Here is a 112,078-nt window from a genome sequence, read left to right as displayed (position 1 = left end):
CCTGTACGAGGCGCGCAAGAGCAATCGCGATCTCGACGAGGTCATGGTGGTCGAGGGCTACATGGACGTCATCGCCCTGGCCCAGCAAGGCCTGCGCAACGCGGTGGCAACCCTCGGCACGGCGACCAGCGAGGAGCACCTCAAGCGCCTGTTCCGCCTGGTGCCCAGCGTGCTGTTCTGCTTCGACGGCGACGGCGCCGGGCGCAAGGCCGCCTGGCGCGCCCTGGAAGCCACCCTGCCGAACCTGCAGGACGGCCGCCGCGCGCGCTTCCTGTTCCTGCCCGAGGGCGAGGACCCGGACACCCTGGTGCGCAGCGAAGGCACCGACGCATTCCGCGCGCGCATCAACCAGCACGCCCAGCCGCTGGCCGACTACTTCTTCCAGCAGCTGTCCGAGGAAGCCGATCCGCGCTCGCTGGAAGGCAAGGCGCACCTGGTCACCCTGGCCGCACCGCTGATCGACAAGATACCCGGCAACCACCTGCGCGCACTGATGCGCCAGCGTCTGAGCGAGATCACCGGCCTCTCAGGCGAGATGCTCAGCCAGGTCGCCCAGAGCGCGCCACCCGCCCCTGCGACAGCCGCCAGCAGCCACGAGCCGCCGGCGGACCACGGAAACTACTACGACGCCCAGCCGGAATACGGCGACATCGCCGACTACGCCAACCATATCGAGCCACCGGCCGAGGCCTATGAGCAGAAGAAACCCTGGCAGAAAGGCGAGGGCAAGGCCTGGAAGAAGGACGGCGAGTGGAAAAAGGGTGGCGACTGGAAGAAAGGCTCTCGCGATAACGCCCCGCCACGCAAACCGGTGCATGTGGAGACGCCGACCCTGACCGCCCTGCGCACCCTGCTGCACCATCCGCAGCTGGCCCAGAAGGTCGAGGACGTCAGTCACTTCGCCCACGAAGACGACACCTATGCCCAGTTGCTGGTCGCCCTGGTCGGCACCCTGCAGAAGAACCCCAAGCTGCGCTCGCTGCAGCTGATCGCCCGCTGGCACGGCACCGAACAGGGCCGTCTGCTGCGCGCCCTGGCGGAAAAGGAATGGCTGATTTCGGCGGACAACCTTGAACAACAGTTTTTCGACACTATAACTAGCCTTGTAGGCCGCCAACGTGAGCGCAGCCTGGAACAACTGCTCCGCAAGGCCCGTCAAAGTGAACTAAGCGCAGAGGAAAAAGAGCAGCTGCGCGACCTGCTCAGCCGCAGCGCATCTCCCGTCTCCCCGACCTCAGCTGGCGCGTGAGGTCAATGCTCGGCTATAATGCTCAGCTTATTTTCAGCCCGCCAAGACCTTCAGTGGATAGGGTGCTATGTCCGGAAAAGCGCAACAGCAGTCTCGTTTGAAAGAGTTGATCAGCCGTGGTCGTGAGCAGGGCTACCTGACTTACGCGGAGGTCAACGACCACCTGCCGGAGGATATTTCCGATCCGGAACAGGTGGAAGACATCATCCGCATGATCAACGACATGGGGATCAACGTATTCGAGAGCGCCCCGGATGCGGATGCCCTGTTGCTGGCCGAAGCCGACACCGACGAAGCCGCCGCTGAAGAAGCCGCCGCAGCGCTGGCCGCGGTAGAGACCGACATCGGCCGCACCACCGACCCGGTGCGCATGTACATGCGCGAAATGGGCACCGTGGAGCTGCTGACCCGCGAAGGCGAGATCGAGATCGCCAAGCGCATCGAGGAAGGCATCCGTGAAGTCATGGGCGCCATCTCCCTGTTCCCGGGCACCGTCGACAGCATCCTCGCCGAATACCAGCGCGTCACCACCGAAGGCGGCCGTCTCTCCGACGTGCTCAGCGGCTACATCGACCCGGATGACGGCAACCTGCCGGCCGAGGAAGTCGAGCCCGAGCTGAAGGAAGCCACTGCCGAGGCCAAGGACGACGAGGACGAGGAAGAAGAAGGCGACAGCGATTCCGACGACGAAGGCGATGGCGGTCCGGACCCGGAAGAAGCCGCCCGTCGTTTCGGCGCCGTTGCCGAGCAGCTGGAGAAGACCCGCAAGGCCCTGAAGAAGCATGGCCGCGGCAGCAAGCAGGCGGAGAAGGAGCAGGCGCTCCTGGCCGAGCTGTTCATGCCGATCAAGCTGGTGCCCAAGCAGTTCGACGCCCTGGTCGAGCGCGTACGTGGTTCGCTGGACCAGGTGCGCAGCCAGGAACGCGCCATCATGCAGCTGTGCGTGCGTGACGCCCGCATGCCGCGTGCCGATTTCCTCAAGCTGTTCCCCGGCAACGAAGTCGCCACCGACTGGGCCGCCGGCCTGGCCAAGGGCAAGGCCAAGTACGCCGAAGCCATCGGCAACCTGCAGGCCGACATCCAGCGCTGCCAGGAGAAGATGGTTGCCATCGAGGCCGATGCCGGCCTGGTGATCGCCGAGATCAAGGACATCAACCGCCGCATGTCCATCGGCGAAGCGAAAGCTCGCCGGGCGAAGAAAGAGATGGTCGAGGCCAACCTGCGTCTGGTGATCTCCATCGCCAAGAAGTACACCAACCGCGGCCTGCAGTTCCTCGACCTGATCCAGGAAGGCAACATCGGCCTGATGAAGGCGGTGGACAAGTTCGAATACCGTCGCGGCTACAAGTTCTCGACTTACGCCACCTGGTGGATCCGTCAGGCCATCACCCGCTCGATCGCCGACCAGGCGCGCACCATCCGTATCCCGGTGCATATGATCGAGACGATCAACAAGCTCAACCGCATCTCCCGCCAGATGCTGCAGGAGATGGGCCGCGAGCCGACTCCGGAAGAGCTGGGCGAGCGCATGGAGATGCCCGAGGACAAGATCCGCAAGGTCCTGAAGATCGCCAAAGAGCCGATCTCCATGGAAACGCCGATCGGTGACGACGAAGATTCGCACCTGGGCGACTTCATCGAGGACTCCACCATGCAGTCGCCGATCGAGGTGGCTACCGTGGAAAGCCTCAAGGAAGCCACCCGCGAAGTCCTGGCCGGGCTCACCGCCCGCGAAGCCAAGGTCCTGCGCATGCGCTTCGGCATCGACATGAACACCGACCACACCCTCGAGGAAGTCGGCAAGCAGTTCGATGTCACCCGTGAGCGTATCCGTCAGATCGAGGCCAAGGCGTTGCGCAAGCTGCGCCACCCGACCCGCAGCGAACACCTGCGCTCGTTCCTCGACGAGTGATGACAGAACCCCGGCGAATGCCGGGGTTTTTGTTTATGCCGGCAGACACGCCCAGCTACACTGAAACCATCTACCGCGTTTCCGGAACCGCCCGCATGTCGCGTCCGCTGGCCATTCTCCTGTCGTGTCTGGCGTTCTGGGCGTTGCCGGCGGCCGCCCTGACCCTCAGCCCGGAGGAACAGGCCTGGCTGACCGAGCATCCGCAACTGCGCCTGGGCATCGACGCCTCCTGGCCGCCCTTCGAGTTTCGCGATGAGCAGGGCCGCTACAGCGGCCTCAGTGCCAGCTATGTCGAACTGATCGAAGAGCGTCTGAAAATCCGCGTACTGCCGGTGGAGCCGCGCAGCTGGAGCGAAGTGCTGGCCGGCGCCAAAAGCGGTGAGCTGGACCTGCTGCCCGGCATCATGTCCACCCCCGAACGCCAGCGCGATCTGGTTTTCACCCGCCCCTATCTCGACTTCCCCATCGTCATCCTGGCCCATAGCAGCGGCCCGCAGCCGCGCCGGCTCGATCAGCTGTACGGCCTGAAGATCGCCGTGGTGCAGGACTATGCACCGCACGAACTGCTGCGCAGCCGCCATCCGGACCTCAACCTGCTGCCACTGCCCAGCGTCAACGCCGCCCTGCAGGCGCTGGCCACCGGCCAGGCCGACGCGATGATCGGCGACCTCGCCTCCAGCGTCTGGAGCCTGCGCCAGCTCAAGCTGGAAGGCCTGCTGGTGAGCGGCGAGACGCCCTATCGCTACCAGCTGGCCATGGCCGCGCCGCACGGCCACAGCCCACTGATCGGCATCCTCGACAAGGTCTTCGCCGAACTAACGCCAGAAGAAATCGCCGCCCTGCAGGAGCCCTGGGTCGGCGGCGTGCTGGACGAGCGCGACGCCTGGCAACGCACCCTGCTGCTGTATGGCGTGCCGGCGCTGCTGCTGGCCCTGCTGGTGCTGGCCATGGTGCTGCGCATCAACCGGCGCCTGCGTCAGGAAATGCGCGGGCGCAAGGAGCTGGAAGAGCGCCTGCGCGACAGCGAACAGCATTACCGTGGCCTGGTCGAGAGCCTCAACGCCGTGGCCTGGCAGATGCGCATGGAAGACCTGCGCTTCACCTACGTCTCGCCGCATGCCGAGAAGCTGCTCGGCCACCCCTTAGCGGAGTGGCTGGAGCCTGGCTTCTGGCAACGCGCTCTGCACCCGGACGATGCGGCCCGAGCCAAGCAGTACTGCCTGACAGAGAGCCAGGCGGGCCGCGACCACAGCCTGGATTACCGGATGCTGGCGGCCGACGGCAGTACCGTGTGGATTCGCGACATAATCACCCTGATCCCCAGCAGCGACGGCACGCTACTGCGCGGGCTGATGATCGATATCAGCGAGGCCAAGCGGGTCGAGCAGGCCCAGCGCCTGTCGGAAGAAAAATTCGAGCTGGTGTTCCACAACTGCCCGGACATCCTGGTCATTGCCCGGCGCCTGGATGGCGTGCTGCTGACGGTCAACCGCACGTTCGAGCAGCAGCTGGGCATCAGCGCCCAGGAAGCCATTGGCAAGACCGCCACCGAGCTGGATATCTGGGGCCTGCCCAGTATCGGTCCGGTGCTGCTCGACCGCCTGCAGCAAAGGATCCTGAACAATATCGAGATGCCCTTCCGCCGCCGCAGCGGCGAGCAGTTCACCGGCCTGATCTCCGCCCAGCACATCGAGATGGACGGCCAGCCGGCGCTGGTAATAGCGGTACGCGACATCACCGAGGTGAAACGCACCCAGCAGCAGCTGCAGCTATCCGAAGAGAAATTCGCCAAGGCCTTCCATGCCTCACCGGACGGCCTGCTGATCACCCGCGTGCGTGACGGCATGATCGTCGAGGCCAACGACGGCTTCTTCCGCATCACCGGCCACGACAGCCACCAGGCAGTGGGGCATACCACTTTGGAGATCGGCCTGTGGGCCGACCTGCAGGACCGCGACAGCATGATCGAGCAGATCCGCGCCAATGGCTCGATCAACGATTTCCGCGCCTGGATCAACACCAGCAACGGTCAGCGTCGCCTGGGCGATCTGGCGGTGCAGCCGATCATGATCGAGGGCGAGCCCTGCATGCTGATCATCGCCCGCGACATCACCGAACGCGAACAGATGCAGGAGCGCCTGCACCAGGCCGCCACCGTGTTCGAGAGCACGGCCGAGGGCGTGATGATCACCGACCTCGATCAACGCATCACCGCCGTCAATCGCGCCTTCACCACCATCACCGGCTACAGCGAAGCCGAGGCCCTGGGCCAAAGCCCACGCCTGCTGGCCTCGGGCAGACACGACAGCGCCTTCTACGCCGCCATGTGGCACCAGCTGGCCGCCGAGGGCCACTGGCAGGGCGAAATCTGGAACCGGCGCAAGGATGGCGAGCTGTTCCCGGAGTGGCTGACCATCAGCGCGGTGCGCGACCAGAGCGGGCTGATCACCCACTTCGTCGGCGTGTTCGCCGACATCAGCTCGCTCAAGCATGCCCAAGCCCGACTCGACTACCAGGCCCACCATGACCCGCTCACCGGCCTGCCCAACCGCATGCTGTTCGAGAGCCGCCTGGACAACGCGCTGAACGACGCGCGCACCGACCACAGCCGTGGCGCCGTGCTGTTCCTCGACCTCGACCGCTTCAAGCACATCAACGACAGTCTCGGCCATCCGGTCGGTGACCTGCTGCTCAAGAGCATCGCCCAGCGCCTGCGCGAGCAGCTGCGCGACGTCGACACGGTAGCCCGCCTGGGCGGCGACGAGTTCATCGTGCTGCTGCCCGGCCTGCACCAGCCACGCGATGCCGAACGGGTCGCCACCAAGCTGCTGACCTGCTTCAACGCGCCGTTCCAGGCCGACGGCCACGAGTTCTTCATCAGCTCCAGCATCGGCATCAGCCTGTTCCCAGAGGACGGCAACGACGTCGCCACCCTGGTGAAGAACGCCGACGCGGCCATGTACAGCTCCAAGGCCAAGGGTCGCAACCGCATCGAGTTCTACACCCGTAATCTGACCTTCCAGGCCACCGAGCGCATGACCCTGGAGCTGGAGCTGCGCCGCGCCATCGAGCGCGACGAGCTGAGCCTGCACTACCAGCCCAAGCTATGCCTGCACAGCGGGCAGCTGGTCGGCGCCGAGGCGCTGATCCGCTGGAACCACCCGGTGTTCGGCGAGATTCCGCCGGATCGCTTCATCCCGCTGGCCGAAGACAACGGCATGATCCTCCAGCTCGGCGACTGGGTGCTGCAGGAGGCCTGCCGGCAGATGCGCGAATGGCAGGACAGTCACGCGCCCTTCGGCCCGCTGTCGGTCAACCTGTCCGGCAGCCAGCTGCGCCAGACGCAACTGGTCGAGCGCATCGCCGGCACCCTCAGCGACTTCGGCCTGGCCGCCAGCAGCCTGCAACTGGAGATCACCGAGAGCTTCATCATGACCCAGGCCGAGGAAGCCCTGCTGATCCTGCATGAGCTGAAGAAGCTCGGCCTGCAGCTGGCCATCGATGACTTCGGCACCGGCTACTCCTCGCTCAGCTACCTCAAGCGCCTGCCGCTGGACATCCTGAAGATCGACAAATCCTTCGTCCGCGGTCTGCCCGGCGACCCGGACGATGCCGCCATCACCCGCGCCATCATCGCCCTGGGGCGCAGCCTGCAGATGACGGTGATCGCCGAGGGCGTGGAGACCAAGGCCCAGGAGCTCTTCCTCACCAGCGAAGGCTGCGAGCAGATCCAGGGCTACGTGATCAGCCGCCCGCTCTCCGCCGAGTCCTTCGCCGCCAATTTCCTCGGCCCATTGCCGATTGGCAGCGCGGAAAAGGCGCCGGTATAATCCGCCGCTCCTTCTGAGGGCCTATAGCTCAGTCGGTTAGAGCAGAGGACTCATAATCCTTTGGTCCACGGTTCGAGTCCGTGTGGGCCCACCAAATGAAAAGCCGCGCAATTGCGCGGCTTTTTCGTTTCTGTCCTTCAGCGTTTGGCGATGATGTACACCGCGTGCACGATGCCCGGGATGTAGCCGAGCAGGGTCAGCAGGATGTTCAGCCAGAAGGCTCCGCCGAAGCCAACCTGCAGGAACACGCCCAGTGGCGGCAGCAGGATGGCGATGAGGATACGGACGAGGTCCATGCGCTACTCCTTGAGGTCCATGGCGGCGATGTCGCCGCACTAGCACAGACCCCAGCACGCGCAGCACGGTTCAGGCAGATTCGCTCAGGCGCTCAAGCCACGCACGTGCAGCACGCCGAACAGCAGCACCTGCAGACGATCCTGCCAAGGCTGGGCCTGGCGTTGCAGGCGGCCGTGCAACAGGACGATCTCCAGCACGTGCACCAGCAGCATCAGCGCCGCGGCCCAGGTCATGTAGGGGCCGGCAAAGGGGTGTAGCAGGTTGATCAGCGCCAGCAGCCAGAACACGGCCACTGCGCCTTTGGCGATTTTCAGCATGGATGATTCCTTCAGCTGTAGAGAAAGCTCGGGCCCGGGTGTTCGCGGCCGTCGTCGACACCGACTTCCAGGGCCAGCAGTTCGTTGAGCCGGCCGCTCAGACGCTCGATCAGGGCGCGTTGCGCCTGCGGGTCGGCGGCCAGGTTGTGCAATTCTTCCGGATCGGTCTGGGTGTCGTACAGCTCCAGGTCGTTGCGCGCCAGCAGATCGTCGAAACTGGCCGGGATATGGTGATCCTCGGCGGCGAAGTAGCGGGCGAACTTGTAGCGGCCGTCGTGGATGCCGCGGAACAGCGCGCGGTTCTTCATCGATGGGCCGAGCTGCATTTGCGCCAGCGACTCCTGGATGATCGCCCAGGGCGTGACCTGATCATGGTCGCGCATCACCGCCTCGGTGAATTCCGGATCGAGGTACATGACCACGCCGTAGTCGTATAGGTGGCCGCGCTCATCGCGCACGGAGCGCCGACTGGCCCCGCCGATGCTCTCGACCAGGCTGACCCCGGCCAGCTGCTGATAGCGCTCGGCCTGCCCCGCCGCATCCAGCCCGGCCAGTTCCAGCACGGTCGGCACGATGTCGACGGTGGAGCCCAGCGCCTGGCTGGTGAAGCCCTGCTGGATGTCCGGATGACGCACGATGAAGTTGACCCGGGTGTTCTCCTTGTACATGTGCGGGCCCTTCTGCCGTAGCTGGTGGGCGCCCGCCATCTCGCCGTGGTCGGCGGTGAGGATGACGATGGTGTCTTCGGCCAGGCCGCTGTTCTCCAGCGCCAGCAGCACCTGCTCGATGGACTGGTCGACGTCGCGCACGCAGTTCAGGTAGTAGCTCTGCAGGCCCTGCCAGGCCTGCTCGTCCTTGGGGTCGAGGTGGCCGTAGATGTTGTTGCACAGCTCGACGTCGGCGCGCTGGGCCCAGGGTTTGCGGCTCAGGTCCTCGGCATAGAAGCTCTTCGGTAGTGGCAGGTCCCAGTGTTTCTCGTACAGCCCGGTGCTCGGCCCAGGCGAGATCGGGCCGAGGAAGTTGCGCCGCAGGCGGCTCTGTTCCTGCCTGATCCCCGAGCTGTAGAACATGATGTCGTGCGGGTTGACGAAGTTGACCGCGAGGAACCACGGCTGCTCGTCGCTGCGGTGCTGCTGCAGCCAGGCCACCGAGTCGCTGGCGGTGACCTTGTCGTAGATGAAGCCGGTCATCAGAGAGCCATGCGGGTCGCCATTCAGGTTGTAGTCGGCGAAGCCGTAGGGCAGCAGCGCATCGGTGCTCGGCTGCACCACGCCGTAGGTCAGGTTGCTCGACTGCTCGATGTGCGACAGGTGCCATTTGCCCTTGTAGGCGGTCAGGTAGCCCTGCTCGCGCAGCATATGGCCGAGGGTGGGAATCTGCGGCGACAGCTCGCGAAACGGCGGCAGGCCGACGTTGGCAGTGATCAGGGTCTTCTGCGTGTGCTGGCCGGTGAACAGCACCGAACGCGATGGCGAGCAGGGCGTGGTGTTGACGTGAAAATTGCCCAGGCTCGCCGCGCGCTGCAGCAGGCGCTCGTGGCCGGGCAATGGCACGGCGCTGGGCAGGTCCTGGTGGGCGCGCTGCTGGTCGGTGACGATCAGCAGGATGTTCGGCTTGCGCCCGGCGGGCCGCACCAGCGCCGGGGCGGACTGCTGGCCGAATACCGGAGCCGCCAGGCCGGCGGCGGACAGCGCGGCCGCCTTCTTCAACAGTTCGCGACGCTGCATGACGCTACTCCTCCGGACGCGGGATGGTCAGCCGCTGCCGGCGAACCGGCAGCGGCACATGGCGGATGACCGGGTGCTCAGCGCACGGTCAGGGCGATGGGGGCGTCTTCGAAGTCGAAGCAGCCGAGGAAGGTCTTGATATCGAGCAGGTTGCCGTCGACCTTCACGTCGCCCAGCAGGGCGCCCTTGAGCAGGCCGTTCTCGCCATTGATCACGGTGTCCAGATAGGTCTTGTCGAGGGTCAGCTTGAGCGTGGTGTCGGCCGGGATGCCCTTGTGCAGTTCGACCACGCCGCGGCGTACTTCCAGGGCCCACTCCTCGCCGATATCGGGGAAGACGAAGCCCAGGGTCAGGTTCACATCGGCGCTATTCTGCGGGTCGACGCGGGTCACCCAGTTCTGCAGGAAGATGCGCGCCGGCAGGTTCTTCAGCATGTCCGCCGAGAGGAAGGCGCCACGGATGCGCTTGCCCATTTCCTCGGCGCCGCCGTTGTCGAACTTGCCCTCCAGCTCCATGGCGCTCATCAGGTACCAGTTGCGCCAGTTGATGTTCATGCTGGCGTAGCCGAGCTTGCGGAAGCTGCGTGCCTTGATGTCGCGTGCCAGGGTGTCGCCGTGATCGACGCGGATCGAGTAGCTGGCCAGCTCGGCGGCCCATTGGTAGTCGCCCTTGAGGTAGGCGTCGCCGGCGGCCAGCAGCACCTTGTCGCGGCCACCCATCAGCTCGATCAGGCGCTTGGCTTTTTCCACCGGCGGGATCGGGTCGAGGTCCACCGGGTCACCCTGGAACCAGCCCAGGTAGCCGTTGTAGATCTGTCGCACGCTGTGTTTCACCGTGCCGTAGTACTCGCGCAGGTAGGGCGTGTAGCCGGCCAGGTGCGGCGGCAGCTTGACCTTCTCGACCAGTTCGTCGGGGGTCAGGCCCTTGTTCATCCAGCGCACGGTCTGGTCGTGGATATAGGCGATGGCGTCGCGGGTCATGCGCAGCACTTCCTCGACCTTGTCCTTGCCGCTCACCGGCTGGCCGTGCAGCGGCACCATGTAGTCGGCCTGGAAGGCGCGCAGGGCGTCGAGGCTCTTCACCCACAACACCGGGTCGCGGAACTTGGTGCCGCGCAGGGTGTGCACGTTGGGCAGGGTCGGCCCCTGGGTGACTTCGGCGCTGATCAGCACACGGTTGTTCGGCAGGAACAGGACGATCTCGTCCGGTGCCTCGCTGGGGGCGTGAAGGAACTGCACCGGCAGGCCGGCGATGGTGGTGTCGAGCTTGTCCTTGAAGGTGATGGTCGGCGCGATGAAGGTCGATTGCCCCTCATGGGCCAGCGGGCCGAGGCCGGCGTTCATGTCTTTCTTGTCGGCATCCGACAGCGCGGCGCCGAAGCTGTAGCCGGAGCGCATGCCGAGGATCGGGCCGACCAGCGCACCCTGGGTCACCACGTTTTCCAGCAGGGTTTCCTGGGCGTAGATCTGCACCTCGCCACTCTTCACCTGTTCTTCGCTGACGAAGCCCTTCACCCCGTTGATGTGGTCGGGGTGGAAGTGGGTGTAGACGATGGCCTTGATCGGCTTGCTGCTGATCTTGCGGAACTCGGCGAGCACCTTGCGCGACTGCTCGGCCGACTCGCCGGTGTCGACGATGATCAGCCCCTCGGGCGCCTCGATCATCACGCTGTTGGCCAGGTTCCAACCCACCGCCGACCAGACGTTGTCGGCGATCGGGTAGACCTTCTCGTTGAAGTGTTTGGTGTGCTCGGCCAGCTCGGCGTTGATCGAGGGCTCGATCTTCTCGGCGGGCAGTTCGGCATTCGCAGTGAACGGCAGGGCAGCAGCCAGCAGCAGGCCACTGAAGTGGGACAGGGTGCGCATCGGGCGACCTCGTATTTTTAGGGCTATCGACTCTTGGCAGACTGCCGAGGCGGGCCCAATAATTCCAATGCATTTCAAATCAAGCATTGATGCAGACCGCGCATGAACGATCTTCGCCAGCTCCGCCACTTCGTCGCCCTCGCCGACCACGGCCATTTCGCCCGCGCCGCCGAGGCCGTGCATCTCAGCCAGCCGGCGCTGAGCCGCAGCATTCAAGCGCTGGAAAGCAGCCTGGGCTGCAACCTGGTGGACCGCCACAGCCGCGGCATCAGCCTGACCGCCCATGGCGAGCTGGTGCTGGAGCATGCGCGCCGCCTGCTGGCCGGCAGCCAGGCGCTGAGCAATGCGGTGAGCCAACTGGGTAACCTGGGCAGCGGTGAGGTACGCCTGGGCGCCGGGCCCTACCCGGCGGCGCGCCTGGTGCCGCAGGCCATGGGCGCCTTTGCCGAACGCTTCCCGCGGGTGCGCCTGCAGCTGACCATCGACAGCTGGCAGCAGCTGCGCACGCGCCTGCTGGACAACCAGATCGAGCTGTTCGTCGCCGATATCCGCGAGTTCCAGGACGATCCGCGCCTGCAGATCGAGGCGCTGCGCCCGCACCCGGCCGTGCTGTTCTGCCATCCGCAGCATCCACTGCTGGCGCGCTCGCACCTGACGGTGAAAGACCTGCTGGATTACCCGCTGGCAGGCACCCAGTTGCCACAGGAAGTGGCCAGCGCCCTACAGAGTCTGAGCGGCCGGGAGGCCAGCCCGCTGAGCGTCGAGTGCGACAATTTCATGGTGCTCAAGGAGCTGGTCTCGGCCAGCCATGTGCTGAGCATGTCGCCCTGGGACGTGATCGCCCAAGACGTGGCGGCCGGGCGCCTGGCCGTGCTGCCGCTGCACACCGGCATGCCGGCGCAGCGCTCCGCCTACGGCATCGTCAGCCGCGCCGGCCACAGCCTGTCGCCAGGTGCGGCCGAGTTGCAGAGGGTGATCCTCGCGCAGGACGGCGCCAGCCATATCCCACCGCTGATCTAGCGCCGGCTCGCGTCAGAACTTATGCCGCGCAGCGTACAGGCAGACCATCTCCATCGCCAGGGTGGCACCGGCCAGGGCGGTGATCTCCGAGTTGTCGTAGGGCGGCGCCACCTCGACCACGTCCATGCCGACCAGGTTGATCCCGCGCAGGCCACGCAGGATTTCCAGGGCCTGGTGGCTGGAGAGCCCGCCACACACCGGGGTCCCGGTACCCGGAGCAAAGGCCGGGTCGAGACAGTCGATATCGAAGGTCAGGTACACCGGGTTGTCGCCGACGCGGGCGCGGATCAGCTCGGCGATCTGCTCCGGCGTGCTGCGATTGACCTGCCGCGCATCCAGCACCTGGAAGCCCATCACGTCGTCGTTGGTGGTGCGCAGGCCGACCTGCACCGAACGCGCCGGGTCGACCAGGCCGTCCTTGGCGGCGTGGTAGAACATGGTGCCGTGGTCGATGCGCGCGCCCTCCTCGTCCGGCCAGGTGTCGCTGTGTGCGTCGAAGTGGATCAGCGACAGGGTGCCGTGCTTCTTGGCGTGGGCCTTGAGCAGCGGGTAGCTGATGAAGTGATCGCCGCCCAGGGTGAGCATGGCGCAGCCGGCGTCGAGGATCCTATCGGCGTGGGCCTCGATGGCCGCCGGGGTGTCCTGCGGCGTGCCGTGGTCGAAGTAGCAGTCGCCGTAGTCGATGCAGGCCAGCAGGTCGAACGGATCGAACTCCCAGGGGAAGTGCCGGGCCCAGGCCGACTGGATCGAGGCGGCACGGATGGCGCGTGGGCCGAAGCGGCTACCTGGGCGGTTGGTGGTGGCGGTGTCGAACGGCACGCCGCTGACCACCAGATCCACCCCACGCAGATCGCGGGTGTAGCGGCGGCGCATGAAGCTGGTGATGCCGGCGTAGGTCGGCTCGGCCGCGGTGCCGTAGAGGCTGTCGCGGGTGATGGCCTGATCGTTGTCGAAGGCTTGTTCCATGGTCGGATGCTCGATATCTGCAGAACGGGCCACTCAGTGCCGGAGTGGCCATACGGCAATCAGTACTGGGTGCGGAACGCCGTCCACAGCCGAGTGCGCTGGCGCATTTCGCGCAGCGGCAGGCTCTGCTCGGCGAACAACTTGGCGCGCATGTCCGCGGCCGGGTAAATGTCCGGATCACCGCTCACCGCCTCGTCGAGCAGCGGCGTGGCCGCGCGGTTGGCGTTGGCGAAGTACAGCGAGTTGGTCAGCTCGGCGATGGCCTCGGGCTTTAGCATGTAGTCGATGAAGGCGCGCGCGGCCTCGGGGTGCGGGGCATCCACCGGGATGGCCAGGGTGTCGAACCAGATCAACGTGCCTTCCTTGGGAATCCGGTAGACCACCGAGAACGGCTGCTTGGCTTCGATGGCGCGGGCGGTGGCCATGCCGGCGTCGCCGGTGTAGGTCAGTGCCAGGCAGGTCTCACCCTTGGCCAGGTCGTCGATCTGCCGGCTCTGGCCGACGTAGCGCAGGTTCGGCTGCAGTTGCGCGAGCAGCTCCTTGGCCGCCTCGCGATCAGCCTCGGCGGTGCTGTAGGGGTCCTTGCCCAGGTAGTTGAGGACCACCGCGATCACCTCCTGCGGCGAGTCGAGCACGCTGATGCCGCAGTCCTTAAGCTTGCTGGCGTACTCGGGCTTGAACAGCAGGTCGAGGCTGTCCAGCGCCACACCGGGCAGGCGCTGCTCCACCGCTTCCTTGTTGATGCCCAGGCCGATGGTGCCCCAGGTGTATGGCACGCCGTAGGCGTTGCCGGGGTCGACGCCGGCCAGCTTGGCCAGCAGCTCGGGATCGAGATTGCCCTTGCCAGCCAGCTCGCCCAGCGGCTGCAGCGCCTTGGCGCCGATGGTGCGGGCCAGCACGCTGGACGACGGCACCACCACGTCATAGCCGCTGCCGCCAGTGAGCAGCTTGCTCTCCAGCACCTCGGCGCTGTCGAAGGTGTCGTACTTGACCTTGATCCCGGTCTCGGCCTGGAAGCGCTGCAGCGCCTGCGCCGGTACGTAGTCGGCCCAGTTGTAGAGGTTGAGGACTTTTTCCTCGGCCTGCAGCGGCAGGGCGAAGGCGAACACAAGCAAGCTGGCGACAAGGCGCATGAGCGGATTCCTCGGCAGATTCGGTAGCCCGCGCCCCTCTGCTGGGGGCTCTGGAGTGGAGCCATCCTGCGCCGCGGTTTGCTTCCGATAAATACGAAGTGATCTACTCTGGCATCGATATCTATCAATGTATGGAGCCACGATGCTCAGCCAACTGCGTGACCTCGACCTGCAGCTGCTGCGCCTGTTCGTCAGCGTGGTGGAGAACGGCGGCTTCAGCGCCGCCCAGGGCGAGCTGGGCATCGGCCAGTCGACCATCAGCACGCAGATGGCCAAGCTGGAGACACGCCTGGGCTTTCGCCTGTGCGAGCGCGGCAAGGCGGGCTTCCGCCTGACGCCCAAGGGCGAGCAGGTGCTGGTCGCCACCCGCAAGCTGTTCGGCGCCATCGAGACCTTCAAGGGCGAGGCCCAGGGCATGGCCGACAAGCTGCTCGGCGAGCTGCACGTCGGTCTCTCCGAGGCCCTTGCCGACGAGGTGCTGGAGCGGGTCGGCGCGGCCATCGGGCGGTTTCGCCGGCGCAACCAGGCGGTGCAGATCGAATTGCTCAGCGCCACCCCGGCCGAGCTGGAGCGGCGCCTGCTGCAGGGCCAGCTGCAACTGGCCATCGGCTATTTCTCCGGCAGCCAGACCACCCTCGACTACCGCCCGCTGTTCAGCGAGCCGCAACACCTGTATTGCGGCCAGGGCCACCCACTGTTCGGCCGCACGCGCATCAGCCCGGACGATCTGGACGCCTGTGACCGGGTGCTGCACCCCTACCGTTTCATCGCCGCCGACGAACCCTGGCAATCCGGCAGCAGCAGCGCGCGCTGCGAACAGGTGGAAGGCAGCCTGGCCTTCATCCTCTCCGGAGCGCACATCGGCTACCTGCCGCAACACATTGCCGCGCCCTGGGTCGCCCGTGGCCAGCTGCGCGCCCTGCAACCGCAGCAGCTGAGCTTCAGCGTCGAATTCCGCCTGGCCCAGCACCGCGGGCGCCAGCCCAGCGAGGCGCAGCAGGCCTTCAGTGAAGACCTGCTGGCAAGCTTTGCTGACCAAGGCTCAGTGGCGCGGTGACCGCCCCGCGTGATCCCGCTGGCGCAGGCGCTCGGCGAGGACGTCGAGTGCCTGCAGGGCTTGGTGGATGCCGTGGTGAAGCGAGCGCGACGCATGTGCCGCGGAGGCTGCAGCGGCGAAATCCTCGGCTTCGAGTTGGTAACGCGGGTCGAAAAGGCTGAACCTATCCATAACCAATTCCTCACGAATGGCCGGCGCGGTATGCGCAGGCACAGTAGGGCAGTGACGGGCATCGGGGGATTGTTCTTGTTCGGCAAGCGTGCCGCCGGTTGGTGACACGCATGCAGGCTATGACCCACCGGCGTGCCGGCGGTTTCGCCGCCGCTGATCAATTTCTGCGCAAATGCCTTTGCGAGCAAGCCGGCGAAATGTCGCAGCCGGCTAAGCTGCGTGCCAGAGCGGCGGCGTATTCGGCGCGGCGCACTATAGTTTCCTCTCAAGCCTTCAGTCCGTTCACCCACTCGCCCCCAGGAGTCACCATGAGCAAGGTTTACAAGGTCGCGGTCATCGTCGGCAGCCTGCGCAAGGCCTCGATCAATCGCAAGCTGGCCCTGGCATTGGCGGAGCTGGCGCCGCCATCGCTGCAGCTACAGATCGTCGAGATCGGCGAGTTGCCGTTGTATAACGAGGACATCGACGTCAGCCCTGCACCGCAGGCCTACACCCGCTTCCGCGATGAGGTGAAGAGCGCCGACGCGCTGCTGTTCGTCACCCCGGAATACAACCGCTCGATCCCGGCGCCCATGAAGAACGCCATCGACGTCGGCTCGCGTCCCTATGGCCAGAGCGCATTCGGCGGCAAGCCCGGCGCCGTGCTCAGCGCCTCGCCTGGCGCGGTCGGCGGCTTCGGCGCCAACCACCACCTGCGCCAGTGCCTGGTGTTCCTCGACGTGCCCGTGCTGCAGCAGCCCGAGGCTTACTTGGGCGGCGCCGGCAGCTTCTTCGACGACAGCGGCAAACCGAACGACGGCATCAAGGGCTTCCTGCAGAAGTTCATCGACGCCTACGCGGCCTGGGTGGAGAAGAACCTGAAGGGCTAGAGCGGAATGCGCAGGCTAGGCTTGCCCTATCCCTCTGCGAGTTCTGCCCCATGAACGATGACGCGCCCAGCGACATCAACTGGCTGGCCCCCGATCAGGATCGGCGCCAGGCCGAGGGGCTGGGCGCGGCGCTGGAGGTGCGGGCGCGCAGCGGCGAGTCCATGCGCGGCTTTCGCCTCAAGTACGCCAGTCTCGCCGGAGTCGACCTGGTGCATCATGGCAGCCGCGAGGGCTACGACCTGCGCGAGGCCGACCTGTACCGCGCCGATCTGCAGAACGCCCACCTGTTCGCCCTCAACCTGCGTGGCGCCTCGCTGATGAAGGCCGACCTGCGTGGCGCCAACCTGCACTGCGCCGATCTGCGTGACTGCAATCTGCTGGGCGTGCGCCTGGAGGGCGCGCGACTGGACAACGTGCTGTGGGATCGCCAGCTGATCCAGGAGCGCCGCGGCCGCGAGCGCCAGCGGGAAGGCGATGCGGAAGGCGCGCGGCAGGACTTCGAGGAGGCCGAGGAGACCTACCGCAACCTGCGTCTGCGCCTGGAGAAGGCCGGGCTGTTCGAGCAGGCCGGGCAGTTCTTCCACCGCGAGATGGTCATGCGCCGCCTGCAGATGCCGCGGCTGTCGAGCCGGCGCCTGTTCTCCTGGCTGGTCGACCTGTTCTCCGGCTACGGCGAGAAGCCGCTCAATGTGGTGCTGTTCTCCCTCGGCCTGATCGTCGCCTGCGGCCTGCTGTACTTCCTGGTCGGCGTGCGCCACGGCGACCTGCCCCTGGGCCTGGCCCTGGAGCGCGGCCTGGCAGCCAACCTGCGCGACCTGCTGGACTGCCTCTATTACAGCGTGGTCACCTTCACCACCCTGGGCTACGGCGATATCACGCCCCACGGCCTGGCGCGGCCGATCGCCGCCTTCGAGGCCTTCGCCGGCAGCTTCACCATGGCCCTGTTCGTGGTGGTGTTCGTGAAGAAGATGACTCGCTGATGCAGGGCGAACCGACCGTATTGGCGGTGCTGGTGATCGGCGCCGGCTTCTCCGGCATCGGCATGGGCATTCGCCTGCGCCAGGCCGGCATCGAGGATTTCCTGATCCTCGAACGGGCCGCCGAGATCGGCGGCACCTGGCGCGACAACCATTACCCGGGCGCCGCCTGCGATGTGGAATCGCACCTGTACTCCTTCTCCTTCGAGCCGCGTGCCGACTGGTCGCGCAAGTATTCCGGGCAAGCGGAAATTCTCGACTACCTGCAGCACTGCGTGCGCCGCTACGGCCTGACGCCGCATATTCGCTGCGACGCGAGCATGACGGCGGCCCGCTATGACGAAGCAAGTGGCCTCTGGAGCGTGCAGCTGGCGAGCGGCGAACTGCTACGCACACGGGTGCTGATCAGCGCGGTCGGCGCGCTCAGCGAACCGGCGATTCCCGCGCTGCCAGGCCTAGCCGACTTCCGCGGCGTACGTTTTCACTCCGCGCAGTGGGACCACGCGCAGGACCTGAGCGGCAAGCGGGTGGCGGTAATTGGCACGGGTGCCAGCGCCATCCAGTTCGTACCGCCGCTCGCCGAGCAGGCCGGCCAGTTGCTGCTGTTCCAGCGCACCCCGCCATGGATACTGCCCAAGGCCGACCGCACCTTCAGCCCCGCGGAGAAACGCCTGCTGCGCCTGCGCCCATTGCAGTGGCTATACCGCGCACTGATCTACTGGATCAACGAATCGCGGGTGCCCGGCTTCGCCCGACGCAGCGACTGGCTGCTCAAGCCGGCCGAGCGCATGGCCCTGCACCACCTGCGCCGCCAGGTGCGCGACCCCGAGCTGCGCAAGGCGCTGGCGCCGGACTACCGCATCGGCTGCAAGCGCATCCTGATCGCCAACGACTACTACCCGGCCCTGCAACGCACCAATGTGCAGCTGGTACGCAGCGCCATCGCCCGGATCGGCGCCGACCATATCGATACCCGCGATGGCCAGCGCCACGCGGTGGACGCGCTGATCTTCGCCACCGGCTTCCGCGCCACCGAATACCTGCACAATGTGGAAATCCGCGGGCGCCAGGGCCTGAGCCTGCGCGAGGCCTGGCGCGATGGCGGCGAGGCCTACCTGGGCATCGCCTGCGCCGGCTTCCCCAACCTCTTCATGCTCACCGGCCCCAACACCGGACTCGGCCACAGCTCGATGATCTTCATGATCGAGGCCCAGCTGGGCTTTATCCTGCAGGCCATCCAGCGCCTGCGCGGCGACGACCTGCGCAGCATCGAGGTGAGCGTCGAGGCGCAGCTGGCATTCAACACGCAGCTGCAGCAGCGCATGGCCAACTCGGTGTGGACCAGCGGTTGCCGCAGCTGGTACCTCGACGCCCACGGGCGCAACACCACCCTGTGGCCCGCCAGCACCCTGGCCTACTGGTGGCAGACCCGACGCTGGCCGGCCGAGGCCTTCACCCTGGAGCCGAACGGCTGATAGGCTGCGTCAGCCAACCGAACGAGGAGCCAGCATGAGCACCATGACCCTGTACCACTCCCCCGCCTCGCCCTTCGTGCACAAGGTGCTGGTGTTGCTCCACGAGACCGGACAGACCGAGCGGGTGGCCCTGCATTCGGTGCAGTTGACGCCGGTGACGCCCAGCACCGATGTGCTGCACGACAACCCGGCCGGCAAGATTCCCGCCCTGCGCCTGGCCGACGGCACGGTGCTGCACGACAGCCGGGTGATCCTCGACTACCTCGACAGCCAGCATGTCGGCGAGCCGCTGATTCCCACCGGCGGCGCGCGCTGGCGGCGCCTGACCCTGGCCTCGCTGGCCGACGCCATCCTCGATGCCGCCGTGCTGCTGCGCTACGAGACCTTCCTGCGTCCCGAGGACAAGCGCTGGGACCAGTGGCAGGCGGCCCAGCAGGAGAAGATCGAACGGGCCCTGGCGTACTTCGAAAGCGAGTGTCTGGCCGAGCTCGCCAGCCGCTTCGATATCGCCGCCATCGGCCTGGCCTGCGCCCTGGGTTATCTCGATTTTCGCCAGCCGCAGCTGGGCTGGCAGAAGCGCTTTCCGGGCCTGGCCGCCTGGTATGCCGATGTCGGCCAGCGGCCGTCGATGCAGGCCACTCAACCGAAGTAGCCGAACACGATCAGCCCCTCGGCCGGCAGCACCAGCAGCAGCGCCTCGTGCTTGCGTGCATGGAAAGAACCCGGGCTCTGCATGGCCAGCAGGATGCGGCGCTCCAGGTCTTCATCCGCATCGGCGCAGGCCAGTGGCGGCCAGCCTTCGCTGATTTCCCCCGCCAGAACCGGTGTGCTCTGCCAGGCCTCGAAGTGGTAGTAGTCGTCGGCGTAACCACGCGCCTGGCGGGCCTCGCCCAGCGCGGCCAGCCCCGAGTTGTTCAACGCATCGCGGGTCTCTCCTGACAGGCGAAACACCGCCACGCCACAGCCCTCGCGAAAGCCGCTCTCGCCGCTGATCAGCACCACGCCGCCCGGCTCGATGGCCGCCGGCAGCGCGTCGATGAAGTGCGAGCGCTCGAACAGTTTGAACATCAGGTACAGGCACAGCAACGCCCAGCAGTTCAGCAATACGACACGATGCAGCCAGCGCCCCAGCGTTCTTACCCAAGCTCTCATCGCCACCTCAGGCCAGGAAATAGAACAGCCACAGGCCCAGCACCACCACCGCGCCAACCTGCAAGCCACGCCGCAGGCTGGCGGCACGATCGGGGTCGGCGATTTCCCAGGCCGGCCACTGCAGGGCCAGGCTGGCCAGCGCCAGGGAAGTGAAGAAGCCATTGAATGGCCAGGAGGGCAGCAACAGGCCGATCAGCACGGCCAACAGGTAAGCCAGCGTGCTGCCACTCATCACGCCGACCAGCAGATCCCAGGCATGCCAGCGGGCTAGCGACATTTCCTGGGCTCCTGGCACCGGGTTGGCTGCAACGGCTGCAGGGGCACGAACAAACGTGCAATGCGCCGCGCCAGCAGATGTCCCAGGCGCGCCTCCTCGCGCAGACCGACACGGCCGCTCATGCCCGGTACCACAGGCGGAAAAAGCCGGCGGCCAGCAGCAGGGCGACCTGGGCCAGGGCCACGCACAGCTGCAGGAAGGACTGCACGTGGGCGTTGTCAGCGGCATCGGACACGCCGGTCAGACCATCCCAGAAGCCGCCCGGCAGCAGCGCCAGGGCGACGCTGGCCAGCGGTCGGCCGCTGAGGTTGAGGCCGTGGATCAGGTCGAACTGGCCGAAGAACATCAGGCCGACCAGGAGCATCCCGGCCACCACCAGGCCGAGGGCGAAACAGGCGGAAAACTGCATCAGTAGACGAATCATGGCGATCTCCTCAGGGGGCGCGGCCACCACCGCGCCCGTATCGATCAGGCGAGGGTGGTGGTCGGCTTGGCGATGCCGTACCAGTCGAGCTTGCGGGTCAGCACCATCACCGCGGCGAGCAGGCCGAACACCAGCAGCGAGCCCATCAGCAGGGCGTAATCCTCGGCGCTGAGCAGGGCGTAGAGCATCGCGTAGAGCCCGGCCAGGGCGGCGGTGAAGCCGGCCCCGCGTAGCCAGCTGTGCAGCACGTGGCTGACGTAGAAGCCGATCAGCAGCACGCAGGCGGAGGCCGCCAGGGCATAGGCCTGGGCGAAGGCCATGTGCTCGGCCAGCGACAGCAGCAGCAGGTAGAACATCGCCAGCGACAGGCCGACCAGGCCGTACTGCACGGGGTGCACGGACAGGCGCTTGAGCACCTCGAAGAGGAAGAAGCCGGCAAAGGTCAGGGCGATGAACAGCAGGGCGTACTTCAGCGCGCGGTCACTCTTCAGGTACTGATCCACCGGGTCGACGAAGCTGACGCCGAACTGGCGGCCGAGGAAGGCGTTGCAGTCGCCGGCATTGGCGCAATCGTTGAGGGCCTCCTCCATGTTGGTGGCGAAGAAGCTGGTCTGCCAGCGCGCGCTGAAGCCCTTGGCGGTGATCTCGCGCTCGCTCGGCAGGTACTCGCCGATAAAGCTCGGGTGCGGCCAGTCGGCGCTCAGGTCGACCTGGGTCTCGCGGCCCACCGGGGCGATGCTCAGCTCGCCGGTGCCCTGCAGCAGCAGGTCGAAGGCGAAGTCCAGGCGCTGCGCCTGATGGGTGTCCGCCACCGCCATCGGCAGCGGCGCATGCACGCCGGCGCCCAGCAGCTGGTCGGCACTGCCCGGCTGGAAGGCCAGCTTGCGCTCGCCCTGCTCCAGCACCAGGTTGTTCTTGATGCCGCGGATGTCGCTGATGCCGACGCTGACGAATGGCTCGCCGAAGCGGAAGTCGCCGAGATCCTCGGTCACGCCGAAGTTGGCCGGCACCTCGAAGTGGCCGGAGAGGCGGCTGTTGCTGTGGAACAGGCGCGCCTGGTAGATGCCGCGAGCGCGAAGCTCGGTGCCGATCTCGCCGCCGACGGCCAGGCGTTCCGGCAGGAAGTACACGCGGCCGCTGACTTCGCTCTCTTCCAGATAGCGCTCGCCGGTCTTGTCGTGGGTCTTCCACTCGCGCACGGTCTTGCGGTACGGCACCACCAGCAGCGGGCCGGTGATTTTCTGGCTGTGGCTGGAGCTGCGCGCGATGTCTTCCAGCACGCCGTCGCGCAGCTCCTGACGCTCCTCGATCATGCCGTCGATCATGATGATCGGGATCATCAGCAGAATGATCAGCGCGGCGATGGCGCCGAGCTTGATCAGCAGGTTGCGATTCATGGGGAAACTCTCCTTGGGTTGGACCGTGGGGAGAGTCTCGACGGCGCCGATGGTGGCGCCGTGCGGGGATTGTGGAGAGCGTGTGGAGTTTGTGTGGGTCTGACAGCGGGGTGTGCTAGAGCCAGGCTAGGCGCAACGACCAACGGGAGTAACAGCCGAAGGCTGGTCCGCAGGGCGAGCACCGCGAGTCAGCGGGCCGAAGGAGCAGAGTTTACAGCGAGTAAATGAGCATCCTGAGGCCCGCTTCAACGACGCCTGACCGACGCACGGCCCGCTGTCACTCGCCGCGGATGTACTGCTCCAGCTGCTGGATCAGACTGGCCTGGTCGGCAATGGTCTGCTTGACCAGGTCGCCGATCGACAGCATGCCGATCAGCTCGCCCTCGGCCACCACCGGCAGGTGGCGCAGGCGGTGGTCGGTCATCAGCTGCAGGCAGTGCTGCACGCTGTCACGCGGGCCGACGGTGATCACCTCGGCGGTCATGATCTCGCTGACCTTGGCCTCGAAGGCGCCACGCTCCAGTTCGGCCAGCTTGCGCACGTAGTCGCGCTCGCTGACTATGCCCGCCAGGCGCCCGCCGGCCAGCACCAGCAACGCGCCGATCTTCTTCTCGGCCAGCAGCTTGACCGCATCCAGCACCGAGGCCTCCGGCGCGATGTGGTGGACGTAAGCGCTGGGCTTGGTTCTGAGCAGTTCCGCAACGGTCTTCATGCATCGCCTCCCCGGGCTGTTTGTTGTTCTCCGCCAAGCAGGATCTCTGCCAGCCGCAGTGCTGGCTCGACCTGTGACGAAGCATAGCCCAGCTCAGTCGAGGCTCCTCTGCAAGGCCGCCAGGTCGAGCTGGGCGACCGCCTGGCGCACCTTCAGGCCCAGCTCGTTGTCGTTGAGAAAGCCCTTGTTGACCACGCTGATGGTCAGCAGCTGCACGCTGCTCGGCGGCAGGCCCGGCTGGAAGTAGCCCGGCTCGAAGGCCACGTAGTACACCGCGCCCGGATCGCTGCAGGGGGCGAACAGGCCGCGGCTACTGCTGCTCTGGCAGGTCGGCGAGCGCCGTTCGGCATCGGACATGGCATCGAGCGTGGCCTGCTTCTGCGCCGCCGTGCCCTGCCACTGGCGAATGAACTGCTCCAGCTGATGACGACTCTCGGCATCCGTGGCCTCGGCCAGTTGCTGCTGCAGGCTGGCGATATGCTCGCGCTCACCGGCCAGCAGCCCCTCCAGATAACGCTGGCGGCTGATATGGGCGAAGGGCTTGCGCCCGGCCTTGTGCACCACCACCACGTCCTTGCTGCCGACCTGCAGCACCGGCATGCCCTGCAGCCGGCGCGGCTTGACCAGCAGCTGGAAGTAATCGCCCTGCGCATCCTGGCCCACCGGATAGCCGAACAGCGCGCCCTGGTCGTTGACCCGCATCTCGATCGCCGGGCCCTCGCCGTAGCCGCGCAGACCGCCGCTGGCCGGGTCCTTGGCGCTGCGCGCCGGGTCGACCCGGCGTACCAGCAGGTGCGCCCAGCCACCGGCCGGGGCACCGCTCAGTGCGGCCGGCTGCTCGAACAGGCGCATGCTCTGGTCGATGGCGAAGCCCTGCAGCGGCGCCAGTGCCCCGGTCTGGCGCAACAGCGCCAGCAGACCGTCCAGGCGCGCGCGCAATTGCGGCACCTGGGCCTGGGGCAGCGGGCTGCCCTGAATATCGAACCCCACCGGGGCGACCGAGCCGCGGGCGCTGCTCAGACCATCGGCAAGAGCCAAAGCGCTGCCGCCCAGGCCCAGCAGCAGACACAGCAAGCGCAGGCCGGGCATGGCTACCAGACCTCCGCGTCTTTGGCGGCCGGCTCGGCGCTGGACGTCGGGGCGCCGCCCTGGGCGGCGCTGCTCTGCTCGCGGTTGCCGGCGCTCTGCGCCGCCACCTGCACGGCCTTGACCGCCAAGCCCTGGTCGGTCCCGCTGAGGGAGGTTTCCTGCATGGCGCGGCTGAGCACATCGCCGAGCAGGGCGTTCTGCCCGGAGCCGGTGCAACCGCTCAGCAGGCAGGCGAGAGTGAGTGTGGCGAACAGTGGACGAATCATCGGTGCGGCTCCTGGAATGGCGCAGCGGCCAGGGCCGCTGCAGTCGGGGAACCGCAGCTTGGCGGTGCAGCGTTCGCGAATCGTTCAGGCCAGCGGCAGGCGCAGGCTGGCGCGCACGCCGCCGGGTACGTTGGCCAGGGCCAGTTCGCCACCGTGCAGCGCCGCCACCTCCTGCACGAAGTTGAGCCCCAGGCCGGTGCTCTTGCGCCCGCTGGCGGGGCGCGGCAGTGAATAGAAGCGCTCGGTCAGGCGCGGCAGGGCGTAGTCGGGAATCGCCTCGCCCTGGTTGAACAGCGCCAGCTCCACATGCCCGTCGGCGACCTCGGCGCTGAAGCGCAGCTCGCCACCCGGCGGGGTGAAGTCGAGGGCGTTGTCCAGCAGGTTGGCCAGCGCCTGGCGCAGCAGGAAGCGCTCGCCGGGCACCACCAGGCCGGCGGCGATATGGTTCTCGACCCTCAGGCCGGCGGCCTGGATGCGCGCGGCCTGGGACTGCAGCAGGCCGTCGGCGAGATTATGCATCTCCACCTCCACCCGCTCCTCCAGGCCCTGGCGCTGTTCCACCAGGGCCAGGTTGAGCAGGCGCTCGATCAGCTGCTGCAGGCGCGCGCCCTCGCTGGCGATATTGGCCACGAAACGCTGGCGCTGCTCGGCGGGCATGTCGCTCTCCAGCAGCTCGGCGGCGCCGCGGATCGCCGCTAGCGGGCTCTTCAGCTCATGGGTCAGGGTGTGCACGTACTGCTCGACGTAGTCCTTGCCCTCCAGCTCGGTGCGCATCTTCTGCACCGCCTGGGCCAGCTGGGTCAGCTCGCCGCCGCGCAGGGCCGGCAGCTCGGCGCGCTGGCCCTGGCTGACCGCCTGGGCATAGCGGGTCAGCTTGCGCAGCGAGCCGCTGAGCCACCAGGACAGCACCCCGCCGATCAGCAGGCCGAGCACGATCAGCCCGGCGCCGAGCCAGCCCAGGCGACGCTGGGAGCGCTCGATATAGGGCTGCAGCGACTGATTCGGCTTGGCCACCGAGACCACGCCGATGATCTGCGCGCCATCTTTGATCGGCGCCGCCACGTACATCACCGAGCTGTTCTCGTCGGCCGGGTCCTCGCGGGTCGAGCGCGCGCCGTACTCGCCGCGCAGGGTCAGCAGCACGTCGTTCCAGCGCGAATAGTCCTGGCCGACGGCGACGCCGCTGGAGTCGAGCAGGACGATGCCCCTGGCGTCGGTGACGTAGATGCGGTGGCTCACCGCACTCTTCTCCACGCCCCAGATCTGCGCCTGCGGCTGGCGCAGGCCGTAGGCCTTGAGCAGCTCCGGCAGACGGCCCTGGGCCAGCTGGCCGCTCTTCACCTCGTCGCGCAGGATCTCGGCCAGCAGGTTGGCGGTGTCCACCAGGGTTTCCTCGGTGGACTGGCGCACGCCGGGGCGGATCTCGTCCATCACCGTGCTGAGCACGAACCAGCCGGCCAGGCCGACGAACAGGAAGTACACCAGGAAGATGCGAACGCCTAGCGGCATGGCCGCCCTCCCGGCTGTGGCTTGGGGCTGTGGTGCATGGTGACGTCCCTGTGCGAGGTTGGCCGAACGGTCAGCTAGGCTGGGCGGCCGTGGGCTTAGATGGCAGAATGATGCCGCGGTCATGGCCGACCATTGCCCGCAGGCATCGGCACACTCGAACGACAAGGCCAGCATACCGCACAACCGAACCGGATCTGCCCCACTCGCCACCGAGCCCGCGCCGCCCTGGCCGGGAAAGCTTTGACATGAACGTCGCCAGCCCTACCCAGCCGTTCGCCCTGAACCTGCTCGGCAGCTTTGCCGCCTCCTGGCACGAACAGCCGCTGGAAGGCTTCAACTACGACAAGATGCGCGCCCTGCTCGCCTACCTGAGCCTGGAGCACCATCGCGAACACAGCCGCGAGACGCTCGCCGCCCTGCTCTGGGAATCCAGCCCCAGCGAGACCTGGCGCGGCAACCTGCGGCGCACCCTGTCGGACCTGCGCCGGGTGCTGGAAACCCCCACCGGCCTGGAACTGTTCGACGCCAGCAAGAACAGCCTGCGCTTCCTCCCCGACGGCCACATCGACGTGCTGCGCTTTCGCCGCGAACCCCAGCGCTGCGCCAGCCACCCGGCCTGCCAGCAGTGCCCGAGCTGCATCGCCGAGCTGGAGGAAGCGGCGGCGCTCTATCGCGGCGACTTCCTCGCCGGCCTCGACCTGCCGGACTGCCCGGACTTCGAGGACTGGCTGCTGCTGCAGCGCGAGTCCCTGCGCTGCCACGCCCTGGCCCTGCTGGAGCACCTGAGCAACCTGTTCGAGCAGCGCGGCGAACTGCAGCGCGCCCTGCCCCACGCCCGCCGCCTGGTGGAGCTGGACCCCTGGCAGGAAAGCGGCCAGCTGCGTCTGATGCGCCTGCTGGCACGCAACGGCCAGAGCGCGGCGGCGCTGTCGCAGTACGAGAGCTTCCGCAACCAGCTGTGGAAGGAGCTGGGCGTGCACCCGAGCAAGGACTGCCAGGAGCTGCAGCAACGCATCCGCGACGGCAAGCTGCAACCCGCGGCGCCGGCGCCGGAAACCCGCGCCGTGGCGGTGCCGCCACCGCCGGCCGAGCTGCGCCAGGTCACCGTGCTGTATTGCGAGATATCCGTCGCCGGCTGCGCCGACCCCGAGGAGGCCCTGGCCCTGCTCGGCGCACCGCAGGCCCAATGCATGCAGGTGATCCGCGCCCACGGCGGCCATGTGGTGCAGGCCCATGGCGGCGGCCTGCTGGCCTATTTCGGCTACCCGCATGCCCGCGAAGACGCCGCGCGCATGGCCGTGCTCGCCGCCCTGTCGCTGGCCGCCGCCTGCGAGCCGGCCCAGGTGCGCTGCGGCCTGCATACCGGGCAGATTGTCACCGCGCCGGGCCAGCAGATTCCCGATGCCACCGGCTTCACTTCGGACATCGCCGTGCAGGTGCGCCAGCACGCCGACTACCAGCAGGTGGTCCTCAGCGGCGTCACCCATCGCCTGGTCGAGGGCTATTTCCGCTGCCTGCCGCTGCACCGCGGCCTGGCCGGCCCGGGCGCCAGCACCGGCACCCTGTACCGCGCCGAGGTGGTCAGCGGCGCCCGTCACCGTCTCGCCGTGCAGCCGCAACTCACCCCGCTGGTGGGGCGCGACCAAGAGCTGCAGCGCCTGCTCGACCTGTGGCAGCAGGTACACGACGAAGGACGCGGCCAGGGCCTGCTACTCAGCGGCGACCCCGGCGTCGGCAAGTCGCGCTTGGTACACGAGCTGAGCAAGCGGCTGCCGGCCACCCTGCCCGGCCGCCAGGTGGAACTGCGCTGTCTGGAGCAGCACCGCAGCGACCCGCTGTTTCCCTGTGCCGAGCTGATCCGCAGCCTGGCCAGCTTCGTGCCCGGCACCAGCCCCGCGCAGCGCTACACGCACCTGTGCGAAGTGCTGCGGGTGTTCGGCCTCGAGCCGCAGAGCCACGACCTGGTCGCAGACCTGCTCGGCCTGCCGCTGCCGGAAGGCTCGCCAGTGGCGGCGATGCCCGGCGAGGTGTGGCGCGAGCGCATGCAAGAGATCCTCCTGACCATCGTCCGCGCCAACCCGCGCCAGCCGTTGCTGCTGGTGCTGGAAGACGCCCACTGGGCCGACTCCTCGACCCTGCAGCTGCTCGATCGCCTGCTGCGCGAGCCGGAGCGGCGTCCGCTGCTGATCCTCATGACCGCGCGCCCCGAGTTCCCCGGCCTGCCCTGGCGCGAGGCCGGCGCCCAGCAGCTGACGCTGCCGCACCTGAGCCAGGACCTGGCCCGCAGCATGGCCTCGCGCCTGCAGGTCGACATCGGCCAGGGCGACCTGCAACGCGTGCTCGCCCTGGCCGACGGCGTGCCGCTGTTCATCGAGGAGCTGGTGCAGTGGGGCGCGCGCGACGACCGCCTGCAGAGCATTCCGCTGACCCTCAACGACCTGCTGATGGCGCGCATCGACCGCCTCGGTCCGGCCCGAGCCGTCGCCCAACTGGCGGCCAGCATCGGTCGCGAATTCCATATCGAGCTGCTCGAAGCATTGCACGACGGCGCTGCGGCGCAGCTGCACGAACAGCTCCAGGAGCTGCTGCGCAGCGGCCTGGTCAACCCCGGCAGCCAGCAGACCCTGTACCAGTTCAAGCACGCGCTGATCCACCAGGCCGCCTACCTGTCGCAGCCCAGGGCCCAGCGCCGGCGCACCCACGGGCGCATCGTCGAGGTGCTGCTGCAACGCTTCCCAGCCCGCGCCCAGCATGTCCCGGCGCAGGTTGCCCACCACCTCGGCGAGGCCGGCCAGCACACCGAGGCCATCGCCTATTGGCAGCAGGCGAGCAACAACGCGCGGCGCATCTCGGCCAACCGCGAGGCCGCCGAATGCCTGCAGCGCGCCCTCGAATGTCTGGCCGAGCTGCCGGCCGAGGCCAGCCGCGACCGCCTGGAGCTGGAGCTGCAACTGGCCCTCGGCACCGTGCTCAACTCCGCCGAGGGCTATGGCGCGAGCGCCACCCTGGCGGCCTTCGCCCGCGCCCATGCGCTCGGCGCCCAGGTCGAGGATCCCGAGCTGCGCTTCCGCACCCTGTTCGGCATCTGGGGCGGCGCCGGATCCGAGCAGACCCACGACCGCGTGCTGGAGCTGGGCCTGCAGGTACTGGAAGCGGCGCAGCGTACCGGGCGTCCGGTGCACCTGCTGATCGGCCAGAACTGCTGCCTGGTCGGCTCCTTCTGGGGCCGCCCGCTGCGCGAGACCCGCGCGCTGGCCGAGGCGATGATCGCCAACTGCAAGCCCGAGGTGCGCCTGGAGTGCCTGCACGACTACGGCGAGGACCCGCTGATCAACGCGCGCAACTATCTGCTGCTCGGCCTGTGGATCGCTGGCCAGGCCGAGCGCGCGCAGACGGTCTGCCACGAGCTGCTGGAGGACGCCCACGCCGGCGGCTTCGCCAACGCCATCTGCTATTCGCTGGTGTTCACCTCGATGCTGCACTTCCTGCGCCGTGACCCGCAGCAGGTCGCGGCGATGGCCGCGGAAACCATCGAGCTGTGCCAGCGCAACGGCCTGCAGGTGTGGCACGACATCGCCGATGTGATGGCAGGCTGGGCCCGCGTGGCCCAAGGCGATGCCGGCGGCATGGCGGATATCGAGCGCGGCGTGGCTGGCAATCGGCAGTCCATGTCGAGCATCGAGGTCACGCTCGGCACTCTGCAGCTCGACGCCCTGCTGCGCCTCGGCCGGCATGCCGAGCTGGTGCGCGAGGCCGAACGCCTGGGCGAGATCGCCGCGCGCCGCGCCGATCGCTACCTGATGCCGGAGCTGCTGCGCCTGCGGGTCGAGGCCCTGCTGGCGCTGGGTCGCGAGGATGAGGTGGCGCCGCTGCTGGCGCAGGCCGATGAACTGGCCGCCTACCTGGGCGCCGACGCCTGGCACCTGCGCCTGGCGATGACGCGCCTGCGCTGGCTGCCGACGGTGGCGCACCGCGCGGCGTTGGCTGAACTGCTGGCCGAGCAGATCGCGAGCGCCGACCCGCAGGACCGCCTGGACGCCGAGGCGCTGCTCGCCGGTTAGGCGCTGCGCGGGCTGTAGCTGTAGCCCAGGCCGCGGTGGGTCTGGATCGGCTCGGCGTCGGGAGCCACCTGGCGCAGCTTGGCGCGCAGGCTCTTGATATGGCTGTCGATGTTGCGCTCGTAGCCGGCGTCGGCCGGCACGCCCAGGGCATCGAGCAGTTGCTCGCGGGCGAACACCCGCTCCGGCTGCGCCAGCAGCGCCTGCAGCAGGCGGAACTCGTGCCGGGTCAGCACCAGCAGCTGCTCGCGGTAGTGGATCTGCACCCGCTCGGCATCCACGCGAAACAGCCCGCCATCGGCAACGGCCGGCTCGCTGGCACGCGGCGCCATGCGCTTGAGGATGGCCTTGACCCGCGCCGCCACCTCCCGCGGGCTGAACGGCTTGACCACGTAGTCGTCGGCGCCGATTTCCAGGCCCACCACCCGGTCGATCTCCGCATCGCGGGCGGTGAGGAAGATCACCGGCACCTCGGAGAAACGGCGCAGCCGCTTGCAGGCCTCGAAGCCGCTGATGTCGGGCAGGCCGACGTCGAGAATCAGCAGGTCGGCAGGCGTGCGCTGCTGGAACTCCAGGGCCGCCTCGGCCAGGTTCAGCCAGGTGGTGGTGAAGCCTTCGCCCTGCAGGGCGAACACCAGGGTGTCGGCGATGGCGGCTTCGTCTTCGACGATAAGGATGTGCGGCATGGCTTCCGTGCGGGGCTGGCGGTGACTGCCGGGCACGGTGCCGCATGCCGCGCATGGCGTCAATCGCGCCGGACCGGCCCGGCGACGTACAGGCCGCTGAGGTACACCAGCAGCAGGCCGCCGGCGATCAACCACTCGTACATGGCGAACTCCTGGAATAGGGTGGGCGACATCCCTGTCTGCCCGTGACAACAGTCGAAATGGGTAGGCGCCGTCCCTGGCGCCCGAACTCAGAGCTGGGGCCAGCGCGGGCGCACGCTGGCGATAAAGGCGCGCTCGCCCTCCAGCTGGCCAACCAGCAGCTGGCCATCGGCGCTGATGCCGGTGGCCTGCACCACCGGCATCGCGGCGGCGGCCAGGGAATTTTCGTAGAGCCAGGCCTCGACCGTGCGCATGCCGCCGCTGGCGGTCCAGACGAAGCCGCGCTCGCCATCGTCGGCGCTGCCGTCGCTGGCCACCCCGACGATCACCGCGCCGTCGGCACTGACCGCGTTGGCGCGTGAGACCAGGCCGCCGTTCAGCCCGCCGAGGCTGCGCATGCCGGTCTCCTCGTGCCAGACGAAGGCGCGCAGGGCCTCGCCGGCATGACCGTCGGCGGCCACCCCGACTATGGTGCTGCCGTCGGCGCTGATCGCCGTGGCCATCGAGTAGTGGCCGCCGTTCAGCGTGCCCAGGCTGCGCAGGCCATCCTGCTCGGTCCAGCGCACGGCGCGACGGGCGTTGTCGCGGGCGCCGTCGTCGGCGTAGCCGGCGATCACCCGGCCGTTGGCGCTGACCGCACAGGCGTGGCTGCTGAGACCGCCACTCAGGGTGCCCAGGCTGCGCATGCCCGTGGCGAAGGTCCAGTAGAAGCCGCGGCAGGCATGGCCGATGGCGCCGTCGGCGGCATCGCCGACCACCACCAGACCGTCGGCGCTGCAGGCGTAAGCCTGGGAGTAGCGTCCGTAGTTGAGCGCGCCGAGGTTGTGCATGCCGCCCTGGCGGGTCCAGCGGAAGGCGCGGTCGGCGCCCTCGGCATCGCCATCCTCGGCGGTACCCACCACCACTCGACCGTAGGCGCTGATCGCCTCGGCCGCACAGTAGCGGCCACCGTTGAGACCATTGAGCTTGTGCAGGCCGCCGGCGCGGGTCCAGACGAACGCGCGCAGGCTCAGCGCATCCGCCGGATCGGCCAGCATGCCGACCACGTGCAGGCCGTCGGCGCTCACCGCGGTTACCCGCAGGTAGCCATCGCCGGCCGGCCCGGCAATACGTTCCAGACCTATGAACTCGGGCTCCGCCGCGAGCAGCCGGGCAGTCAGCGCGGAGCTGACGGGCCAGGCCTGATACTGCAAGTCTTTCATCCTTGTCACCGTTTCCATCGACTCAAAAGAGCAGGCGGCGCTCCCCTGATTCCAGCTTCCCGACACGGAAGCACCGCCTGCCACGCCCATTCTCCAGCGCATCGTTCGCGCAGCGTTCGCTAGCGGGCGGAGGGCTCGATTTCCCGCAGCAGGGCCTTCCAGTCGGTGAGGAACAGCACGCCGATCATCCGTCCGATGGTGCCGGCCGGGTCCATCTGCTTCTGCGGTACGCCGCGCCACTGACTGGATACACGGGCAGTGAGGAACTGGATCTCCCCCGCCGGCCGACTGGGATCGAGCAACTGCGGGTTGACCTGGTAGCCATAAGGCGGGTTGGCCAGGAACAGCGGCCGACCGCTGTTGTTCAGCACCAGCATGTAGCCGTCGCCGCGATTGACCAGGGCGATGTCGTTCCAGCGCCCGACCGGCTGGCGGCCGTCCAGGTCGTCCAGTTCGTTGGCCCGCACTTCGAGGAACGACGCCTCGCCGGGCGTGTGGTAGCGGCCATCGGCACCACGCCGGGTGGCCGTGTCATCGAGGTTCAGCGGATAGGCGCCGACACCCACGCCGCCGGTGGCCGGCACCGGCATCGGCCCGCCGCGCACCGGCCCCATGGAGCCGCTGGCGGTCATGCTGAAACCTCGTGGATCGCGCAGCAACGGGTGGCGCAGCAGCTCGCCCTGCAGGCGTGCCAGCTTGGCGCGCAGCTCCACCACCCCGGGTCCCTGGGTCGGGCCGCCACCAGTGTGGGTCTTTTCCACGGTCCGGCCCGGCGCCTGGAGCGACGGATTGGCCGAGACGGCCGTCGACGGCTGGCGCCAGTAGTCGACGATGTACTGGGCATAGAAGGGCGCGCCTTCGAACATCCGGGCGCCGTCGCCGGCCTGGGCCAGCGAGGCCCAGGCCAACAGCGGCAGTGCGCCCAGCAGTACGGACAATCTGCTCGACATGAGGGCTCCTAGGGCTGCCGCGGCGCGTTGATCGAGGTCGGCTGGTGCGGCTTGCCCGGCGCCCGTTCCCCGGCGGTCGAACGCTCCGCATCGGTATTGGCGTGGCTGGGTCCGGCGGCCAGCAAAGTGACGGAGCAGAGCAGGGCCAGCAATGTGGCGAGCGATATCTGATGCATGGTGTGTTCCTCGTTCCTGAAGGATTGCGCCACCGACTTCCGCGCTGGTGGCCAGCCGTGCCCCCTCGGCAAGGCGGCGCCTCGGGGACACGCCGGCACTCTGCGCGGTCAGCGTTCGCCGTTCGTTCGCCTGGGCGTGCAGGCGCGCACAGGCGACGGGCGGTAGCGTTGGCCACCACCACGGGACAGAGGGATAGTTGATGCGCCTGCGTGTGCCGAAGGCGCGGGGTCAGCCGAAGATCGAGCCCTTGCTGGCCGGAATGCCGGACCAGAGTTCCTCGATGTTCTTGAAGCCCCAGTCCTCGGCTGACTCGCGCGCGACTATCTTGTCGCGCCCGGCCAGCTTGGCCAGGTCGAGCACTTCCTGGGGGATCGGCAGCTTGGAGCGGGCGGAGAAGAACACCTTGACCCGCGGCGTGAGCAGCGACTTCTCGTGCTGCTCCAGGACCACGCCGAGGCGGCCGCTCTCCAGGCGCACCAGGGCGCCGACCGGGTAGATGCCCACCGATTTGACGAAGGCCTGGAAGATCTGCGGATCGAAGTGCCCCTTCCACTCGGCCATCTTGCGGATCGCCTCGGCCGGGTCCCAGCCCTTCTTGTACGGACGGTCCGAGGTGATCGCGTCGTACACGTCGCACACCGCGCCCATCCGCGCGAACAGGCTGATCTGCTCGCCAACCAGGCGGTGCGGGTAGCCCGAACCGTCGAACTTCTCGTGGTGGTGCAGGCACACGTCGAGCACCAGGGCGCTGATCTGCCGGCAGTCCAGCAGCATCTTGGCGCCGGCCTCGGGATGCAGGCGCATGGTGCCGAATTCGGCATCGGTGAGCTTGTCCGGCTTGTTGAGAATGGCGTCGGGAATGGCCATCTTGCCGATGTCATGCAACAGGCCCGCCTCGCCCGCCTCGCGCACCTGCTCCTCGGTCATTTCCAGCTGGCGAGCCAGGGCGATCATCAGCGCACAGACCGCCACCGAGTGCATGTAGGTGTATTCGTCGGAGGTCTTCAGGCGCGCCAGGCTGATCAGCGCGTTGGGGTGACGCAGCACCGAGTCGGAGATTTCCTGCACCAGCTCGCCGACATTCTCCAGGGCCACGGCCTGGCCCATGCGCGCGTCGCTGAACATCTGCATCACCGCTGACTTGGCCTGCGAGCACAGCTTGAGCGCGCGCTGCACTTCCTGGTCGAGGCTGGTGCGGGCCGGCGGGGTGCGAGTGTCGGCGGCGAGCAGCTGCGCCTCGGTCTCCGCCTCGACTTCGGCGACGCTCTGGCTGGCCTGACCCGGCGCCACATCGCGGCCCTTGCTGACGTCGATCCACACCTCGTGCACGTCGCTGTCGCGCACGCGCTGCAGGTCACGCTCGTTGTCGAGCAGGAAGCGCCCCTTCCAGAACGGATGGTCCATCCATGAACCGCAGAACTCGTGGATATACATGCCGATGCGCAGCTCGGCGACAGCGATACGTTTGAGCACGATGAAAGACCGGAGGGATGCGTTCTTGTTGAACTGAAGAATACGCCAGGTTGCTGCAAGGCACATTGCCATCAAGGCATTTTTACCGGCGCTGGCATTGCTCGCGGGCGCAACCCGCCAGTTATCATGACTGCACTTCGCGACAAGGAGTCCCCATGCGTCGACTGCTCACCGCCTGCAGCGTGGTCCTGCTACTGCTGCTCAACACCCTGGTCCTGATCGGTCCGCTGCTGCTGATCGCCCTGCTCAAGCTGGTGCTGCCGGGCAAGCGCCTGCGCAACGCCTGTTCGCGCGGGGTGATGTGGGTGGCGGAGACCTGGGCGGAGATCGACAAGCTGATCTTCGCCCTGCTCACCCCCACCGTGTGGGACATCCGCGGCGGCGAGGGCCTGCGCCGCGACCGCTCCTACCTGGTGATCAGCAACCACCAGTCCTGGGTGGACATCCCCGCACTGGTCCAGGCCTTCAACCGCAAGACGCCCTACTTCAAGTTCTTCCTCAAGCAGGAGCTGATCTGGGTGCCCTTCCTGGGCCTGGCCTTCTGGGCACTCGACTACCCCTTCATGAAGCGCTACTCCAAGGCCTTCCTGGCCAAGCGCCCGGAGATGGCCGGCAAGGACCTGGAGATCACCAGGCGCGCCTGCGAGCGTTTCAAGGACCTGCCGGTGACGGTGGTCAACTACCTGGAGGGCACCCGCTGCACCCCGGTCAAGCAGGCCCAGCAGGGCTCGCCCTACCAGCACCTGCTCAAGCCCAAGGCCGGCGGCGTGGCCTTTACTCTGGCGGCCCTGGGCCCGCAGCTCGACGCCCTGCTCGATGTCACCCTGGTCTACCCAGGCCAGCGCCCGCCAGGCTTCTGGAAGCTGATCAGCGGCCAGGTGCCGCGGGTGATCATGGATATCCAGACCCGCGAGCTGGACCCCGCGCTGTGGGCCGGCGACTACGAGAACGATCCGGAATTCCGCCAGTACGTGCAGGCCTGGGTCAGCCAGCTGTGGCAGGACAAGGACGCGCACATCACCGAGCTCAAGCGCAGCGTCTGATCGGCACGGCGGGAGCGCGACGGCGCGGCCTGTTACACTTCGCGCCCGCCCTCCCCGCCAGGTTCGCCCCGTGACCACCGCCTTCGCCTCCCTGTCGCTGTCCGCCGCCATGCGCGACAACCTCACCGCCCTCGGCTACGCCGAGATGACGCCGATCCAGGCCGCCAGCCTGCCGCTGATCCTCAAGGGCCGCGACCTGATCGCCCAGGCCAAGACCGGCAGCGGCAAGACCGCGGCCTTCGGCATCGGCCTGCTGCACCCGCTCAATCCGCGCTTCTTCGGCTGCCAGGCGCTGGTGCTGTGCCCGACCCGCGAGCTGGCCGACCAGGTGGCCAAGGAGCTGCGCCGCCTGGCCCGCGCGGCGGACAACATCAAGATCCTGACCCTCTGCGGCGGCGTGCCCTTCGGCCCGCAGATCGGCTCGCTGGAGCACGGCGCCCACGTGGTCGTCGGCACCCCGGGGCGCATCCAGGAGCACCTGCGCAAGGGCACCCTGAAGCTCGACGGCCTCAACACCCTGGTGCTGGACGAGGCCGACCGCATGCTCGACATGGGCTTCTTCGACAGCATCGCCGAAGTCATCGAGCAGACTCCGGCGCGCCGCCAGACCCTGCTGTTCTCCGCCACCTACCCGGCCGGCATCGAGCAGCTGGCCGCGCGCTTCCTGCGCGATCCGGAGCGGGTGCAGGTGGAGGCCCTGCACGATGACGGGCAGATCGAGCAGCGCTTCTACGAGATCGACGGCAAGCAGCGCATGGAGGCGGTGATCCGCCTGCTGCGCCACTTCCGCAAGCAGCCGGCGGTGGCCTTCTGCGCCACCCGCCAGCAGTGCGACGAGCTGGCGGCGATTCTCGAGGCGGAGAAGATTTCCGCCGCCGCCCTGCACGGCGACCTGGAGCAGCGCGACCGCGACCAGGTGCTGACCCTGTTCGCCAACCGCAGCCTCAGCGTGCTGGTGGCCACCGACGTGGCCGCCCGCGGCCTGGACATCGTCGGCCTGGAGCTGGTGATCAACGTCGAGCTGGCCCGTGATGCCCAGGTGCATATCCACCGCATCGGCCGCAGCGGCCGCGCCGGCGAGAAGGGCCTGGCCGTGAGCCTGGTAGCCCCCAGCGAGGCCAGCCGCGCCCAGGCCATCGAGGAGCTGCAGGGCAGCCCGCTGACCTGGCAGCTGCTCGGCGAGCTGAAGGACAAGGGCGAGCCGCTGCTGCCGCCGATGCACAGCCTGTGTCTGGCCGCCGGACGCAAGGACAAGCTGCGCCCCGGCGACATCCTCGGTGCGCTGACCGGCGATGCGGGCATCCCCGGCGACAAGGTCGGCAAGATCGCCATCTTCGATTACCAGGCCTATGTCGCGGTCGACCGTAATGTCGCCAAGCAGGCCATGCAGCGCCTGCAGAGCGGCAAGATCAAAGGCCGCGCGGTGCGCGTGCGGATGCTCTAGGTCCTGCCCCCCTCTCCCTCCGGGAGGGGGTTGGGGCGGCCCGCGCAGGTGAGGGAGCTAAGTCGACACAGGATGCCAACGCCGAGGGCGGGTGATCCATCTACACTCCATTCCCTCACCCGCCCTCTGGGCACCCTATCCCGAAGGGAGAGGGAATCGCTCGCTAATCGCCGCTGGCCAGACCATGGCGCTGGAAGATGCGCCGGTAGCCGCCGTCCGCACGCATCGCCGCGATGTTGGCGTTGAACTCGCGGACGATCTGCTGGTGCAGCGGATGGCTGCGGCGCACCAGAATGTGCAGGCCGTTCTCGCTCAACGGCACCTCGACGAACTCTATTGAATCGCGCACCTCGCGCAGGTCGCGATTGAGGTGGTACTGCGCCACCAGCTCGTCCTCCAGGGTCAGCTGCACCCGCCCAGCCGCCAACATGCGCGCGCCCATGGCGAACTCCAGCACCGGCACCTTGCTCAGCCCCTGGGCGGCATCGAAGGCCGCGTCGTAGCTGTAGCCACGCACCACGGCGATGCTGTGCGGCTGCAGGCTATCCAGCCCGCTGTATTCGATGGGCATGCCGGCGCGACGCAGGAAGCGGATGCGGTTGACCAGGTAGGGATCGGAGAACAGCCCGAACTGGGTGCGCTCGGCGCTGTACCAGGCGGCCACTATCACGTCGTAGTCGCCCTGTTGCAGACCCCGCAACACCCGCGCCCAGGGCACCTCGACATACTCGGTGGTATGCCCGGCGCGCTGCAGCGCCGTGCTCACCAGGTCGGCAGCCAGGCCATTGTTGGGCAGGCGCTGATCGGTGAAGGGAGGCCAGGAGTCGCCGGTTAGGCGCAAGTGCTCGGCCACCGCCGGCTCTCCCAGGAGCAGGGCGACCAGCAACGCGATACCAGGGAATCGACTCATGCCCGACTTCCGACTACGAGGAACCCTCTAAGACTAGCCATCTCCCCGCCCACCCGCGCGACCGTCGGGCAGCAGGCGTGCCCGCGCTCACAACCCGCTCCCTGCATGCCCCTCTGCTGTGCGCCGCTCACCAATTCCGGGCCTTGCTGAGGGGCTCTGACAGCAGGGAAACCAGCCAAATGCGCGCCGTAATAAAACTGGCACACCTCATGCTTAGTATCAGGTAACTCCAGTTTTGGGGACCTTGGTACAGGCAGGCCGGGGAATCCCCTCTTTTACACCCCAGGCAAAAAGGCCGCCCCAGAGGCGGCCTTTTTGCTTTCCGAGGCTCTGTTTCCGGGCCTGGAGGGCTTCAGGAGGGTGACAGCGCAGCACTGAGTCCACGAGGCCATTGCCGACTCGCTTCCTGACGGTACGTTCAGTTCTGGTGCAGACCGCACCGATGCTGGTCATGGCCGGCTCAGCGGTACACCTCCCGCCGGAAGATCAGCGGAGCCGCACCCTTGTATATGCCGAAGGTGGCCAGGCCACTGGCATGGTCCAGGGAGCCGTTGCCGTCCCAGTCGAAGCGCAGCCAGGTCGGCGTGGGGAAAGCCACCCGCACGCTGCCATCGTTGCCGGCTCCGGGGGCGGATAGCAGGTATCCACCGGCGCCGCTGCTGCCGGCACTGACGACGAAGGGCGCGGTGCCACCGCCAGTGGCATTGCGATAGCTCAACAGTGTCTCGCCATTGGCCAGGTTGCCCAGGTAACTGGCGGAATCCAGGTTCGCCGGCGAGAACGAGGTACAGCTGTCCAACGGGTTAGGCGCGTAGCCGCTGCCATTGAAGAAGGCGGCGGTGAACGGTAACAACAGGCTCTGCAATTCCGAGCCATAGGCGTTGCCGATGCGGGCTTGGCCAAGGCGGAAATCGGGTAGGGGCGTAGCCGTATCAACCACACTGCCGGTCACGCCGTCGCTATCGGTCGCAGTGCTGGTGATCGCCAGCGCGTAGGGCGCGCGCGGCAGGTTGAAGAGGAAGCTGGGGGTCGTAGCGCGGTAATTCACATGGCCGGCTCCGTTCGTGCCGGGCACGGTCAGGGTCGAGCCCGCAGTGCTGACCGTGCCGACGAGGCCCGAATCGGTATATACGAGGTCACTCGCCGTCAGCTTGGCGAAACTGCCGATATAGTTCTGGGTCACACCACCACTGCGGTTGCGTGCCGAGAGCGAGCCCTCGAAAACGAACGCCTGCCCGGCCTTGAGTGGCTGGGCCGGTGGCCCAGCCTGAGCGGCCAGCCCGGCATAGGTAGAGCCATTGCAAGCCGGCGTCAGGATTGGATCAACAAACTGGAAGCTGGCCGGATAGAAACGACCGAGATTGGCGCTGGTACTGATAACTTCGCGCGAGTTGTCAACCGAGCCGTCGCTGTTGCCCACGCCCGGTCCACCGAGATAGCTGGCCGGCGGCGTGGCGGTGATGGTGAACACACCGACCTCGGAAATGCTCTGGTTGGTGATTATCTTCTCGCCGCTATCCGCGGCGGCTATGTCGACCGGGCTCACGCCCAGGCTGCCGCTACTGCCGCCAGCAGGTGCCACCAGCGCGCTGGCGAGGGTGATGCCGCTCTGTTGATAGTTCGGCGTCCGCAGATTGCCGCTGCACAGGTTGTTGTCGATATCTGCTTGCCAAGCGACACCACCCACGCGCAGACGGAAAGGGTCACCTGCCACGACAAACTTCGAGCAACTGGCATCGCCTGCCGCGCAATCGCTGTTGGGCGTATCGCTGTACAGACAGAGCCCGACCGGGCGGGCGATGAAATTGTCGGCGCCGGCCATCACCAGCCCCTCATCGCCATTGGCCACGCTGCCGGTGTAGCTGGCGTTCAGGGTCATCAGCCCCGCGTCGTCGTAGCGGACCGTCAGAGGTGCCGTGCCGTTCGCATCGAACGCGAGATTGAGACCGACCGGAGTGGAGCCAACATTGACGCCATTGACTACCACAGGCTGAGTTCCGCTTGTCGGGTTGCTGTAGGCAGAAGTGAAGCTGACGCTGCGGGTAACATTGGCGAAGGCCGGCACGCATTGCAGGGCGTTGTCCGAGCTGCGCACCGCGCTAATGCTTGCTGGAGTTGGCTTGGCCGCCAACATGTCCGGCACCTGCAGCAGCAGGCCGCTGGCGGCGTAGCTGATCTGGCAGCCCGCGGTGGAGCAGACCGTCTGGCTGTTCGGCTTGGTGGCCGGTACCGAGGCATCGGCCTTGAGGCTCACTGTCCCGGCTGTGGGCACCCTGAGTTGAGCCACTGCCGTACCACCGCTGAAGCTGATGACATTGCCACTGACCGTTGCCGGCGCGGTGGTCGTCCAGTAGTTGGCCGGGCTCAAGGTGACGCTGACAGGGTTGGTGTAGAGGCTGCTGCAGCTACTGTTGAGACAAGCCCTGATGGTCACCGGCTGCGGATTGCAGGTCAGCGCCGAGCCGGTATAGATGAACTCGAAGTGGTCGATCTGCTGGCCAATCGGGTTGATGGTAGTGGCGCAGACCTGCAGGTCGTCCAGCTCGTGGATATTGGTCGAGCCACCGGTGGAGCCGGTCAGCGACAGGTAGAAATTGCCCGGCAGGGCTGCCTGGCTGTTGGCCGCCGCCAGCACATTGACCGCATTCAGGTTGGGCAACACGACGAAGCCGCTGCCGCTGTCGCGTTCCACCGTCACCCGCGCCTCGTTGCTGAAACGTCCATCCATAGTGATGCGGTAGGTATGCCCGGGAGCGGCGGCGGTACTGGCGGCGCTGTCGATACCCGGGTTGAGGTTGGCCGTCGTGCCGGCGATATAGCGATAGCCGCTGGTCCAGCCGGTACCTCCGGAACCACGTATCGCCACCGAATCGGCACGCTGTCCCGGCCCACCAGGACCACCCTCGGTGGAGAAATTGCCGAACTCGTCGATGCCGACCCCGAGCCAGCCACCAGCAAACCCAGGGTTGGCGGCATCCCCCCGCGTGCCGTAGCCCAGCGGACCGCCAAAGGCTCCCGGCTGCGGCGTGACTGTGGCATCAGAGAGCACGACGGCCACGCCGTCGGCACCGCTACCGTTGTAGGCATAGTGCTTGAACTGCACCTGAATGTAGTTGCCGGCGGCGGGAAACAACCGCTGCAGGGTGGATGAAGTCGCCACGTTGCCTTGGTTGCTGGTCAGGCGCATGCGCTGGCTGCTGACAGTCGGAGTGAATGCCGTGGCGCCACGGCTGGCCACCGCCCAGTCGCTATCCAGACTGCCGTCGTTAAAGTCATCGTTGAAGCACTGCAGACGCAGGGCACATTGATGCCGCTCGGCGACCAATGCGCTGATCTGCGCATCGGACAATGCACCGCTGTAGATGCGCAGCTCATCCAGCTGACCGTCGAAGTAACGCCCGGCAGTCCCCTGATCGGCCCCGAGCTGCAGCGGATCACCATTGACCACTGGCGTACCGCCGAAACTGGCCTGCCCGGCGAGGCTGCCGTTGATATAGATGCGCTGATCACCCGGCGCATAGCGGATCAGCACGTGGCTCCACTGCCCCACCGTCAGCGCCGTGGTGCTGTTGAATTCGCGTGTGGCGCTGGGGCCGGTGGTCTGCCACCACCAGTTGATGGTGCCGCTGGGGTTGAGGTGGAACTCGTAGTTCTCGTCCTTGGAGAGGATGCTCATCAGCCCGGATGCGGGAAGAGAACGGGGCTTGACCCAGAGTCCTATGGTGAAGCTGCTTTGCAGATCCAGCAGATTGCTGTCGGCACGCTGCACGTACTGGCTGGAGGCACTGTTGAAACCGCCATAGCCGCAAGTACCCAGGGCATTGACCTGGGGCAGCGCTGGCGCGGTATTGGCGGTGCTGGCGCCATTGAAGACCGTGCCGTGCAGGGCATTGCCGGAAGCGTCCAGTACCTCACCGGCAGTGCCGGTCCAACTGGCCTCGTCGAGCGCCCAGCTCAGCCGCAGCTGCGTCGACTCTTCGCAGAGATTGGCAAAGTCGGCCTGATCGATGGCGCTGCCGTTGTAAGTCAGGCTGCTACCGGTTGGGGAACCGGCCGCACCGGCAGAAGTGATCGCACCGTTGAGCGTGAGGTTGTTGCCGAAGCTGATGCCCCCGGTGGCGTAGACGAAACCGCGGATGGTGACGTTGTTGCCTAGCGCCAGACTGCCATTCACCACCAGGACCAGATCCTGCGGGTTTCCGCCGGCATTCAGCTGGCTACCGTTGGCCAGGCTCAAGCCGCCGTTGACGAATACCCGAGTACTGGCGCCCCCGGTAGTGCTCAGGGTCCAGTTATTGCCCGAGTTGCCACCGCCGAAATAGTAATCACCCGCCCCCAGACTGCGGTTAATCGCGCCCAACGTTGGCGAGTTCTGCCAGGCAATGCCGCTCAGGTTGAGCTGGTTCGGGCTATTTCCGATGATGGTGCCAGGAAATACCGACTGGCAAGTCGCTGCCAGCAACCAGGGGCTAAAGAGGCTCGCGAGAAGCAACAACAGGTACTGCAACAGTCTCATTCAGCGCTCCACAACGGCGGTGAGCTGGCGATAGGCATAGTCGGGGCGGGCCGCGGGCGTTCCGTTCTGTGCCGTGGCAGTAAAGCGGAATATACGTACGGCGGTTCCGTCGTCATCGAGGTAATCGTTGCTGCTGCAAGTCACGACCACCGCAAAGTCAGCCAAACTGCTGCCGGCCATGCTGGGAGTACCAGCGGCACAGCTGCGAGTATGAAAAGCCTGAGTGATTCCCCACTCGAGCCCCGAGCGCGCCGCCTGATAGGCACGCGCCTGCTGGATGGTCAGACTGCTGGTGCCATGCTGGGTCACGGCCAGGCGCGCCATGACGATCACCACCAGCGCGACGACTATGATCAGAAACATCGCCGCCACCAGGCCGAAGCCTGAGGCATGCCGGAGCAGGCTCGGCTCAGGGCGCATTATCGACATGCACCTGTTGTAGCAGCTGCAGGCTCTCGCCAGCCTGGCTGAGCCCCAGCGTGATAGTAAGCAGCCCCGCGCGCTGGGTGTTGCCGGGTTGATAGGCGAAATTGCAGCTGGCGACATTGCCTGCGACCGGCTGTGGATTCGACCCCGCAGGAGGAGCAGCAGGAATGTTCAGCGGCAGCTGGTTGCTGTAGCTGTAGCGCACCAGCTGGCCCGCCTGGCAGCGATATCCCACCACGGCCTGAGCCAGATACAGTCGCCGCTGCGGAGAAGCGAAGGCGAAGGTGAAACCTCCGGCGGGCAGGTTACCCAGGGAGATATGGCTCTCCCCCGCCGGGGCGCCCGCGATCAGACCGAAGCTGGTCCCAGTCGGGGTGATCACTCCTGGGTTGGCCGGCGCCCAGACATTGCTACCGGGAGTCGGAGCACCGCCGGACTCAGCGCCGATGTTGTACAGCACCATCCAGTTGGCCCCCGACGGATTCAGGCTCGCGTCCAATAGCTGCACACTGTCGCAACGCCCTCCGGCGGTAGAGCTGTTACAGGTGCCCGAGCTGGAAAAACGCAGCCCTTCTTCACCAATACGATTGGGCCGATAACGCCCAGCGCTGTGGATAGATAACAGCTCCAGCGCCTGGCCGCCGGCCGCAACGCGCAGGGAGTTCGGCACCGCCAGGCGTACATCCCGGCTCATACGATTCAGGGCTCCGGCGGCCTGATCAACCAGCAGCGCCCGCCGACTCTGCCCCGCGAAACCCTCCAGCGGACGTGACAGCACGGTGGTAATCATAACGCCCACCAGGCCGGCGAGAGCGATGACCATCACCAGTTCGACTAGGGTGAAGCCCCGCGGGCTGGCTCTCATGGGCATAGGCTGTTGCCGTTCTGGTCGGTGCCGTCATAGCAGGTGCGGTAGGCGCCGAGCCGCAGGAGTTGGCCCGCAGGATCAGTTACCGTCACCTCGACGTAGAGCGTACGGTTCACTGGGAGTCCGGACCAGGTCTGCGGGGTCACGGCCACACGCACGCTATAGCTCGACAGCCCGGCTATGGCCTGCCCGAGAGAGTTCCGGGCACCGCTGTCACTCAGGCCGTTGTAATCGCATACGTTGTCATAACTGGCACGACTGGCCGGAGCGGCCGGGCATATCGAGCCCCCCGGGTCGAGAAAAGGTTGGAGGAGGATCTCTTCCAGATAGGCCTCCGCGATTGCCAGACTCTGCTGGTGCAACAGCGGGTCGGCCGAGCGCCCGACGATTGCCGCCTGCGCGCTATAGAGCGCGGCAGCAGCGATGCCGACGATCACGATGGTGATCACCAGCTCGACCAGGGTCATGCCGGCCTGGCGGATCATTGCACCAGGCCGGTGTCCGCAATTACGCGGATGGTAAAGGCGCCTATAGTGGCACTCACCGCGGCCGAGGGCCGACCCAGCGAGTCGAACACCACGGGAAAGGTGCTCGCCGAAACGCTCACGCCACTGGGCACGGTACCGGCAAAAGGAATCTGGCCGTCCGGCCCTTGCACTTCGGTGCCATAGGCACCGCTGGTGCAATTGTCGGCACGGCGCAAGCGGTAGCCGCCACCATTCAGGCTGACCTGAACCAGGCAGCCGCCGGCCAATGCCAGCTTCTGCCCGTAGCGCACGGCAGCCAGAGACTCTTCATAGAACAGTCGCTCGTCGAACACTTGCCTATCGAAGAAACGCGGCCCCACCACAGCGGCGAGAATGCCGATGATGACAATCACCATCACCAACTCGACCAGGGTGAAGCCGCGCACCATTAATTGCAGCCACTACTAGTGACCTGGACCTGCGGAGGCGCGGTAATAGGCGCGGTGTTATCAGTAGCAGCAGTCGCAGCCGTATAAGTCACGAAACAGCTAGCACGAATGGTGTAGGTGATAACCGAGCCACCCGCAGTGCCACCACCAGAAGGCGTGTAAGAGCTATCGACGCTCGCGGCTCGGGTAATACCAGCTGCGTCAGCCGTTGGATAGCCATTGACCATAGTAACGGTTGTACCGTCCAGGTTTACCGATGTGCCTAACGTGTTCCCCTTGGCCAGTTGGCTCGAACGCGCGATAGCTGCTGCTGACTTAAGCGCTCCAGCCAGACCATTGAGTGAGGCAACACGAGCATCGCCCCCCAAATCAGCAAACCTGGGCAACGCAAACGCCGCCAGAATGCCCAGAATCACGATAACCATGATCAGTTCGATCAGGGTGAAGCCACTTTGCTGCTTTTTCATAGCGCTGCTTCCTGGTTGGATCAATTGAAGGTCGGCGTGACCACGCCGGTGGAGACGTTGTAGATGATGGTGTCGTTGGCACCATCACGCTGATAGGTATATGTGCAGCTGTTGGCCGGTGCGGCAGTGGCCACATAGTCCGGGTTGGCACCGGTCACTGTCGGGGCAGAGCCCTGCAGCAGGGCTGCCCACAGGTTCTGGCACTCAGCCACGCTCGGGGTGGCTACCGCCGGCGGGTTGCCGGCCAGGCCAGTGCCGGCGGGCCAGAAGTTAGCGTTCACGTCGACGGTGCCGGCACCAAAGCCTGCCACGTTGATGAAGCAGTTGTTTCCCGCGCATCCCTGTACACCACCGTTGCGGTTTACCTCGTGCTGCGCGCGCACCAGCGTGACAGCCGAGGCCAGACCTCCGGAGGCGCCATTGAGGGCCGCACGGTGAGCATCACGGGATGCGTTCATAAAACGCGGCAGCGCCACTGCGGCGAGGATGCCGAGAATGACGATCACCACGATCAGTTCGATCAGAGTAAAACCTTTGCTGTTCTTCATCTTATTCCTCTGCGACTCAAAACCCTTGCGCGGCCAATTCCACGGCAGGGACCGCTTCAAGCTCCAGGGCAAAGGCGCCTCGACCGGATTGTGACGCAGTCGGCATTCCTTCGGGAACTGCCAACAACCTCCAGGCGCGCACCTCACTCCCCTCCCTTGTCCATCCGTCGGCGAACCTGGGTCGATACAGCACCCAGGCCTGGTTCTGCAGCCAGTACCAGCAGCCGCTCAGCGGCTCGCCGTCTGCGGCCAGTTCGCCGCAGTAGTTGTCCTGCTGCCAGCGCAGCAGCACGAACGGATTCCTTTTCTTCCAGACCTCGTCCAGCACCCGGTTCTTCGCCATCTGTTCCGCCGCCAGGCTGCTCAGGCTGGCGGCCAGGTATTCCCGAGTGGCCTGCATGGCCCGCTCCTCGCTGACCTCGGCGATCTTCCAGCCCAGTGCCAGTACCACGCTCAGCAGCATGACCAGCGCCAGCCCCCAACCGAACAGCCGCGAGCGCCGCACCCAATAGTCGGCCTCGTAGTCCGGGCTCATGCGCCGCCCTTGGCCACCGACGCCAGCTCCCACATGGGCAGGAACACGCCCAGCGCCAGGATCAGCACCATCACACCCATGGCCACGATCAGGATCGGTTCGATGGCCGAGGCTAATTGTTTGAGGTCGTAGTCCACTTCCTGTTCATAGAAATCCGCCACCTCGACGAACAGGTCGTCCAGCGCGCCGGTCTCCTCGCCGACCGCCATCATCTGCAGCACCAGCGGGGTGAACAGGCCGCTGGCCGATGCCGTGCGGGTCAGCGCCTCGCCGCGCTCGACGCCCTCGCGCATGCCGAGGATGGCCTGGCCGATATGCCGGTTGCCGACGCTCGCGCTGTTGATCGACAGGGTCTGCAGCAGCGGTACGCCGGCCTTGTACATCATGGCGAAGGTGCGAGTGAAACGGGCCAGGGCGATGCGCTCGAAGATGCCGCCGACGATGGGCAGACGCAGCTTGATGCGGTCCCAGCGCAGTGCACCGTCATCGGTCTCGATCCACTTGAAGAAGGCGTAGAGCGCGCCGCCGAACAGGATCGCCAGCAGCCACCAGAAGTCCTGGAAGAACTGCGAAGTGCCGATCAGCACCCGGGTCGGCCAGGGCAAGTCGGCCTTGAATTGCTCGAATACCTTGGCGAAGGCCGGGATCACGAACAGGTTGATCACCACCAGGGCCACGCCCATGGCGGCGAGCACGAACAGCGGATAGCGGGTCGCCTGCTTGATGCGCTTGCGCGTCTCGCGCTCCAGCTCCAGATAGCTGGACAGCTGGCGGAAGGCCTGGTCGAGCTGGCCGGTGTTCTCGCCGACGCTGATCATGCTGATGAACAGAGTGTTGAATACCTTGGGATGGGTATGCAGGGCCATGGCCATGCTCATGCCGCCTTCCAGGTCGGCGCGCACCGCCTGCAGCACCTCGCGGAAGTACTGGTTGCGGTGCGACTCGGCCAGGCCACCGATCGCGCGGATGATCGGCACGCCGGCCTTGCTCAGGCTGTACATCTGGCGGCAGAAGATGATCAGTTCCTCGAGGTCGACGCGCTTGCGCCGCAGCTTCTCGCGCAGGGTGGCGAGCACATCCTCGCCCGTCTGCTCGGCCTGTTCCTCGATGGTCAGCGGCGTGATCTTCTGCGCCAGCAGATCGCTGGCCACGCTGTCGCTGCTGGCGCCCTGCAGGGTGCCAACGACCTTGCCACCCTGGGCATCACGCCCGGTGTAGCGGAACTGGCTCACGCCTCAGCCCTCGTCACGCCAGCACCTCGTCGGTGAGGGTGGCACAGACCTTGAGCACCTCCTCCACGCTGGTGACGCCGGCCAGTGCATAGTCCAGCGCACAGGCGGCCAGCGGACGGTAGTTGTCGCTGTTGCGCGCCGCCTCGGCAAAGCCCTGGGGGTCGTTGCGCCGTAGCGCGGCGACCATCGACTCGTCCATCTCCAGCAGCTCGTAGACGCCCAGGCGCCCGGAGTAGCCGGTGTTGTGGCACTGGTGGCAGCCGGCACCGTGCTTGAAGGTACGCCCGGCCAGTGAGCCGTTGTACAGGTGTTCCAGCCAGGCCAGTTGCTGCGGCTGCGGCTGGTGGTCTTCCATGCAGTTCTCGCACACACGGCGCACCAGGCGCTGGGCCAGCACTGCGTTCAGCGAGGTGGCGACGAGGAATGGCTCGGCGCCCATGTCGATCAGGCGCATGGCCGAGGTCAGGGCGTCGTTGGTGTGCAGGGTGGACAGCACCAGGTGGCCGGTGAGCGCGGCGCGCAGGCCGATCTCGGCGGTCTCCTGATCGCGCATCTCGCCGATCAGCACGATGTCCGGGTCCTGGCGCAGGGCGGCGCGCAGCACGCGGGCGAAGGTCAGCTCGATCTTGGTGTTGACCTGCACCTGGTTGATCCGCGGCAGGCGGTATTCCACCGGGTCTTCCACGGTGATGATCTTCTTCTCCGGGCTGTTCAGCTCGGCGAGGCCGGCATACAGCGTGGTGGTCTTGCCGGAACCGGTGGGGCCGGTGACCAGCACCAGGCCGAACGGCCGCTGCAGCAGGCGGCGGAAGCGCGCCAGCATGTCCGGCGGCATGCCGCCGGCGTCCAGGTTGGAGATACCGGCGCTCTGGTCGAGCAGGCGCATCACCACCGACTCGCCGAACTGCACCGGCATGGTCGACACCCGTACGTCGATGTTGCGGTTCTTCACCCGGATATTGAAGCGGCCATCCTGCGGCAGGCGCTTCTCGGAGATGTCCAGGCCGGACATGATCTTCAGGCGCATGACCAGCGCCGAGGCGATGCGCTGCTCCTTCATCACCTGCTCGTTGAGCACCCCGTCGATGCGCTGGCGGATGCGCACCACACCCTCGTCCGGTTCGATATGGATGTCCGACGCCTTCATCTGCACGGCATCTTCGAACAGGGTCTGCAGCAGGCGCACCACCGGCGCGTCGCTGACGTTGTCGGCGCCGAGTTTGGACAGGTCGAAATCGCTGTCCTGCAGCTCGCCCTCCAGCTCGCCGGCGATCGAGGCGATCTCGCTGGTACGTCGGTAGACCAGGTCGAGGGTGGCCAGCAGCTCCGCCTCGCGCACCACGGCCGGGTGCACGCGGGTCTTGAGGATGCGCTCCATCTCGTCGAGGGCGAACAGGTCGAGCGCGTCGGACATGCCGACCAGCACGCCACCGCCCTCGCGCGACAGGACGATGGCGCGGAAGCGCCGGGCCATGGCCTCCGGCAGGGTCTGCACCAATTGCTGGTCGAACTTGAAGTGCTTGAGTTCGATGAAGGGAATCTTCAGCTGCTCGGACAGCGCGGTAAGCAGCTTCACTTCGGCGACGAAGCCCATGTCGACCACGGTGCGGCCGAGCTTGGAGCCGGTGCGTTTCTGCTCCTGCAGGGCCAGTTGTAGCTGGGCATCGCTGATCAGGCCGGCCTGCACCAGCAGGTCGCCCAGGCGCACCTTGCGCTGACGTACGTCTTCAGTCATCCCCGACCTCCCAGCGCCGCGGCGCGTTCACTGGCGAAGCGCCGGGCGCTCTCGTCCAGGCCCAGCCCCTGCAGGGCCAGGCGATAGTGACGGGCAGCCTCGGCCGACTGGTCGAGCTGTTCCAGGGCGATGGCCAGGCCCAACTGCCAGGTGGACTGGCTGGGGCGCAGAGCGACCATTTGCCGATACAGTGCGGCGCTCTCCTGCCATTGCCCGGTCTGCTGGTAACTGGCGGCCAGCAGCGCGTGATAGGTCGGTTCCTGGGCCAACGCCGGTGCGTTTTGCTCCAGGGTCGCCACGGCGCCCTTGGTGTCGCCGCCCTGCAACTGGGCGCGGGCCAGCAACAGGCGCAGCTCGCTGTCGTAGGGCATCTGCGCCAGCTGTGCCGGCAGCCAGCCGAGCAGGCGCTGCTGCTGACCGTCGGCCAGATAGGCGCGCGCCAGCCAGCGCAGCACTTCCGGGTCGCGCCCGCGGCTCTTCTGCAATTCCTCCAGCTCGGCGATGGCCTTGGCGTAGTCGCCAGCCTGGATCGCCTGGCGCGCCTTGGCCAGGCCGTCCGGCCGGTAGGGCTGGATCTTCACCTCGGGCGGGCCGCTGGGCGGCTCGACCCGCGGCGGCGCAGCGATCTGCTCGCGAGCATTGGCGGGCGGTACCGGAGCTGTGGCCCAGTCGGGTAGTGCCGGTTCGATCGGCTCCTCGCTGGCCGGCGCGGCGGCGGGCAGCTGCTCCAGCGCCACCTCGTTCTCCACCGCAGCGGCGGGTTCGCTCAGCGGCACCTCGATCCACAGCAGCCAGCGATCACCGGCCGGTTCCAGGCGATCACTCACCTGCAGCCCTTCGCCGAGGCCGACCAGCAGCACTTGTACATCCTGGCCCTGGGCCTCGACCCGCCAGGACAGGCTGCGCCCATCGCGCTGCACGCGACCAGACTGCGCCGCACCGGCCAGCTGCACGCCCGGCAGGCGCAGGCTCACCGCGCCACTCTCTTCGGTGCGCTGGTAGGGTACCGAGCGTTCCAGCAGCAGTTGCAGGGTCAGGCTGCGGCCGTTGTTCTGCGGCAGCACTTCGAGCAGGCGCGGTGCGGCGACCGCCGCCACCGCGGGCGCTTCCTCGCGCTTGGGCATCACCCCGCCCCAGGGAATCTGACCATTGACCACTCGACCGATCATCACGCCGATCAGCACGGCGATCAGCATCACCGCCAGGAACCAGATGGAACCGCGCCGCAGTCGTTCGCTGCGCTCGCGCCGCGCGGCGCCGGCTTCGTCCACCGCCTGCAGGCCCTCCAGGGCCAGGCGCTCGGTGGGCGCGGCGCGGCGCTCTTCGAGATCACGCAGCATGTCGTTGACCAGGCTCATGGCAGCAGCTCCCGCCATTGGCTGAGCCAGGGCCAGGCACCGACCGCCGCCAGCAGCGACAGGCTCACCGCGGCCAGGCCCCAGCCCAGCCAGGCCGGGCGCCGCCGCAGGAAGGGTTGCGCGCCTTCGGTATCCAGCTGGGCGCGGCGCACGTGCTCGGCGCCGACCTGGCGGCGACCTTCGCCGAAGGCCACCATCAGCGCCTTGTGCGCGAGGATATTGATCAGACGCGGGATGCCGCCGCTGCCGCGCACCAGGTGGCGGATGGCACGGGGGCCGAACAGCGGCTCACCGCGATAGCCGGCCACGGCCAGGCGCTCATTGAGGTAACGGGTGCAATCCCTCACGTCCAGCGGGCGCAGCTGATAGGAGAAGGTGATGCGCTGGCGCAGCTGGCGGAATTCGTCGCGGGCCAGCGTGGCGTCCAGTTCCGGCTGGCCGAACAGCACCACCTGCAGCAGCTTGGCCTGCTCGGTCTCCAGATTGGTCAGCAGGCGCAGGGCCTCCAGGGTAGCGGTCGGCAGCGCCTGGGCCTCGTCGATCAGCACCACGGTGCTGCGCCCTTCGGCGGCCAGCTGGATCAGCCGGCAATGCAGGGCATCCAGCACGGCCTGGGTGTCCAGTTCTTCGACGCCGTCGATCAGCAGCTCGCGGGCCAGGGCTTGGCGCAGGCCTACCGGGCTCATGCCCGGATTGGGCAGGTAGGCCAGCTGGTAGCGCTCGCCTTCCAGCTCGTTGAGCAGAGCACGGCACAGCAGCGTCTTGCCGGTGCCGACTTCGCCGGTCACCTTGATGAAGCCCTCTCCCTCGCCCAGGGCCACGCGCAGCAGGTTGAGGCACGCCTGATAGGGTGCCAACTGCACCAGGAAGCCGGTATTGGGCGTCAGCGCGAAGGGTTTCTCGCGCAGACCGAAGAAGGCCTCGTACATCGCCTTACCTCAGCTCCTTGAAGGTTTCCGCACTGCGCCGCAGCTCATCCAGCCAGACGTCGTCACTGACCACCTGCGGGCGCATGAGAATCACCAGCTCGCTCTTTTCCAGAGCCTTGCGCTGCTGCTTGAACAGGTTGCCGACGATGGGCAGGGTGCTGGCCCACGGCACTTCGGCGTCAGTGTTCTGGTTGTTGTTCTGCAGCAGGCCGCCGATCACCACCACCTGGCCACTGCGGGCACGCACGATGGAGTCGGACTGGCGCGAGGTGGACAGCGCCAGTGGCAGGTTGAACACATTGTCCTCGCCCAGCACGATGGTCTTGTTCTGGTCGACCACGCGGCTCACGGTCGGCCGCACGTGCAGGGTGACCACGTCGTTCTGGTCGATCTGCGGGGTCACGTCCAGCGAGATACCGGAGAAGAACGGGGTCAGGGTCAGGTCCTGGGTCGGCTCGGTGATACCGGCGGCGGTGGTCGTCGAACTGCTGGAGGAGACCTCGGTGACGAAGAACTCGTCGGTTCCCACCTTGATCACCGCCTTCTGGTTGTTCAGCGTGGAGATGCGCGGGCTGGACAGCACACGCACCTCTCCCTGGGTCTGCAGCAGCTGGATCAGTCCGGTGAAGTCGCCGAAGCTGAGTACCGTGCTGAATACGCCGTCGATATCGGTCGGGCCGTCGATGGTGGCGCCATCGATGCCCCCACTGACGTCACCGCCGATCTTTTCCCAGCTGATACCTGCCTGGAAGCCGTCGTTCAGCTGCACCTCGAGGATCTTGGTCTCCAGCACCACCTGGCGCTGCAGGTTGCGTTGCGCCTGCTCGAGGAAGCGCGCGACGTTTTCCTGGTCGGCGCTGTTGGCGCGTACCACCAGCAGGCTGGCCTGCGGGTTGACCACCACGCTGTTGCCCTCCTCGCCGCCGACTATGGCCTGCACCACGCCCTGGACTTCCTTCCAGAAGTCGACATTGCTGGTGGTCACTACCTTGCTGGCGTTAAGGGTGGTCACCGAGCGGTCGCTGCTGGAGCTGCCGCCATCGTCGCTGGAGCTGGAGTCGCTCTCGGTACTCTCCACCTGGCCGGAGCTGACCCGGGTGTCCGACTCGCCCAGGCGCTGCAGGTTGAGGTAGTTGAGGTCATAGCTGCGGGTGACCACCTTGTTCGGCAGGATCTGGTAGCCGTAGCTGGTGCGACGGTAGTCATAGCCATAGCTGTCGCGCACGGCGGCCAGGACTTCTTCCAGGGTGACCCGGCGCAGGCTGAAGGTGATGGTGCCGGTCACTTCCGGATGCACCACCAGGTTCTGCCCGGCGCCTTCCATCAGGCTGAGGAAGAACTCGCGGGCCGGCATGTCATTGGCGGCCACATCGAAACGCGGGCCGCCGCTGAAGCTGGTGCTGCTGGTCAGCGGCGGGATCAGGGCGGCCTGCACGGCAGGTGGCGGCGCCACCTTGCCCTGGGCCTGCTGCAGGCTCTCGTCGAGCAGCTTGCCGCTTTGCTCGTAGAGCTGCTTGTCGCCATCGATGAAGGTCTGGCAGGCGCTGAGCAGGCATGCCAGGCCTAGCAGCAGGCCTCGTTTCGGCAGTATCGGAGTCATGGGCATCATCGGCTCGGCTTCATAACGGGTTCGGCCAGGCGCAGCACTTCACGCTGCCCCTGGCGCTCGATCAATACGGAATGCGGGCGGATGGCCAGCACGCGCAGGCCAGCGCGTTCTTCGCCGACGCGCAGGCTCTGGCCATCGATGACCGCGCGGCTGCCCTGGGCGCCACGCAGAATGGCCTGCAGGACCAGCGCGGCAGGCGCCTCGGCGGCGCTGCTGGCCGGGCGCAGGTCGGCCGGCGGCTGGGTCGGATCGACCGCCGCCTGGGCCGCTACGCAACCCAGCAGCAAACTGAGGAACAAGGCTCTAGACACCGACCCATCCCGCCTTGCGGCTCAAGGTGAAGAGTTTCAGGCTGATCTGCGCGCGGCTCGGGCCGGCCTCGCCGACCTCGTAGTCGAGGCTGTCCCAGTTCAGCTTCCAGCCGCTCTGCTGCACCGCCTGCAGGTACTGCAGCAGATCGAAATAACCGCCCTCCAGCTGCAGCACCAGGCCGTGACGGTAGAGGGTGGCCGGCAACGGCGCCGGAGCCTCGACGGCCTGCCCGGGGATGGCCACCGGCTGGCTGGCGTCAGGCAGCTGCACCGGCTCGCTGAAGCTGCGCATGCCCATCAGGCTCAGGCCCTGCTGGGCCTGCAGCAGGCTCTCCAGCACCGCCTTCATCTTCTCCGGCGTCACCAGCTCGGAGGTGCTGGTGTCGATCTGGCGGATCAGCTCCTCGCGGCTGGCCGAGGCCGCCAGCAGGGCACTGCGATAGGGGATGTTGGGGTCGGCGGCGAGCCTGGCCTGCAGGTCGGCGATGCCGCTCTGCGCCTCGGCGACGCGGCCGTTGGCGAGCTGGACCGCCGCCTTCTGACTGGCCACCCGCGCCGCCAGCGGATCGCCCACCAGCAGCAGGTAGAGCATGCCCAGCACCGCCACAGCGACGCCATAGGTCAGCCATTGCTCGCGGGCGGCCATGCCTTGCCAGCGTTGCAGCCACTTATTCATCGTCCTTCTCCTGATCGGCGGGCCGCGAGGACAGGTCGAAGTCGAGCAACTGGTCCTCGCCGCGCTGCACATCCAGGCGCGCGAACTCGCGCCCCTTGAATACCGGGCTGCGCCCCAGGGCATCCAGGTATTGCGGCAACAGTTGCTGGTTCTGACTGCGTCCCTGCAGGCGCAGTTGCAGGCCACCGTCCCGCAGATGAATGCCGTTCAGCCACAGCCCACCCTGCGGGTGGTGTTCGGCCAGCGCCGTGAGCGGCGCGACAAAGCCTGCGCTCTGCTGCTCAGAGAGCACCTGCAGATAGGCGATCAGGCGCTGCAGCTGACGATTGCCCGTCTCGCTGGCGGCCAGCTCGCCGGGCAGACGATCGTCCATCTTCGGCTCGACGAAGCTGGACTTGGCTGCCGCCAGCAGCGTCTCCTGCTCCTGGGCCGCCGCCTCGGCGGCGGCCAGGCTCTGCCCGGTCCGATGCAGCTGCCAGCCCTGCCAGGCGGCATGCAGCAGGCAGAGCAGCACCAGCACGCCGAGGCCGAGCAGCATCTGCGCCTTCTGCGGGCCGGCACGGCGCTGACGCTCGACCTGATAGAGGTTGAGGTTCTGCATCAGAGAACCTCCAGGCGCAGGGCGGCGCCGACCGCGGCCATACAGTAGGCCTGCTGGGAGTCATCCAGCTCGGCGCTGGCCTGGCCGGGGAAGAGTTCGCGCAGGTCCAGCGCCTGCAGCTTGACCGCCAGGCCGGCGGTCAGCGCCTGCAGCGCGGCGGCGCCGTTGCGCTTGGCCGGCAGCAGCAGCAGGCGGTTGATATAGCCCTTACCCAGCTGGCTCTCGAAGTAGTCGAGCGAGCGCTGGATCTCCAGGGTCACGGCGCCGTAGTCGCCGCTGGCCTTCTCCAGACCCTGCTCGATACGCCGCGCCATGTACAGGTCGGCGCCGTTCTGCACGCAGATCAGGCCTTCGCTGGAACGCAGGCGCAGCAGGGCGATATTCATGCCCTCGGCGCCGGCCAGCAGGCCGAGGTTGCGGAAGGCCATCTCGGTGACATCGATGCTGCGCAGTGCCAGCCCGGCCTGGCCGATCAGATCGCCCCAGGCCTGCATGCGCGCCCGCCCCAGCACAGCGCAGTAGGCCATGCGCGAGCGGCCGCGATAGGCGTCGTCGGGCAGGGTGAAGGCATCCACCACCACCTGCTCCAGGGATTCGGCGATCAGGTCCTTGACCCGCCAGCGCATGGCATCACGCAGCTCTTCGGCGGGCACGTCGGGGGCATCGAGCAGGAGCATCTGGTAGGTGGCGGGGTGCAGCACCAGGTTGACCGCCATGCCGGCGAGCCCACGTTCGGCCACCAGGCTTCTCAGCACGGCAGGCTGCTCGGCCGGAGCGGCCGGGTGGAACAGGCAGTCGAGCAGACGCGGCGCTTCGCCAGGCATGCGCTGGACCCGCGCCAGGGCGATGCCCTCGGGGCCGGTCTCGATACCCAGTAATCCGTCCGCTGTCTTTCTTTTTTTTGCGAACCACACCAACTGCGATGTCCCCCTGCGCCCTGCCGTCGCTTGCCCTGCATGGGGCGAGTCGCGCCAGGTGCATTGTAGAATGGTGGCTACAGACCTATCTGAGCCCGATCAATGTTCCATGTCGTCCTGTTCCAGCCGGAGATCCCACCGAATACCGGCAACATCATCCGCCTGTGCGCCAACACCGGCTGCCACCTGCACCTGATCGAACCCCTGGGTTTCGACCTGGATGACAAGCGCCTGCGCCGCGCCGGCCTGGACTACCACGAATACGCGACATTAAAACGCCATCATTCGTTGGACGACTGTATCACAGCCATCCGCCCCGACAGAATATTGGCATTCACCACTAAAGCTAGTCACAGCTACGCGCAAATGGAATACCAAGCGGGGGATATGCTGCTGTTTGGCCCGGAAAGTCGCGGTCTGCCGGCCGAAATACTGGCGCAGATTCCCGACGAACAGCGCCTGCGCATGCCGATGCGTCCGCAATGCCGCAGCCTGAATCTGTCCAACGCGGTGGCCGTGGTGGTGTACGAAGCCTGGCGCCAACTGGATTTCGCCGGCTCCTGAAACGAAAAAGCCGCCTCGCGGCGGCTCTTTCACATGCACGCAAATCAGGCCTGTTCGGTGGCCTGTTGCTGACGCTGCAGCTCCTGGGCGTACAGGGCATCGAAGTTCACCGGCGACAGCATCAGGGCCGGGAACGAGCCGCGGATCACCAGGCTGTCCAGCGCCTCACGGGCGTAGGGGAACAGGATGTTCGGGCAGAACGCGCCGAGGGTGTGGCTCATGGAGGCGGCGTCCAGGCCCTTGATCAGGAAGATGCCGGCCTGCTGCACTTCGGCGATGAAAGCGATCTCTTCGCCGGTTTTCACGGTCACCGAGAGGGTCAGCACCACCTCGTGGAAGTCGCCGTCCAGCTGCTTCTGCTTGGTGTTGAGGTCCAGAGCGACGCTCGGCGCCCACTCCTGACGGAAGATTTCCGGGCTCTTCGGCGCCTCGAAGGACAGGTCCTTCACATAGATGCGCTGCAGGGAGAACTGTGGGCCTTCGTTGCCGTTGCTTGCTGCTTGTTCGGTCATGGCGATTCTTCTTGTTACGGGTTTCTGAAAGGGTTCAGGCGCCGAGCAGGGCGTCGAGCTTGCCGGCGCGCTCCAGGGCAAAGAGGTCGTCACAGCCACCGACATGGGTCGCGCCGATCCAGATCTGCGGCACCGAGGTGCGCCCGGCCTTGCGCGTCATCTCGGCACGCACCTGGGGCTGGCCGTCCACGCTGATCTCGCGGAACGCCACACCCTTGCCGCTGAGCAACTGCTTGGCGCGGATGCAGTAGGGGCACCAGGCGCTGGAATAGACGACCACCTCGTTCATGTCACTTGACTACCGGCAGGTTGTCGCTGCGCCAGCTGGCGATGCCGCCACCCAGCTTGGCCGCCGTGAAGCCGGCCTTCTTCAGGTCGCGAGCGACGCTGCCGGCATGCTGGCCCATGGCGTCGACCACGATGATGGTCTTGGCCTTGTGCTTCTCCAGTTCGGCAATACGGCTGGCGACCTTGTCGAACGGGATGTTCAGGGCATCGACGATATGACCGCCGGCGAAATCCTTGCTGTTGCGAATGTCCAGCACCACCGCCTCGTCGCGGTTGACCAGCGCGGTCAGCTCACGGCTGGACAGGCTCTGCCCGCCCTTGCGCAGCTCGGTGACCAGCAGCAGCACCGCCAGCACGGCGAAGCAGCCGACCAATGCATAGTGGTTAGTGGCAAATTCAATCAGTTGGGCCAACATCGGGAGGTTCCAAAGCCTTAAAATGGCGGCCAGTATACACAGCGCGCCCATCGGGCCAAGCCCCGCCCGGCGGTGACGCGGCGGGCTTCCGCCGCTAAAATGCGCGACCTTTTTTGATCATCCATAGCGAGCCAGCTTTCATGAGCGCCACGCCCAAACCCCTGGTCCTGATCATCCTCGACGGCTTCGGCCACAGCGACAACCCCGAGTACAACGCCATCCACGCGGCCAACACGCCGGTCTACGACCGTCTGCGCGCCACCTATCCGCACGGCCTGATCTCCGGCAGCGGCATGGACGTGGGCCTGCCGGACGGACAAATGGGCAACTCCGAGGTCGGCCACATGAACCTCGGCGCCGGCCGCGTGGTGTACCAGGACTTCACCCGGGTGACCAAGGCGATCCGCGACGGCGAGTTCTTCGAGAACAGAGAGATCAATGCCGCCGTCGACAAGGCCGTCGGCGCCGGCAAGGCCGTGCATATCCTCGGCCTGCTGTCGGACGGCGGCGTACACAGCCACCAGGACCACCTGGTCGCCATGGCCGAACTGGCCGCCCGCCGCGGCGCCGAGAAGATCTATCTGCACGCCTTCCTCGACGGCCGCGACACCCCGCCGAAAAGCGCCCAGCCGTCCATCGAGCTGCTCGACGCCACCTTCGCCAGGCTCGGCAAGGGCCGCATCGCCAGCCTCACCGGCCGCTACTTCGCCATGGACCGCGACAACCGCTGGGACCGTGTCGAGCAGGCCTACCACCTGATCGTCGAAGGCCAGGGCCAGTTCAACGCCGCCAGCGCCGTCGAGGGCCTGCAGGCCGCCTACGCCCGCGACGAGAGCGACGAGTTCGTCAAGGCCACCACCATCGGCGAGCCGGTGAAGGTCGAAGACGGCGACGCCATCGTCTTCATGAACTTCCGCGCCGACCGCGCCCGCGAGCTGACCCGCGCCTTCGTCGAGGTCGACTTCAAGGAATTCGAGCGCAAGCGCGTGCCGCAACTGGCCGGCTTCGTGATGCTGACCCAGTACGCGGCGAGCATCCCGGCGCCCAGCGCCTACAAGCCGGAGCTGCTGACCAACGTGCTCGGCGAGTACTTGGCCAACAACGGCAAGACCCAGCTGCGCATCGCCGAGACCGAGAAGTACGCCCACGTCACCTTCTTCTTCTCCGGCGGCCGCGAAGAGCCCTTCGCCGGCGAAGAGCGCATCCTGATCCCCTCACCCAACGTCGCCACCTACGACCTCAAGCCGGAGATGAGCGCACCGGAAGTCACCGACAAGATCGTGGATGCCATCGAGCACCAGCGCTTCGACGTGATCATCGTCAACTACGCCAACGGCGACATGGTCGGCCACACCGGCGTATTCTCCGCCGCCGTCGCCGCCGTCGAGACCCTGGACAGCTGCGTCGGCCGCATCGTCGCGGCGCTGGACAAGGTCGGCGGCGAGGCGCTGATCACCGCCGACCACGGCAACGTCGAGCAGATGGAGGACGAGTGCACCGGCCAGGCGCACACCGCCCACACCTGCGAACCGGTGCCGTTCATCTATGTCGGCAAGCGTGCCGCGACTATCCGCGCCGGTGGCGTGCTGGCCGACGTGGCACCGACCCTGCTGACCCTGATGGGCATGCCGGTGCCGACTGAAATGACCGGCAAGACCATCGTCGAACTGCAATAACCCGGAGCAATCCGTGAAGCGCTCGCCGGCTGCCGCCGGCGGGCGTTTTTTTTGCTCGGCACCACGGGCATACTAGGCCCCTTCCCCGCCCCAGGTGCCGCATCGCCCATGTTCCGCGCCCTCACTCTCGTCCTCCTGTCCTGCCTGCTCGCTCCGGCCTTCGCCGACGAGAAGGCGGAAACCCAGAAACAGCTGGAAGCCGCCCGCACCGACGTGGCCGAGCTGAAGAAGCTGCTGGAGAAGCTGCAGCAGGAGAAATCCGGCGTGCAGAAGGAGCTCAAGCGCACCGAGAAGGAAATGGGCGGCCTGGAGAAGCAGGTCAAGGGCCTGGAAGGCGAGCTGAAGAAGAGCGAGGAAGAGCTCAAGCGCCTCGACCAGGAGAAAAAAAAACTCCAGCAATCGCGCCTTGAGCAGCAACGGCTGATCGCCATCCAGGCCCGTGCCGCCTACCAGAGCGGCCAGCAGGAGCCGCTACGCCTGCTGCTCAACCAGCAGCAGCCGGAACAGTTCGCACGCACCCTCACCTACTACGACTACCTCGGCAAGGCCCGCCTGGAGCAGCTGAGCGCCTTCAACGAGACCCTGCGCCAGCTGGCCAACGTGGAAGCCGATATCGCCAACCAGCAGAACCAGTTGCTGGAGCAGAAAGGCGCGCTGGACAGTCGCCGCGAGGCCCTCGCCGCCGTGCGCAAGGAGCGCCAGGCCGCGCTGGCCAAGCTGAACAAGGAATACGGCGCCGGCGACCGCAAGCTCAAGGCACGCGAGCAGGAACAGATCGAGCTCGCTCGTGTTCTCAAGACCATCGAGGAAACCCTGGCCCGTCAGGCCCGCGAAGCCGAAGAAGCGCGGCGCCTGGCCGCCGTGGAAGCACAACAGGCACGCAACCCCAACAGCAAGCCGCTGCCGCTGGGCCCTGCGGTCTCCAGCGATGGCGCCAGCTTCGGCGGGCCCTTCGCCAAGGCCAAAGGCAAGCTGCCGTGGCCGGTCAACGGCCGCCTGGTGGCACGCTTCGGCTCCACCCGTGATGGCGATTCCCGGGCCAAATGGGACGGCGTCATGATCGGCGCCTCTGCCGGCAGCCAGGTACATGCGGTGCATGGCGGGCGCGTGGTGTTCGCCGACTGGTTGCGCGGCGCCGGGCTTCTGGTCATCCTCGACCACGGTAACGGTTATCTGAGCCTGTACGGCCACAATCAGAGTCTGTTGAAGGATGCCGGCGACCTGGTGCAAGCCGGCGAGGCCATCGCCACGGTCGGCACCAGCGGCGGCCAGGACACCCCGGCGCTGTATTTCGCCATTCGCCAGCAGGGTCGCCCGAGCGATCCGGCGCAATGGTGCCGCGCCCAGGGATGACAGCCAGACGCTGTCAGCGCCTCATTACATTGGGAGTTCACATGCAGCAATTCCGTCGCCTCACCCCCATCGCCCTGGCCATCGGCCTGCTGCTCGGCAGCCCCGCCGTGCTGGCCGCCGAAGTTGCCGAGGCGCCCGCCGCAGCGGTCAATGGCAAGGCGCCGCTGCCGCTGGAAGAGCTGCGCACCTTCGCCGAGGTGATGGACCGCATCAAGGCCGCCTACGTCGAGCCGGTGGACGACAAGACCCTGCTGGAGAACGCCATCAAGGGCATGCTCAGCAACCTTGACCCGCACTCCGCCTACCTGGAGCCGGAAGCCTTCGCCGAGCTGCAGGAGAGCACCAGCGGCGAGTTCGGCGGCCTCGGCATCGAGGTCGGCACCGAAGACGGCTTCATCAAGGTGGTCTCGCCGATCGACGACACCCCCGCCTCCAAGGCCGGCATCCAGCCGGGCGATTTGATCGTCAAGATCGATGGCCAGCCGACCAAGGGCTTGTCGCTGATGGAAGCGGTGGACAAGATGCGCGGCAAGGCCGGCAGCAAGATCAACCTGACCCTGGTGCGCGAGGGCGGTCGCCCGTTCGACGTCGAGCTGACCCGCGCGGTGATCAAGGTCAAGAGCGTGAAGAGCCAGCTGCTGGAAGACGGCTACGGCCTGATCCGCATCACCCAGTTCCAGGTCAACACCGGCGAGGAAGTCGGCAAGGCCCTGGCCAAGCTGCGCAAGGACAACGGCAAGAAGCTGCGCGGCCTGGTCCTGGACCTGCGCAACAACCCCGGCGGCGTGCTGCAGGCGGCGGTGGAGGTCTCCGACCACTTCCTCAAGAAGGGCCTGATCGTCTACACCGAGGGCCGCATCGCCAACTCCGAGCTGCGCTTCAACGCCGACCCGGCCGACGCCAGCGAAGGCGTACCGCTGGTGGTACTGATCAACGGCGGCAGCGCCTCGGCCTCGGAGATCGTCGCCGGCGCCCTGCAGGACCACAAGCGCGGCGTGCTGATGGGCACCGACAGCTTCGGCAAGGGCTCGGTGCAGACCGTGCTGCCGCTGAACAACGACCGCGCCCTGAAGCTCACCACTGCCCTGTACTTCACCCCCAACGGCCGCTCCATCCAGGCCCAAGGCATAGTGCCGGACATCGAGGTGGCGCGCGCCAAGCTGACCCGCGAGGAAGGCGGCGAGCTGATCAAGGAAGCGGATCTGGCCGGCCACCTGGGCAACGGCAACGGCGGCGCGGACAAGCCGAGCAACGGCAAGAAGAAACAGGATCCGCGCCCGCAGGACGACGACTACCAGCTGAGCCAGGCGCTCAACCTGCTCAAGGGCCTGAGCGTCACCCGCGGCGACTGATACCGCCGATGGCAATAAAAAACCCGGGCAAGCCCGGGTTTTTCATGTGCGCAGAACTTACTGCACGTAGCTCTGGAAGATCTGGTCGACCTTGCCGCTGGCACGCAGGCCATCGAGAGCCTTCTGCAGACGTTCGATCACTTCGTCCGGGGTTTCCGGGTTCAGCGCCAGGTACAGCTGGGCGCTGTCGAAGCGCAGCACGGTCTTCAGACCGGTGATGCCTTCCTGCTTGGCCAGGTAGCGACCGGCGGGATCGCCAGTGGCCCAAAGGTCGATCTTGCCTTCCTGCAGCTTGTGCGCGTTCTCCTGGTCGCGGAACGAGCTGACCGGCTCCAGGCCCTGCTTGATCAGGTGTTCCTCGATGGCGTCGCCCTTGTAGGCGCCGACCCGGTAGGACTTGGCCTGCTCCAGGCTGATCAGATTGATGGTGCTGTCGGCCTTGGCCAGCATGACCCAGTCGTCCGGGCCGATGGGGCCGACCCACTTGAACAGCTTCTCGCGCTCCGGCAGCTTGGCCATCACGAACGCGCCGTTGTTCGGGGTTTCCAGGGCCATCTTGTAGACCCGCGCCCAGGGGAAGCGCAAGGTCATGGTGTAGGGGATGCCGGCCGCCTTGAAGGTTTCGCGCACCACGTCCACCGCGATGCCGGTGAGGTTCTCCTCACGGGCGAAATTCTTGCCGTTGGTCGCCATGTTGTAGGGCGGGAAGTTCTCGGTTTGCAGCACCACCTTGTAGTCGGCGGGCAGCTCGGCTCGCGCCAGGGTGGACAACAGCAGGCCCAGGCCCAGCAACACCATGGTCAGTCGCTTCAACAACATATCCGTATCCTTGACAGTCGGGAGAGGCGGGAGAGCATGCGCCCTCCGGTGCCCGCAAGGCGGCTGAGGCCACGGGGCGGCAGAAGGTTAGCACGAACCGGGAAGCAGTAGCGGTGTGCCGCCACTGCCCGGCGGGCGGGCGCCAATGGCGCCCGGGAGGCTTACAGATAGTTGTTGGTGATCTCGTCGACGAAGCCTTCGCCGCGCAGCTCGTCCAGGGCCTTCTGCAGGCGCTCGACCACCTCGTCCGGGGTCTCCTTGTTCAGCGCCAGGAACAGCTCGGCACTGTTGAAGCGCAGCACGACCTGCAGGCCGCTGGCGCCTTCCTGCTTGGCCAGGTAACGGCCGACCGGATCGGTGGTGGCCCACAGGTCGATCTTGCCGCTCATCAGCTTGGCCACGTTCTCCTGGTCGCGCAGGGAGTTGATCGGGGTCAGGCCCTTGCTCTCCAGGTGCTGGCTGACGGCATCGTTCTTGTAGGCGCCGACGTTGTACTTGCGCGCTTCTTCGAGGTTGTTGACCTTGATCGTGCTACCCGGCGCGGCGAGCAGCACCCACTCGCTCTTGGCCAGCGGGCCGACCCACTTGAACAGCGGCTTGCGCTCTTCGGTGAAGGTGGTGGAGAACAGCCCGTAGTTGGCCTTGTCCAAGGTCAGGCGATAGATGCGATCCCAGGGGAAGCGCAGGCTCAGGTTGTAGCCGATGCCGGCACGCTTGAACATCTCGCGCACGATGTCGGCACTGATGCCGTCGATGCTGTCGTCACGGGCGAAGTTCTTGTCGTCGATGGCCATGTTGAACGGCGGGAAGTTCTCCGTCAGCAGGACCACCTTGTAGTCTTCGGAGATTTCGGCTCGGGCGCCACCGGCCAGTACCAGCAGGCCGAGAAACAGCCCCTTGTGCAGATATTTCAACATTGCAGTACAGCTCCAGAGTTATGGTTGTTTGGGCGACTTCTCTGCAAGTGGCCGACCACGGGGCGTTGCACCCTGGGCGGCTCCGACCGGCACACTGACCGGCGCAGTTGGAAGCGCGCATAGTGCCACGCCATCGACCAACTACGTTGAACTGCGTCACGCCGGCCGTCGCCGAGGAATCGCTCGCGGCGCAAGGCACGCAAGAAGCGAACCAACCCGAGGACGGCGGGTGCTTGTATCAGATGGCTGCGCAATCAGTACTTCTGGGCGATGGTCTGCAACTGGCCTTCGCTGCGCAGCTGCTCGAGGGCGGTGCGCAGCTTGTCCACGGTGGCGTCCGGCGTCTGCTTGTTGAGCGCCAGGTAGAGGTCGCCACGACCGAAGGTCAGGACCACGCGGAAGTCCTTGTAGCCCTGCTGACGGGCCAGGTACTGGCCGGCGATCGACGAGGTGACCCACAGGTCGATCTGCCCCTCGGCCAGGCGTACCGGGTTCTCCTTGTCGTACAGCGACTGCTGCACGTCCAGGCCGGCCTCGACCACCTTCTCGCTGGGCGCATCGCCCTTATAGCCACCCAGCCGATACTGCTTGGCCTGATCCAGGCTGCTCAGCTGGATCGGCGAATCACCACGGGCGAGCAGCACCCAGTCTTCGCTGGCGATGGGACCGACCCACTTGAATAGGTCTTCGCGCTCTGCCGTACGGGCCACCGAGAACAGACCGTAGCCGGCATCCTTGAGGGCCTGGTTGTAGACCCGCTCCCAGGGGAAGCGGAGAATCTGCTGGCACTCGATGGCCGCGCGCTGGCAGACCAGACGCATGGTCTCGGAGCTGATGCCGCTGACGCCCTCGTCGCGGGCGAAGTTGCCGCCGCTGACGGCCATGTTGAAGGGCGGAAGATTTTCCGTGAGCAGCACCAGCGACTCGGCACGCGCCTGGGTGGTGCCGACCAACAGCAGGAACAGGGCCAGCATCCTTGGGAACAACATAAGAACTCCTTGCAGATAGGGGCGTTCGCGAGCGCGAACTGACACCGGCATTTTAGCCAGCCCTACTGCAGGGGGTTAGCGACTCCCGCACAGCCGCTGTTTCAGCGCACCACGATGCCGCGGCTGGCCAGGTAGGCCTTGGCCTCCGGCACGCTGTATTCGCCGAAGTGGAAGATGCTGGCGGCCAGCACCGCATCGGCCTTGCCTTCGAGAATGCCGGCGGCCAGGTGCTCCAGGTTGCCGACGCCGCCGGAGGCGATCACCGGGATGCCCACCGTCTCGCTGATGGCGCGGGTCACGCCCAGGTCGTAGCCGCTCTTCACTCCGTCCTGATCCATGCTGGTCAGCAGGATCTCGCCGGCGCCGAGGTCTTCCATCTTCTTTGCCCACAGCACGGCATCCAGGCCGGTCGGCTTGCGCCCGCCGTGGGTGAAGATCTCCCAGCGACCCGGCTCGCCCGGCGCGGAGACGCGCTTGGCGTCGATGGCGACGACGATGCACTGGGAGCCGAAGCGATCAGCGGCCTCGCCGACGAACTCCGGGTTGAACACCGCGGCGGTGTTGATCGAGACCTTGTCCGCGCCGGCATTCAGCAGGTTGCGGATGTCCTGCACGGTGCGCACGCCGCCACCGACGGTGAGCGGGATGAACACCTGGCTGGCCATGCGCTCCACCGTGTGCAGGGTGGTGTCGCGGCCGTCGACGCTGGCGGTGATGTCGAGGAAGGTGATCTCGTCGGCGCCCTGCTCGTTGTAGCGGCGCGCGATTTCCACCGGGTCGCCGGCGTCGCGGATGTTCTCGAACTGGACACCCTTGACCACGCGGCCGTTGTCCACGTCGAGGCAGGGGATGATGCGCTTTGCCAGTGCCATGCTATAGCTCCGTCGACTTACTCGACCTTGTTCTTAAGGTCGCAGATGGCCTGGGCCTCGGCCACGTCCAGGGTGCCTTCGTAGATCGCACGACCGGTGATGGCGCCGATGATGCCGCGATTGCTGGTGTCCAGCAGGGCCTGGATGTCGCCGATGTTGTGGATGCCGCCGGAGGCGATCACCGGGATGCGGCTGGCGTTGGCCAGGGCCACGGTCGCCGGGATGTTGCAGCCCTGCATCATACCGTCTTTGGCGATGTCGGTATAAACGATGGCGGACACGCCGTCGGCCTCGAAGCGCTTGGCCAGGTCGGTGGCCTGCACGGTCGATACCTCGGCCCAGCCATCGGTGGCGACGAAGCCGTCCTTGGCATCCAGGCCGACGATGACCTTGCCCGGGAAGGCCTTGCAGGCATCGGTGACGAACTGCGGATCTTTCACCGCCTTGGTGCCGATGATCACGTAGCTGACGCCGGCGCGCACATAGTGCTCGATGGTTTCCAGGGTACGGATGCCGCCGCCGATCTGGATCGGCAGGTTCGGGTAACGCTTGGCGATGGCGGTGACCACCTCGCCGTTGACCGGCTGACCCTCGAAGGCGCCGTTCAGGTCGACCAGGTGCAGACGGCGGCAGCCGCCCTCGACCCACTTGGCAGCCATGCTCACCGGATCGTCGGAGAACACCGTGGAGTCTTCCATGCGGCCCTGGCGCAGACGCACGCAGGCGCCGTCCTTGAGATCGATAGCGGGGATAATCAGCATCGGTTGAACCTGCTCAAGTCGTGAATTCGGTGAAGGGTCAGCTCTTCTCGAGCGCCCACAGGTCGCTCTCCATGCTGGCGAAGCGGTCGGACAGCACCGCCTGCACATCGGAGATCGCCTTGTTGTAGTAGTGCGGGGCAATCTCGCGGCTGATCAGGTCGAGCACTTCCTGCACTTCGAACGAGCCCAACTCGAGTTCGAAGCGGTCTTCCAGAAAGCGCCCCAGCACCTGCAACGCCGCCTGCTGCTGAGCGCCCTCAAGCTCCAGCTGCGCAGTCTTCTTGCCCCGGCTCATTTACCGGCGGCCATCCCAGGCGACGAAGTTCTGCAGCAGCTGCAGGCCATGGGTATGGCTCTTCTCCGGGTGGAACTGCACGGCGAAGCGCGAGCCATCGGCCAGCGCGGCGGCGAAGTCCTTGCCGTAATGGCCACGGCCGACCACCTGCGCCGGGTTACCGGCCTCTATGTAGTAGCTGTGCACGAAGTAGAAGCGGCCGTGGTCCGGAATCTCGTGCCACAGCGGGTGATCGACCACCTGCGCCACTTCGTTCCAGCCCATGTGCGGCACCTTCAGGTGCTCGCCGTCTTCATGCAGGTCCTTGCCGAAGAAGCGCACCTGGCCGGGGAACAGGCCGATGCAGTCGACACCGCCGTTCTCTTCGCTGCGCTCCAGCAGCGCCTGCATGCCGACGCAGATGCCGAGGAACGGACGGTCCTGGCTGACTTCGCGCACCAGGCTGTCGAAGCCCAGGCGCCTGATCTCGGCCATGCAGTCGCGGATCGCGCCGACGCCGGGAAACACCACGCGATCGGCCTCGCGGATCACACTGGCATCACTGGTGACGATCACTCGCCCGGCGCCGACGTGCTCGAGAGCCTTGGCCACCGAGTGCAGGTTGCCCATGCCGTAGTCGATGACGGCAACCGTCTGCATCAGAGCACGCCCTTGGTCGACGGCATCTGCCCAGCCATGCGCGGGTCCAGCTCGACGGCCATGCGCAGGGCGCGGCCGAAGGCCTTGAACACGGTCTCGATCTGGTGGTGGGTGTTGGTGCCACGCAGGTTGTCGATATGCAGGCTGACCAGGGCGTGGTTGACGAAGCCCTGGAAGAATTCCTGGAACAGGTCCACGTCGAAGCCGCCGACCACCGCGCGGGTGAACGGCACGTGCATCTGCAGGCCCGGACGACCGGAGAAGTCGATCACCACGCGCGACAGGGCTTCGTCCAGCGGCACATAGGAGTGGCCGTAGCGGGTCATGCCCTTCTTGTCGCCGACCGCCTTGGTGAAGGCCTGGCCTAGGGTGATGCCGACGTCTTCCACGGTGTGGTGGTCGTCGATGTGCAGGTCGCCCTTGCACTCGATATCGAGGTCGATCAGGCCATGACGGGCGATCTGGTCGAGCATGTGCTCGAGGAACGGCACGCCAATATCGAACTTGGCCTTGCCGGTACCATCCAGGTTGATCGAGACCTTGATCTGGGTCTCCAGGGTGTTGCGCTCGACGGATGCCGTACGTTCGGCCATCTCCAGCTCCACAGGCTGCTCACGGGAAAAGGCCGCCATTATAGGCGGGCCGTGGCTTTGGCGGCTACCGGCGGCGGTCGGGGCAATGGCTATCGGCGCGATTGAGCTGGCTTTACACTGCGCAGCCTGCTCTTGCGAGGAAGTCGCCATGCCCGTTCTGGTCGAAATCGTCAGTCGCCCGTCCGCCCAGGACCACACCGACCTGGGCAAGGTCTACGCCGACGCCCCGGACTGGCTGCTCGAGCCCTACGCCAGCATCGACGCCCTGCTGGCCGATGGCATCGGCAAGGGCAAGCTGATCGCCGGGCGCTTCAACGATCGCCTGCTCGGCGCCGCCCTGCTGGAGCGCGGTGAGCAGCACTGGCGCCTGTCGCACCTGTGCGTGCGCAAGGTCACCCGCAAGCGCGGCGTGGCCCGACGCATCCTCGACGAGGCGCGGCGCCTGGCCGCCGAGGCCGGCAAGCCGCTGCACCTGGCCGCCCCCAAGGATCACCTGGAGAGCCAGGCCCTGGCCGCGCGCAGCGGTCTGCCGCTGGACAGCCTGTAAGCCCTAGGACGCCTGCGCCATCTGCGGCCTGGCCGCCAGCCAGACCAGCCACAGCAGGCTGGCCAGGCACAGCCCGACCAGCACCAGGCCGAGCGCCAGCTGCTGCGGTGCCAGCCACAGCACCCAGGCCAGCGCCGCGCCGGCCATCAGTACCTGACGCCCCGCCTCTACCTTCCACAGCGCGCGCTTGCCTTCGAACAGCAGGCCGAGGCCGATGCAGCCGGCGAGGATCAGCAGCGCCAGCAACAGCGGCTGCCACAGCTCGGCGCGCTTCACCGAGGCCAGATAGAACAGGGCCATGGCGTTGATCGCCACGAACTGCAGGAAGGCATACCACTTCAGACTCGCCGGATAGGCGCAGTCGAACTTGTCCGCGCCCATCTTCGGCCAGGGCCGCTCGGCCACATCCGCCGGGCGCCAGCCGGTGGGCATCCACCACAGGCGCAGCTTGTCCCACCAGGAGCGGGTCGCCACGGCGTCGGCCCACAGCAGGCGCCACCAGGAAAACTGCAGGCGGATCAGATCGAAGGTACGCACCGGGGTGGTCACGCCATAGCGCACCGGCTCGTCCTCGTCGGCGTAGGTGCCAAACAGACGGTCCCAGACCAGGAATACACCGCCGTGGTTCTTGTCGATGTAGCGATCGTTCTGGCCGTGATGCACGCGGTGATTGGTCGGCGTGACCATAAACCACTCCAGCACGCCCAAGCGGCCGATATGCTGCGAGTGAATCCAGAACTGGTAGACCAGCTGCGCGCCGAGCAGCACCAGGAACAGCGGCAGCGGCAGGCCGAGCAAGGCCAGCGGCAGGTAGAAGGGCCAGTCGAAGGCGGTCTGGAAGGCACCCTTGCGCAGGGCGGTGGACAGGTTGAAGTCCTCGCTGGAGTGGTGCGGCTGGTGCGCACCCCACAGCAGGTTGTAGCGGTGCAGGCTGCGGTGCGCCCAGTAGAAGCAGAAGTCCACGGCGACGAAGCCGAGCAGCCAGGTCCAGGGCGAGGTCGGATCCAGCGTCCACAGCCGCGCATGCTCGTACAGCCAGGCGTAGGGGATGACCAGCAGCAGACGCAGCGGACCCTCCAGCAACACGCGCAACACGGCGGTGTTGATGCTGGTGGTGGCGTCGGCCAGGCGATAGGTGTGACGGCCGCTCCAGCGCTCATAGGCGAGCTCCAGCAGCATCAGCAGGATGTACAACGGCACGGCCATCACCACGATATTCATCACCACCTCACAGGCGAATCCTTGTTGTTATGCTGGCAGCCTAACCCCGGAACGCCGGCGGCGGATGGGCCGTCGCTGCCAAAACGGCTTTCCCCGCGCGCCATCGCAGGCACAGGTCGCAGGGGAACCGCTCGTCGACCTGGTCATCCAACCCCTGCCACGCATGGCGCTCGCCGCGCCACACGGCGGCGGTATACTCCCGCCCCTATATAGAAGAACTCCACACAAGGACTGGTCCATGAAAGCCATTGGCAAAATCCTGGGTCTGGTATTTCTCGGGCTGCTGCTGATCATCGTCGGCCTCGGCTTCGCCCTGACCCACCTGTTCGACCCCAACGACTACAAGGACGAGATCCAGCAACTGGCCCGCGACAAGGCCAACCTCGAACTGCAGCTCAAGGGCGACATCGGCTGGAGCCTGTTCCCCTGGCTCGGCCTGGAGCTGACCGACGCCACCCTGGCCAGCACCGACACCCCGGACAAACCCTTCGCCGACCTGCGCCTGCTCGGCCTGTCTGTGCGCGTGCTGCCGCTGCTGTACCAGGAAGTGCAGATGAGCGACATCCGTGTCGACGGCCTCAACCTGACCCTGCAGCGCGACGAGAAAGGCCGCGGCAACTGGGAAGGCGTCGGCCAGCCGGCCAAGCCCGCGCCGAGTGAATCGACCCCGCCAGCATCGGGCGAGCAGAGTGAGCCAACCGCCCAGACCACCGACGAGAGTGGCAAGCCGGTCAAGCTGGACATCGACAGCCTGACCATCAGCACCTCGCGCATCGACTACCACGATGCCCAGAGCGGCAAGCAGTTCAGCGCTGAGGGCATCGAGCTGTCCACCGGCGCCATCCGCGAGGGCGCCGATATCCCGATCAAGCTGCTGGCCTTCCTCGGCACCAACCAGCCGGTAGTGCGCGCCAAGACCGAACTGCAGGGCCTGCTGCGCTTCGACCGCGGCCTCAAGCGCTACCAGCTGCAGGACCTCAAGCTGGCCGGCGAAGCCTCCGGCGAGCCGCTGGGTGGCGAGACCCTGACCTTCTCCAGCCAGGGCCAGCTGCTGCTCGACCAGTCCGCCCAGGTGGCCGAATGGACCGGCATCAAGCTCTCCGCCAACCAGCTGCGCGCCCTCGGCGAGCTCAAGCTGCGCGACCTGGACAAGACCGCCCAGCTGGAAGGCAACCTGTCGCTGGCCCAGTTCAACCTGCGCGAATTCCTCGACGGCATCGGCATCGCCCTGCCCGCCATGCGCGACAGCGGCACCCTGAGCCGCTTCGAGATGTCCGCCCGCCTGGCCGGCACGCCGAGCAGCGTCAACCTCAACGACCTCAGCCTGAAGCTGGACGACAGCACCTTCAGCGGCAGCCTGGCGGTTAGCGACTTCGCCAAGCAGGCCCTGCGCCTGCAGCTCAAGGGTGACAAGCTCGATCTCGATCGCTACCTGCCGCCGGAAAACAAGGACGCCGATGCCGGCGCGGCGCGCAAGGGTGAAGTCAAGGAAGCGGTGGCCGCCGCCGGCAAGAGCGGCAGCACGCCGCTGCCGAACGCGCCGACCCAGCAGGCCTGGAGCAGCGAGCCTGCCCTGCCGCTGGAGAGCCTGCGCAAGCTCGACGTGCAGGCGACCATCGGCCTCGGCCAACTGACCCTGAGCAAACTGCCGATCGAAAGCGCCAGCTTCAAAGCCAGCGCCAAGGGCGGCCTGCTCGACCTGCAGGAACTGCGTGGCGATCTGCATGGCGGCGAGTTCGTCGTCCGCTCGCAGCTCGACGCCCGCCCGGCCGTGCCGCTGCTGACCCTGAACCAGCAGCTCAAGCGCATCCCGGTGGAGAAGCTGATCGAGGCCCGTGGCGAGAAGCCGCCGGTACGCGGCCAGCTCGACCTGAGCGCCGACCTGCGTACCCAGGGCAACAGCCAGAAGGCCTGGATCGACGCGCTCAACGGCACTTCCAGCTTCAGCCTGAGCGACGGCGTGCTGGTCGAGGCCAATCTGGAACAGCAGCTGTGCCAGGGCATCGCCACCCTCAACCGCAAGTCGCTGTCAGGTGAGCCGCGCGGCAAGGACACGCCGTTCGAGGAGCTGCACGGCAACCTGAAGTTCACCAATGGCGTGGCCAGCAACCCGGACCTCAAGGCGCGCATCCCCGGCCTGACAGTGAACGGCGACGGCGACCTCGACCTGCGCGTGCTGGGCATGGATTACCGCGTCGGCATCGTCATCGAGGGCGACAAGGGCGCCATGCCGGACCCGGCCTGCCAGGTCAACGAGCGCTATGTCGGCCTGGAATGGCCACTGCGCTGCCGCGGCCCGCTGGAATTGGGCGCCAAGGCCTGCCGCCTGGACAAGGACGGCCTCGGCAAGATCGCCGCCAAGCTGGCCGGCGACAAGCTCGGCGAGAAGCTCGGCGACAAGGTCAGCCCGGAACTCAAGGACGCGCTGAAAGGCCTGTTCAACCGATGAGTCCCGAGCAGTTCAATGGCGCCGTGCTGGCCTGGTACGACCTGCACGGCCGCAAGGAGCTGCCCTGGCAGCAGGGCATCACCCCGTACCGGGTGTGGGTCTCCGAGATCATGCTGCAGCAGACCCAGGTCAGCACCGTGCTCGGCTACTTCGACCGATTTATGGACGCCCTGCCGACCGTGCAGGCGCTGGCGGCGGCGCCGGAAGACGAGGTGCTGCACCTGTGGACCGGCCTCGGCTACTACACCCGCGCACGCAACCTGCACAAGGCGGCGAAGATGGTGGTGGAACAGCATGGCGGCGAGTTCCCGCGCTCGGTCGAGCAGCTCGCCGAGCTACCCGGCATCGGCCGCTCCACCGCCGGCGCCATCGCCAGCCTGAGCATGGGCCTGCGCGCGCCGATCCTCGACGGCAACGTCAAGCGCGTATTGGCCCGCTACAAGGCCCAGCACGGCTACCCGGGCGAACCCAAGGTGGCCGAGCAGCTGTGGCAACTGGCGGAGCAGCTGACTCCGCATGAGCGAGTGAACAATTACACCCAGGCGATGATGGACCTGGGCGCCACCCTGTGCACCCGCAGCAAGCCGAGCTGCCTGCTGTGCCCGGTACGCGATGGCTGCCGCGCCCATCTGCTCGGCCGCGAGAGCGACTTCCCCGAATCCAAGCCGCGCAAGGCACTGCCGCAGAAGCGCACCCTGATGCCGCTGCTGGCCAACCGCGAAGGCGCCATCCTGCTCTACCGTCGCCCCTCCAGCGGCCTGTGGGGCGGTCTGTGGAGCCTGCCGGAGCTGGACGATCTGACCGGCCTCGCGCCGCTGGCCAACCAGCATGCCCTGCGCCTCGGAGAGCCGCGCGAACTGGCCGGGCTGACCCATACTTTCAGCCACTTCCAGCTGGCCATCGAGCCCTGGTTGGTGCCCGCCGAGCAGGCCAGCCCCGCCGTGGCCGAGGGCGACTGGCTCTGGTATAACCTCGCCAGCCCGCCGCGCCTGGGCCTGGCCGCCCCGGTGAAGAAGCTCCTCAAGCGAGCCGCGGATGCACTGAATGCAGGAGAAATCTCATGAGCCGCACCATCCATTGCCGCAAGTTCAACGAGGACCTGCCCGGCCTCGACCGCCCGCCCTACCCCGGCGCCAAGGGCCAGGACATCTTCGACAACGTGTCGAAGAAGGCCTGGGACGAATGGCAGGCGCACCAGACCATGCTGATCAACGAGCGTCGGCTGAACATGATGAACGCCGAGGACCGCAAGTTCCTCCAGGCCGAGATGGACAAGTTCCTCTCCGGCGAGGACTACGCCAAGGCCGACGGCTACGTGCCACCGAGTGCCTGATGCGGACGCGGGTCGGAAACGTCCCGCAGCCCCCCGGAAATTCGTAACCGCCCGTCTGCACTGAAATTTTTTCATTCCCTAGCTTGACACTGCTCCTTCAAATCCGTTTAATTGCGCCCCGTTGCCCAGATAGCTCAGTTGGTAGAGCAGGGGATTGAAAATCCCCGTGTCGGCGGTTCGACTCCGTCTCTGGGCACCAAAATATAGAAACCCCTGATTCCGCAAGGTCTCAGGGGTTTTTGCTATCTACGGCGCAGGAACCGCGCCCATGCTTCGGCGAGTGGAGCCCAGATGGAATTCATCCAGCTTGTCATCGACTTCATCCTGCACATCGACCGCCACCTGGCGGAGCTGACCGCCGCCTACGGGCCGTGGATCTACGGCATCCTCTTCCTGATCATCTTCTGCGAGACCGGCCTGGTGGTGACGCCCTTCCTGCCCGGCGACTCGCTGCTGTTCGTCGCCGGTGCCATCGCCACCCAAGACGCGATGAACGTGCACATCATGGTACCGCTGCTGATCGTCGCCGCCGTCCTCGGCGACGCGGTCAACTACAGCATCGGCCGCTTCTTCGGCGCCAAGCTGTTCGCCAACCCGGACTCGAAGATCTTCCGCCACCGCTACCTGGAAGTGACCGAAGCCTTCTACGACAAGCACGGCGGCAAGACCATCATCCTCGCCCGCTTCGTGCCCATCGTGCGCACCTTCGCTCCCTTCGTCGCCGGCATGGGCCACATGCCCTACCGCCGCTTCGCCCTCTACAACGTGATCGGCGCGGTCGTCTGGGTGACCCTGTTCAGCTATGCCGGCTACTTCTTCGGCAACCTGCCGGTGGTGCAGAGCAATCTGCATTACCTGATCGTGGCGATCATCTTCGTCTCGATCCTGCCGGGAGTGATCGAGATCATTCGCCATCGCCGGGCGGCCGCCCGCGCCGAGTGAACCGGGGCGCGGGCCAACCGTCGCCTATCTGGTAGCCCCTCGCCACCGGTGCAATACTCAGACGAGCGTTACTCCCGTCCGAGTCGGCGCGCCGCCGAGGGTAATCAGTGATGACAGCCAGTTTTACGGTGGGGCATAGCCCACTCTTTGCCGATTCCAGCCTGCATACCCGCCTCGGCCGCGCGGGCGTGACATTGCGCAGCGTGGCGCGCGCCGACGAGGTGCAGGCGGGCCTGGAAGTGCTGCTGCTGGATGCCAGCCTGCTGCGCGCCGATGACCTGAGCGCCTGGCAGGCCTGCGGCGCCAGCCTGGTGGCCTTCGATGCGCCGACCGGGGTACTGCCGCTGCCGTCCGCCGCCAGCGAGGACGAGCTGATCGCCCTGCTCGGTTTCGCCGCCGAACAGTTCCGCCTCAAGCAGAAGACCGACCAACTGGCCGCCGCCCTGCAAAACAAGGATGGCGACCTGCAGAAGCTGGTCGACGTCGGCCTCGCCCTGTCCGCCGAGAAGGACCTGGAGCGCCTGCTGAGCAAGATCCTCACCGAGGGCCGGCGCCTGTCCAACAGCGACGCCGCCTCGCTGTTCCTGGTGGACAAGAAGGGCGAGCAGCCGCAGCTGCTGTTCAAGCTGACCCAGAACAGCTCGATGCCGACCCGCTTCCAGGAACAGCGCATGCCGCTGACCAAGGCCTCGATCGCCGGCTACGTGGCGCTGACCAGCACCGAGCTGAACATCGCCGATGCCTACGCCATTCCCAGCGACGCGCCCTACCGCTTCAACCGCTCGTTCGACATGCAGGTGGGCTACCGCACCATGTCGCTGCTGGCCATTCCCATGCTCAACCATCGCCACGAGGTGGTCGGGGTGCTGGAGTTCATCAACTGCCAGAACGCCCAGGGCACGGTGATCGCCTTCGATGAGGTGATGGCCGCCTCGCTGCGCGCCCTGGCCAGCCAGGCCGCGGTGGCCATCGAGAACCGCCAGTTGCTGGACGACATCAGCCAGTTGTTCGACGGCTTCGTCCAGGCCTCGGTGTTCGCCATCGAACAGCGCGATCCGACCTCAGCCGGTCACTCGTTCCGCGTCGCCGACCTGTGCATCGCCCTCGCCCGCCAGTTGCCCATGGCGCCGCAGGCGCACCTGCGCAACCAGGCACTGGGCGACGAGAGCCTGCGCGAGCTGCGCTACGCGGCGCTGCTGCATGACTTCGGCAAGGTCGGTGTGCGCGAGCACGTGCTGACCAAGGCCAAGAAGCTGCCGGAGCCGGTGATCGACAACCTGCGCTACCGGGTGGCACTGGCCAAGGAGAGCCTGCAGAACCAGACCCTGCGCCGCATGCTGCAGGCCTACCGGCAGTACGGCGCGCTGGACGAGCAGCTGCGCCTGCAGTGGGAGACCGAGCTGGCCATGGAGTGCGAGCGCCTGGACCAGTACCTGCGCGACATCCTCAAGGCCAACGAGCCGAGCGTGCTGACCGAGGGCGACTTCCACCACCTGCAGGAGATCCAGGGCCATGTGGTGAAGAGCCACGACGACAGCCTGATCGGCCTGCTCTCGGAGAGCGAGTTCTGCGCCCTGGCCATCCGCCGCGGCAGCCTGACCCAGGAGGAGCGCGCGGAGATCGAGCGCCACGTGGTGCACACCCGCGACTTCCTCAAGCTGATCCCCTGGACCCCTGCCCTGCAGGGCATCCCGGAAATTGCCGCGGCGCACCACGAGAAGCTCGATGGCAGCGGTTATCCCAAGGGCCTGGCCGGCGAGCAGATTCCCTGCGGCTCGCGGATCATGACCATCTGCGATATCTACGACGCCCTGACCGCCTCGGACCGCCCGTACAAGCCGGCGGTGCCGGTGGAGCATGCCCTCGACATCCTCCAGGCCGAAGTGAAGAGCGGCCTGCTGGACGGCGATCTGGTCAAGGTGTTCATCGACTCGCGCTGCTACCTCAACCCGACGCAGACGCCCGCCCTGGCGGCACCCGTGGCGCCCCAGGCCGGTGCGCCGGCGTATGCCCATCACGTCTGCGACTACGAACCCTGCGACAAGCACCAGCACTGAAAAAGGGGCGGCTCATGGCCGCCCTTGTTCATGCTCACTTGGCCGACAGCGCCTTCTGGTAGCGCGGTTCCAGGGTCTGTTGGCTGCCGCCGGCGGCGGCCTTGTCCAGATACAGGTAGGTGGGTTCCAGCTGCTTCAGGCGGTCGCCGATGTTCGGGTGCACCTTGAGGAAGGTCACCAGGGTGGCATCGTCCTGCTTCATGGTGCCCAGGCCCTGCAGCACGTTGGCCAGGCCGTAGGGGTCGTAGCCGGCGCGGGCGGCGATCACCGCGCCCATCTCGTCCGCCTCGTATTCGTCACCGCGATCCAGGCCACGGGTATAGAGGTTGGTCACCAGCTGGTCGAACTTCTGGGTGGAGACCGCATCGCTGCTGGCCGGGGCACTGGAGCTAGCCTGGCTGGCCTGCAGGGCGAAGCGCGAGACGTTGGCCAGCAGGCCGGCACCGGCCTTCTGCTTGATCGCGTCCAGGTGGTGCTTCTGCACCACGTGCGCCACCTCGTGGGCCAGCACGCCCGCCAGCTCGGCCTCGCTGTTCATCTGCACCAGCATGCCGCTGGTGATGAACACGTAGCCGCCGGGCGCCGCATAGGCGCCGACCACGCTGCTGTCGAGCACGCCGAAGCGCCAGGGCAGATCGGGACGTTCGCTGTTCAGGGCGACCCAGCGACCGACCTGATTGACGTAGGCCTGTACGCCGGCGTTATCCAGCAGCGGCGCCTGCTTGAGCAGCAGCTCGGCGGTGCTGGCACCGATCACCAGCTCTTCGTCCTGGGTCTTCTCGCCCATGTCGCTGAGGTTGCGCCCGGCGCTGGCCAGGGGCGACAGGTCGACACCCTGGATCTGCACGCCCTCCAGGGCCTGCAGGCTCTCGCAGGCGGGCAGCGCGGCGCAGATGGCGGCGAGCAGGGCGGTACGGCAAAGAATCTTGTGCATGGCTCGACTCCGGCTCACTGGGGATAGGCGATGGACTGGCTGCGCAGGCCGCCCTGCTGGGCGAAGGCGCGGGCGCTGCCCGGGGTCACCGCATAGCGGTCGAGCTGCTGCAGGGACAGGCTGCCGGAGCCGCCGCCAGCGCCGCCGACCTGGTCGTCACTGATGCCACGCACGCCGGTGGCCACGCCACTGGCCGGCTCCACCGCGGTACTGCCTTCCAGCAGCGAGCCGATATTGCCGCCCTTGGCGCCGGCGGACTTGTCGAAACGCACCGCCAGCAGCGCCACCCAGCCTTGCTGGCCGGCGCCGGTCTGCACCTGGTACCAGCCGCCCTGGCGCTTGAGGATGCTCACCCGGGTCTGCGCCGGCAGCTGTTGCAGCACGGCGGCACTGGCCGCGCCGCCATCGCGCAACGCGGTGGCCTCGACGGTGATGCCGCTGCGCACTTCGGCCAGCGCCACGGCGCTGCCCAGCCAGCCCGCCAGAATCAGCAGGGCAGCGGTAAGGGTACTTCTCATAGCGTCTTTCTCCTGGGTTCGAAGAGGGTCACCGGCTCGACACGGCCTTTCACCTGGAAATCGCCGTGGGGCACGAAGTCGAAGGCATCGCCGCAGGCCTGCCTGGTGGCGGCCGATACCAGCAAGCGCGCGCGGCCCTTGGTCAGTCCCTCGATGCGGCTGGCCAGATTCACCGTGTCGCCAATGGCAGTGTAGTCATAGCGCTTGCTGGTCCCGACCATGCCGACCACCGCCGGTCCGGTGTGCAGGCCGATGCCGATGTCGAAGTCCGGGTGATCGAAGTCGCGCCGGTAGCGCTCGACGTTGTCGATCATCTCCAGCGCCGCGTTGACGGCGTCCACCGCCTGGTTGGGGTTATCCTGCGGCGCGCCCCAGAAGGCCATGATGGCGTCGCCGATGAACTTGTCGAGGGTCGCGCGGTGCTTGAACAACACATCCACCTGGCCGCCGAAGTAGTTCTCCAGGATCTGCATGATCTCCTGGGCGCTATGGCGCTCGGACATGGTGGTGAAGTTGCGGATATCCGAGAACAGCACGGTGAGCTGGCACTCGCGGCTGCTCAGCAGCGCCTGCGGGTCCTCGCGCGCCACCAGCTGGGCCACCACCTGGGGGTCGAGGAAGCGGCTGAACATGCTGATGGTGTTGGACAGCTGCTGGCGCCGCCGCCGGTAGAACACCGCCAGGGCCAGGGCCAGCAGCAGCCACAGCGCCAGCAGGCTGGGCAGCACGTTGAGCAGCACGCCCTGCAGCACCAATAGATAGGAGCCGAGCAGCAGCGCCAGGCTGGAGCCCAGGGTCAGCAGGCTGGCCGGCAGCAGGCGCTCGCGCAGCAGCAGGAGCTGCAGGCCGAGCAGCAGGGCGATGCCCAGCAGCGCCATGGACCAGGCCGGCGCCGCCTGCAGCCGCTGGCCGTTGAGCAGGTTGTCGATGCCGGTGGCGAGAATGAACACCGCCGGGTAGAGATCGTCCAGCGGAGTACGGCGCAGGTCGTAGAGGCCGGCGGCGGTGGTGCCGATCACCACGATCTTGCCGGCGAAGTAGTCGGCGGGCAGCTGGCCGACCTCGCCACGCGCCTGGGCCAGAGCCGCGGCGAAGGGGATGCGCGGATAGGGCACCCGCGCGTCGCTGCGCCAGTCGAGCAGGAAGCTGTCGGCGGCCGGCAGCACTACGCCGCGGTCCTGCGCCACCCGCGCCGGCAGCGAGGGCATGCGCCAGTCGCCGAAGCGCCTATAGATGTCGTAACGGCGGCCGACGCCATCGGCGTCCTGGGTGAAGTTGATGGTGCCGGTCTTCCAGTGCGCGGGGTCGATGGCACGAGGCAGCAACAGCACGCCGCGCTGCTGCGGGTCGCCGCCCGGCAGCAGGCCGGTGGTCGGTGGGTAGGAAGCCAGAAACGGCGCCTTGGCCGGGTCGCTGGCCTGCTGCTGCAGGGCGGCCAGGTAGACCCTGTCGCTGCCGGCCAGCACCTCGCCGAAGTAGGCATCGGCATCGGGGTGGAAGCGGTCGGCCTCGCTGAACAGCACGTCGAACACCACCGCCTCGGCCTTCCGCGCCAGCAGGTGCTCCAGCAGCTCGGCATGCACCGAGCGCGGCCAGGGCCACTTGCCGGCCTCGCCGACCAGGGCCTGCAGGCTGGTGTCATCGATGTCGACCACGACGATACGCGGGTCGGGCGTCTGCAGTGCGGCGCGCTGGCGGATCAGCCAGTCGCCATGGACGTTGCTCCAGCGCTGCACCGGGGTCCACAGGTGCAGCAGCGGCACCAGCAGCAGGACCAGGGCGCAGACCAGCCAGAGGCTGGCCCGAAAGGCCCTGGATGACTGCGGCGCCTGCGACATGAAGCAACTCCCTGGAGATTGGTCGAGCTCGACCCGATCCCCTGGGGAGCTGCGCAGACTCTAGCAAGAAGCGCCCCACCCTGGCCATTCGCCAGCGCCGCGCCCTTCACCCGGCCGGGGTGCTCCAGTACACTGCGCGCCCGCGCCGGCCGGCCCCCGGAACGAACGCAACCCGGTCAGTGCATCAGGCTTTGGTCTCCGCTATCCCGCCACGTCGCGAGCGACAACCAAGACGGCTCCCCGGCGTTTTTGTTTGGGCGCGACACACAACTGTCATGATGCGACACCGCGCCACGACCACGGTTGGTGGGGCCGGCACCCGGCTTGGCGCTCCGTCGACGCTATGCTAGGTTCAGCCGCACGCTAGGAAGGCGGCCAGCAGCCGGAGCGCATCCGCATAACAAGAGGACACCCCATGGCCGAGGCAACGCCCGCGCTGGAAATCCGCAACCTGCACAAACGCTACGGCGAACTCGAAGTGCTCAAGGGCATCTCGCTGACCGCCCGCGACGGCGACGTGATCTCCATCCTCGGCTCCTCCGGGTCCGGCAAATCGACCTTCCTGCGCTGCATCAACCTGCTGGAGAACCCGCACCAGGGCCAGATCCTGGTGGCCGGTGAAGAGCTCAAGCTGAAGGCCGCGAAGAACGGCGACCTGATCGCCGCCGACAACAAGCAGATCAATCGCCTGCGCAGCGAGATCGGCTTCGTGTTCCAGAATTTCAACCTGTGGCCGCACATGACCATCCTCGACAACATCATCGAGGCTCCCCGTCGCGTGCTCGGCCAGAGCCGTGCCGAGGCCACCGAGGTGGCCGAGGCGCTGCTGGCCAAGGTCGGCATCGCCGACAAGCGCCACGCCTACCCGAACCAGCTCTCCGGCGGTCAGCAGCAACGCGCCGCCATCGCCCGCACCCTGGCCATGCAGCCCAAGGTGATCCTGTTCGACGAGCCGACTTCGGCCCTCGACCCGGAAATGGTACAGGAAGTGCTTAACGTGATCCGCGCGCTCGCCGATGAAGGCCGCACCATGCTGCTGGTCACCCACGAGATGAATTTCGCCCGCCAGGTGTCCAGCGAAGTGGTATTCCTTCACCAGGGCCTGGTAGAGGAGCAGGGGTCGCCCGAGCAGGTCTTCACCAACCCGCAATCGGCACGCTGTAAACAATTCATGTCCAGCAATCACTAACGGAGCAACACGCATGCAGAACTATAAGAAGATCCTGCTGGCCGCCGTCGCCACCCTGGCCTTCGGCGCCCAGGCAGTCGCCGCGGACAAACTGAAGATCGGCACCGAAGGCGCCTACCCACCCTTCAACCTGATCGACGCCAGCGGCAAGGTCGGCGGCTTCGACGTGGAAATCGCCCAGGCCCTGTGCGCCAAGATGGGCGCCGAGTGCGAAGTGGTCACCTCCGACTGGGACGGCATCATCCCGGCCCTGAACGCCAAGAAGTTCGACTTCCTCGCCGCCTCCATGTCGATCACCGAGGAGCGCAAGCAGGCCGTCGATTTCACCGACGCCTACTACACCAACAAGCTGCAGTTCATCGCCCCGAAAAGCAGCGACCTGAAGGCCGACAAGGCCAGCCTGAAAGGCAAGGTCATCGGTGCCCAGCGCGCCACCATCGCCGGTACCTGGCTGGAAGACAACCTGGCCGACACCGTCGAGATCAAGCTGTACGACACCCAGGAAAACGCCTACCTCGACCTGTCCTCGGGCCGCCTCGATGGCGTGCTGGCCGACAAGTTCGTCAACTGGGAATGGCTGAAGAGCGACGCCGGCAAGGACTTCGAGTTCAAGGGCGAGCCGGTGTTCGACAACGACAAGATCGCCATCGCCGTGCGCAAGGGCGACCCGCTGCGCGAGAAGCTGAACACCGCGCTGAAGGCCATCGTCGAAGACGGCACCTACAAGCAGATCAACGACAAGTACTTCCCGTTCAGCATCTACTGATGCGTCCGACCGCCGCCGCCCTCGGGCGGCGGCCGTCATTCTGCAGTAGCCTCCCATGACCCTCGATCTGCACGGCTTCGGCCCCGCCCTCGCCGCCGGCACGCTGGTGACCATCCAGCTGGCCCTGTCCGCCCTGGCCCTCGGCCTGGTGCTCGGACTGCTCGGCGCTCTGGCCAAGACTTCCTCGCACAAGCCCCTGCAATGGCTTGGCGGTACCTATTCGACCATCGTCCGCGGCATTCCCGAGCTGCTCTGGGTCCTGCTGATCTATTTCGGCACCGTCCAGGGCCTCGCCGCGCTCGGCGAGCTCCTCGGCGTCGGCAGCCTGGAGCTGAATCCCTTCGCCGCCGGCACCATCGCCCTCGGCCTGTGCTTCGGCGCCTACGCCACAGAAGTGTTCCGCGGCGCCATCCTGGCGATTCCCAAGGGCCACCGCGAGGCCGGCATGGCCCTCGGCCTGTCCAAGGCACGCATTCTCTGGAAGCTGATCCTGCCGCAGATGTGGCGCATCGCCCTGCCCGGCCTGGGCAACCTGTTCATGATCCTGATGAAGGACACCGCGCTGGTCTCGGTCATCGGCCTGGAAGAAATCATGCGCCGCTCGCAGATCGCCGTGACCTCCAGCAAACAGGCCTTCACCTTCTATATGGTCGCCGCCTTCATCTACCTCGGCCTGACCGTCATCGCCATGATCGGCATGCACTTCCTCGAGAAGCGCGCCAGCCGCGGCTTCATCCGGAGCACCTGATGAACTGGGAAGTGATCTACAAGTACCTGCCCAAGCTCCTCGAAGGCGCCGCCCTGACCGTCGAACTGGTGGCCTTCGCCGTGCTCGCCGGGCTGATCCTCGCCCTGCCCATGGGCATCGCCCGCGCCTCGCGCCACTGGTATGTGCGTGCCCTGCCCTACGGCTACATCTTCTTCTTCCGCGGCACCCCGCTGCTGGTGCAGCTGTTCCTGGTCTACTACGGCCTGGCCCAGTTCGACGCCGTGCGCCAGGGCCCGCTGTGGCCGTACCTGCGCGACCCGTACTGGTGCACCGTCATCACCATGACCATGCACACCGCCGCCTATATCGCCGAAATACTGCGCGGCGCCATCCAGGCCGTGCCGCCCGGCGAGATCGAGGCGGCCCGCGCCCTCGGCATGTCGCGCGCCCAGGCGATGACCTACATCATCCTGCCGCGCGCCGCGCGCATCGGCCTGCCGGCCTACAGCAACGAGGTGATCCTGATGCTCAAGGCCAGCGCCCTGGCCAGCACCGTGACCCTGCTGGAACTGACCGGCATGTCGCGCACGATCATCGCCCGCACCTACCTGCCGGTGGAGATCTTCTTCGCCGCCGGCATCTTCTACCTGGTCATCGCCTACGTGATGGTGCGCGCCTTCAAGCTGCTGGAGCGCAGACTGCGCGTCGACGCCTGCCAGGGGCGCTGAACCTTTGCGTCCCTCTCCCGGCCACGGGAGAGGGATAGAATGCTCGACATCTCCGCATGGCATCCGCACCCATGATCCTCACCGGCCCCGCCCTGCGCGAACGCTTCCAGGCCCTGGACGACTTCCTCGTCGCCAACCAGCACCTGTGGCGACCCAAGCCCTTCTCCTGTCTGACCCTGCCCTGGGAGGCCAAGCATCCCGAGCTGGGCGCCTGGTTGCGCGGCCGTAGCCTGGAGCAGGCCGAGGCCGAGCACAATTGCCCCGAGCGGCTAGAGGCGCCGGCGCCCTTTCCCTTGCTGGCCACCCGCGCCGCCGCGCTGAGCGAGATCGGCGAACTGCCCGGCCATGAGCTGGGAGCACAACAGGCGCGACTGGACGTCGACGTACCTGGGCGCAAGTGGCAGCAGATCGAAGCCTTCGCCAGTCGCCTTCAGTTCCAGCGCGCGCCAACGCACTGGCTGGATTGGTGTTCCGGCAAGGGCCATCTCGGCCGCCTGCTGGCCCAGGGCGGCCAGCAGCTGACCTGCCTGGAATACGACGAACAGCTGGTTGCCGCTGGCCAGCACCTCAGCCAGCGCCTGCACATGAACGTCCAGCACCTGCTGCAGGACGTGCTGGCCGACGATGCCGGTGAGCGCCTGAGCGCCGAACACAGCCCGGTGGCCCTGCATGCCTGTGGCGACCTGCACGTGCGCCTGCTGCAATTGGCCAGCGGCGCCGGCTGCGCCCAACTGGCCGTGGCGCCCTGCTGCTACAACCGCATCGCCACTGCGCACTACCAGGCGCTCTCCGAGCCGGCCCGGCAATCGCGATTGCAGCTGTCGCTGGACGATCTGCGCCTGCCCCTGGCGGAAACCGTCACCGCCGGCCAGCGCATGCGCCGCCAACGCGACCAGTCCATGGCCCGGCGCCTGGCCTTCGATCTGCTGCAGCGCCAGCAACGTGGGCTGGACGACTATCTGCCAACGCCCTCGCTGCCGGTCAGCTGGCTGAGCAAGGATCTACCCAGCTACTGCAACGACCTGGCGGAGCTGAAGGGCATCGAGCTAACTGGCCATATCGACTGGCTCGCCCTGGAAGCCGCCGGTTGGCAGCGCCTGGCCGAGGTACGCAACCTCGAACTGGTCCGTGGCCTGTTCCGCCGTCCATTGGAGATCTGGCTGCTGCTCGACCGTGCCCTGTATCTGCAGGAGCAGGGCTACCAGGTGCGCCTGGGCACCTTCTGCCCCCACCGCCTGACCCCACGCAACCTGCTGCTGCTCGCCGAGCGGAACTGAGCACCATCCACAGAAGCTGTGGATAACTCTGTGCGCAGTTTCTGCAGAACTCGCTGCGAAGCCGGCCGCATGGGGCTTGGCGAAGTCTGTAGATTTTTTGATCACGAACAAAAAGTCCATAAAAAACATACCGTTATGGAAAAAACGGGGGTACTGCACAAAATTCGTGCGGCACGTCAGTGGCCCAGCTCTTCTTTGTGCATAAACATATTGCCGTTGATAGCCAGGCATGCTCGTGGCGAAGCGCCATGCTCCGCAGCCCGCGTATACAGCTGCTATACCTGAACAGGGTCGAACCTCAAGGCGGGCGTCGCCCTTCAGGAGCAAGAATGAAAAACTGGACTCTTCGCCAACGTCTGCTCGCCAGTTTCGCCGCGCTCATCGTCATCATGCTGCTGATGGCCGGCATGGCTTACGCCCATCTGCTCAGCATCGAACGCAGCGAACATAAGCTGCAGACCGACGCCCTGCCCGGCCTGTACTACACCGACCGCATCCGCGGTAGCGTGGCGCACAACCTGCTGCTGGCTCACCAACTGCTGAACGTCGCGCCGAGCAGCGAGCAGGGCAAGGCGCTGCTGCAACAAGTGCGCGAGCAGGACGGCGCGCTGCAGGACCTGCTGGCCCAATACCAGGCCAGCACCAGTAGCGAGGAAGATCAGAGCATCTTCGCTAAGTTGCAGGCTCATCTGCACGAATACGAGGCGCAGAAGAAGGAGCTACTCGCCTTATATGAGGGCAACCAGCTCGACCAGGCGCGCCAGCTGATGCAGCACGAACTGCTGGCGAACGGGCAGCACGGACAGGATCTGCTGGACCAGCTGGTAGAACTGAACCACAACAGTGCCGACGCGTTGACGGCCGGCATAGTGGCCTCGGTGTCCCGCGCCGAAACCAGCATGTTGCTCAGCCTGCTGCTGGCGGTGCTGGCGGCCCTGGCCTGCGGTTACCTGCTGATGCGCGCCATTCTCGATCCCCTGCAGCACGTACTGGCTGCCCTGGCGCGGCTACGCGATGGCAATCTCGGCACACGCCTGACCCTGGCTCGGCGCGACGAGTTCGGCGCCCTGGAAACGGGCCTCAATGACATGGCAGAAGCCTTGTCCGCCCTGGTGGCGCAGTCGCAACGCTCGGCGATTTCGGTGACCACCTCGGTCACCGAAATCGCCGCCACCTCCAAGGAGCAGCAGGCCACCGCCACCGAGACGGCGGCCACTACCACGGAGATTGGCGCCACCTCGCGGGAAATCGCCGCCACCTCGCGCGACCTGCTGCGCACCATGGGCGAGGTCTCCAGCGCCGCCGAGCAGGCCGCCAGCCTGGCTGACTCGGGGCAGAACGGCCTGACCCGCATGGAGGACACCATGCACCAGGTCATCGCCGCCGCCGAGTTGATCAACACCAAGCTCACCAGCCTCAACGAGAAGGCCGGCAACATCACCCAAGTGGTCACCACCATCGTCAAGGTGGCAGACCAGACCAACCTGCTCTCGCTGAACGCCGCCATCGAGGCGGAGAAGGCAGGCGAGTACGGCCGTGGCTTCGCCGTGGTGGCCTACGAGGTGCGCCGCCTGGCCGACCAGACCGCAGTGGCCACCTACGATATCGAACAGATGGTGCGCGAGATCCAGTCGGCGGTGTCGGCGGGAGTGATGGGCATGGACAAGTTCTCCGAGGAGGTGCGCCGCGGCATGGCCGAAGTGCAGCTGGTGGGCGACCAGCTTGCGCAGATCATCCAGCAGACCCAGGCCCTGGCGCCGCGGGTGTCGATGGTCAACGAGGGCATGCAGGCCCAGGCCAGCGGTGCCGAACAGATCAGCCAGGCTCTGGTACAGCTGGCCGAGGTCACCGGACAGACCGTCGACTCGCTGCGCCAGACCAGCAGCGCCATCGACGAGCTGAGCCAGGTGGCCAGCGGCCTGCGCGCCGGGGTCTCGCGCTTCCAGGTGTGAGGCTGCCGTGTCCACACTCCATCGCCACAGCGCGCCGGCCCGCCAACAGCGGCTGTTCCTGTTGTTCGCCGTCGGCGCCGAACGCTACGCCCTGGACGTGCGCGAGGTGGCCGAGGTCCTGCCGCTGCGGCGCCTCAGGCCGGTGCCTGCAACACCGGCCTGGGTCGCCGGGCTGCTCGCCCACCGCGGCACGCTGCTGCCGGTGCTCGACATCAGCCAGCTGCTCGGCGGGCAGCCCGCCACCCAGCGCACCAGCACACGCCTGGTGCTGGTGCATTACCAGCCGCGCGACACGGCCGAGCGGCACCTGCTCGGCCTGATCCTGGAGCGGGCCGCCGAGACGCTGCGCTGCGCCCCGGAGGAATTCCGCGCCTACGGCCTGGACAATCCCGATGCGCCCTATCTGGGGCCGATCTACCAGGACGCCCGCGGCCTGGTGCAGTGGCTGCGGGTGGCCGACCTGCTGAACGCCGAGGCCCGCGCCCTGCTGTTCCCCGCGGAGACGCCGGCATGAACGGCGAGCAACGCTTCTGCGACTTCCTCAAGGCACATATCGGCCTGGACGTCGGCTCGGTCGGCGCCCCCGTGGTGGCCCGCGCCGTGGCTCAACGGGTGGCCAGCGGTGTGGCGGCCGACAACGACGGCTACTGGGAGCTGCTGCAGCAGTCGAAGCAGGAACAGGTGGCGTTGATAGACGCCGTGATAGTCCCGGAGACCTGGTTCTTCCGCTATCCCGAATCCTTCGCCGCCCTGGTACGTCTGGCCCGGCCGCGTCTGGAGCGAATCGCCGGCGCCCGCCCGCTGCGCATTCTCAGCCTGCCCTGCGCCACCGGTGAGGAGCCCTACTCCATCGCCATGGCCCTGCTCGATGCTGGCATCGCCGCGCCGCTGTTCCGCATCGACGCCCTGGATGTCAGCCAACGGGTGATCGAACGGGCCCAGCTTGGTCTGTACGGCAAGAACTCCTTTCGTGGCGAGGACCTGGCCTACCGGGCCCGTCACTTCGCCAACAGAGACGATGGCTACCTGCTGCATCAGGCCGTCCGCGACCAGGTGCGCTTCCGCTGCGGCAACCTGCTGCAACACGGCCTGCTCGCCGAGGAAGCACCCTACGACCTGCTGTTCTGTCGCAACCTGCTGATCTATTTCGATCAGGCCACCCAGGAGCAGGTGCTGGAAGTGCTCAAGCGCCTGACCCGCCTGGACGGCGTGCTGTTCATCGGCCCGGCCGAGGCCAGCCTGTTCTCGCGCCTGGGCATGCAGAGTCTGGGCATACCCCAGGCCTTCGCCTTCCAGCATCCCAGCGAGCCGACCAACCCCACGCCCACCGCCACCCTGCGCCCGCCCCCAGCCGCAGCGCCGACAGCGCAACGAATGCCGCGCCCCGTACCGGCACCCCGCCGCGCGCCACGCCCGGCACCACCAACGCCGCCCAACGCGCCTACCGCAGCGCCGCCCGATGACGAGCTGCGCACCGTCGCCGGCCTGGCCGACCAGGGCCGTCTGAGCGAGGCGCGCCAGCGCTGCGAACAGTTGCTGCGCGCCCAGGGCCCATCGGCCGACCTGTTCTACTGGCTGGGCCTGCTCAGCGACGCCGGCGGCCAGGCGCGCGAGGCCCAGGACTACTACCGCAAGGCGCTCTACCTGCAGCCGCAGCACCGCGAGGCGCTCAGCCACCTGGCCACTCTGCTCGCCGCACGCGGCGACCTGGCCGGCGCCCGGCGCCTGCAGGAGCGCGCCAACCGCGGAGTGAATGGCGATGGCTGAAGCGCTGAACGACTGCTGGAACCGCATCGGCGTGCGCGGCGACAAGTCCTGCCCGCTGCTGGTCGAGCATATCCACTGCCGCAACTGCCCCGTCTACGCCGCCGCGGCCATCCACCTGCTGGATCGCTATGCCCTGCAACGCGACGACGGGGAACAGGCCGAAGCCGCCAGCGAAACGGCGGTGGCCACCCGCTCGCTGCTAGTGTTCCGCCTCGGCGAGGAATGGCTGGCCCTGGCCACTCGCGTGCTGGTGGAGGTGGCGCCACAAACCCCGGTGCATGCCCTGCCACACCAGCGCTCGCGGGCGCTGCTCGGCGTGGCCAACGTGCGCGGCGCCCTGGTGGCCTGCCTGTCGCTGGTCGAGCTGCTCGGCCTGGAGCCCGGCGCAGCCGCGCCGGTAGCACCCGGCAGCAGGAGCGGCGCCCGCCTGCTGGTACTGGATGCGCCCGGTGGCCACCTGCTGGTCCCGGTGGACGAGGTGCAGGGCATTCATGCCTTCCCCCTTGATCAGTTGGCCGTGGCAGCGCAGGACAACCGCCTGGACCCGGCCAAGTGCAGCCGCGGCGTGCTGCAGTGGCAGACGCGCAGCCTTCGCCTGCTGGACGAGGAGCAATTGCTGCAGGGCCTGCTCAGGAGCCTGGCATGACGCCCGACGAGATGAGGGACGCCTCGCTGCTGGAGCTGTTCCGCCTGGAGGCCGAGGCGCAGACCCAGGTGCTCGGCGAGGGTCTGCTGGTGCTAGAACAGGAGCCGACCCGGGCCGACCAGCTGGAGGCCTGCATGCGCGCCGCCCACTCGCTCAAGGGCGCGGCGCGCATAGTCGGCATCGACCAGGGCGTGAGCGTGGCGCACCAGATGGAGGACCTGCTGGTGGCCGCCCAGGAGGGCCGCCTGCGCCTGGGCGCCCAGCAGATCGACGCGCTGTTGCAAGGCAGCGATCTGCTGCTGCGGATCGCCAGCGCGCCGGGAAGCGTGACCGAAGCCGCCGTGGAACGCACGCTCGCCTGCCTGGAAGGCCGCGCCGCCGCGCAGCCGCCAACGCCAGACGCAGAGCCAGCCCCGACGCCCGTCGAGCCGGCAGCATCCGCCCCGCCCGAGCCGCCTGCTCCCGCAGCCAGCGAAGCCGTGCGAACCAGCGCAGCCGCCGCGCTGGACAGCGACGAGCGTGTGCTGCGCGTGACCGCCCAGCGCCTCGATCATCTGCTCGATCTGTCCAGCAAGGCCCTGGTCGAGGCCCAGCGCCTGCAACCCCTGCTCGCCGCCCTGCAGCGCGGCCGGCGCCTGCAGGGCCATCTCGGCCGGGCCCTGGAAAGCTTCGAGGAGAACCTGCGCAGCGGCGCGCCACCGAACCTGGCGGCCTTCGCCGAGATCCGCAGCATGCTCGGCGAATGCCAACAACTGTTGGAGCACCAGGGCAACGAGCTGGACGAGTTCGCCTGGCAAGCCGGCCAGCGCGCCCAGCGCCTGTACGACAACGCCCTGGCCTGCCGCATGCGCCCCCTGGCCGACATCCTCGGCGGCCAGGCGCGCATGCTTCGCGACCTGGCGCGCACCTTGGGCAAGCAGGTGCGCCTGCAGGTGGAAGGCGACAAGACCCAGGTCGACCGCGACGTACTGGAACGCCTGGAGGCGCCCCTGGTGCATCTGCTGCGCAACGCCCTCGATCACGGCATCGAGTCGCCCGAGGCACGGCTTGCGGCGGGCAAGCCGGCAGAAGGTCTGATCAGTATCCGCGCCCGCCAGCAAGCCGGCCTGCTGCTCCTGGAGATCGCCGACGACGGCGCCGGGGTCGACCTGGAACGCGTGCGGGCGGCGGTGACCCAGCGCGGCCTGTCCAGCGCCGAGACCGCCGCCCAGCTCAGCGAGGAAGAGCTGCTGAGTTTCCTGTTCCTGCCCGGCTTCAGCCTGCGCGAGCAGGTCACCGAGGTGTCCGGCCGCGGCGTCGGCCTGGATGCCGTCCAGCATGGCTTGCGCCAGCTGCGCGGCGGTGTCGAGCTGCAGCAGGTGCGCGGACGTGGCTCGCGCTTCCTGATCGAAGTGCCTCTGACCCTCTCGGTGGTACGCAGCCTGGTGGTGCAGATCGGCGGCGAGGCCTATGCCTTCCCGCTGGCGCATATCGAGCGCATGGTCGAGATCGAGCCGCACGCCATCGTGCAGCTGGAGGGCCGCCAGCACTTCAACCACGAGGAGCGCCCGATCGGCCTGGTGGCCGCCAGCCAGCTGTTGCAGCGCCCGCCGGGCACGGCGCAGAAAGAGCGCATCCCGCTGGTGCTGATCGCCGCGCGCGAGACCCTGTACGGCATCGCCGTGGAGCGCATTCTCGGCGAGCGCACCCTGGTGGTCCTGCCGCTCGACCCGCGCCTGGGCAAGGTGCAGAGCGTCAGCGCAGGCGCCCTGCTCGACGACGGCACGGCGGTGCTGATTCTCGACGTCGAGGACCTGCAGCGCTCCCTGGACAAACTGCTCAACAGCGGCCGCCTGGAGCGTATCGCCCGCGGCGCTGGCGATGCCGGCGCGGCGCGCAAGCGGGTCCTGGTAGTGGACGACTCGCTGACCGTGCGCGAGCTGCAGCGTAAGCTGCTGGCCAACCGCGGCTACGAGGTGGCGGTGGCGGTGGACGGCATGGACGGCTGGAACGCCCTGCGCGCCGAACACTTCGACCTGCTGATCACCGACATCGACATGCCGCGCATGGACGGCATCGAACTGGTCACCCTGCTGCGTCGTGACCATCGGTTGCAGTCATTGCCGGTGATGGTGGTGTCCTACAAGGATCGCGAAGAGGACCGCCGGCGCGGCCTGGAAGCCGGCGCCGACTATTACCTGGCCAAGGCCAGTTTCCATGACGACACCCTGCTGAACGTGGTGGCCGAACTGATCGGAGAGCCACTATGAGGATCGCCATAGTCAACGACATGCCGCTGGCCGTGGAGGCCCTGCGCCGGACCCTGGCCCAGGCCCCGGAGCACCAGCTGATCTGGGTCGCCGGCGATGGAGCAGAGGCGGTGCGGCGCTGCGCCGAACAGTTGCCTGACCTGCTGCTGATGGACCTGCTGATGCCGGTCATGGACGGCGTCGAGGCGACCCGACTGATCATGGCGCAGACTCCCTGCGCCATTCTCCTGGTGACCACCGACAGCGAACGCAACATGCCCCTGGTATTCACCGCCATGGGCCACGGCGCTCTGGACGTGGTCGATATCCCGGCCCTGGGCGGCGCCGATCCGGTGCAGACGGCGGCCCCCCTGCTGCGCAAGATTCACAACCTGAGCCTGCTGATGAACAGGCACGAGACGCAACCGCCGCCGTCCCCGGCTAAGCCAATACCGGTCGAGGCCTGTCGACGCCTGGTCGCCGTGGGCGCCTCGGCCGGCGGCCCGGCGGCCCTGGCCGTGATGCTCAAGGGGCTTGCCCCCGGTTTCCCGGCGGCCATGCTGCTGGTGCAGCACGTCGACGCGGTGTTCGCTCCCGGCATGGCCGACTGGTTGAGTCAGGAGTCCGGCGTGCCGGTGCGCGTGGCCCGCGACGGCGAGGCACCACAGCCGGGCGTAGTGCTGCTGGCCGGTAGCGACCAGCATATCCGCCTGCTGCCGAACGGCCTGCTCGGCTACGGCATCGAGCCAGACGACTACTCTGTACATCGTCCGTCGATCGACGTGTTCTTCGACAGCGTGGCCCGTAATTGGCGCGGCGAAGCGGTCGGCGTGCTACTGACCGGCATGGGCAGCGATGGCGCCAAGGGGCTCAAACAGCTACGTGAGCGCGGCTTCCCGACCATCGCCCAGGACCAGCAGAGCTGTGCGGTCTACGGCATGCCCAAGGCAGCCGCGGCACTCGGCGCGGCCAGCGAGATCCGCCCGCTGGACGGCATTGCGTCACGATTGCGGGATATTTTTGCCTGAGTGCAGGCGAGGGCCCTATGAGCGAACTGGACGAACAGACCCTGCTGGCGACAGTGGACGAGAATGCCGCCATGGTGCTGCTGGTCGATGACCAGGCGATGGTCGGCGAAGCGGTGCGGCGCGACCTGGCCGACCAGGAAAACATCGACTTCCATTACTGCTCCGACCCGCGGCAGGCCATCGATCAGGCCATCCAGATCAAACCGACGGTAATCCTCCAGGACCTGGTGATGCCCGGCATCGACGGACTGAGCCTGGTGCGCGACTACCGTGCCCACTCGGCGACCCGCGACATCCCGATCATCGTTCTGTCGACCAAGGAAGACCCCAAGGTGAAGAGCGCCGCCTTCGCCGCCGGGGCCAACGACTACCTGGTGAAACTGCCGGATGCCATCGAGCTGATCGCCCGGGTGCGTTACCACTCGCGTTCCTACCAGACCCTGCTGCAGCGCGACGGAGCCTATCGCGCCCTGCGCGAAAGCCAGCAGCGCCTGCTCGATACCAATCTGGTGCTGCAGCGGATGATGAATTCCGACGGCCTGACCGGGCTGTCCAATCGCCGCCACTTCGACGAATACCTGGGCATGGAATGGCTGCGCGCCCAACGCGAACGCTCGCTGATCTCCCTGTTGTTGATCGATATCGACTATTTCAAGGGCTACAACGACGATCTCGGCCACCTGGAGGGCGACGAACTGCTGCGCCTGCTGGCCTGCATCCTGCGCGACAACATCACCCGCCCCGCCGACCTGGCCGCCCGCTACGGCGGCGACGAGTTCGTCGTAGTCCTGCCGGGCACCGACGCGGGGGGCGCCAAGGTGGTGGCGGAGAGAATCCGCGAAGCCATCGAGGCCCGCCATATTTCCCACAACTACCCGGCACGCGGCTCCTTCGTCACTCTCAGCGTCGGCGGCGCCACCCTGGTACCCAAGCACAACGAACCTAGCCACCTGCTGATCCAGCTCGCCGACCAGGGTCTCTACTGCTCGAAGAACCAGGGCCGCAACCGAGTCAGCATGCTGGTGCGACCCACTTCCCCGGACGATTGATCGCCACGGCACAGATTCATGCGGTCCGGTTTACAGGGTCGAAGCAATGGCTATAATGGCGACCCCTTCGCCGGTATAGCTCAGCTGGTAGAGCAACTGACTTGTAATCAGTAGGTCCCGGGTTCGATTCCTGGTGCCGGCACCACGACACTTGAAGGCCCGCAGCGATGCGGGCCTTCGTCGTTTCTGGGGCAGGTGGCTGGCATACTGGACGCCGACTCCCCAGGCGCAGATCGCATGACCGCAGCCCCCACTCCCCACCGCCCACGCTGGCGCAGCCTGGCCCTGTTGGCTCTGCTGCTGGCGCCACTGCTGTGGCCGCTGCAGTTCTTCGCCGAGCGCTACTACCGCGGCGAGCTGCTCGAGCAGAACCGCCAGACCCTCGACCTGTATGTCGCCAACCTGTTCGGCACGCTGCGCCGCTACGAGGTGCTGCCGAATATCCTCGCCGACCTGCCACCACTGCGCTCGTTGCTCGCCACTCCGGCGGACAAGGCGCTGCAGGAGCGGGCCAACCGCCTGCTGACCCAGGTGCGCGAGGAAACCGGCGCCGACGTGATCTACCTGATGAGCCCCCAAGGCATCACCCTAACCTCCTCCAATTGGGATCAGCCGGACAGCTTCGTCGGCCGCGACTTCACCTATCGCCCGTACTTTCGCGAAGCCCTGGCCGGCAAGCAGGGACGCTTCTTCGGCCTCGGCACCACCTCGCGCAAGCGCGGCTACTTCTTCTCCAGCCCGGTGCGCGACGGCGAGCGGGTAATCGGTATCCTGGTGGTCAAGGTCGACCTCGACGACGCCGAGACCCTGTGGGGCAATACCCCCGAGCAGTTGATGGTGACCGACAGCAATGGCGTGGTGATCATCTCCTCGCGCAGCGACTGGCGCTTCCGTGCCACCCGCGAGCTGGACAACGCCGAGCGCGCCGCCATCGCCGCCAACCAGCCCTACCCGACCCAGGCGCCCACGCCGCTGCAGCTGGACGACAGCGCCTGGCTGATCCAGAGCCGCGAGCTGCAGGAGACCGGGCTGACAGCCAGCATCCTCGCCCCGCGCCAGCTGGTCGATCGCCAGGTACGCACCACCCTGGCCGTGGGTGGCGCCGCGTTGCTGGCGGGCCTGCTGATGCTCGGTCTGCTGCTGCAGCGCCGGCGTCACTACATCGAGCGCATCGCCCTGGATGCCCGCGCCAAACGCGAGCTGGAGATGCGCGTACTGGAGCGCACCCGCGACCTTGAGACGCTGAACAATCGCCTCAAGGACGAAGTGCTGGAACGCGAGCACGCCCAGCAGGAGCTGCTGCGCACCCAGGACGAACTGGTCCAGGCCGGCAAGCTGACGGCGCTGGGCACCATGAGCGCCAGCATCAGCCATGAACTCAACCAGCCACTGGCGGCGATCCGCAGCTACGCCGACAACGCCGGCGTGCTGCTCGACCACCAGCGCACCGACGACGCCCGCGGCAACTTGCGACAGATCAGCGAACTGACCGGGCGCATGGCCTCGATCATCGCCCACCTGCGCGCCTTCGCCCGGCGCGACCAGCATGCGCCGGAGAGCGTGGCCCTGCAGCCGGCGCTGGACGATGCCCTGGCCCTGCTGGCCAAGCGTCGCCGGGCACTGGAAGTGGAGCTGATTCGCGACCTGCCCGCCGCCACCCTCTGGGTGCAGGCCGGCGAGACACGCCTGCGCCAGGTGCTCGGCAACCTGCTGGCCAATGCCCTCGACGCCCTCGGCGAAAAGGCGCCACCTCGGCGTATCTGGCTGAGTGCCGAAGTCACCGGCGAAGGCGTCAACCTGCTGCTGCGCGACAATGGCCCGGGCTTCAGCGAACAGGCCCTGGCCCACGCCCGCGAGCCCTTCTTCACCACCAAGACCAGCACCCAGGGCCTGGGTCTCGGCCTGGCCATCTGCGAGACGCTGATGCACGCCCTGGGCGGCCAGCTGCTGCTGGGCAATCACCCGGACGGTGGCGCGCTGGTTACCCTGCAGCTGCGCAACGCCGCACCCGGCGCCAACTTGCAACCGCCCGAGGAGTTTTCATGAGCGCCATCGACGCCCGCACCCAGGTTCTGCTGATCGACGACGACGAGCACCTGCGCCAGGCCCTGGCACAAACCCTCGACCTGGCCGGCCTGCGCGTGGAAACCCTGGCCGACGCCCGCGGCGTGGCCGAGCGCATCGCCGCGGACTGGCCGGGCGTGGTGGTCAGCGACATCCGCATGCCTGGCATCGACGGCCTGCAACTGCTGGAGCAACTGCACCAGCAGGACGCCGAGCTACCGGTGCTGCTGATCACCGGCCACGGCGACGTGCCGCTGGCGGTGCAGGCCATGCGCGCCGGCGCCTACGATTTCCTGGAAAAACCCTTCGCCAGCGAGGCCCTGCTCGATGGCGTGCGCCGCGCCCTAGAGCTGCGCCGCCTGGTCCTGGAGAACCGCAGCCTGCGCCTGGCCCTGGCCGACCGCAACGAGCTGGGCGCCCGCCTGATCGGGCAGTCCGCGCCCATGCTGCGCCTGCGCGAGCAGGTCGGCGCGCTGGCGGCGATCAACACCGATGTGCTGATCCTCGGCGAGACCGGCGCCGGCAAGGAAGTGGTGGCGCGTGCGCTGCACGACCTGTCCGCGCGCAAGAAGGGCCCGTTCGTGGCGATCAACGCCGGCGCACTGGCCGAGTCGGTGGTGGAGAGCGAGCTGTTCGGCCATGAGCCGGGCGCCTTTACCGGCGCCGCCAAACGGCGCATCGGCAAGTTCGAGTTCGCCAACGGCGGCACCCTGTTCCTCGACGAAATCGAGAGCATGAGCCCCGATGTGCAGGTCAAGCTGCTGCGCCTGCTGCAGGAGCGGGTGGTCGAGCGCCTCGGTGGCAACCAGCTGATCCCCCTGGATATCCGGGTGATCGCCGCGACCAAGGAAGACCTGCGGGTGGCCGCCGACCAGGGCCGTTTCCGCGCCGACCTGTATTACCGCCTGAACGTGGCACCACTGCGTATTCCGCCGCTGCGCGAACGTGGCGCCGATATCCTGCTGCTGTTCCAGCACCACGCCGAGACCGCGGCCCAGCGCCACGGCCTGCCGATGCGTGAGCTGCAGGCCGGGCAGCGTGCCCAGCTGCTCAGCCACGCCTGGCCGGGCAATGTTCGCGAGCTGCAGAACGCCGCCGAGCGCTTCGCCATGGGGCTGGATATCGGCCTGGATCTTCCGGGTGGAGGGGAGCTGGCCGAAGCCAGCGAGCAGAGCCTCGGTGAGCGGGTCGAAGCTTACGAGCGCGCGCTGATCGCCGCCGAGATGGCCAAGGGGCACAACTCCCTGCGCAGCCTCGCCGAGGCCCTCGGCCTGCCGCGCAAGACCCTGCACGACAAGCTGCGCAAGCACGGCCTTGATTCGGGCGGCGACGAGGACTAGTGCAGCATCGCTTCACCGCGATCGAGCAGGAATCGCTCCAGGTCTACCGGCTCGCCAGGGTCGGCACTTAGCTGGCGGCGCAGGTCGGCGAATACCCGGTCGTAATCCTCGTGGAAGGCGAACAGCGCCGGGTGCGCCGGCTTGATGCCGCGCCGGCGCAGGCAGCGCCCGGCACTCTGCAGGAAGTTGTAGGCCACGTCGCGACGCAAGCTGAAGCCATCGTGCACTGGTTGCCCGGCCACATCGCCGTCCAGCTCGAAATCGACGTGGCAGCCATCGTCATCGCGACACACCCGGTATTCCAGGCTCAACTGAAAGCCGGGCTCACCGGGTGCAGGTTCGCGGCGTACTTCGACATGTCCTGGGCGGAACATCGCAACCCCCTTGGCATCGCTGTCGACTTATAAGAATTCGAAGTAACTAGCCTCGAATTAATCTCGAACAGACAGAAAGCAACTTGCCATTACGCATAAGCGACATCTTGCTGAAACTTGAAAGCGATAAAAGTTCGACTAGTTTCCTCTATGCCCGACCAGAACGGGTAGAGGCCGTCTAAGACGAGGTTTCTTCGCTATACCCAAGATATGTCCTGAGTAGTTCTGGCAAGACAGGGACAGTATTGCCGAGCAATGGATAGCGAGCTATTGATTGAGATCAATACCCCACTCTCCCGTAGCGAGCCCAATGCTCCTAACTTCACTCCGCTATTGGAGATATCAAAATGTCCGACTCTGCAAACAAACTTCGCCTGGGTGCGTTGATTGCCCTGGTGGTCGGTTCCATGGTCGGCGGCGGGATCTTCTCGCTGCCACAGAACATCGCCGCCAGCGCCAGCGCCGGAGCCACCCTGATCGGCTGGCTGATCACCGGGGTCGGCATGCTGACTCTGGCCTTCGTCTTCCAGACCCTGGCCAACCGCAAGCCCAACCTGGATGGCGGGGTCTATGCCTACGCCAAGGCCGGTTTCGGCGACTACATGGGCTTCTCCTCGGCCTGGGGCTACTGGATCAGCGCCTGGATCGGCAACGTCAGCTACATGGTGCTGCTGTTCTCCACCCTCGGTTACTTCTTCCCGGTCTTCGGCGAGGGCAACACCCTGCCGGCCGTGATCTGCGCCTCCGTGCTGCTCTGGTTGCTGCACTTCCTGGTACTGCGCGGCATCAAGGAAGCGGCCTTCATCAACACCCTCACCACCATCGCCAAGATGGTGCCGCTGGCCCTGTTCATCATCATCGCCGCCATCGCCTTCAAGATGGACGTGTTCACCACCGACTTCTGGGGTGAGAGCAACGCCGAGCTGGGCAGCGTGATGGACCAGGTGCGCAAGATGATGCTGGTCACCGTCTGGGTGTTCATCGGCATCGAGGGCGCCAGCATCTTCTCCGCCCGCGCCGAGAAACGTAGCGACGTGGGCAAGGCCACGGTGATCGGCTTCGTCGGCGTGTTGCTGCTGCTGGTACTGGTCAACGTGCTGTCTCAGGGCATCCTGGCTCAGGCCCAGCTGGCCGGGCTGAAGAACCCGTCGATGGCCGGCGTGCTGGAGCATGTGGTCGGCCCCTGGGGTGCCCAGCTGATCAGCATCGGCCTGCTGGTGTCTCTGGCCGGGGCCCTGCTGTCCTGGACCCTGCTGTGCGCGGAAATCCTCTTCGCCAGCGCCCGTGACCACACCATGCCGGAGTTCCTGCGCAAGGAGAACGCCAACCAGGTGCCGGTCAACGCTCTGTGGCTGACCAACGCACTGATCCAGCTGTTCCTCATCATCACCCTGTTCAACAGCTCGACCTACCTCAGCCTGCTGTACCTGGCCACCTCGATGATCTTGGTGCCGTACTTCTGGTCGAGCGCCTACGCGGTGCTGCTGGCCGTGCGCGGCGAGACGTACGAGAACGCCGGCGGCGAACGCAACAAGGACCTGGTCATCGCCCTGGTCTCCACCCTCTACGCCATCTGGCTGGTGTATGCCGCCGGCATCCAGTACCTGCTGCTGTCCGCCCTGCTCTATGCACCGGGCGCCATCCTGTTCGCCAAGGCCAAGCGCGAACTGGGCCAACCCATCTTCACCGGCGTCGAGAAGATCATTTTCCTCGTCGTGCTGATTGGCGCCGCCATTGCCGCCTACGGCCTGTATGACGGCTTCCTGAGTCTGTAAGAGAAGGAGTTCAACATGTCCACCAAAGCTCTCGGCGTTCATTCCGAAGCCGGCAAACTGCACAAGGTGATGGTCTGCTCGCCCGGCCTCGCCCACCTGCGCCTGACCCCCAATAACTGCGACGAACTGCTGTTCGACGATGTGATCTGGGTCAGCCAGGCCAAGCGCGATCACTTCGACTTCATGACCAAGATGCGCGAGCGCGGCATCGATGTGGTGGAGATGCACAACCTGCTGGAGCAGACCGTCAGCAACAAGGAGGCGCTGGCCTGGATCCTCGATCGCAAGCTCACTCCCAACAGCGTCGGCCTCGGCCTGCAGCACGAGGTGCGCTCGTTCATCGAGGGCCTGGAGCCGCGGCGTATCGCCGAATTCCTGATCGGCGGCGTGTCGGGTGCCGACCTGGCCAAGCACAAGAACTCGGAAGTCTCGAAGATGTTCAACGCCTACCTGGGCGAGTCCAGCTTCATCTTCCCGCCGCTGCCCAACACCCAGTTCACCCGTGACACCACCTGCTGGATCTACGGCGGCGTCACCCTCAACCCGATGTACTGGCCGGCGCGCCGCCAGGAAACCCTGCTGGCCAGCGCCATCTACAAGTTCCACCCGGACTTCGCGAATGCCGACTTCCAGATCTGGTACGGCGACCCGGACAAGGACCACGGCGCCGCCACCCTCGAAGGCGGTGACGTGATGCCGATCGGCAACGGCACCGTGCTGATCGGCATGGGCGAGCGCTCTTCACACCAGGCCATCGGCCAGGTCGCCCAGGCCCTGTTCAAGGCCGGCGCCGCCGAACGCGTGGTGGTCGCCGGTCTCGGCAAGTCGCGCGCCGCCATGCACCTGGACACCGTGTTCAGCTTCTGCGACCGCGACCTGGTCACGGTCTTCCCGGAGGTCGCCTACCAGATCGTGCCGTTCGTGATTCGCCCGGACGAGAGCAAGCCGGGCGGCCTCGACGTGCGCCGCGAGGACAAGTCCTTCCTCGACGTGGTCGCCGAATCCCTCAACCTGAAGAAACTGCGCGTGGTGGAAACCGGCGGCGACAGCTTCGAGGCCGAGCGCGAGCAGTGGGACGACGGCAACAACGTGGTCTGCCTGGAGCCCGGCGTGGTGGTCGGCTATGACCGCAACACCTACACCAACACCCTGCTGCGCAAGGCCGGGGTCGAGGTCATCACCATCAGCGCCAGCGAGCTGGGCCGCGGTCGCGGCGGCGGCCACTGCATGACCTGCCCGATCATCCGCGACCCGATCGACTACTGATCAAGCCACCCCGGCGGCCACCCGCCGCCGGGCGCGGTTTCCCATACCCACAAGGAGAAAGAACCATGGCTTTCAACATGCACAACCGCAACCTGCTCAGCCTGATGCACCACAGCACTCGCGAGCTGCGCTACCTGCTGGACCTGTCCCGCGACCTCAAGCGCGCCAAGTACACCGGCACCGAGCAGCCGCACCTGCTGCGCAAGAACATCGCGCTGATCTTCGAGAAGACCTCCACCCGCACCCGCTGCGCCTTCGAAGTGGCCGCCTATGACCAGGGCGCCAACGTCACCTACATCGACCCGGGCTCCTCGCAGATCGGCCACAAGGAGTCGATGAAGGACACCGCCCGCGTGCTCGGCCGCATGTACGACGCCATCGAGTACCGCGGCTTCAAGCAGGAGATCGTCGAGGACCTGGCCAAGTACGCCGGCGTGCCGGTGTTCAACGGCCTGACCGACGAATACCACCCGACCCAGATGCTCGCCGACGTGCTGACCATGCGCGAACACAGCGACAAGCCGTTGCACGACATCAGCTACGCCTACCTGGGCGACGCCCGCAACAACATGGGCAACTCGCTGCTGCTGATCGGCGCCAAGCTCGGCATGGACGTGCGCATCGCCGCGCCCAAGTCGCTGTGGCCGACCGACGAACACGTGGCCGCGTGCAAGAAATTCGCCGAGGAAAGCGGCGCACGCATCACCCTCACCGAAGATGCCAAGGAAGCGGTCAAGGGCGTCGACTTCGTCCACACCGACGTCTGGGTGTCCATGGGCGAGCCGGTGGAGGCCTGGGGCGAACGCATCCAGCAACTGATGCCCTACCAGGTCAACGCCGAGCTGATGAAGGCTGCCGGCAACCCGCGGGTGAAGTTCATGCACTGCCTGCCGGCCTTCCACAACAGCGAAACCAAGGTCGGCAAGCAGATCGCCGAGCAGTATCCGCACCTGAAGAACGGCATCGAGGTGACCGAAGACGTGTTCGAGTCGCCCTGGTGCATCGCCTTCGAGCAGGCGGAAAACCGCATGCATACCATCAAGGCGATCCTGGTCTCGACCCTGGCCGACGTTTGACGCGCGTGCCGTAGGGCGGGTGCAACCCGCGGGTTTCACCCGCCCTACGACCAACCCTTTCGAGGAGAATCAATATGCGACTAGTCATCGCCCTGGGCGGCAACGCCCTGCTGCGGCGTGGCGAGGCCATGACCGCGGAGAACCAGCGCGAGAATGTGCGCATCGCCTGCGAACAGATCGCCAAGGTGGCACCGGGCAACGAACTGGTGATCGCCCACGGCAACGGCCCACAGGTCGGCCTGCTGGCCCTGCAGGGCAACGCCTACGACCCCACCAACCCCTACCCGCTGGACGTGCTCGGCGCCGAGACCGAAGGCATGATCGGCTACATGATCGAACAGGAGCTGGGCAACCTGCTGCCGTTCGAAGTGCCCTTCGCCACCATCCTCACCCAGGTCGAGGTGGACAGCGGCGACCCCGCGTTCAGGACACCGACCAAGCCGATCGGCCCGGTCTACAGCAAGGCAGACGCCGAACGCCTGGCCGCCGAGAAGGGCTGGAGCATCGCCCCGGATGGCGACAAGTTCCGCCGCGTGGTGGCCAGCCCGAGGCCGCAGCGGATTTTCGAGATCCGCCCGGTGAAGTGGCTGCTGGAGAAAGGCAGCGTGGTGATCTGCGCCGGCGGCGGCGGCATCCCGACCATGTACGACAACGGCAAGCTCAAGGGCGTGGAGGCGGTGATCGACAAGGACCTGTGCTCGGCGCTGCTGGCCGAACAGCTGTCCAGCGATCTGCTGGTGATCGCCACCGACGTCGATGCCACCTACATCGACTGGGGCAAGCCGACGCAGAAGGCCATCGCCGAAGCCCACCCGGACGAGCTGGAACGCCTGGGCTTCGCCGCCGGCTCCATGGGGCCGAAGGTGCAGGCCGCCTGCGAGTTCGCGCGCAACACCGGCAAGGTCGCGGTGATCGGCTCGCTGGCCAATATCGAGGCCATCGTCCAGGGCAAGTCCGGCACCCGCATCAGCACCAGCGCCAGCAGTACGCAATACCGCTGATCCGCGTTACCCCAGCGGCAGGCTCCCCTGCCGCTCCTCAACCTCATCCCTGCAACTCGCCGCGCCGTTACCCGCCCCGCCTGTACGGATGACCAGCAAGCAGCAACGTGACTTGCCGGTCAGACCCCGCGTCAACCCGATACCCCCGATTCATTTGAGTCGCCATCCGGCATTTGCCGCCTGGCAGGGAGCGCTGTTGTCGCCGAGCATCCGCCCGCCACTTCGCGCTCGCCCCGCCTGGCATGAAGGTCGATTGTAGGAGTTCTGTGTGATGTCTCGTCTTCCCGTCATCGTCGGCTTCGGCGGCTACAACGCCGCGGGCAGAAGCTCGTTCCACCATGGCTTCCGCCGCATCGTCCAGGAATCGCTGGATGCCGCCAGTCGCCAGGAAACCCTGGCCGGCCTGGCCGTGATGATGAAGCTGGTGCAGGTGGTCGATGGCCAGTTCCGCAGCGTCGATGGCCAGCCCCTGAGCCCGGCCGAGATCGAGGCCCGGCATAGCGCCGAGATCCTCGCCGGCACCCTGGTACGGCGCATCGAGAAACGCCACCTGGACGTGGACGCCGCCCACTGGCAGAAGAACATCGCCGTCAGTGCCGCCCAGTTCACCACCCTGCGCAAGCACCTGCCCGAGCCGCTGCCTGCCAGCTGGCAGGTGGAAGAGCTGGACGAGCAGCAGGTGCGCGTCACCCTGCAGGAGAGCAGCGAGTTCAAGGTCGACAGCTATCGCGCCCTGCCGGTGAAGTCCGCCGGCCAGCTGCCCACCGGCTTCGAGCCGGGCGAGCTGTACCACTCGCACTTCCACCCGCGCGGCCTGCAGATGACCGTGGTTGGCGCCACCGACGCGCTGCGCTCCACCGGCCTGCCCTGGACCGACATCCTGGCCAGGGTCCAGCCGGACCAGGTCGCCGTGTTCGCCGGCAGCGGCATGAGCCAGATGGACGACAACGGCTTCGGCGGCATGCTGCAGTCGCGCCTGCGGGGTAACCGGGTCACCGCCAAGCAGTGCCCGCTGGGCCTCAACAGCATGCCGGCGGACTTCATCAACGCCTATGTACTGGGCAGCGTCGGCACCACCGGCAGCGTCACCGGCGCCTGCGCCACCTTCCTCTACAACCTGCAGAAGGGCGTCGAGCATATCGCCAACGGCCAGGCCCGCGTGGTGCTGGTGGGCAACAGCGAGGCGCCGGTCACCCAGGAGTTCATCGACGGTTACGGCGCCATGGGCGCTCTGGCCACCGAGGAAGGCCTGCGCAAGATCGAGGGCCGCGACGAGGTGGACTTCCGCCGCGCCAGCCGGCCGTTCGGTGACAACTGCGGCTTCACCCTGTCCGAGTCGGCGCAGTTCATCGTGCTGATGGATGATGAGCTGGCCCTGGAGCTGGGCGCCGATATCCATGGCGCCGTGCCGGATGTGTTCATCAACGCCGACGGCTTCAAGAAATCCATCTCCGCCCCCGGCCCCGGCAACTACCTGACCGTGGCCAAGGCCGTGGCCGCCGCCGCGCAGCTGGTCGGCATCGACGCCGTGCGCCACCACAGCTTCGTGCATGCCCATGGCTCCAGCACCCCGGCCAACCGGGTCAGCGAATCCGAACTGCTGGATCGGGTCGCCGCCGCCTTCGGTATCGAGCAATGGCCGGTGACCGCGGTGAAGGCCTTCGTCGGCCATTCCCTGGCACCGGCCAGCGGCGACCAGCTGATCGCCGCCCTGGGCACCTTCCGTCACGGCCTGCTGCCGGGGCTGAAGACCATCGACCGGGTGGCCGACGACGTGCACCGCCAGCACATCAGCCTGGATGTCCGCGACCGCCAAGTGGCAGGCATGGAAGTGTGCTTCCTCAACTCCAAGGGCTTCGGCGGCAACAACGCCACCGGCGTGCTGCTCGCCCCGCAGGTGGCCGAGCGCATGCTGCGCAAGCGCCACGGCGAGGCCGCCTTCAGCGCCTGGCAGGCCAAGCGCGAAGCGACTCGCGCTGCGGCGGCCGCCTACGACCAGCGCGCGCTACGCGGCCAGTTCGACATCCTCTACAACTTCGGTCACGACCTGATCGACGATCAGCAACTGCAGTTCAGCGCCGACGGCATCCAGGTGCCGGGCTTCGCCCAGCCGCTGCTGTACCGGAAGGACGAGCGCTACAGCGATATGCTGTGACGTGTGGCTCCTTCTCCCTCCGGAAGAGGGTTGGGGCGGCCCGCGTAGGGTGAGGGTGGCAGAACGGCCCCTCCCCCTCAGAGGAGAGGATGACTCAGCGGTGCAGCACGTACTGTCCGCTGAAGCGCACCGCTTCGACCTCGTCGACGAGGATGCGGCTATGCAGCCGGATCCGCGCCAGGCCGCGGCGCTGGTACAGGGCGAGGAACTTGTCCCACTCGGCCGCCGCCGGCGCCGCGCATACCGCCAGCGCATCGCTCAGCACCGGCTGCGGGTAGTCGATCTGGCTCTGCTGGATGACGATATGCCCGTCCGTCACGCCTGCCTCGCGCAGGCTCAGGTGCAACCAGCCCCAGCCGGCCAGCACCGCGCCGCAGTAGAGACTGCCGCCGAACATGCTGCTCTTGTGATTGAGGTTGGCCGCCAGCGGCAGGCTCAGGCGCAGCTCGCCGCCCTGCCAACCCTGTACGCCCAGGCCGAGGGCCTGGGTCAGCGGGATGTCCTGGTGCAGCAGCTGCTCCAGGTAGGCACGATCATCGCTCATGCTGCGAGTGACTCAGTCCAAAGCACGGGCCAGCTGGATCAGCTCGGCGCGCCACTCGGCGGCCTGCGGCAGGCCGAGGAAGGACGGGTTGAGATAGCTCTCGCGGGCCTCGTAGGTCAACGCCTCGCCCTTGAGGTCGAGCACCTCGCCGCCGGCGCCTTCCAGCACGCCCTGTGCCGCGGCGGTATCCCACTGCGAGGTGGGCGCCAGGCGCGGGTAGCAATCGGCATTGCCTTCGGCCAGCAGACAGAACTTCAGGGAGCTGCCGATATTGGCCAGCTGCAGATCGCCGAAGCGCTCGGACAGACCGGTCAGCAGGCGCTCCTGGGCCGGGCTGGAGTGGCGCTTGCTGGCCACCAGGGTGAAGGCCTCGGCCGGGGCCAGGCGCACGGTGATGGCCTCGGGCTGGCCACCCGGCTCCTGACGCCAGGCGCCCAGGCCGGCACCGCCGAAGTAGCAGCGACCATTGGCCGGCACGCCGACCACGCCGAACACCACACGGCCGCGCTCGATCAGCGCGACGTTGACGGTGAACTCCTCGCTGCCGGAGATGAACTCCTTGGTCCCGTCCAGCGGGTCCACCAGCCACCAGCGCTGCCACTCGGCGCGCTCGGCGAAGGCGATGCCGGCATCCTCTTCGGACAGCACCGGAATCTCCGGCGCCAGTTCGCGCAGGCCGGCGGCGAGAACCTCGTGAGCGGCCAGGTCGGCGGCGGTGACCGGCGAGGCGTCGGCCTTCTCGGTGACGGCCACGTCATTGCGCCAGTGCGGCAGGATGGCCTGGCCGGCGCGCTGCGCCAGGGCGATCACCGCCGGCAGATAGGGATGACTCACGGCTTGAACTCTCCACGTTGGGTCAGCAGGTCGCGGACCAGATAGAGGGCGGCCAGGGCCCGGCCTTCGGTGAATTGCGGATGCTGGGCCAGGGCGCTGAGCTCGCGCAGGCTGACCTTGTCCACCCGCAGCGGCTCGGGTTCGTCGCCCGGCAGGCTTTCCTCGTAGAGATCGCGGGCCAGGACCACCTGGATCTTCTGGCTCATGTAGCCGGGCGACAGGCTCAGCTCGGCGATCAGCTCCAGGCGCTCGGCGCCAAAGCCGGCCTCCTCCTTGAGCTCGCGGTTGGCGGCCACCAACACGTCCTCGCCGGGCTCGATCAGGCCCTTGGCCAGCGACAGCTGGTAGTCGTCGGTGCCGGCGCAGTATTCCTCGACCAGCACCGCGTGCTCGGCATCGAGCATGGCCACCACCATCACCGCGCCATAACCGGCGCCTTTGCTCACCAGGCGTTCGTAGGTGCGCTCGACGCCATTGGCGAAGCGCAGCTGCAGCTCTTCGACGCGGAACAGGCGGCTGCTGGCGACTATCTCGCGGGCCAGCACCTGGGGTTTATCACGCATCATTCGCTCCTTGATTCGAACGGGTATCATACCCCGCTCCCTCGAAATATCCGCGCCGGATATTCGCTCCCCGTCTGTTTCCGGACTTTGCCATGCATCAGCTGCCCTGGGCCGATATCGATACCGTCCTGCTCGACATGGACGGCACCCTGCTCGACCTGCATTTCGACAATCACTTCTGGCTGGAACACCTGCCGCTGCGCTATGCCGAGCTGCACGGCATCAGCCGCGAGGCGGCCAGCGCCGAGCTGCTGCCGCTGTTCCGTGCCCACGCCGGCACCCTGCCCTGGTACTGCACCGACTTCTGGAGCCGCGAGCTGAAACTCTCGGTACGCGACCTCAAGCGCGAAGTGGCCGACCTGATCGCCCTGCGCCCGGACGCCGATACCTTCCTCGCCGCCCTGCGCGCCGCCGGCAAGCGCGTGGTGCTGATCACCAACGCCCATCGCGACTCGCTGTCGCTGAAGCTGGAGAAGGTCGAGCTGGCGCCCTACTTCGACCGCCTGATCAGCTCCCACGACTACGGCTTCCCCAAGGAGGATCAGCAGTTCTGGTTCGCCCTGCAGCAGGACTTCCCCTTCGAGCCTACGCGCAGCCTGTTCATCGACGACAGCCTGCCGATCCTGCGCAGCGCCGGGCGCTATGGCGTCGCCCACCTGCTGGCGGTGCGCCAGCCGGACAGCCGCGGCGCGGCCAAGGACACCGAGGAGTTCGCCGCCGTCGAGGACTATCGCCAGCTCAGCGCCCAGCTCGCCCCGCCAGCCTGAAGCGCCGTCGACCGCCCGGCAGCCAGGCGGTTCGTCGGCTGCGCCATTTTTTGCACAGGTCGTGACACTGCTCGCAGTGCCGCCAAATGCCACTTGCCCAGCGAAGCGGCGCTGGCAGCATGTGCGCCATTCCCCAACGGAGGTCCGTAATTAATGAAGTATTCCTCTCTGCTCCTGCTCTCTCTCGGCCTGGCCAGCGCCACCGCTCTGGCCGGCAACACCTCGGCCGGCGTCGGCGGCGCCCTGGGCGGCGCCCTGGGCACCGTGGTCGGCGAGCAGATCGGTGGCAGCACTGGCGCCACCATCGGTGCCGGTGTCGGCGGCGCGGCCGGTAGCGCGGTAGGTGCCGACAAGGGCGCCCGCACCGAGGCAGCCATCGGCGGTGGCATCGGCGCGGCCGGCGGCCAGGTGATTGGCAGCAAGGTCGGCGGCAGCACCGGCGGTGTGATCGGCGCGGCAGTCGGCGGCGGTGCCGGCGGCGCACTGGGCAATGCCTACGGTGGGGATGACGATGACGACCATGACCACGATGATCGCCGCTACCGCGATGGTCACTACCATGATCACGACGGGCACCCCGGTCGCGCCCTCGGCCACAAGAAGCACAAGTGGCACAAGAAGCACCACTGAGAAACGACAAGGCCCGCATGATGCGGGCCTTGTGTTTTACGGAGCCTGAAACCGGGCGGTATCAGATACCTTCGCTGCGCAGGGCGGCGGCGGTGAAGTCGCTCTTCTTCAGCTGCACGTTGAAGTCGTACATCGGCTCGTTGTTGTCCAGACCGTCGACGAAGTAGCGGCTGCCGGCGAAGTCGTAGATGGTCTCCAGGGTGCTGAGGAACATCGGTACGTCGTAGTAGCTGATCGGGTGGGCTTCCTGCAGGCCGACCAGTTCGCCGCTCTTGTTGTACAGGTCGACGGCGAGGATCTGCCAGCTGTCCTCGTCGAGGTAGAAGCGGCGCTCGGCGTAGGGGTGGCTGTGGCCCTTGCGCAGTTTGGCGTCGACGACCCACACGCGGTGCAGCTCGTGGCGCAGCAGCTCGGGGTTGACGTGCTTGTCCTGGAGGATCTTCTCGTAGGGAATGCCCTTCTGGTGCACGGCATAGCTGTTATACGGCACCAGCATTTCCTGCTTGCCGACCAGGGTCCAGTCGTAGCGGTCCGGCGCGCCGTTGTAGGCGTCGACCACGTCGGCGGTGGCCATGCCGTTGGTGTCCGGCTGCATGGCGTCATAGGCCAGCATCGGCAGGCGACGCACGCGGCGCTCGCCACGGTTGAAGCGCCAGGCCTTGCGGATCGCCAGGACCTGGTCGAGGGTCTCCTGCACCACCAGGGCGGAGCCGGCCAGCTTGCTCGGCGAGGTCACCACGTACTTGTAGAAGAACAGGGTGTTGTCCAGATCCGCCGGGGTCACGCCTTCGCGACCGTAGACGAACAGGATGTCGCGCTCGCGCTTGACCAGCACGTAGTCGCCACCCTTGAGCACTGCCGCGTGGTTGGTGATCATCCGGGTCTGCTCGCCGCGGTAGCGGGCGATGTGGTTCCAGATCGCTTCCTGACCGTTCTGCGGGATCGGGAAGGGAATGCCGGCGGCGGTGCCTTCGATGCCGTTACCGCCGGCGATCAGCGAAGCGTTGGCCGCGTTGTAGCGGGTGGCGTCGTAGATGCGCTGCGGCGAGGCGGCGCTGCGGCGGGTCGGGAACACGCGCAGGAAGTAGTCCGGGTTGGTTTCCAGCAGCTTCTGGTAGCCCGGGGTCAGCAGCGCCTTGTACTGAGCGATGTTGCTCTTGTCGACGCGGTACAGCTCCTTGTCCGCGGCGAAGGGGTCCGGGTGGTGCATGCCGGGCTGGTAGTTGGCCGGCGGCGTGGCGACGCCACCCTCCCAGGACGGAATGGTGCCCGCGGCATTGCCGGCGCGCTCCCCGCCCAGCGGCATCAGGTCTTGCCCGAGACGGGCGGCCTGGGCCGCATCGACGCGGGCTTGCGCCGGCAGGCTGACAGCGGCTGCCAGTGACAGGACTGCAATTGTTCTCAGCACAGCTTTCTCCTCGCGACGCACTCGAGCGCCGCTGTTCTTATCCGTGCGACCGATCTAGGTCGCGCTCGCAGATTGCCGTTGGGTGAGGCAGTGGCCATCCTGGCGCCGGGTGGTCCCGGTCATGGTCGCTCCGCATCCAGCGGGGCTTTGGGTACTTATGCGTCGCGCTGGAACTTGAGATCCCACACGCCGTGGCCAAGGCGCTCGCCACGTTTTTCGAACTTGGTCACCGGCCTTTCGCTGGGCCGCTCCACATAACCGGCGGCACCCGCCACATTATGGTAGCCCGGTGCCAGCGACATTACCTCCAACATATGTTCCGCATATGGCTGCCAATCGGTGGCCATGTGCAGGATGCCGCCGACCTTGAGCTTGCTGCGCACCAGTTCGGCGAAGCTCGCCTGGACGATGCGGCGCTTGTGGTGACGGGCCTTGTGCCAAGGATCGGGGAAGAACAGCAGGACGCGGTCGAGGCTGGCGTCGGCCACGCAGTCGCGCAGCACTTCCAGGGCATCGCAGCTGTAGACGCGGATGTTGCTCAGGTTCTGCGTGAGCATGCCGTTGAGCAATGCGCCGACGCCCGGCTTGTGCACTTCCACGCCGATGAAGTCCTGCTCGGGCGCGGCGGCGGCCATCTCCAGGGTGGCGTGGCCCATGCCGAAGCCGATCTCGAAGGTGCGCGGCGCGCTGCGCCCGAACACCTGGTCGAAGTCGCGCAGGCCATCTTCCAGCTGCAGGCCGAACTTGGGCCAGCCCTGGTCCAGGCCACGCTGCTGGCCCTCGGTCATACGCCCGGAGCGCATGACGAAACTCTTGATGCCGCGCAGCGGCCGCTCGGCAGCGCCGTCGCCTGCCGGCTCGATGATGTCGCTCATGAAGTTCTCTCAGCCTGTTTAGGGGGGCTTACTTGATCAGGCCGTCCAGCGGCGAGGAGGCGCTGGCATACAGCTTCTTCGGCATGCGCCCGGCCAGATAGGCCATGCGCCCGGCGATGATCGCGTGCTTCATTGCCGCGCCCATCAGGATCGGGTCCTGGGCGTGGGCGATGGCGCTGTTCATCAGCACCGCCTCGCAACCCAGCTCCATGGCGATGGTGGCGTCGGACGCGGTACCCACGCCGGCGTCGACCAGCACCGGCACAGTCGCCTCTTCGAGGATGATGCGCAGGTTGTAGGGGTTGCAGATGCCCAGGCCGGTGCCGATCAGGCCGGCCAGCGGCATCACCGCGATGCAGCCCATCTCGGCCAGCTGACGGGCGATGATGGGGTCGTCACTGGTGTACACCATCACGTCGAAGCCTTCCTTGACCAGCACTTCGGCGGCCTTGATGGTCTCGATCACGTTGGGGAACAGGGTCTTCTGGTCGGCCAGCACTTCCAGCTTGACCAGCGTGTGGCCATCGAGCAGCTCGCGGGCCAGGCGGCAGGTGCGCACCGCTTCCTCGGCGTTGAAGCAGCCGGCGGTGTTGGGCAGGATGGTGTACTTGTCCGGCGAAATCACATCCAGCAGGTTGGGCTCGCCCGGGTTCTGCCCGATATTGGTCCGGCGCACGGCCACGGTGACGATCTCGGCACCCGAGGCCTCGATGGCCAGGCGGGTCTCCTCGAGGTCCTTGTACTTGCCGGTGCCCACCAGCAGGCGCGACTCGTAGGTGCGGCCGGCCAGGGTGAAAGGCTTGTCGATGATGGCGCTCATGGCAGTTCCTCGGGCGACTAGCCGCCGCCGATGGCGTGGACGACTTCCAGCTGGTCGCCGTCGTGCAGGACGGTGGCGCCATGCTGGCTGCGCGGCACTATGTCCAGATTGAGTTCGACCGCCACCCGCTTGCCGGTCGCATCCAGGCGCGCGAGCAGGTCGGCGACGGTGGCGCCGTCGGGCAGCTCGAAGGGTTGGCCGTTCAACTGGATGTGCATGGCTGGGCGGTCAGATCATGAAAGGGTCGGCATTCTAGCCCGATCGACCGGATCGACCAAGGTACGCGCGTGCCATCTGTCAGCCCCGCCCGGCACGCCAGGCCGCCAACCCCAGGCACAGCCAGCCGGCGAGGAAGCACAGGCCACCCAGCGGGGTGATCATGCCGAGCTTGCCCAGGCCGCTCAGGGTCAGGGCGTACAGGCTGCCGGAGAACAGCAGGATGCCAACGGCGAACAGGCTGCCGGCAGCCGTCAGCAGGCGCCCCGGCAGGCGCTCGGCGAGCAACGCCACACCGGACAGGGCCAGGGCATGCACCAGCTGGTAATGCACGCCGGTCTGGAATACCGCCAGGTATTCCGTGCTCAGCTGGCCCTTGAGGCCGTGGGCGGCAAAGGCGCCCAGTGCCACGCCGGTGAAGCCGGCCAGGGCCGCCAACAGCAGAAAGACTCGTAACATGATTGACTCCCGGACAGGCTCGATGCGGCCGCTATAATGGCCGCTCCCTAAGACCGGGCCAAGCCATGCTGCGCAACCTGTTCCGCCGCCTGACCAAACTGCTGCTGTGGTTCGCCGCCGTCTCGGCCCTGGTGGTGCTGGCCCTGCGCTGGATCGACCCGCCCGGCACGGCGCTGATGGCCGAGCGCAAGATCCAGTCCTGGGTCGACGGCGAACCGATCGACCTGCAGCGTACATGGCGGCCCTGGCGCGAGCTGCCCGACGACCTGAAGATCGCGGTGATCGCCGCCGAGGACCAGAAGTTCGCCGAGCACTGGGGCTTCGATGTCGCCGCCATCCGCCAGGCCCTGCAGCACAACGCCGATGGCGGCAACCTGCGCGGCGCCAGCACCATCAGCCAGCAGGTGGCCAAGAACCTGTTCCTCTGGTCTGGCCGCAGCTGGCCGCGCAAGGCGCTGGAGGCCTGGTTCACCGGCCTGATCGAGCTGCTCTGGCCGAAGCAGCGCATCCTCGAGGTGTACCTCAATAGCGTGGAATGGGGCGATGGCGTGTTCGGCGCCGAGGCTGCCGCACGCCATCACTTCAAAGTCGGCGCGCCCTACCTGTCGCGCCAGCAGGCCTACCTGCTGGCCGCCGTGCTGCCCAATCCGCGCGCCTGGAGCGCCAGCCGCCCGGGCTCCCATGTGCAGCGCCGGGCCAGCTGGATCCGCCGGCAGAGCTACCAGCTCGGCGGCAGCCACTATCTCAACCAGCTGTCGGCGCCTCTGTCGCTGTCGCTGGCGCAGTGGTGGCCGCAGTGGCTGCCGAAGCTCTGAGTCGCAGCAAGCCCCAGGCGATCAGGGCCTGGCCGCTGAAATAGCAGGTCACGATCACCAGCACCGCATGGGGGAACGGCTGAACGAACTTGTTCACCCCGATCAGCGAATCCGCCACCACGAACAGCATCGCCCCCAGCCACAGCGGCCCCGGCCTGGCCTCCACGCGTCCGGCCAGGATCGCCATGGCCAGCAGGCAGCTCAGATAGATCGCCACCGGAATCTGCAGGGCACCGGCCGCCGGCAGCATCCAGGCCGACATCGCTGCCGCATAGAGCACGACCGGCACCGAGCGCCGCCAGTGCCATGGCTGACCACGCCCGAGCAGGCCGAACGCGACGATGAAGGCCAGCTGGTTGACCAGGAAGGCCAGCAGCGCCTGAATGAACAGGCCGTCGCGATCACCGAAATCGAGGAAGAGATCCCCTGCCGCCGCCGCGCCATAACCCAGCG

General features: G+C 66.9%; 107 protein-coding genes and 3 tRNA genes (2 of these 110 only partly in view). 47 read left to right on the top strand and 63 right to left on the bottom strand.

The window, feature by feature from the left end:
* From dnaG to FFS62_RS21020, 4 genes are all read left to right on the top strand, one after another.
* Positions 1-1,249, top strand: partial view of a DNA primase gene (dnaG, locus tag FFS62_RS21035; RefSeq protein WP_137974805.1) — the 3' portion only. 746 nt of this gene lie to the left of the window's left edge; only the last 1,249 of its 1,995 coding nucleotides appear in the window; its start codon lies off the left edge, out of view; the stop codon is at positions 1,247-1,249.
* Between the two features lie 67 nt (positions 1,250-1,316).
* Positions 1,317-3,161, top strand: a complete 1,845-nt coding sequence (gene rpoD / locus FFS62_RS21030) for an RNA polymerase sigma factor RpoD (protein WP_137974804.1) — start codon at positions 1,317-1,319, stop codon at positions 3,159-3,161.
* 95 nt (positions 3,162-3,256) lie between these two features.
* Complete coding sequence (locus FFS62_RS21025) at positions 3,257-6,991, top strand: bifunctional diguanylate cyclase/phosphodiesterase (protein WP_137974803.1); 3,735 nt, start codon at positions 3,257-3,259, stop codon at positions 6,989-6,991.
* 17 nt (positions 6,992-7,008) lie between these two features.
* Positions 7,009-7,085, top strand: a tRNA-Ile gene (locus FFS62_RS21020).
* 43 nt (positions 7,086-7,128) lie between these two features.
* Here FFS62_RS21020 and FFS62_RS21015 read toward each other — a convergent pair.
* The 4 genes from FFS62_RS21015 to FFS62_RS21000 form a co-directional block, all read right to left on the bottom strand.
* Positions 7,129-7,287, bottom strand: coding sequence for a YqaE/Pmp3 family membrane protein (locus FFS62_RS21015; RefSeq protein WP_074679695.1), 159 nt, complete (start codon positions 7,285-7,287; stop codon positions 7,129-7,131).
* 84 nt (positions 7,288-7,371) lie between these two features.
* Entirely contained in the window at positions 7,372-7,605 is a 234-nt protein-coding gene (locus FFS62_RS21010; RefSeq protein WP_137974802.1) for a DUF1145 domain-containing protein, read from the bottom strand.
* Between the two features lie 11 nt (positions 7,606-7,616).
* The gene (locus FFS62_RS21005; protein WP_137974801.1) at positions 7,617-9,332 is read right to left on the bottom strand and encodes a sulfatase-like hydrolase/transferase; all 1,716 of its coding nucleotides are present in this window, start codon (positions 9,330-9,332) and stop codon (positions 7,617-7,619) included.
* Between the two features lie 77 nt (positions 9,333-9,409).
* Entirely contained in the window at positions 9,410-11,197 is a 1,788-nt protein-coding gene (locus tag FFS62_RS21000; protein ID WP_137974800.1) for an alkyl/aryl-sulfatase, read from the bottom strand.
* A gap of 102 nt (positions 11,198-11,299) precedes the next feature.
* Between FFS62_RS21000 and FFS62_RS20995 the strand changes: the two genes are divergently transcribed.
* Positions 11,300-12,217 (top strand): LysR family transcriptional regulator, encoded by a 918-nt coding sequence (locus FFS62_RS20995; RefSeq protein ID WP_137974799.1) that lies wholly within the window; start codon positions 11,300-11,302, stop codon positions 12,215-12,217.
* Between the two features lie 12 nt (positions 12,218-12,229).
* On the opposite strand, the gene speB is transcribed toward FFS62_RS20995, so the two are convergent.
* A complete protein-coding gene (speB, locus tag FFS62_RS20990; protein ID WP_137974798.1) occupies positions 12,230-13,183 on the bottom strand; it encodes an agmatinase in 954 nt (317 codons plus the stop codon).
* Positions 13,184-13,242: 59 nt separating this feature from the next.
* Complete coding sequence (locus FFS62_RS20985; RefSeq protein WP_137974797.1) at positions 13,243-14,316, bottom strand: polyamine ABC transporter substrate-binding protein; 1,074 nt, start codon at positions 14,314-14,316, stop codon at positions 13,243-13,245.
* Positions 14,317-14,458: 142 nt separating this feature from the next.
* Here FFS62_RS20985 and FFS62_RS20980 point away from each other — a divergent pair, with 142 nt between their 5' ends.
* Positions 14,459-15,373 carry a LysR family transcriptional regulator gene (locus FFS62_RS20980; protein WP_137974796.1) on the top strand — a complete coding sequence of 305 codons (915 nt, stop codon included), beginning with the start codon at positions 14,459-14,461 and terminating at the stop codon, positions 15,371-15,373.
* Here FFS62_RS20980 and FFS62_RS20975 read toward each other — a convergent pair.
* Positions 15,359-15,544, bottom strand: coding sequence for a hypothetical protein (locus FFS62_RS20975; protein WP_137974795.1), 186 nt, complete (start codon positions 15,542-15,544; stop codon positions 15,359-15,361). The two genes, FFS62_RS20980 and FFS62_RS20975, sit on opposite strands and share 15 nt — an antisense overlap.
* 308 nt (positions 15,545-15,852) lie before the next feature.
* Between FFS62_RS20975 and FFS62_RS20970 the strand changes: the two genes are divergently transcribed.
* Genes FFS62_RS20970 through FFS62_RS20955 form a run of 4 tightly spaced genes read left to right on the top strand, consistent with a single transcriptional unit; the run spans position 15,853 to position 19,517 of the window.
* A complete protein-coding gene (locus tag FFS62_RS20970; RefSeq protein WP_137974794.1) occupies positions 15,853-16,413 on the top strand; it encodes an NADPH-dependent FMN reductase in 561 nt (186 codons plus the stop codon).
* Between the two features lie 50 nt (positions 16,414-16,463).
* The gene (locus FFS62_RS20965; RefSeq protein WP_137974793.1) at positions 16,464-17,393 is read left to right on the top strand and encodes an ion channel; all 930 of its coding nucleotides are present in this window, start codon (positions 16,464-16,466) and stop codon (positions 17,391-17,393) included.
* Entirely contained in the window at positions 17,393-18,865 is a 1,473-nt protein-coding gene (locus tag FFS62_RS20960) for an NAD(P)/FAD-dependent oxidoreductase (RefSeq protein WP_137974792.1), read from the top strand. Before FFS62_RS20965 ends, FFS62_RS20960 begins: the two co-directional genes overlap by 1 nt.
* A 34-nt stretch (positions 18,866-18,899) precedes the next feature.
* Positions 18,900-19,517, top strand: a complete 618-nt coding sequence (locus FFS62_RS20955; RefSeq protein WP_171016382.1) for a glutathione S-transferase family protein — start codon at positions 18,900-18,902, stop codon at positions 19,515-19,517.
* Here FFS62_RS20955 and FFS62_RS20950 read toward each other — a convergent pair.
* From FFS62_RS20950 to creC, 8 genes are all read right to left on the bottom strand, one after another.
* A complete protein-coding gene (locus FFS62_RS20950) occupies positions 19,505-20,017 on the bottom strand; it encodes a hypothetical protein (RefSeq protein WP_137974791.1) in 513 nt (170 codons plus the stop codon). The two genes, FFS62_RS20955 and FFS62_RS20950, sit on opposite strands and share 13 nt — an antisense overlap.
* Before the next feature lie 7 nt (positions 20,018-20,024).
* Entirely contained in the window at positions 20,025-20,294 is a 270-nt protein-coding gene (locus tag FFS62_RS20945) for a hypothetical protein (RefSeq protein ID WP_137974790.1), read from the bottom strand.
* A gap of 118 nt (positions 20,295-20,412) precedes the next feature.
* A complete protein-coding gene (locus FFS62_RS20940; RefSeq protein ID WP_137974862.1) occupies positions 20,413-20,715 on the bottom strand; it encodes a hypothetical protein in 303 nt (100 codons plus the stop codon).
* A 47-nt stretch (positions 20,716-20,762) separates the two neighbouring features.
* Positions 20,763-22,115 (bottom strand): cell envelope integrity protein CreD, encoded by a 1,353-nt coding sequence (creD, locus tag FFS62_RS20935; RefSeq protein WP_137974789.1) that lies wholly within the window; start codon positions 22,113-22,115, stop codon positions 20,763-20,765.
* Between the two features lie 277 nt (positions 22,116-22,392).
* On the bottom strand, positions 22,393-22,827 hold the full coding sequence (locus tag FFS62_RS20930; RefSeq protein ID WP_137974788.1) for a CBS domain-containing protein: 435 nt from the start codon (positions 22,825-22,827) through the stop codon (positions 22,393-22,395).
* Between the two features lie 93 nt (positions 22,828-22,920).
* Entirely contained in the window at positions 22,921-23,916 is a 996-nt protein-coding gene (locus FFS62_RS20925) for a hypothetical protein (protein ID WP_137974787.1), read from the bottom strand.
* 2 nt (positions 23,917-23,918) lie between these two features.
* Positions 23,919-24,182 (bottom strand): hypothetical protein, encoded by a 264-nt coding sequence (locus FFS62_RS20920; RefSeq protein ID WP_137974786.1) that lies wholly within the window; start codon positions 24,180-24,182, stop codon positions 23,919-23,921.
* 84 nt (positions 24,183-24,266) lie between these two features.
* Positions 24,267-25,691 (bottom strand): two-component system sensor histidine kinase CreC, encoded by a 1,425-nt coding sequence (creC, locus tag FFS62_RS20915; protein ID WP_137974785.1) that lies wholly within the window; start codon positions 25,689-25,691, stop codon positions 24,267-24,269.
* 245 nt (positions 25,692-25,936) lie between these two features.
* Here creC and FFS62_RS20910 point away from each other — a divergent pair, with 245 nt between their 5' ends.
* The gene (locus FFS62_RS20910) at positions 25,937-29,752 is read left to right on the top strand and encodes an AAA family ATPase (RefSeq protein ID WP_171016381.1); all 3,816 of its coding nucleotides are present in this window, start codon (positions 25,937-25,939) and stop codon (positions 29,750-29,752) included.
* Here the strand turns inward: FFS62_RS20910 and creB are convergent.
* The 5 genes from creB to FFS62_RS20890 form a co-directional block, all read right to left on the bottom strand.
* Positions 29,749-30,435, bottom strand: a complete 687-nt coding sequence (creB, locus tag FFS62_RS20905; protein WP_137974783.1) for a two-component system response regulator CreB — start codon at positions 30,433-30,435, stop codon at positions 29,749-29,751. The two genes, FFS62_RS20910 and creB, sit on opposite strands and share 4 nt — an antisense overlap.
* A 230-nt stretch (positions 30,436-30,665) precedes the next feature.
* Positions 30,666-31,778, bottom strand: coding sequence for a PEP-CTERM sorting domain-containing protein (locus FFS62_RS20900; protein ID WP_171016380.1), 1,113 nt, complete (start codon positions 31,776-31,778; stop codon positions 30,666-30,668).
* Between the two features lie 119 nt (positions 31,779-31,897).
* On the bottom strand, positions 31,898-32,728 hold the full coding sequence (locus FFS62_RS20895; RefSeq protein ID WP_137974781.1) for a hypothetical protein: 831 nt from the start codon (positions 32,726-32,728) through the stop codon (positions 31,898-31,900).
* Between the two features lie 8 nt (positions 32,729-32,736).
* Positions 32,737-32,904, bottom strand: coding sequence for a hypothetical protein (locus FFS62_RS23215; RefSeq protein WP_171016379.1), 168 nt, complete (start codon positions 32,902-32,904; stop codon positions 32,737-32,739).
* A 229-nt stretch (positions 32,905-33,133) separates the two neighbouring features.
* Positions 33,134-34,378 carry an HD-GYP domain-containing protein gene (locus tag FFS62_RS20890; RefSeq protein WP_137974780.1) on the bottom strand — a complete coding sequence of 415 codons (1,245 nt, stop codon included), beginning with the start codon at positions 34,376-34,378 and terminating at the stop codon, positions 33,134-33,136.
* Positions 34,379-34,533: 155 nt separating this feature from the next.
* Between FFS62_RS20890 and FFS62_RS20885 the strand changes: the two genes are divergently transcribed.
* Positions 34,534-35,421: an acyltransferase gene (locus FFS62_RS20885; protein ID WP_137974779.1), complete on the top strand. Its 888-nt coding sequence runs from the start codon at positions 34,534-34,536 to the stop codon at positions 35,419-35,421.
* 109 nt (positions 35,422-35,530) lie between these two features.
* On the top strand, positions 35,531-36,865 hold the full coding sequence (gene dbpA, locus FFS62_RS20880) for an ATP-dependent RNA helicase DbpA (protein ID WP_137974861.1): 1,335 nt from the start codon (positions 35,531-35,533) through the stop codon (positions 36,863-36,865).
* A gap of 163 nt (positions 36,866-37,028) precedes the next feature.
* Here the strand turns inward: dbpA and FFS62_RS20875 are convergent, their stop codons facing one another.
* From FFS62_RS20875 to FFS62_RS20790, 18 genes are all read right to left on the bottom strand, one after another.
* Positions 37,029-37,775, bottom strand: coding sequence for an ABC transporter substrate-binding protein (locus FFS62_RS20875; protein ID WP_137974778.1), 747 nt, complete (start codon positions 37,773-37,775; stop codon positions 37,029-37,031).
* A gap of 460 nt (positions 37,776-38,235) precedes the next feature.
* On the bottom strand, positions 38,236-42,291 hold the full coding sequence (locus FFS62_RS20870) for a DUF6701 domain-containing protein (protein WP_137974777.1): 4,056 nt from the start codon (positions 42,289-42,291) through the stop codon (positions 38,236-38,238).
* Positions 42,292-42,654: a hypothetical protein gene (locus tag FFS62_RS20865; protein ID WP_256662338.1), complete on the bottom strand. Its 363-nt coding sequence runs from the start codon at positions 42,652-42,654 to the stop codon at positions 42,292-42,294.
* A gap of 46 nt (positions 42,655-42,700) precedes the next feature.
* Entirely contained in the window at positions 42,701-43,582 is an 882-nt protein-coding gene (locus FFS62_RS20860) for a type II secretion system protein J (protein ID WP_137974775.1), read from the bottom strand.
* Positions 43,579-44,070, bottom strand: coding sequence for a type II secretion system protein (locus FFS62_RS20855; protein ID WP_137974774.1), 492 nt, complete (start codon positions 44,068-44,070; stop codon positions 43,579-43,581). Before FFS62_RS20855 ends, FFS62_RS20860 begins: the two co-directional genes overlap by 4 nt.
* Entirely contained in the window at positions 44,067-44,501 is a 435-nt protein-coding gene (locus tag FFS62_RS20850; RefSeq protein WP_256662336.1) for a prepilin-type N-terminal cleavage/methylation domain-containing protein, read from the bottom strand. Before FFS62_RS20850 ends, FFS62_RS20855 begins: the two co-directional genes overlap by 4 nt.
* Complete coding sequence (locus FFS62_RS23565) at positions 44,501-44,968, bottom strand: prepilin-type N-terminal cleavage/methylation domain-containing protein (protein WP_137974772.1); 468 nt, start codon at positions 44,966-44,968, stop codon at positions 44,501-44,503. Before FFS62_RS23565 ends, FFS62_RS20850 begins: the two co-directional genes overlap by 1 nt.
* A 20-nt stretch (positions 44,969-44,988) precedes the next feature.
* On the bottom strand, positions 44,989-45,516 hold the full coding sequence (locus FFS62_RS23560; RefSeq protein WP_137974771.1) for a type II secretion system protein: 528 nt from the start codon (positions 45,514-45,516) through the stop codon (positions 44,989-44,991).
* A 16-nt stretch (positions 45,517-45,532) separates the two neighbouring features.
* The gene (locus FFS62_RS20835) at positions 45,533-46,051 is read right to left on the bottom strand and encodes a hypothetical protein (RefSeq protein ID WP_137974770.1); all 519 of its coding nucleotides are present in this window, start codon (positions 46,049-46,051) and stop codon (positions 45,533-45,535) included.
* Positions 46,048-47,283 carry a type II secretion system F family protein gene (locus FFS62_RS20830; protein ID WP_137974769.1) on the bottom strand — a complete coding sequence of 412 codons (1,236 nt, stop codon included), beginning with the start codon at positions 47,281-47,283 and terminating at the stop codon, positions 46,048-46,050. Before FFS62_RS20830 ends, FFS62_RS20835 begins: the two co-directional genes overlap by 4 nt.
* A gap of 13 nt (positions 47,284-47,296) precedes the next feature.
* Positions 47,297-49,018, bottom strand: coding sequence for a GspE/PulE family protein (locus tag FFS62_RS20825; protein WP_137974768.1), 1,722 nt, complete (start codon positions 49,016-49,018; stop codon positions 47,297-47,299).
* Positions 49,015-50,376 (bottom strand): lipopolysaccharide assembly protein LapB, encoded by a 1,362-nt coding sequence (locus FFS62_RS20820; RefSeq protein WP_137974767.1) that lies wholly within the window; start codon positions 50,374-50,376, stop codon positions 49,015-49,017. Before FFS62_RS20820 ends, FFS62_RS20825 begins: the two co-directional genes overlap by 4 nt.
* Positions 50,373-51,305: an ExeA family protein gene (locus FFS62_RS20815; protein WP_137974766.1), complete on the bottom strand. Its 933-nt coding sequence runs from the start codon at positions 51,303-51,305 to the stop codon at positions 50,373-50,375. The genes FFS62_RS20820 and FFS62_RS20815 overlap by 4 nt, the downstream gene beginning before the upstream one ends.
* A gap of 4 nt (positions 51,306-51,309) precedes the next feature.
* Entirely contained in the window at positions 51,310-52,905 is a 1,596-nt protein-coding gene (locus FFS62_RS20810; protein ID WP_256662335.1) for a pilus (MSHA type) biogenesis protein MshL, read from the bottom strand.
* A gap of 5 nt (positions 52,906-52,910) precedes the next feature.
* Positions 52,911-53,225: a Type II secretory pathway component gene (locus FFS62_RS20805; RefSeq protein ID WP_256662334.1), complete on the bottom strand. Its 315-nt coding sequence runs from the start codon at positions 53,223-53,225 to the stop codon at positions 52,911-52,913.
* Complete coding sequence (locus FFS62_RS20800; protein WP_137974764.1) at positions 53,218-53,901, bottom strand: type II secretion system protein GspM; 684 nt, start codon at positions 53,899-53,901, stop codon at positions 53,218-53,220. The genes FFS62_RS20805 and FFS62_RS20800 overlap by 8 nt, the downstream gene beginning before the upstream one ends.
* A complete protein-coding gene (locus tag FFS62_RS20795) occupies positions 53,894-54,502 on the bottom strand; it encodes a PilN domain-containing protein (RefSeq protein ID WP_137974763.1) in 609 nt (202 codons plus the stop codon). The genes FFS62_RS20800 and FFS62_RS20795 overlap by 8 nt, the downstream gene beginning before the upstream one ends.
* Entirely contained in the window at positions 54,502-55,326 is an 825-nt protein-coding gene (locus tag FFS62_RS20790; RefSeq protein ID WP_256662333.1) for an MSHA biogenesis protein MshI, read from the bottom strand. Before FFS62_RS20790 ends, FFS62_RS20795 begins: the two co-directional genes overlap by 1 nt.
* Before the next feature lie 195 nt (positions 55,327-55,521).
* On the opposite strand from FFS62_RS20790, the gene trmL reads away from it, so the two are divergent.
* Positions 55,522-55,983 carry a tRNA (uridine(34)/cytosine(34)/5-carboxymethylaminomethyluridine(34)-2'-O)-methyltransferase TrmL gene (trmL, locus tag FFS62_RS20785; RefSeq protein ID WP_137974761.1) on the top strand — a complete coding sequence of 154 codons (462 nt, stop codon included), beginning with the start codon at positions 55,522-55,524 and terminating at the stop codon, positions 55,981-55,983.
* Positions 55,984-56,027: 44 nt separating this feature from the next.
* Here the strand turns inward: trmL and secB are convergent, their stop codons facing one another.
* Genes secB through FFS62_RS20770 form a run of 3 tightly spaced genes read right to left on the bottom strand, consistent with a single transcriptional unit; the run spans position 56,028 to position 57,199 of the window.
* Positions 56,028-56,495, bottom strand: coding sequence for a protein-export chaperone SecB (gene secB / locus FFS62_RS20780; RefSeq protein WP_137974760.1), 468 nt, complete (start codon positions 56,493-56,495; stop codon positions 56,028-56,030).
* A gap of 34 nt (positions 56,496-56,529) precedes the next feature.
* Entirely contained in the window at positions 56,530-56,784 is a 255-nt protein-coding gene (grxC, locus tag FFS62_RS20775) for a glutaredoxin 3 (RefSeq protein ID WP_137974759.1), read from the bottom strand.
* A 1-nt stretch (position 56,785) separates the two neighbouring features.
* Positions 56,786-57,199 (bottom strand): rhodanese-like domain-containing protein, encoded by a 414-nt coding sequence (locus FFS62_RS20770; protein WP_137974758.1) that lies wholly within the window; start codon positions 57,197-57,199, stop codon positions 56,786-56,788.
* Positions 57,200-57,339: 140 nt separating this feature from the next.
* Here FFS62_RS20770 and gpmI point away from each other — a divergent pair, with 140 nt between their 5' ends.
* From gpmI to FFS62_RS20755, 3 genes are all read left to right on the top strand, one after another.
* Positions 57,340-58,875 (top strand): 2,3-bisphosphoglycerate-independent phosphoglycerate mutase, encoded by a 1,536-nt coding sequence (gpmI, locus tag FFS62_RS20765; RefSeq protein ID WP_137974757.1) that lies wholly within the window; start codon positions 57,340-57,342, stop codon positions 58,873-58,875.
* Between the two features lie 108 nt (positions 58,876-58,983).
* Positions 58,984-60,228, top strand: a complete 1,245-nt coding sequence (locus FFS62_RS20760) for a murein hydrolase activator EnvC (protein ID WP_137974756.1) — start codon at positions 58,984-58,986, stop codon at positions 60,226-60,228.
* 41 nt (positions 60,229-60,269) lie between these two features.
* Positions 60,270-61,580: a S41 family peptidase gene (locus FFS62_RS20755; protein WP_137974755.1), complete on the top strand. Its 1,311-nt coding sequence runs from the start codon at positions 60,270-60,272 to the stop codon at positions 61,578-61,580.
* A 57-nt stretch (positions 61,581-61,637) separates the two neighbouring features.
* Here FFS62_RS20755 and FFS62_RS20750 read toward each other — a convergent pair whose 3' ends face one another.
* The 8 genes from FFS62_RS20750 to hisB form a co-directional block, all read right to left on the bottom strand.
* The gene (locus tag FFS62_RS20750) at positions 61,638-62,396 is read right to left on the bottom strand and encodes an ABC transporter substrate-binding protein (RefSeq protein ID WP_137974859.1); all 759 of its coding nucleotides are present in this window, start codon (positions 62,394-62,396) and stop codon (positions 61,638-61,640) included.
* A 164-nt stretch (positions 62,397-62,560) separates the two neighbouring features.
* Entirely contained in the window at positions 62,561-63,316 is a 756-nt protein-coding gene (locus tag FFS62_RS20745) for an ABC transporter substrate-binding protein (RefSeq protein ID WP_137974754.1), read from the bottom strand.
* A gap of 254 nt (positions 63,317-63,570) precedes the next feature.
* Positions 63,571-64,305: an ABC transporter substrate-binding protein gene (locus tag FFS62_RS20740; protein ID WP_137974753.1), complete on the bottom strand. Its 735-nt coding sequence runs from the start codon at positions 64,303-64,305 to the stop codon at positions 63,571-63,573.
* Positions 64,306-64,406: 101 nt separating this feature from the next.
* Positions 64,407-65,177, bottom strand: coding sequence for an imidazole glycerol phosphate synthase subunit HisF (hisF, locus tag FFS62_RS20735; RefSeq protein ID WP_137974752.1), 771 nt, complete (start codon positions 65,175-65,177; stop codon positions 64,407-64,409).
* A 17-nt stretch (positions 65,178-65,194) separates the two neighbouring features.
* On the bottom strand, positions 65,195-65,938 hold the full coding sequence (hisA, locus tag FFS62_RS20730) for a 1-(5-phosphoribosyl)-5-[(5-phosphoribosylamino)methylideneamino]imidazole-4-carboxamide isomerase (protein ID WP_137974751.1): 744 nt from the start codon (positions 65,936-65,938) through the stop codon (positions 65,195-65,197).
* Between the two features lie 37 nt (positions 65,939-65,975).
* Positions 65,976-66,233 carry a DUF2164 domain-containing protein gene (locus FFS62_RS20725; RefSeq protein ID WP_137974750.1) on the bottom strand — a complete coding sequence of 86 codons (258 nt, stop codon included), beginning with the start codon at positions 66,231-66,233 and terminating at the stop codon, positions 65,976-65,978.
* Positions 66,234-66,872, bottom strand: coding sequence for an imidazole glycerol phosphate synthase subunit HisH (hisH, locus tag FFS62_RS20720; RefSeq protein ID WP_137974749.1), 639 nt, complete (start codon positions 66,870-66,872; stop codon positions 66,234-66,236).
* Positions 66,872-67,465 (bottom strand): imidazoleglycerol-phosphate dehydratase HisB, encoded by a 594-nt coding sequence (hisB, locus tag FFS62_RS20715; protein WP_137974748.1) that lies wholly within the window; start codon positions 67,463-67,465, stop codon positions 66,872-66,874. The genes hisH and hisB overlap by 1 nt, the downstream gene beginning before the upstream one ends.
* 148 nt (positions 67,466-67,613) lie before the next feature.
* Here hisB and FFS62_RS20710 point away from each other — a divergent pair, with 148 nt between their 5' ends.
* Positions 67,614-68,012, top strand: a complete 399-nt coding sequence (locus FFS62_RS20710) for an acetyl-CoA sensor PanZ family protein (protein ID WP_137974747.1) — start codon at positions 67,614-67,616, stop codon at positions 68,010-68,012.
* Positions 68,013-68,015: 3 nt separating this feature from the next.
* Here FFS62_RS20710 and FFS62_RS20705 read toward each other — a convergent pair whose 3' ends face one another.
* Positions 68,016-69,233: a sterol desaturase family protein gene (locus FFS62_RS20705; RefSeq protein WP_137974746.1), complete on the bottom strand. Its 1,218-nt coding sequence runs from the start codon at positions 69,231-69,233 to the stop codon at positions 68,016-68,018.
* 238 nt (positions 69,234-69,471) lie between these two features.
* Between FFS62_RS20705 and FFS62_RS20700 the strand changes: the two genes are divergently transcribed.
* From FFS62_RS20700 to FFS62_RS20675, 6 genes are all read left to right on the top strand, one after another.
* A complete protein-coding gene (locus tag FFS62_RS20700) occupies positions 69,472-71,682 on the top strand; it encodes an AsmA family protein (RefSeq protein WP_137974745.1) in 2,211 nt (736 codons plus the stop codon).
* Positions 71,679-72,746, top strand: a complete 1,068-nt coding sequence (gene mutY / locus FFS62_RS20695; RefSeq protein ID WP_137974744.1) for an A/G-specific adenine glycosylase — start codon at positions 71,679-71,681, stop codon at positions 72,744-72,746. The genes FFS62_RS20700 and mutY overlap by 4 nt, the downstream gene beginning before the upstream one ends.
* A complete protein-coding gene (locus FFS62_RS20690; protein WP_137974743.1) occupies positions 72,743-73,015 on the top strand; it encodes an oxidative damage protection protein in 273 nt (90 codons plus the stop codon). Before mutY ends, FFS62_RS20690 begins: the two co-directional genes overlap by 4 nt.
* Positions 73,016-73,138: 123 nt before the next feature.
* Positions 73,139-73,214, top strand: a tRNA-Phe gene (locus tag FFS62_RS20685).
* A 92-nt stretch (positions 73,215-73,306) separates the two neighbouring features.
* Entirely contained in the window at positions 73,307-73,957 is a 651-nt protein-coding gene (locus tag FFS62_RS20680; RefSeq protein WP_137974742.1) for a DedA family protein, read from the top strand.
* Between the two features lie 110 nt (positions 73,958-74,067).
* Positions 74,068-76,014 carry an HD family phosphohydrolase gene (locus tag FFS62_RS20675; RefSeq protein ID WP_137974741.1) on the top strand — a complete coding sequence of 649 codons (1,947 nt, stop codon included), beginning with the start codon at positions 74,068-74,070 and terminating at the stop codon, positions 76,012-76,014.
* A gap of 34 nt (positions 76,015-76,048) precedes the next feature.
* Here the strand turns inward: FFS62_RS20675 and FFS62_RS20670 are convergent, their stop codons facing one another.
* Genes FFS62_RS20670 through FFS62_RS23555 form a run of 3 tightly spaced genes read right to left on the bottom strand, consistent with a single transcriptional unit; the run spans position 76,049 to position 79,304 of the window.
* Positions 76,049-76,948 (bottom strand): M48 family metalloprotease, encoded by a 900-nt coding sequence (locus FFS62_RS20670; RefSeq protein ID WP_137974740.1) that lies wholly within the window; start codon positions 76,946-76,948, stop codon positions 76,049-76,051.
* Between the two features lie 14 nt (positions 76,949-76,962).
* Positions 76,963-77,466, bottom strand: a complete 504-nt coding sequence (locus tag FFS62_RS20665) for an SH3 domain-containing protein (RefSeq protein ID WP_137974739.1) — start codon at positions 77,464-77,466, stop codon at positions 76,963-76,965.
* A complete protein-coding gene (locus tag FFS62_RS23555; protein ID WP_137974738.1) occupies positions 77,463-79,304 on the bottom strand; it encodes an adenylate/guanylate cyclase domain-containing protein in 1,842 nt (613 codons plus the stop codon). The genes FFS62_RS20665 and FFS62_RS23555 overlap by 4 nt, the downstream gene beginning before the upstream one ends.
* A 415-nt stretch (positions 79,305-79,719) precedes the next feature.
* On the opposite strand from FFS62_RS23555, the gene FFS62_RS20655 reads away from it, so the two are divergent.
* From FFS62_RS20655 to FFS62_RS20585, 15 genes are all read left to right on the top strand, one after another.
* Complete coding sequence (locus FFS62_RS20655) at positions 79,720-80,493, top strand: ABC transporter ATP-binding protein (protein ID WP_137974737.1); 774 nt, start codon at positions 79,720-79,722, stop codon at positions 80,491-80,493.
* A 13-nt stretch (positions 80,494-80,506) separates the two neighbouring features.
* Complete coding sequence (locus tag FFS62_RS20650) at positions 80,507-81,259, top strand: ABC transporter substrate-binding protein (RefSeq protein WP_137974736.1); 753 nt, start codon at positions 80,507-80,509, stop codon at positions 81,257-81,259.
* Positions 81,260-81,314: 55 nt separating this feature from the next.
* Complete coding sequence (locus FFS62_RS20645; RefSeq protein ID WP_137974735.1) at positions 81,315-82,007, top strand: ABC transporter permease; 693 nt, start codon at positions 81,315-81,317, stop codon at positions 82,005-82,007.
* Positions 82,007-82,696, top strand: a complete 690-nt coding sequence (locus FFS62_RS20640; RefSeq protein ID WP_137974734.1) for an ABC transporter permease — start codon at positions 82,007-82,009, stop codon at positions 82,694-82,696. Before FFS62_RS20645 ends, FFS62_RS20640 begins: the two co-directional genes overlap by 1 nt.
* Before the next feature lie 56 nt (positions 82,697-82,752).
* The gene (locus FFS62_RS20635) at positions 82,753-83,973 is read left to right on the top strand and encodes a methyltransferase (protein WP_137974733.1); all 1,221 of its coding nucleotides are present in this window, start codon (positions 82,753-82,755) and stop codon (positions 83,971-83,973) included.
* A gap of 329 nt (positions 83,974-84,302) precedes the next feature.
* Positions 84,303-85,925: a methyl-accepting chemotaxis protein gene (locus FFS62_RS20630; protein WP_137974732.1), complete on the top strand. Its 1,623-nt coding sequence runs from the start codon at positions 84,303-84,305 to the stop codon at positions 85,923-85,925.
* Positions 85,926-85,932: 7 nt separating this feature from the next.
* The gene (locus tag FFS62_RS20625) at positions 85,933-86,439 is read left to right on the top strand and encodes a chemotaxis protein CheW (protein ID WP_137974731.1); all 507 of its coding nucleotides are present in this window, start codon (positions 85,933-85,935) and stop codon (positions 86,437-86,439) included.
* A complete protein-coding gene (locus FFS62_RS20620) occupies positions 86,436-87,692 on the top strand; it encodes a protein-glutamate O-methyltransferase CheR (protein WP_137974730.1) in 1,257 nt (418 codons plus the stop codon). Before FFS62_RS20625 ends, FFS62_RS20620 begins: the two co-directional genes overlap by 4 nt.
* Positions 87,679-88,338 (top strand): chemotaxis protein CheW, encoded by a 660-nt coding sequence (locus FFS62_RS20615; protein WP_137974729.1) that lies wholly within the window; start codon positions 87,679-87,681, stop codon positions 88,336-88,338. Before FFS62_RS20620 ends, FFS62_RS20615 begins: the two co-directional genes overlap by 14 nt.
* Positions 88,335-90,587: a hybrid sensor histidine kinase/response regulator gene (locus tag FFS62_RS20610; protein ID WP_137974728.1), complete on the top strand. Its 2,253-nt coding sequence runs from the start codon at positions 88,335-88,337 to the stop codon at positions 90,585-90,587. The genes FFS62_RS20615 and FFS62_RS20610 overlap by 4 nt, the downstream gene beginning before the upstream one ends.
* A complete protein-coding gene (locus FFS62_RS20605; RefSeq protein ID WP_137974727.1) occupies positions 90,584-91,594 on the top strand; it encodes a chemotaxis response regulator protein-glutamate methylesterase in 1,011 nt (336 codons plus the stop codon). The genes FFS62_RS20610 and FFS62_RS20605 overlap by 4 nt, the downstream gene beginning before the upstream one ends.
* Before the next feature lie 17 nt (positions 91,595-91,611).
* A complete protein-coding gene (locus FFS62_RS20600; RefSeq protein ID WP_137974726.1) occupies positions 91,612-92,643 on the top strand; it encodes a diguanylate cyclase in 1,032 nt (343 codons plus the stop codon).
* 69 nt (positions 92,644-92,712) lie between these two features.
* Positions 92,713-92,788, top strand: a tRNA-Thr gene (locus FFS62_RS20595).
* Positions 92,789-92,880: 92 nt separating this feature from the next.
* Positions 92,881-94,689 carry an ATP-binding protein gene (locus FFS62_RS20590; protein WP_137974725.1) on the top strand — a complete coding sequence of 603 codons (1,809 nt, stop codon included), beginning with the start codon at positions 92,881-92,883 and terminating at the stop codon, positions 94,687-94,689.
* On the top strand, positions 94,686-96,047 hold the full coding sequence (locus FFS62_RS20585; RefSeq protein ID WP_137974724.1) for a sigma-54 dependent transcriptional regulator: 1,362 nt from the start codon (positions 94,686-94,688) through the stop codon (positions 96,045-96,047). Before FFS62_RS20590 ends, FFS62_RS20585 begins: the two co-directional genes overlap by 4 nt.
* Here FFS62_RS20585 and FFS62_RS20580 read toward each other — a convergent pair.
* On the bottom strand, positions 96,044-96,421 hold the full coding sequence (locus FFS62_RS20580; RefSeq protein ID WP_137974723.1) for a DUF5064 family protein: 378 nt from the start codon (positions 96,419-96,421) through the stop codon (positions 96,044-96,046). The two genes, FFS62_RS20585 and FFS62_RS20580, sit on opposite strands and share 4 nt — an antisense overlap.
* A gap of 347 nt (positions 96,422-96,768) precedes the next feature.
* On the opposite strand from FFS62_RS20580, the gene arcD reads away from it, so the two are divergent.
* The 5 genes from arcD to FFS62_RS20555 all read left to right on the top strand — a co-directional run bounded on the left by arcD (position 96,769) and on the right by FFS62_RS20555 (position 103,694).
* On the top strand, positions 96,769-98,196 hold the full coding sequence (arcD, locus tag FFS62_RS20575; protein ID WP_137974722.1) for an arginine-ornithine antiporter: 1,428 nt from the start codon (positions 96,769-96,771) through the stop codon (positions 98,194-98,196).
* A 15-nt stretch (positions 98,197-98,211) separates the two neighbouring features.
* The gene (gene arcA, locus FFS62_RS20570) at positions 98,212-99,462 is read left to right on the top strand and encodes an arginine deiminase (RefSeq protein WP_137974721.1); all 1,251 of its coding nucleotides are present in this window, start codon (positions 98,212-98,214) and stop codon (positions 99,460-99,462) included.
* Between the two features lie 65 nt (positions 99,463-99,527).
* Positions 99,528-100,538: an ornithine carbamoyltransferase gene (locus FFS62_RS20565; protein WP_137974720.1), complete on the top strand. Its 1,011-nt coding sequence runs from the start codon at positions 99,528-99,530 to the stop codon at positions 100,536-100,538.
* A gap of 74 nt (positions 100,539-100,612) precedes the next feature.
* Positions 100,613-101,539, top strand: a complete 927-nt coding sequence (gene arcC / locus FFS62_RS20560) for a carbamate kinase (RefSeq protein ID WP_137974719.1) — start codon at positions 100,613-100,615, stop codon at positions 101,537-101,539.
* Positions 101,540-101,810: 271 nt separating this feature from the next.
* Positions 101,811-103,694 (top strand): beta-ketoacyl synthase, encoded by a 1,884-nt coding sequence (locus tag FFS62_RS20555; protein ID WP_137974718.1) that lies wholly within the window; start codon positions 101,811-101,813, stop codon positions 103,692-103,694.
* Positions 103,695-103,788: 94 nt separating this feature from the next.
* On the opposite strand, the gene FFS62_RS20550 is transcribed toward FFS62_RS20555, so the two are convergent.
* The 3 genes from FFS62_RS20550 to nudE are packed head-to-tail and all read right to left on the bottom strand — an operon-like array spanning position 103,789 to position 105,635.
* The gene (locus FFS62_RS20550; protein WP_137974717.1) at positions 103,789-104,238 is read right to left on the bottom strand and encodes a YiiD C-terminal domain-containing protein; all 450 of its coding nucleotides are present in this window, start codon (positions 104,236-104,238) and stop codon (positions 103,789-103,791) included.
* A 12-nt stretch (positions 104,239-104,250) separates the two neighbouring features.
* Complete coding sequence (gene cysQ, locus FFS62_RS20545) at positions 104,251-105,072, bottom strand: 3'(2'),5'-bisphosphate nucleotidase CysQ (protein ID WP_137974716.1); 822 nt, start codon at positions 105,070-105,072, stop codon at positions 104,251-104,253.
* Entirely contained in the window at positions 105,069-105,635 is a 567-nt protein-coding gene (gene nudE / locus FFS62_RS20540; protein WP_137974715.1) for an ADP compounds hydrolase NudE, read from the bottom strand. Before nudE ends, cysQ begins: the two co-directional genes overlap by 4 nt.
* Positions 105,636-105,727: 92 nt before the next feature.
* Here nudE and yrfG point away from each other — a divergent pair, with 92 nt between their 5' ends.
* On the top strand, positions 105,728-106,402 hold the full coding sequence (yrfG, locus tag FFS62_RS20535; RefSeq protein ID WP_137974714.1) for a GMP/IMP nucleotidase: 675 nt from the start codon (positions 105,728-105,730) through the stop codon (positions 106,400-106,402).
* Positions 106,403-106,555: 153 nt separating this feature from the next.
* Positions 106,556-107,032 (top strand): hypothetical protein, encoded by a 477-nt coding sequence (locus FFS62_RS20530; RefSeq protein WP_137974713.1) that lies wholly within the window; start codon positions 106,556-106,558, stop codon positions 107,030-107,032.
* Between the two features lie 61 nt (positions 107,033-107,093).
* Here the strand turns inward: FFS62_RS20530 and FFS62_RS20525 are convergent, their stop codons facing one another.
* From FFS62_RS20525 to FFS62_RS20505, 5 genes are all read right to left on the bottom strand, one after another.
* Positions 107,094-108,437, bottom strand: a complete 1,344-nt coding sequence (locus tag FFS62_RS20525) for a DUF1329 domain-containing protein (RefSeq protein WP_371920168.1) — start codon at positions 108,435-108,437, stop codon at positions 107,094-107,096.
* Positions 108,438-108,595: 158 nt separating this feature from the next.
* The gene (trmB, locus tag FFS62_RS20520; protein ID WP_171016385.1) at positions 108,596-109,267 is read right to left on the bottom strand and encodes a tRNA (guanosine(46)-N7)-methyltransferase TrmB; all 672 of its coding nucleotides are present in this window, start codon (positions 109,265-109,267) and stop codon (positions 108,596-108,598) included.
* A gap of 76 nt (positions 109,268-109,343) precedes the next feature.
* A complete protein-coding gene (locus tag FFS62_RS20515; protein WP_137974710.1) occupies positions 109,344-110,135 on the bottom strand; it encodes a thiazole synthase in 792 nt (263 codons plus the stop codon).
* 17 nt (positions 110,136-110,152) lie between these two features.
* The gene (gene thiS, locus FFS62_RS20510; RefSeq protein ID WP_137974709.1) at positions 110,153-110,353 is read right to left on the bottom strand and encodes a sulfur carrier protein ThiS; all 201 of its coding nucleotides are present in this window, start codon (positions 110,351-110,353) and stop codon (positions 110,153-110,155) included.
* A 79-nt stretch (positions 110,354-110,432) separates the two neighbouring features.
* Positions 110,433-110,810 (bottom strand): DUF423 domain-containing protein, encoded by a 378-nt coding sequence (locus FFS62_RS20505; protein WP_137974708.1) that lies wholly within the window; start codon positions 110,808-110,810, stop codon positions 110,433-110,435.
* Between the two features lie 65 nt (positions 110,811-110,875).
* Between FFS62_RS20505 and mtgA the strand changes: the two genes are divergently transcribed.
* On the top strand, positions 110,876-111,625 hold the full coding sequence (mtgA, locus tag FFS62_RS20500) for a monofunctional biosynthetic peptidoglycan transglycosylase (RefSeq protein ID WP_137974707.1): 750 nt from the start codon (positions 110,876-110,878) through the stop codon (positions 111,623-111,625).
* On the opposite strand, the gene FFS62_RS20495 is transcribed toward mtgA, so the two are convergent.
* Positions 111,555-112,078 carry the 3' portion of a lysoplasmalogenase gene (locus FFS62_RS20495; RefSeq protein WP_137974706.1) on the bottom strand. The gene runs 175 nt beyond the window's last position, so 524 of the gene's 699 nt are visible here — the last part of the coding sequence; its start codon lies off the right edge, out of view — the gene reads right to left on this strand; its stop codon occupies positions 111,555-111,557. The genes mtgA and FFS62_RS20495 overlap by 71 nt on opposite strands.

Origin of the sequence: Pseudomonas sp. F(2018) (genome assembly GCF_005508865.1) — a bacterium.
Taxonomy (GTDB): domain Bacteria; phylum Pseudomonadota; class Gammaproteobacteria; order Pseudomonadales; family Pseudomonadaceae; genus Aquipseudomonas.
Note: the sequence above shows the minus strand (reverse complement) of the source record. Positions and strands in the feature narration are given on the sequence as shown.

Coding starts and splice junctions, on each gene's coding strand:
- FFS62_RS21005 (WP_137974801.1), bottom strand. CDS start 9,332: ATGCAGCGTCGCGAACTGTTGAAGAAGGCGGCCGCGCTGTCCGCCGCC.
- FFS62_RS20690 (WP_137974743.1), top strand. CDS start 72,743: ATGAGCCGCACCATCCATTGCCGCAAGTTCAACGAGGACCTGCCCGGC.
- FFS62_RS21015 (WP_074679695.1), bottom strand. CDS start 7,287: ATGGACCTCGTCCGTATCCTCATCGCCATCCTGCTGCCGCCACTGGGC.
- grxC (WP_137974759.1), bottom strand. CDS start 56,784: ATGAACGAGGTGGTCGTCTATTCCAGCGCCTGGTGCCCCTACTGCATC.
- FFS62_RS21025 (WP_137974803.1), top strand. CDS start 3,257: ATGTCGCGTCCGCTGGCCATTCTCCTGTCGTGTCTGGCGTTCTGGGCG.
- FFS62_RS20565 (WP_137974720.1), top strand. CDS start 99,528: ATGGCTTTCAACATGCACAACCGCAACCTGCTCAGCCTGATGCACCAC.
- FFS62_RS20835 (WP_137974770.1), bottom strand. CDS start 46,051: ATGAGCCCGGACTACGAGGCCGACTATTGGGTGCGGCGCTCGCGGCTG.
- mtgA (WP_137974707.1), top strand. CDS start 110,876: ATGCTGCGCAACCTGTTCCGCCGCCTGACCAAACTGCTGCTGTGGTTC.
- FFS62_RS20630 (WP_137974732.1), top strand. CDS start 84,303: ATGAAAAACTGGACTCTTCGCCAACGTCTGCTCGCCAGTTTCGCCGCG.
- FFS62_RS20860 (WP_137974775.1), bottom strand. CDS start 43,582: ATGAGAGCCAGCCCGCGGGGCTTCACCCTAGTCGAACTGGTGATGGTC.
- FFS62_RS20675 (WP_137974741.1), top strand. CDS start 74,068: ATGACAGCCAGTTTTACGGTGGGGCATAGCCCACTCTTTGCCGATTCC.
- FFS62_RS20585 (WP_137974724.1), top strand. CDS start 94,686: ATGAGCGCCATCGACGCCCGCACCCAGGTTCTGCTGATCGACGACGAC.
- arcC (WP_137974719.1), top strand. CDS start 100,613: ATGCGACTAGTCATCGCCCTGGGCGGCAACGCCCTGCTGCGGCGTGGC.
- FFS62_RS20850 (WP_256662336.1), bottom strand. CDS start 44,501: ATGGTGCGCGGCTTCACCCTGGTCGAGTTGGTGATGGTGATTGTCATC.
- FFS62_RS20895 (WP_137974781.1), bottom strand. CDS start 32,728: ATGTCGAGCAGATTGTCCGTACTGCTGGGCGCACTGCCGCTGTTGGCC.
- FFS62_RS21000 (WP_137974800.1), bottom strand. CDS start 11,197: ATGCGCACCCTGTCCCACTTCAGTGGCCTGCTGCTGGCTGCTGCCCTG.
- FFS62_RS21010 (WP_137974802.1), bottom strand. CDS start 7,605: ATGCTGAAAATCGCCAAAGGCGCAGTGGCCGTGTTCTGGCTGCTGGCG.
- FFS62_RS20505 (WP_137974708.1), bottom strand. CDS start 110,810: ATGTTACGAGTCTTTCTGCTGTTGGCGGCCCTGGCCGGCTTCACCGGC.
- FFS62_RS23560 (WP_137974771.1), bottom strand. CDS start 45,516: ATGAAGAACAGCAAAGGTTTTACTCTGATCGAACTGATCGTGGTGATC.
- FFS62_RS20955 (WP_171016382.1), top strand. CDS start 18,900: ATGAGCACCATGACCCTGTACCACTCCCCCGCCTCGCCCTTCGTGCAC.
- FFS62_RS20970 (WP_137974794.1), top strand. CDS start 15,853: ATGAGCAAGGTTTACAAGGTCGCGGTCATCGTCGGCAGCCTGCGCAAG.
- FFS62_RS20995 (WP_137974799.1), top strand. CDS start 11,300: ATGAACGATCTTCGCCAGCTCCGCCACTTCGTCGCCCTCGCCGACCAC.
- FFS62_RS20740 (WP_137974753.1), bottom strand. CDS start 64,305: ATGTTGTTCCCAAGGATGCTGGCCCTGTTCCTGCTGTTGGTCGGCACC.
- FFS62_RS20645 (WP_137974735.1), top strand. CDS start 81,315: ATGACCCTCGATCTGCACGGCTTCGGCCCCGCCCTCGCCGCCGGCACG.
- FFS62_RS20930 (WP_137974788.1), bottom strand. CDS start 22,827: ATGAAGACCGTTGCGGAACTGCTCAGAACCAAGCCCAGCGCTTACGTC.
- FFS62_RS20950 (WP_137974791.1), bottom strand. CDS start 20,017: ATGAGAGCTTGGGTAAGAACGCTGGGGCGCTGGCTGCATCGTGTCGTA.
- hisH (WP_137974749.1), bottom strand. CDS start 66,872: ATGCAGACGGTTGCCGTCATCGACTACGGCATGGGCAACCTGCACTCG.
- FFS62_RS20590 (WP_137974725.1), top strand. CDS start 92,881: ATGACCGCAGCCCCCACTCCCCACCGCCCACGCTGGCGCAGCCTGGCC.
- FFS62_RS20670 (WP_137974740.1), bottom strand. CDS start 76,948: ATGCACAAGATTCTTTGCCGTACCGCCCTGCTCGCCGCCATCTGCGCC.
- FFS62_RS20795 (WP_137974763.1), bottom strand. CDS start 54,502: ATGCAGAACCTCAACCTCTATCAGGTCGAGCGTCAGCGCCGTGCCGGC.
- FFS62_RS20635 (WP_137974733.1), top strand. CDS start 82,753: ATGGCATCCGCACCCATGATCCTCACCGGCCCCGCCCTGCGCGAACGC.
- FFS62_RS20760 (WP_137974756.1), top strand. CDS start 58,984: ATGTTCCGCGCCCTCACTCTCGTCCTCCTGTCCTGCCTGCTCGCTCCG.
- FFS62_RS20920 (WP_137974786.1), bottom strand. CDS start 24,182: ATGATTCGTCCACTGTTCGCCACACTCACTCTCGCCTGCCTGCTGAGC.
- FFS62_RS20985 (WP_137974797.1), bottom strand. CDS start 14,316: ATGCGCCTTGTCGCCAGCTTGCTTGTGTTCGCCTTCGCCCTGCCGCTG.
- FFS62_RS20600 (WP_137974726.1), top strand. CDS start 91,612: ATGAGCGAACTGGACGAACAGACCCTGCTGGCGACAGTGGACGAGAAT.
- creC (WP_137974785.1), bottom strand. CDS start 25,691: ATGCCGCTAGGCGTTCGCATCTTCCTGGTGTACTTCCTGTTCGTCGGC.
- FFS62_RS23555 (WP_137974738.1), bottom strand. CDS start 79,304: ATGTCGCAGGCGCCGCAGTCATCCAGGGCCTTTCGGGCCAGCCTCTGG.
- FFS62_RS20745 (WP_137974754.1), bottom strand. CDS start 63,316: ATGTTGAAATATCTGCACAAGGGGCTGTTTCTCGGCCTGCTGGTACTG.
- FFS62_RS20900 (WP_171016380.1), bottom strand. CDS start 31,778: ATGAAAGACTTGCAGTATCAGGCCTGGCCCGTCAGCTCCGCGCTGACT.
- FFS62_RS20820 (WP_137974767.1), bottom strand. CDS start 50,376: ATGAGCCTGGTCAACGACATGCTGCGTGATCTCGAAGAGCGCCGCGCC.
- secB (WP_137974760.1), bottom strand. CDS start 56,495: ATGACCGAACAAGCAGCAAGCAACGGCAACGAAGGCCCACAGTTCTCC.
- thiS (WP_137974709.1), bottom strand. CDS start 110,353: ATGCACATCCAGTTGAACGGCCAACCCTTCGAGCTGCCCGACGGCGCC.
- FFS62_RS20640 (WP_137974734.1), top strand. CDS start 82,007: ATGAACTGGGAAGTGATCTACAAGTACCTGCCCAAGCTCCTCGAAGGC.
- hisB (WP_137974748.1), bottom strand. CDS start 67,465: ATGGCCGAACGTACGGCATCCGTCGAGCGCAACACCCTGGAGACCCAG.
- FFS62_RS20800 (WP_137974764.1), bottom strand. CDS start 53,901: ATGAATAAGTGGCTGCAACGCTGGCAAGGCATGGCCGCCCGCGAGCAA.
- FFS62_RS20665 (WP_137974739.1), bottom strand. CDS start 77,466: ATGAGAAGTACCCTTACCGCTGCCCTGCTGATTCTGGCGGGCTGGCTG.
- FFS62_RS23215 (WP_171016379.1), bottom strand. CDS start 32,904: ATGCATCAGATATCGCTCGCCACATTGCTGGCCCTGCTCTGCTCCGTC.
- FFS62_RS23565 (WP_137974772.1), bottom strand. CDS start 44,968: ATGAAAAAGCAGCAAAGTGGCTTCACCCTGATCGAACTGATCATGGTT.
- FFS62_RS20650 (WP_137974736.1), top strand. CDS start 80,507: ATGCAGAACTATAAGAAGATCCTGCTGGCCGCCGTCGCCACCCTGGCC.
- trmL (WP_137974761.1), top strand. CDS start 55,522: ATGTTCCATGTCGTCCTGTTCCAGCCGGAGATCCCACCGAATACCGGC.
- FFS62_RS20755 (WP_137974755.1), top strand. CDS start 60,270: ATGCAGCAATTCCGTCGCCTCACCCCCATCGCCCTGGCCATCGGCCTG.
- FFS62_RS20910 (WP_171016381.1), top strand. CDS start 25,937: ATGAACGTCGCCAGCCCTACCCAGCCGTTCGCCCTGAACCTGCTCGGC.
- FFS62_RS20825 (WP_137974768.1), bottom strand. CDS start 49,018: ATGACTGAAGACGTACGTCAGCGCAAGGTGCGCCTGGGCGACCTGCTG.
- arcA (WP_137974721.1), top strand. CDS start 98,212: ATGTCCACCAAAGCTCTCGGCGTTCATTCCGAAGCCGGCAAACTGCAC.
- FFS62_RS20865 (WP_256662338.1), bottom strand. CDS start 42,654: ATGTTTCTGATCATAGTCGTCGCGCTGGTGGTGATCGTCATGGCGCGC.
- FFS62_RS20615 (WP_137974729.1), top strand. CDS start 87,679: ATGGCGATGGCTGAAGCGCTGAACGACTGCTGGAACCGCATCGGCGTG.
- FFS62_RS20530 (WP_137974713.1), top strand. CDS start 106,556: ATGAAGTATTCCTCTCTGCTCCTGCTCTCTCTCGGCCTGGCCAGCGCC.
- FFS62_RS20655 (WP_137974737.1), top strand. CDS start 79,720: ATGGCCGAGGCAACGCCCGCGCTGGAAATCCGCAACCTGCACAAACGC.
- FFS62_RS20705 (WP_137974746.1), bottom strand. CDS start 69,233: ATGAATATCGTGGTGATGGCCGTGCCGTTGTACATCCTGCTGATGCTG.
- dbpA (WP_137974861.1), top strand. CDS start 35,531: ATGCGCGACAACCTCACCGCCCTCGGCTACGCCGAGATGACGCCGATC.
- FFS62_RS20975 (WP_137974795.1), bottom strand. CDS start 15,544: ATGGATAGGTTCAGCCTTTTCGACCCGCGTTACCAACTCGAAGCCGAG.
- FFS62_RS20555 (WP_137974718.1), top strand. CDS start 101,811: ATGTCTCGTCTTCCCGTCATCGTCGGCTTCGGCGGCTACAACGCCGCG.
- FFS62_RS20885 (WP_137974779.1), top strand. CDS start 34,534: ATGCGTCGACTGCTCACCGCCTGCAGCGTGGTCCTGCTACTGCTGCTC.
- arcD (WP_137974722.1), top strand. CDS start 96,769: ATGTCCGACTCTGCAAACAAACTTCGCCTGGGTGCGTTGATTGCCCTG.
- FFS62_RS20960 (WP_137974792.1), top strand. CDS start 17,393: ATGCAGGGCGAACCGACCGTATTGGCGGTGCTGGTGATCGGCGCCGGC.
- gpmI (WP_137974757.1), top strand. CDS start 57,340: ATGAGCGCCACGCCCAAACCCCTGGTCCTGATCATCCTCGACGGCTTC.
- FFS62_RS20700 (WP_137974745.1), top strand. CDS start 69,472: ATGAAAGCCATTGGCAAAATCCTGGGTCTGGTATTTCTCGGGCTGCTG.
- creD (WP_137974789.1), bottom strand. CDS start 22,115: ATGAATCGCAACCTGCTGATCAAGCTCGGCGCCATCGCCGCGCTGATC.
- FFS62_RS20725 (WP_137974750.1), bottom strand. CDS start 66,233: ATGAGCCGGGGCAAGAAGACTGCGCAGCTGGAGCTTGAGGGCGCTCAG.
- FFS62_RS20550 (WP_137974717.1), bottom strand. CDS start 104,238: ATGAGCGATGATCGTGCCTACCTGGAGCAGCTGCTGCACCAGGACATC.
- FFS62_RS20770 (WP_137974758.1), bottom strand. CDS start 57,199: ATGTTGGCCCAACTGATTGAATTTGCCACTAACCACTATGCATTGGTC.
- FFS62_RS20620 (WP_137974730.1), top strand. CDS start 86,436: ATGAACGGCGAGCAACGCTTCTGCGACTTCCTCAAGGCACATATCGGC.
- rpoD (WP_137974804.1), top strand. CDS start 1,317: ATGTCCGGAAAAGCGCAACAGCAGTCTCGTTTGAAAGAGTTGATCAGC.
- FFS62_RS20815 (WP_137974766.1), bottom strand. CDS start 51,305: ATGTACGAGGCCTTCTTCGGTCTGCGCGAGAAACCCTTCGCGCTGACG.
- creB (WP_137974783.1), bottom strand. CDS start 30,435: ATGCCGCACATCCTTATCGTCGAAGACGAAGCCGCCATCGCCGACACC.
- hisF (WP_137974752.1), bottom strand. CDS start 65,177: ATGGCACTGGCAAAGCGCATCATCCCCTGCCTCGACGTGGACAACGGC.
- hisA (WP_137974751.1), bottom strand. CDS start 65,938: ATGCTGATTATCCCCGCTATCGATCTCAAGGACGGCGCCTGCGTGCGT.
- FFS62_RS20580 (WP_137974723.1), bottom strand. CDS start 96,421: ATGTTCCGCCCAGGACATGTCGAAGTACGCCGCGAACCTGCACCCGGT.
- FFS62_RS20610 (WP_137974728.1), top strand. CDS start 88,335: ATGACGCCCGACGAGATGAGGGACGCCTCGCTGCTGGAGCTGTTCCGC.
- FFS62_RS20875 (WP_137974778.1), bottom strand. CDS start 37,775: ATGAGTCGATTCCCTGGTATCGCGTTGCTGGTCGCCCTGCTCCTGGGA.
- FFS62_RS20855 (WP_137974774.1), bottom strand. CDS start 44,070: ATGATCCGCCAGGCCGGCATGACCCTGGTCGAGCTGGTGATCACCATC.
- FFS62_RS20980 (WP_137974796.1), top strand. CDS start 14,459: ATGCTCAGCCAACTGCGTGACCTCGACCTGCAGCTGCTGCGCCTGTTC.
- FFS62_RS20605 (WP_137974727.1), top strand. CDS start 90,584: ATGAGGATCGCCATAGTCAACGACATGCCGCTGGCCGTGGAGGCCCTG.
- FFS62_RS20870 (WP_137974777.1), bottom strand. CDS start 42,291: ATGAGACTGTTGCAGTACCTGTTGTTGCTTCTCGCGAGCCTCTTTAGC.
- mutY (WP_137974744.1), top strand. CDS start 71,679: ATGAGTCCCGAGCAGTTCAATGGCGCCGTGCTGGCCTGGTACGACCTG.
- FFS62_RS20945 (WP_137974790.1), bottom strand. CDS start 20,294: ATGTCGCTAGCCCGCTGGCATGCCTGGGATCTGCTGGTCGGCGTGATG.
- FFS62_RS20515 (WP_137974710.1), bottom strand. CDS start 110,135: ATGAGCGCCATCATCGACAAGCCTTTCACCCTGGCCGGCCGCACCTAC.
- yrfG (WP_137974714.1), top strand. CDS start 105,728: ATGCATCAGCTGCCCTGGGCCGATATCGATACCGTCCTGCTCGACATG.
- FFS62_RS20680 (WP_137974742.1), top strand. CDS start 73,307: ATGGAATTCATCCAGCTTGTCATCGACTTCATCCTGCACATCGACCGC.
- FFS62_RS20925 (WP_137974787.1), bottom strand. CDS start 23,916: ATGCCCGGCCTGCGCTTGCTGTGTCTGCTGCTGGGCCTGGGCGGCAGC.
- FFS62_RS20810 (WP_256662335.1), bottom strand. CDS start 52,905: ATGACTCCGATACTGCCGAAACGAGGCCTGCTGCTAGGCCTGGCATGC.
- nudE (WP_137974715.1), bottom strand. CDS start 105,635: ATGCGTGATAAACCCCAGGTGCTGGCCCGCGAGATAGTCGCCAGCAGC.
- speB (WP_137974798.1), bottom strand. CDS start 13,183: ATGGAACAAGCCTTCGACAACGATCAGGCCATCACCCGCGACAGCCTC.
- FFS62_RS20710 (WP_137974747.1), top strand. CDS start 67,614: ATGCCCGTTCTGGTCGAAATCGTCAGTCGCCCGTCCGCCCAGGACCAC.
- FFS62_RS20790 (WP_256662333.1), bottom strand. CDS start 55,326: ATGCCTGGCGAAGCGCCGCGTCTGCTCGACTGCCTGTTCCACCCGGCC.
- FFS62_RS20965 (WP_137974793.1), top strand. CDS start 16,464: ATGAACGATGACGCGCCCAGCGACATCAACTGGCTGGCCCCCGATCAG.